Here is a 110,311-nt window from a genome sequence, read left to right on the forward strand (position 1 = left end):
ATCCCGACGCCTGAGCGTGCCGTTGACGGCGCGTTCCTGATGCCGGTTGAAGACGTGTTCTCGATCTCGGGTCGTGGCACCGTGGTGACCGGCCGTATCGAACGCGGCGTGGTCAAGGTCGGCGAAGAAATCGAAATCGTCGGTCTGGTTCCGACGGTCAAGACGACTTGCACGGGCGTTGAAATGTTCCGCAAGCTGCTCGACCAAGGTCAAGCTGGCGACAACGTGGGCATCCTGCTGCGCGGCACCAAGCGTGAAGACGTCCAGCGCGGCCAAGTTCTGGCCAAGCCGGGCTCGATCACCCCGCACACGGATTTCACGTCCGAGGTGTACATCCTGTCCAAGGAAGAAGGCGGCCGTCACACTCCGTTCTTCCAAGGCTATCGTCCCCAGTTCTACTTCCGCACGACGGACGTGACGGGCACGATCGAGCTGCCGGCCGACAAGGAAATGGTTCTGCCGGGCGACAACGTGGCCATGACGGTCAAGCTGTTGGCTCCCATCGCCATGGAAGAAGGCCTGCGTTTCGCCATCCGTGAAGGCGGTCGTACCGTCGGCGCCGGCGTCGTCGCCAAGATCCTGAAGTAATTCGGATCACTTAAGCAGCAAACAATCAGCGAGGGCGCATCGTCGCCTTCGCCTCTCGTTCTTTAGGAAACGCCATGAAAAACCAAAAGATCCGTATCCGCTTGAAAGCCTTCGATTACAAGCTGATCGATCAATCGGCCGCTGAAATCGTCGACACCGCCAAGCGTACCGGCGCCGTTGTCCGCGGCCCGGTGCCGCTGCCCACGCGTATCCGTCGCTATGACGTTCTGCGTTCGCCGCACGTCAACAAGACGTCGCGTGACCAGTTCGAAATCCGTACCCATCAGCGCTTGATGGACATCGTTGATCCCACCGACAAGACCGTTGACGCTCTGATGCGTCTGGACCTGCCGGCCGGCGTCGACGTCGAAATCGCGCTGCAGTAAGGCGTACCGAGCCTGCTACCTTCGCCGGTAGGCTCGAAAAGTGGCCGTATTCCCCTGGGAGTGCGGCCATTTTGTTTTTTCAGCGGCACCTGGCGGAGATCCGCCCCAGGCATGGCGTCCGGACTTTCGCGGCCCGGTCCGCAAGTTAGCGGGCGCTCACTGTCCCAGCAGGGACCTGTTTTCAAGGTCGCTGGCGGCGCCTTGCCATACTGTGGCAAAACTGCCGCTCCGCACACGTCCGAAACGGGCTAAGTGCTTGTGCTGACTGAAAAAATCATGCTAATATGCCAAGCTTGCCATTTTGTGGCAAGACTGACTATGGGAACGGGATGGCGGGATGGGCTAAAACCCAACTGATCCCCCCAAATTACTCCCCGACCCAGGTTGAACATAGTCGTAGGGCAAAGGCCGTTACCTTTTGCCCGATTAGCCCCGACCAATCGCAGTCGGGAATGGAGAAAACGATGTCGAATTCGACACCCACGCCCGCCGCTCATCGGCTGGGGCTGGTGGGTCGCAAGGTCGGCATGACCCGCATTTTTACCGAGGAAGGTGAATCCATCCCGGTGACCGTGCTGGACGTGTCGAACAACCGCGTGACCCAAGTTAAGTCGCAGGAAACCGACGGCTACGCCGCGATCCAAGTGACTTATGGCACTCGTCGTGCCTCGCGTGTGGTTCAGCCGCAAACGGGCCACTACGCCAAAGCCGGCGTTGAAGCCGGTAGCATCCTCAAAGAATTCCGCCTGGATCCCGCTCGCGCTGCTGAATTTGCAGCCGGTACCGTGATCGCTGTGGAATCCGTGTTCGAAGCCGGCCAACAGGTCGACGTGACGGGCACGACCATTGGTAAAGGCTTCGCCGGTACCATCAAGCGTCACCACTTCGGCTCGCAACGCGCTTCGCACGGTAACTCCCGTTCGCACCGCGTTCCCGGCTCGATTGGTCAAGCACAAGATCCGGGCCGTATTTTCCCGGGTAAGCGCATGGCTGGTCACCTGGGTGATGTCACCCGCACCGTTCAAAACCTCGACGTCGTTCGCGTTGACGTTGAGCGTGGCCTGCTGCTGGTCAAGGGCGCTGTCCCCGGCCACGCTGGCGCCGACATCGTCGTGCGCCCGGCCATCAAGGCCCCGGCCAAGAAGGGAGCGTAAGTAAATGGATCTCAAGCTCCTGAACGACCAAGGTCAGGCCGCTGCTACGTTCAGCGCGCCCGATACGATCTTCGGCCGTGACTTCAACGAAGCGCTGATTCATCAGATCGTGGTGGCTTTCCAAGCCAATGCCCGTGCCGGCAACCGCGCTCAGAAGGATCGTGCCGAAGTTAAGCACTCGACCAAGAAGCCCTGGCGCCAGAAGGGTACCGGCCGCGCACGCGCTGGTATGACTTCGTCGCCGCTGTGGCGTGGCGGTGGTCGGATTTTCCCGAACTCGCCCGAAGAGAACTTCAGCCAGAAGGTCAACAAGAAGATGTACCGCGCCGGGATCCGTTCGATCCTGTCGCAACTGGCTCGTGAAGACCGCATCGCTGTTGTCGAATCGTTTGATCTGGAATCGCCCAAGACCAAGGCTGCTGCTGCAAAGCTGAAGAGCCTGGGCCTGGACTCCGTCCTGATCATCACCGACAGCGTTGATGAGAATGTTTACCTCGCCACCCGCAACCTGCCGCACGTTGCTGTTGTCGAGCCCCGTTATGCCGATCCGTTGTCGCTGGTCCACTACAAGAAAGTGCTGATCACCAAGCCGGCCATCGCTCAACTCGAGGAGATGCTGGGATGAACGCTGAACGCTTGATGCAAGTCATTCTGGCTCCGATCGTGACCGAAAAGGCCACGTTCGTCGCTGAGAAGAATCAGCAAGTCGCTTTCCGTGTCGTGGCTGACGCTACCAAGCCGGAAATCAAGGCTGCCGTCGAACTGCTCTTCAAGGTGCAGGTCGAGTCCGTGCAGGTCCTCAACCGTAAGGGCAAAGTCAAGCGCTTTGGCCGATTCGTTGGCCGTCGCCGTAATGAGCGCAAGGCTTACGTGTCGCTCAAGGACGGCCAGGAAATCGACTTTGCGGAGGTGAAGTAAATGGCCCTCGTAAAAGTTAAGCCGACTTCGGCCGGCCGCCGTGGCATGGTGAAGGTTGTCAGTCCCAACCTGCACAAGGGTGAGCCCTACGCGCCGCTGCTGGAAAAGAAGACCCGTGGTTCTGGCCGTAACAACAACGGTCACATCACGATCCGCCATCGTGGCGGCGGTCACAAGCAACACTACCGCTTGGTCGACTTCCGTCGTGACAAGGACGGTATCCCGGCGAAGGTTGAGCGTCTGGAATATGACCCCAACCGTACGGCGCACATCGCTCTGCTGTGCTACGCCGACGGCGAACGTCGTTACATCATTGCTCCGCGTGGTCTGGAAGTGGGTGCCACTGTGCTGTCGGGTATCGAAGCCCCGATCCGCGCCGGCAACACCCTGCCGATCCGCAACATCCCGGTGGGTACGACGATTCACTGCGTCGAAATGCTGCCTGGCAAGGGTGCTCAGATGGTCCGCTCGGCTGGCGCTTCCGCCGTCCTGCTGGCTCGCGAAGGCATCTACGCTCAGGTTCGTCTGCGCTCGGGTGAAGTCCGCCGTGTGCACATCGAATGCCGCGCCACCATTGGTGAAGTCGGTAACGAAGAACACAGCCTGCGCCAAATCGGCAAGGCCGGTGCAATGCGTTGGCGTGGTATCCGCCCGACGGTCCGTGGCGTTGCCATGAACCCGGTGGATCACCCGCACGGTGGCGGTGAAGGCCGTACCGGTGAAGCACGCGAACCGGTCAGCCCGTGGGGTACTCCGGCGAAGGGTTTCAAGACCCGTCGCAACAAGCGGACGAACAATATGATCGTCCAACGGCGCAAGCGCAAGTAAGAGGCGAACACTATGTCACGTTCGATCAAGAAAGGCCCGTTTGTCGATGCTCACCTGATCAAAAAGGTGGACACGGCCGTCGCGGGCAAAGACAAGAAGCCGATCAAGACCTGGTCGCGTCGTTCCACGATCCTGCCCGAGTTCATCGGTCTGACGATCGCTGTGCACAACGGCAAGCAGCATGTCCCCGTGTACATCAACGAGAACATGGTCGGTCACAAGCTGGGCGAGTTCGCGCTGACCCGTACGTTCAAGGGCCACGCTGCGGACAAGAAGGCGAAGAGGTAAGCGATGGAAACTACTGCCATTATCCGTGGGGTGCACATCTCGGCACAGAAGACCCGTCTGGTTGCGGACTTGATCCGTGGTCAGAAGGTCGGCCGTGCGCTGGAGATCCTCACCTTCTCGCCGAAGAAGGCTGCCGTCATCCTGAAGAAGGCTGTCGAGTCCGCCATCGCCAACGCCGAGCACAACGACGGCGCCGATATCGACGAACTGAAAGTCACCACGATTTTTGTGGACAAGGCTCAGTCGATGAAGCGCTTCTCCGCTCGCGCCAAGGGCCGCGGCAACCGTATCGAGAAGCAGACCTGCCACATCACGGTCAAGGTCGGAGCTTAAGGAGTCACGATGGGTCAGAAAATTCACCCCACTGGGTTCCGTCTCGCGGTCACCCGTAATTGGTCCTCGCGTTGGTTCGCCGACGACAAGGCCTTCGGCACGATGCTTGCCGAAGACATTCGCGTTCGCGAGTACCTGAAGAAGAAGCTCAAGAGCGCCTCCGTTGGTCGCGTGATCATCGAGCGTCCGGCCAAGAATGCCCGCATCACCGTCTACTCGGCTCGTCCGGGCGTGGTGATCGGCAAGCGCGGCGAAGACATCGAAAGCCTGAAGGCTGATCTGCAGCGTCTGATGGGCGTGCCCGTGCACGTCAACATCGAAGAAATCCGCAAGCCGGAAACCGATGCTCAACTGATCGCCGACTCGATCTCGCAACAGCTCGAGAAGCGCATCATGTTCCGTCGCGCAATGAAGCGCGCGATGCAGAACGCAATGCGTCTGGGTGCCCAAGGCATCAAGATCATGAGCGCCGGCCGTCTGAACGGTATCGAAATTGCCCGCACCGAGTGGTATCGCGAAGGCCGTGTGCCGCTGCACACCCTCAAGGCCAATATCGACTACGGCACCTCCGAAGCCCACACGACCTATGGCGTGATCGGCATCAAGGTCTGGGTCTATAAGGGCGACATGCTGGCCAACGGCGAATTGCCGCCGGAAACCGCTGCCCCGCGCGAAGAAGAACGTCGTCCGCGCCGCGCTCCGCGTGGTGATCGTCCGGACGGTGCTCGCACCGGTCGTCCGGGTGGCCGTGGTCGTGGTGGTCCCCGCAAGGCGGACGCTGCTCCGGCGCCTGAAGGAGAATAACCATGCTGCAACCCTCTCGCAGAAAGTATCGCAAAGAGCAGAAGGGCCGCAACACCGGTCTGGCGACCCGTGGTACCCACGTGTCGTTCGGCGAATTCGGTCTGAAGGCCACCGGCCGTGGCCGTCTGACCGCTCGCCAGATCGAAGCCGCTCGTCGTGCTATCAATCGTCACATCAAGCGTGGCGGCCGTATCTGGATTCGCATTTTCCCGGATAAGCCCATCTCGCAGAAGCCCGCCGAAGTCCGTATGGGTAACGGTAAGGGCAATCCTGAGTACTGGGTCGCTGAAATTCAGCCCGGCAAAGTGCTCTACGAAATGGAAGGTGTGAGCGAAGAGATCGCGCGTGAAGCTTTCCGCCTGGCCGCTGCCAAGCTGCCGATTTCGACCACGTTCGTCGCGCGTCATATCGGTGCTTAAGGAGTACTAACATGAAAGCTAGCGAACTCCGTTCGAAAGACGCCGCCGAGCTCGGCAAAGAGCTCGAAAGCCTGCTGAAGGCACAATTCGGTCTGCGTATGCAGAAGGCCACGCAGCAACTGGCCAACACCAGCCAGCTGCGCAACGTGCGTCGCGACATCGCGCGCGTTCGTACCTTGCTGACCGAGAAGGCAGGGAAATAAACATGAGCGAAACTCAAAACACCCAAGTGGCCAAGCGCCAGCGTACGCTGGTTGGCAAGGTCGTCAGCAACAAGATGGACAAGACTGTCGTTGTGCTCGTTGAGCGCCGCGTCAAGCACCCCATCTTCGGCAAGATCATCGTGCGCTCCGCGAAGTACAAGGCACACGACGAATCGAACCAATTCAACGAAGGCGATACGGTTGAAATCGCTGAAGGCCGTCCCATCTCGCGCTCGAAGTCGTGGCGTGTGGTGCGTCTGGTTGAAGCCGCACGTATCATCTAAGTAGTACGTCGGAACGGTTCGCCGTTCTGATATAAAACGGCAAGGGCTAAACCCCTTGCCGTTTTTTTTCGCCTTTGAGATCTATGCCGATGCGGGTAAATGACATCATGCGCAGCACCGTCAAGGCCGGCGTGCTTGGCGTTGCGCTATGCGCGGCTGGCGCCGCCGTGGCGCAGCGCGATCCGGGCGCGGACGTCACGGCGGCCTCGCCGGTGGATGACCCGCGTGCGGGCAAGAACGTCTTGAATGCGGGGCCCGAGCCGCGCGTCAAGCTTCCCGCCGGGTCACCGGACCACGCCGCCATTTTCGGCACGGACAACGAGGATGAGCAGGCGCTGGCCTCGCAAGAGCAAGCGCTGCAGGCGCAGCGCAATCAACTGATGTTGCTTGAACGGTTGCTTAACCAGAAGCCCGTGGATGCCGCGACGGCGCCGCCGGCCATGATGCCGTTGAACACGGGCTCGACGATGAAGCCCCTGGCGCCGACGCCGGCCGGCTCGCAACTGGACCGCGGCAAGATCGATGAGATGCAGCGGCGGGTGGACGGCCTGCGGCGCGAAGCCGACACGCTGCGGCAGAGCGGGAAGTAGGGCGGGAAGTAGGGCGGGAGTAGGACGGCCTATTGCGCCCTGGTGCCGCGCGCGGCCCCGCCGACGGAATCAATGTCGCCGCGCCAGTTCGCGCAACCGTCCCGCGATGCCCGTCGGGAAGTAGTACACCGACACCACGAACAGGATGCCCAGCCATAGCAGCCAGCGGTCCGGCTCGAACAGCAGGGCCAGCGGCGCCACGCCGGAGACGGCATCGTGGATCACGTGCAGGCCGTCCTGCAGATAGCTTTGCGCGAACACGAACAGGCTCGCGCCCACCACGGCGCCATACATGGTGCCCATACCGCCGATCACCAGCATCAGCAGGATGTTCAGCATGATCTCGAACGACAGCGAGGTGTCCGGCCCGTTGTAGCGCAGCCAAAGCGCGTACATGGCACCGGCCAGCGTGGCGAAGGCGGCCGCCAGCAGGTTCGACAGGCTACGGTACAGCACCGTGCGATACCCGATGGCTTCGGCGCGGAAGGGGTTTTCGCGAATGGCTTGCAGCACGCGGCCGAACGGCGAATTCACGATGCGCAGCAACATCAGGAACAACACGGCGCAGACCGCGGCGATCAGGTAGTAAGTGATGATGCGGCCGTCGATCGTCACGCCGAACAGGGGTTCCGACAGCGGCCGGAACGCCGGGCGCAGCATCTGGGGCACTTTGAAGTTCAGGCCGTCTTCGCCGCCCGTCAGGTCAGATAGCTGCGACACCAGCGTCTGGAACGCAGCCGCGACCGCCAGCGTGATCATGGCGTAGAAGATCGCGCGTACGCGCAGGCTGGCCAGCCCGATCAACAGGGCGAACGCCAGCGACACGACCAACGCGCCACCGACGCCCGCGAACACCGCGGTCCAGCCTGGCTCCATCCGGATGCTGGCGATCGCCACGCCGTAGGCGCCGATGCCGAAGAACATGGTGTGCGCGAAGCTCACGATGCCGGTGTAGCCCAGCAGCAGGTCGTAGCTGGCGACAAGAATCACGAACACCAGGATCTTGGCGGCCACGGCCAGCGATTTGGGACCGGGAAAGAGAAACGGCGCTGCGGCAAGCAGGGCGACGACGGCAATCAGCACGAGCGCCAGGAAGGTGCTGCGCGGCGGGTCGCCGGAGAGCAAGCGGAAAGACATGTCGGCGCTCCTAGCGGTTCGTGACCGGATAGACGCCTTGTGGGCGCCACAACAGGATGGCGACCATCAGCGCGATATTTGAGAACAGGGCGGCTTTGGGCAAGAGGAATCCGGTGTAGTTGGCCATCAGCCCGACCAGCAGCGCCCCGATCAGGCAACCGACCGTCGACCCCAGCCCGCCGATCATGATGACGATGAAGATCAGCACGTTCACCTGTGCACCCAACTGCGGCACCACCGACTGCTGATACATGCCCCACAGCACGCCGCCCAGCCCGGCGAGCATCGACCCGGCGACGAACACACCGACGAACAGGTGCCGGATGCGGTAACCAAGGCTTTCCACCATCTCGCGGTCTTCCACGCCGGCGCGGATCAACAGGCCCAGCTTGGTGCGGTTCAGCAGCCACAGCATGCCGCCCAGCACCAGGATGCCGACGGCCAGCGCCACGATCCGGAACTTCTCGATCGCCGCATCCCCCAGCAGGAATGCGCCGCGTAACGCCTCGGGCAGCGGCAGGGACAGGGTCTGCGGACCCCAAATCATCTTGATGATCTCTTCTCCGATGATCATGCCGCCCATGGTGATCAGGATCTGCTTCAGATGCTGGCCGTACACCGGCCGCACGATCACGCGTTCGAACGCCAGGCCCACGGCGCCCGCCACCAGCATGCCCACGATCATGGCCGGCAGCACGGCGGCCAGGTTCATCCACAGGCTGCCCGTCTGGGTCCAGTCGGCCATGCCGCCCAGCACCGTCGCGGCCATATAGGCGCCGATGGCGATGAAGAGGCCATGCCCGAAGTTCAGGACGTCCATCAAACCGAACACCAGCGTCATGCCCGAGGCCACGATGAAAATGATCATGCCCATCGCCAGGCCCGCGAGCGTCAGCGTGACCCAGGTCGAAAAGGAACCCACCAGCGGCAACGCGATGGCGGCCAGCGCGGCGACCAGCAGTACGGGGCGCAGGTCCGCGCGTGTGCGGGGCAGCGGGGTATCGATATCCAGGGTGCTCATTGATGGCTTCCCAACGACAGCCCAAGCAGGCGTGTCTGTAATGCTTCGTCTTGTGCAAGCTCGCGCATGCTGCCCGCATGGACGACGCGGCCGTTGTCCATGATCGCGACGTGGTCGCCGACCTGCTGCGCGAAGTTGAAGTTCTGCTCGACCAGCAGGATGGTGGTGGACGCTTCCTTGAGTTCGAGGAAGGCGTCGATCATGTTCTGGATGATGGCGGGCGCAAGACCCTTGCTGGGCTCGTCGATCAGCAGCAGCCGGCGCGGTTCGATGATGGCGCGCGCCACCGCCAGCATCTGCTTCTGTCCGCCCGACAGCTTGCCGGCCGGATGCAGCCAGAATTTTTTGAGTGCAGGGAAGAAACCGAAGATCCATTCCAGCCGTGCCGTGTCGAGCTGGTCTGCGCTGCGCGCCTGCCGCGCGGCGAGCAAGATGTTTTCCTTCACCGACAAGTCCGCAAAGATGCCCATGTTCTCGGGCACATAGGCCATGCCCATGCGCGCCATGTCGGGCGGCGATTTGCGTGTGCCGGGTCCGCCGATGGGGGTGCCGTCAAACGTTACCTGGCCTTGCGAGGCCCGCCACAATCCCATGATCGTGCGCAGCGTGGTGGTCTTGCCGGCGCCGTTGCGGCCCAGCAGCATGGTGACGCCCGCAGACGGCACCGCCAGGTCGACGCCGTGCAGGATGTGATACGCACCGATGTGGGTATGCACCCCTTGCAGTTCCAGCAGCATCGGGGCGCTCATGCTGGCGTCTCCGTCGGGCTCATGCCCAGATAGGCCTGCTGCACGATGGGCGAGGCGATGACGGTGGCGGGGTCGCCGTCGGCCATCAGTTGGCCATTGTGCAGCACGACGATGCGGTCGGCCAATTCGCGCACCACATCCATCTTGTGCTCCACCAGCAGAATCGTCTTGGTCGGATCGTTCTTGATCTCGCGGATCAGTTCCAGCACCACCGGCACGTCGTCCACGCTCATGCCGGCGGTCGGTTCATCGAACATGAACACCTGCGGTTCCAGCGCGATGAGCATCGCGATTTCCAGCTTGCGCTGGTCGCCATGCGGCAGGTCCGCGGCGGCGTGGTCGCGTCGTGCGGACAAGCGGGTGCGTTCGAGCAAGGCATCCGCGCGGGCCAAAAGCTGGCGATCATCGTCCCAGGTGCGCCAGAAGCGGATCTGGCGCCAGCTCATGCCCTGCTGGCGCGATTGCAGCGCCAAGCGCACGTTCTCGTGCACCGACAAACGTGGGAACAACTGCGTCAGCTGGAACGCGCGGCCCAGGCCGGCGTGCATGCGTGCCGGCGCCGACAGCGACGTCAGGTCCCGGCCATTCAGCCGCACCGACCCGGCGCTTGCGCGCAACTGGCCCGAGATCAAGTTGAAGTAGGTGGTCTTGCCCGCGCCGTTCGGGCCGACGATGGCCGTCAGCGTGCCAGGCGCATAACTGCAGCTGACGTCATTGACGGCCACGTGCCCGCCGAAACGGATCGTGAGCGATTGGGTTTCCAACATTGCTGCGACGTGCCTTCAGCGTTTGTTCTGGATCGGCACGGTCATCTGGTCGGGCGTGATTTCCTTGACCAGGTCCTGCACCGCCCACGGCACCGAGGGATCGTTCTTGATGCGGAAGTGATACATGGATTGCATCGCCTGGTGGTCTTCGGGCCGGAACGTCATCTTGCCCTTGGGCGTGTCGAAACTCATGCCTTCCATGGCCTTGATCAGCTTGTCCGTATCCGAATCGCCGGCGGTCTTGTTCAGCGCCGCCACGATGGCGATCCCGGACGACATGCCGCCCGCGGTGAAGAAGTCCGGCGGCTGGCCGTAGCGCTTCTGGTGTTCGGCAACGAGCCAATCATTGATCGGATTCTTAGGGATGCCGTAGTAGTAATACGTGGCGCCTTCCATGCCCGCCAACGACTTCAACGGCGTCATCGCGGCAAGCGTGTTGCCGCCCGTGGCGATCTCGATGCCGAAGCGTTTGGGATCCAGATCAGCGATCTTGAACGGGTTGCCCGCGCCGGCCCACAGGATGAAGATGATCTTGCGGCCCGGCTTGTCTTTCAGCGCATCGAACAGGCGCTGGGCGCCTGCCGTGAAATCGGTGGCGTTGGCAGGCAGATATTCCTCGTGCACGATCTTGGCGTTTTTCAGCGCGCCCTTGAAGGCCTTCACGCCGTCGCGGCCAAAGGCGTAGTCTTGCGCCAGCATGGCGATGGACGTGCCTGCCTGGTCGAACGCCACCGCGTTGGCGATCGCATCCTGCGACGAATTGCGACCCGTGCGGAAGATGTACTTGTTCCACTTTTCGCCCGTGATGGAGTCCGCCACGGCGGGTTCCACCAGCAAGATCTTTTCGTATTCTTCGGCGATCGGCAGCATGGCCAGCGCCACGCCGGACGAGGTGGGGCCGACGGCGATGTCGGCGTTGTCGTCCGCGTAGGCGGACGCCAGCTGCGCGCGGGCGACGTCGGGCTTGCCCTGGTTGTCCTTTTCAATCACGCGGATCTTGCGGCCCGCCACCGTCATCGTGCCTTGGGTCGCGTATTCCAGGCCCAGCATCAGGCCGTTCTGCGTCTGTTTGGCGTAGGCCTCCAGCGGGCCCGTCTTGTCGTACACGTGGGCGACGACGAAGTCTTTCGCCGCGACCGCCGAATTCATGCAAAGGGCTGCCAGCGCGGCAAGCAGAATGCGATTCATGGATGTCTCTCCTGTTATCAGCGGGCGTGGCCGGCCGCGGTGTGGTCATGCATGGGGTCCGGCGTGGCAAGGAACCGGCGGATGGCGTCGATCTGCGGCGCCACGTTCAGCGCGGGTGCATGGCCGCAATCGGGGAAGTCGATGCGCGTTGCGCGTGGTCCACGCTGCGTCATCGCATGGGCGACATCGGGCAGCAGCAGATCGGACTCGTCGCCGCGCAGCAACAGCACCGGCATGCGCAGGGAGTCGTAGCCGCTCCAGCGGTTGTAGTCGCTGGGGTGATGGCTGAATTGCCCGACGATGGCAGGGTCGTAGTGCGCCGTGACGCGGCCGTCGGGCAATCGGCGTACCGATGTTTCGGCCATGCGGCGCCATTGCTCGTCGCTTTGCCATCCATAGGGCTTGTAGGCGACGCGCAACCAGGCTTCCAGTTCGGTGACAGTGTCGAACGCGGGCGGGTTGCCCGCGTAGGCCAGGATGCGGTCGATGGCGGGTTGGGGCAGTTCGGGGCCAATGTCGTTGACGACCAGATGCGAGATTCGGCCGCGCAGCGTCGTGGCGGCCGCGTGCATGCCGGTGGCGCCACCCATCGACGTGCCGACCCAACGCACGCGCGCAAGCGACAGGCTGTCCGCGAGAGCGCGGGCGAGGCGGGCGTAGAAATCCAGTTGGTACTCGGCGACGGGGTCCGGGCTCCATTGCGACAGGCCGCGGCCGATCGTGTCGGGGCAGAGGATGCGGTAGTCGTCCGCCAGCGCATTCGCCAGTTCGTCGAAGTCGCGTCCCGTGCGGGCAAGGCCGTGCCACATGATGATGGGGGGCGCGTCCGCGTCGCCCCATTCGGTCACGTGCAGCTCGCGGCCTTCGCAGCGCAGATAGCGCGAAGCGGGCGTGTGGCGGGCGGCCGTTGCGGGCGCGTGTGCCATGAGTCTCCTCCCGGGTTGTCCAGGTTGTGTGCTTATTGGGCTGACTATAGACTTCTGCCAAACGCATTCACAATGCGCCGCCCACCCCAGAGCAGGGTGAGTCAAGAAGTTGTAGACGCAAGATCAATTTGCGCTTCCCGCCGCGTACAGGAGACCGCGCCATGTCCGATACGGAATTCGCCATTTCGGCCAGCGCTGGCGCCGACCGGCGCGAGCAATGGCGCGCGGCCCTGTCGGACGCGTTCGGTCCGTTCGAGGTCCACGGCGGCATGCCGACCCATTTCGCCGGGCATGTGCGCTACGCGCGCCGCGCCAGCCTGCAGTTCAATGACCTGCACTACCAGGGACAGAAGCTGGAGCGCACGGCGGGCAACGTCTCGCGGCTGGACCAGGAGTTCTACACCTTCGGCCTGCCGCTGGCCGGCCCGCTGGCCGTGCGGCAGCTGGGCCGCGAGTTCCAGGTGGAGCCGGGCTGCGTCTACTTGATGAACCAGAGCCTGCCTTACCAGGCGACGGCGCTGGGGGCAGCGGGCTATCGCAGCCTGAGCGTGTCGTTCCCGCGCAGTGCGCTGTCGCAAAGGGATTCCCGCATCGGCGCCTTCTACAAGCTGCGCGTCGACGATGGTTCCCCGCGCGGCGCGATGCTGGCCAGCTATATGGATCACCTGTTCAAGGGCATGGACGGCTGGTCCGACACCGAAGTGACGGAATTGGGTGAACGCCTGATCGACCTGATCGTGCTGTTCCTGGTGCAGTCGGGGCAGGGGCATGCGTCGGAATCAGATAGCAGCGTCACCGTGGCACACCGGCAGCGCGTGCTGGCCTACATGCGGCAGCATCTGGCCGACCCGGCGTTGTCGCCGCAGCGGGTGGCGCAGGGATGCGGCGTATCGGTGGCGTACCTGCACCGCATCCTGCGCGCAGGCGGCCTCTCGGCCGAGTCCTTCATCTTCGATCAGCGGTTGGACAAATGCCGCGACCTGCTGCTGAGCCCTCAGCATCGCCATCGCAGCATCGCCGAGCTGGCATATCAGGTGGGCTTTGCGCATCCTTCGCATTTCAGCCGCCTGTTCAAGCAGCGTTTCGGCATGACGCCGCGGGACCTGCGGGCAAGTTCCTAGAGCGCGACGGGATCCGGGCGGGGCATCAGCCCCCGTGGACGTGCGTCAACATCCACGCCGTGAGGTACAGGCCGGCGCCGAATACGGCATGCGCCATCAGGCTGCGCAGGCGCGCTGTGTTCGGATGCGGGGTCTTGCTGGCCGCGATACCGGCACCCAGCCCGGGCTGCAGGATGAAGAAGGGCGCGGCCACGCTCAGGACGCCGAACAGCAGGGCGGGCGCCAGCGTGGGTTGCTGCGTCCAGGCCACACCCACGACGCTCAGCAGCATCGCGGCAAAGATGATGCCGATACCGTAATGTGCGGCCCAACCCAGCAACGCTTCGCCGCGCACGGGTTCGGCGCGGCCGATGTTCGCGTGCCGAAAACGGCCGCGGGGCAGATGCCCGATCCACCGGCCCACCATCGCGAAGTTCAGGGATGGGATGCCGAAGCAGCGCTGGAGGAAAAGCGCCCACACGTCCATCACCAGCGTGGCGCCCGCGCCGATCAGCACGGCGCGTTGCAGGAATTCAATCAGGGCTGGGGTCACGAGGCAGCATCCTTGTTTAATACATTCAATTTATTGATTGAATGTTAGAGCGATGCTATCGTGATGTCAATGAACCCCCCAGACAGCCCTCAACCTTCCCAGCGCTTCGACGCGCTTGCCGAGATCGCCAAGACCCTGGGGCAGGCCCATCGACTGGCCCTGCTTGAACACATCGCGCAGGGCGAACGCGCGGTGGAAAGGTTGGCCGAACTGACCGGGCTGTCTGTCGCCAATACCTCGCAGCATTTGCAGCACCTGCGCCGTGCCGGCTTCGTGCAGACCCGGCGCGACGGCAAGCGAGTGCTGTACCGGTTGGGGGCGGGGCCGATCGCGCCGCTCTTGGCCGCATTGCGCGGCTATGCCGAGCATCAGCACGCAGAGATCCGGGAAGTCATCGCAGATAGCATCCATCAGCGTGACCGCCTGGACGGCATCTCCATTGAAGAACTGCTGGGCATGCTGGACAGCGGCGGCGTTGTGCTGCTGGACGTGCGGCCTTCTGAAGAGTTCGCCCAAGGCCATTTGCCGGGCGCCATCAATATCCCGACCGAAGACCTGGAACGCCGCCTGGCCGACCTGCCCGCGGGCGCGGATGTCGTCGCCTATTGCCGGGGACCGTATTGCGTGCTGTCCACCGACGCCGTGGCGGCGTTGCGCGCGCATGGCGTGGCGGCGCGCCGGCTGGACGCCGGCTTTCCGGAGTGGAAGGCGGCGGGCTTGCAGGTGGAAGCCGCGCCGGCGTGAAACCCCGCACCGCCCAGACAAAAAAAGCCCCGCGACGGAAATCGCGGGGCTTTTTCGTACTGTGGGTACGGGGTCAGATGTGCGTGATGAATTTCGTGACCAGGTAGCCGTCGAACGTTTCCAGGCCGCCTTCGCTGCCGATGCCGCTGTCCTTGATGCCGCCGAACGGCGTCTCGGCTAGCGCGCTGCCGAAGTGATTGATATTGACCATGCCGGCCTCCAGGCCGTTCGAGACCTTGGTCGCCGTCTTCAGTGAGTTCGTGAACACGTAGGACGACAGGCCGAAGGGCAGGCTGTTGGCGCGGCGCAGGACTTCATCGGTGTCCTTGAAGCGCACGACCGGTGCGACGGGGCCGAAGGGCTCTTCGGTCATCAGCATGGAATCGTCGGGCAGATCCGTCACGACCGTGGGCGCGAAGAAGAAGCCCTTGCGGTCCAGCGGGCCGCCGCCGACCACGACTTTGCCACCGTGCTTCTTGGCGTCGTCAATGAAGGCGCTCATGGCGGGCACGCGGCGCTCATGCGCCAGCGGGCCCATGTCGGTGCCGGCTTCCAGGCCGTCGCCGACCTTGATGTTCTTCAGCACGTCGGAAAAGCGCGCCAGGAATTGCTCGTAGGCGCCTTCCTGCACGTAGAAGCGAGTGGGCGACACGCAGACCTGACCGGCGTTGCGGACCTTGAACTTGGCCAGCATTTCAGCGGCGCGCTCGACGTCGGCGTCATCGAACACCAGCACGGGCGAATGGCCGCCCAGTTCCATCGTGACGCGCTTCATGTGCGCGCCGGCCAGCGCGGCCAGCTGCTTGCCCACCGGCACGGAACCGGTGAACGATACCTTGCGCACGATCGGCGAACGGATCAGGTAGTCGGAAATCTTGGCGGGTTCGCCCCAGACGATGTTCAGGCAGCCCTTGGGCAAGCCGGCGTCGTGGAACATGCGGGCAATGGCCATGACGGCGCTGGGCGAATCTTCGGGGCCTTTCAGCACCACCGTGCAACCGGCGCCGAGCGCGGCGGCGATCTTGCGGATGGCCTGGTTGTACGGGAAGTTCCAGGGCGTGAACGCGGCGCAGACGCCGATGGGTTCGCGCACGACGAACTGGCGCACATCTGGGTTGCGCGGTGGCACGACGCGGCCATAGATGCGGCGGCATTCCTCGGCGTGCCAGTCGGCGTGCTCGGCGCAGGAGGTGACTTCACCCACGGCTTCGGCCAGCGGCTTGCCCTGGTCCAGCGTCATGTTGCGGCCGATCTCCTTGGCGCGCTCGCGCGACAGCGTGGCGACCTTGCGCAGGATGGCGGAACGGTCCATGGGGGAAGACTTCTTCCAGGACTCGAACGCGCGTTGGGCGGCGGCTAGCGCGCGGTCCAGATCCGCTTCGGTAGCGTGGGGCAGCTGGCCAAGCACTTCCAGCGTGGCCGGGTTGATGACGTCCTGGGTGCGCCTACCCTCGCCGGAGATGAATTCGCCGTCGATATACAGCGCCAACTGTTCATACATGCCTGTCGTTCCTTGCGAAATAGGAGTGGAGTGCGACCGCAGTCGCCCGCGCCAGTCTAAACCAGCTCGTGGGCGCCAGGGAGGGCCACTCGCGCGCGCAAACCTGGAGCCAATCGGGGGCGGCCAGGGCTATGCCCCACGCCTTGCAAGGCGGCGCCGGCATGGACACAATGGGGCATCTTTGGCAGCTATCACCGAACCCATCGTGCAACCCGTCGACGCGCGCCCCGCCGGCAAGTCCAGTATCTACTCCCGCGTGTTGTTCCGCTTCATCGATTGGCTGCGACACCGCATCGCGAAAGCGTCGCTGGTGGGGGACCGGCCAATTTTCCAGAACAGCCAGTTCCCGTGGATCGCCGCCCTGGAAGCCCAGACGCCCGCCATCCGCGCCGAGCTGACGGCGCTGCTGGCGCAACGCCAGCAACTGCCGGCCTTCCATGAGATATCACCGGATGTGGGCATGATCACGTCGGATGACCAATGGAAGACGTTCCTCTTCATGGGCTACGGCCTGCGCTCCGAACGCAACCTGGCCAGCTGTCCGGCCACGGCCCGGGCGCTGGAAGGGATCCCGGGCATCCGCAGCGCCTTCTTCTCGATCCTCGAGGCCGGCAAGCGGATCCCGCTGCACACCGGCCCGTACAACGGCGTCCTGCGCCTGCACCTGGGGCTGGTCGTGCCCGAGCCGGCGGACCGGTGCTGGATCGAGGTCGGGGGCGAGCGCTACAGCTGGCGGGAGGGCCGGGCCGTGGTGTTCGACGACCTCTATCCCCACCAGGTGCACAACGATACGGACGGTCTGCGCGCCGTGTTGTTCGTGGACTTTGAACGTCCCTGCCGGGTTCCGGTAAAATGGTTGAATCGCCTGGTGCTCAGGGCGGCCCCCTTGACGGACGAAATCCGGCGGGGCAAGGCCAACCATGACGCCTGGGAGAAGGGCTTTTACCGTCACAAATAAGGGGCGGATAGCTCGAAAACCGTCCCCTCGTTGAGGGGGCGTGGTGTTTTGTGCGTCATTCCAACAAAGTGCTTGCGCTCAAAATTTAACCACGCTAGAATGATCAGCTTTCCCAGATTGTCGATCCAGTTAACCGAAAGTTGTTTCGAAGACTAGTCGGCGTGTTGGGGGAATACCCGCAGGATTTCAACCCAGGGTCGTTGCGTTGCCAACCAGTTGTAGAGATAGGGCGAAAGCTCTAGGGCTACAACACATAAAGCAGGGCGGCAGACCTGACGGGACCAAAACTGGCAGGAATTGCAGTGTTCCCTTATTGGGAAAACCGTATTTCCAGTTAAGTTGGAACAGGAAAAATCATGATCCAAATGCAGACCACGCTGGACGTGGCCGATAACACTGGTGCGCGTCATGTCATGTGCATTAAGGTGCTCGGTGGCTCCAAGCGCCGTTATGCCGGTATCGGCGACATCATCAAGGTGAGCGTCAAAGATGCGGCTCCGCGCGGACGCGTCAAGAAAGGCGAAATTTACAATGCCGTGGTGGTTCGTACCGCCAAGGGCGTGCGCCGTAAAGACGGTTCGCTGATTCGTTTCGGTGGCAATGCCGCCGTGTTGCTCAACGCCAAGCTGGAGCCCATCGGCACCCGCATCTTCGGACCCGTTACGCGTGAACTGCGTACCGAGAAGTTCATGAAGATCGTGTCGTTGGCCCCGGAAGTGCTGTAAGGAGCCCTACGATGAACAACATTCGTAAAGGCGACGAAGTCATCGTCCTGACCGGCCGCGACAAGAAGCGTCGCGGTACCGTGCTGGCTCGTGTTGATGCCGACCACGTTCTGGTCGAAGGCGTCAACATCGTCAAGAAGCACGTGAAAGCCAACCCGATGGCTAACAACCCGGGCGGGATTGTCGAAAAGACCATGCCGATCCACATCTCGAATGTGGCGCTCTTCAACCCCGCAACCGGTCGTGGCGACCGCGTGGGCGTTCAAGAAGTCGAAGGTCGCAAGGTCCGCGTGTTCCGTTCCAATGGTGCCGTTGTCGGCGCCAAGGCGTAAGGGGCGATAGACATGTCTCGTTTGCAAGATTTCTACAAGAGCAAGGTCGCTGGCGACCTGCAGGCCAAGTTTGGCTACAAGAGCGTCATGGAAGTGCCGCGCATCACCAAGATCACCCTGAACATGGGTGTCTCGGAAGCCGTGTCCGATAAGAAGGTTATCGAACACGCGGTGTCGGACCTGACCAAGATCGCTGGCCAAAAGCCTGTCGTGACGAAGACCAAGAAGGCTATCGCCGGTTTCAAGATCCGCGAAAACTACCCGATTGGTTGCATGGTCACGCTGCGTGGTCAACGCATGTACGAATTCCTGGATCGCCTCGTTGCGGTCGCGCTGCCTCGCGTGCGTGACTTCCGTGGTATCTCGGGTCGTGCATTTGACGGCCGCGGCAACTACAACATCGGGGTGAAAGAGCAGATCATTTTCCCCGAAATCGAGTACGACAAGATCGACGCGCTGCGTGGGCTGAACATCAGCATCACCACCTCCGCGAAGACCGACGAAGAAGCCAAGGCGCTGTTGACGGCCTTCAGCTTCCCGTTCCGTAACTAAGGGGCTGATGACGTGGCTAAACTTTCCCTCATCAATCGCGACATCAAGCGCGCCAAGCTGGCTGACAAGTTCGCTGCCAAGCGCGCTGAGTTGAAGTCGATCATCGACGACCAGTCGAAGACCGACGAAGAACGTTACCAAGCTCGGCTCAAGCTGCAACAGCTGCCGCGCAATGCCAATCCGACGCGCCAACGTAACCGTTGCGTGGTCACCGGTCGTCCGCGCGGTGTGTTCCGCAAGTTCGGCCTGACGCGTCACAAACTGCGTGAAATGGCGATGAAGGGCGAAATCCCCGGCATCACCAAGGCCAGCTGGTAGGAGATACATTATGAGCATGAGCGATCCCATCGCCGATATGCTGACCCGCATTCGCAATGCGCAGCAAGTGGACAAAGTTACGGTGAGCATGCCCTCCTCGAAGCTGAAGGCGGCAATTGCCGCTGTGCTGAAAGACGAAGGCTACATCGACAGCTTTGAAATCAAGGGCACCCAGGCCAAGCCTGAGCTCGAGATCACCCTGAAGTACTACGCTGGCCGTCCGGTTATCGAGCGCATTGAACGCGTGTCGCGCCCCGGTCTGCGTATCTACAAGGGCCGTACCAGCATTCCTCAGGTCATGAACGGCCTGGGCGTGGCTATCGTTTCGACCTCGCGCGGCGTCATGACCGACCGTAAGGCTCGCGCCAACGGCGTCGGCGGCGAAGTGCTGTGCTACGTGGCCTAAGGAGAAATTCTAATGTCACGTATCGCTAAGTATCCGGTCGAACTGCCCAAGGGTGTCGAAGCTGACATCAAGCAGGATCAGATCACTGTCAAGGGCCCGCTGGGCACCCTGACCCAAGCCCTGACTGGCGACGTCACCGTTGCGTTGGACGAAGGCAAGCTCACGTTTGCCGCCGCTAACGAAACGCGTCACGCCAATGCCATGTCGGGTACCGTGCGCGCTCTGGTGGCCAATATGGTTACCGGCGTGAGCAAGGGCTTCGAGCGCAAGCTGACCCTGGTTGGCGTGGGTTACCGCGCCTCGATCCAAGGCGATGCCGTTAAGCTGCAGCTCGGTTTCTCGCACGACGTTTTGCATCAGTTGCCGGCCGGTATCAAGGCCGAATGCCCCACCCAGACGGAAATCGTCATCAAGGGCGCCAACAAGCAAGTCGTCGGTCAGATGGCCGCTGAAATCCGCGCGTACCGCGAACCCGAACCCTACAAGGGCAAGGGTGTGCGTTACTCGGACGAACGCGTCGTCATCAAAGAAACCAAGAAGAAATAACGGCGCACGCAAGGACGAATCATGGACAAAAAAGTTTCCCGTTTGCGTCGTGCGGTTCCGACCCGCCGGAAGATCAACGAGCTGCGCGTTCACCGCCTCTCGGTCTTCCGCTCGAACCAGCACATCTACGCCAACATCATTTCGCCGGAAGGCGATCGCGTTCTGGTCAGCGCCTCGACGGTGGAAGCCGAAGTGCGTGCGCAACTGGCCGGCCAAACCGGTCAGGGTGGCAACACTGCCGCTGCTACGCTGGTCGGCAAGCGCGTGGCCGAAAAGGCCAAGGCTGCCGGTATCGAACTGGTCGCTTTCGATCGCTCGGGCTTTCGTTACCATGGCCGCGTGAAAGCGCTGGCCGATGCCGCGCGTGAAGCCGGCCTGAAGTTCTAAGCGAGGATCTGTCAAATGGCTAAAGTACAAGGCAAGAACGCCGCGGAAAAAGAGAACGATGACGGCCTCCGCGAAAAGATGATCGCGGTCAACCGCGTGAGCAAAGTGGTCAAGGGTGGTCGCACCATGAGCTTTGCCGCGCTGACCGTGGTTGGCGATGGCGATGGTCGCGTCGGCATGGGTAAGGGCAAGGCGCGTGAAGTGCCGGTGTCCGTTCAGAAGGCAATGGAACAGGCCCGTCGCGGCATGTTCAAGGTTGCCCTGAAGAACGGCACGCTGCACCACACCGTGGTTGGCAAGCATGGCGCCGCTACCGTGCTGATCTCGCCGGCTGCTGAAGGTACTGGCGTTATCGCCGGCGGCCCGATGCGCGCTATTTTTGAAGTGATGGGTGTGCGTAACGTGGTTGCCAAGAGCCTGGGCTCGAGCAACCCCTACAACATGGTTCGCGCCACGTTGAACGGTCTGCGCGCTTCCCTGACCCCGGCCGATGTTGCTGCCAAGCGCGGCAAGTCGGTCGAAGAAATCCTGGGGTAAATCATGGCTCAGAAGCAGATCAAAGTGACCCTCGTGCGCTCGGTGATCGGTACCAAGCAATCGCACCGTGATACGGTTCGCGGTTTGGGCTTGGGTCGCATCAACAGCAGCCGCGTGCTGGTCGATACGCCCGAGGTGCGTGGGATGATCCGTAAGGTGGATTATCTCGTTTCCGTCTCGGAAGCCTAAGGAATCACCATGTCGGATATGCAACTTAATTCGCTGAAGCCCGCTGAGGGCAGCAAGCACGCCAAGCGCCGCGTCGGCCGTGGCATCGGTTCGGGTCTGGGTAAAACCGCCGGCCGTGGTCACAAGGGTCAGAAGTCGCGCTCGGGCGGTTTCCATAAGGTTGGCTTCGAAGGCGGTCAAATGCCGCTGCAGCGTCGTCTGCCCAAGCGTGGTTTCACCCCGCTCGGTCAACACCTGTATGCCGAAGTTCGTCTGTCGGACCTGCAAGCCCTGCCCATCGACGAAATCGATGTGCAAGTGCTGAAGGCGGCTGGCGTGATTGGCCAGGCGGTTCGTTACGCCAAGGTCATCAAGTCGGGTGAACTCTCGCGCAAGGTCGTGCTCAAGGGCATTACCGCGACGGCTGGTGCTCGCACCGCCATCGAAGCCGCGGGCGGCTCGCTTGCTTGATCACGAGGTGACGAGTGGCTAACGCGCAGGCATTGGGCAAAACCGGAGCACGGTACGGTGATTTGAAGCGCCGTCTTGTGTTCCTGGTGCTCGCCCTGGTGGTTTACCGTTTGGGTACACACATCCCCGTACCGGGTATTAATCCGGATGCGCTGGCGGACTTGTTCCGTCAGAACCAGGGCGGGATCCTGGGCCTGTTCAACATGTTCTCGGGTGGGGCGCTCTCGCGTTTCTCGATTTTTGCCCTGGGGATCATGCCGTACATTTCGGCATCCATCATCATGCAGTTGATGTCGGTGGTGGTGCCGTCGCTGGAAGCGCTCAAGAAAGAGGGCGAAGCCGGTCGTCGGAAGATTACCCAGTACACCCGCTACGGCACAGTCGTGCTGGCGCTGGTGCAAGCAGTGGGCATTTCGGTAGCGTTGGAGTCCCAGCAGGGACTGGTGATCGATCCGGGTATGCTGTTTCGCTTCACGACCGTTGTGACTCTGGTCACTGGCACCATGTTCGTCATGTGGCTGGGTGAGCAGATTACGGAACGCGGTCTGGGCAACGGGATTTCCATCCTGATCTTCGCAGGTATCGTTGCGGGTCTGCCCGCGGCGCTGGCTGCACTGTTGGACCTGGTCCGCACCAACGCGATGTCCGTGCTTTCGGCACTGTTCATCGTGGCTCTGGTGGTGCTGGTTACCGCTTTTGTGGTGTTCGTGGAACGCGGACAGCGCAAGATCACGGTGAACTACGCCAAGCGTCAGGTCGGCAATAAGGTCTACGGTGGTCAAAGCTCGCATTTGCCGCTGAAGCTGAACATGGCAGGGGTGATTCCGCCGATCTTCGCATCGTCGATCATTCTGTTCCCGGCCACGATCACGAGCTGGTTCTCCAGCAGTGAGAACATGCGCTGGCTTAGCGACCTGGCTGCGGCCCTGTCGCCTCGTCAACCGCTCTACATCACGCTGTACTCCGTCGCGATTATTTTCTTCTGCTTTTTCTACACGGCTCTGGTGTTCAACAGCCGCGAAACGGCGGACAACCTGAAGAAGAGTGGTGCGTTTGTTCCGGGCATTCGTCCGGGTGAACAAACAGCGCGCTACATCGACAAGATCCTGATGCGTCTGACGCTCGCAGGTGCCTTGTACATCACTTTGGTGTGCCTGTTGCCTGAATTCTTGGTGATGCGCTGGAACGTTCCTTTCTACTTCGGTGGTACGTCTCTGTTGATTATTGTGGTGGTGACGATGGATTTCATGGCACAGGTTCAGGCCTACATGATGTCTCACCAGTACGACTCGTTGCTCAAGAAGGCCAACTTCAAGGGCGCGGGTTTGCCGATGCGGTAAGCAAAAGAATGTCCAAGGACGACGTCATTCAGATGCAAGGCGAGGTTCTTGAGAACCTCCCGAACGCGACATTTCGCGTCAAGCTCGAAAACGGCCACGTGGTGTTGGGCCATATTTCCGGCAAGATGCGTATGCATTACATCCGGATCCTGCCGGGTGACAAGGTCACAGTGGAGCTCACGCCCTATGATCTGACGCGAGCCAGGATAGTTTTCCGCTCCAAATGAGCGGAACCGGATTACGGAAAATTAGGAGTCAACCATGAAAGTAATGGCATCGGTTAAGCGGATCTGCCGCAACTGCAAAGTTATCAAACGTCACGGCGTGGTGCGTGTTATCTGCACCGACCCGCGTCACAAGCAGCGTCAAGGCTAACTCGGGTTAGCGACTACGCAACAGATTTATTCAAGGAATAGTCATGGCCCGTATTGCTGGCATTAACATCCCGCCGCAACAGCACGCCGAGATCGGACTGACCGCCATTTTTGGCATTGGTCGTACGCGCGCTCGCAAAATCTGCGAAGCGGCAAACGTACCCTTTGACAAAAAGGTCAAGGATCTGAACGACGCTGAATTGGAACGCGTCCGCGAACATGTTGGTTTGTTCACGGTTGAAGGCGACCTGCGTCGTGAAGTACAGCTCTCGATCAAGCGTTTGATCGACCTGGGAACCTACCGCGGTATGCGTCACAAGCGCGGTTTGCCCGTGCGCGGCCAGCGCACTCGCACCAACGCACGGACCCGTAAGGGCCCGCGTCGTGCAGCTGCGTCCCTGAAGAAATAATCGAGGAACAGGATTATGGCGAAAGCTTCCACCAGCGGCGCTTCGCGCGTGCGCAAAAAGGTTAAGAAGAACGTCTCGGACGGCATCGCGCACGTTCACGCTTCGTTCAACAACACCATCATCACCATCACCGATCGTCAGGGCAACGCACTGTCGTGGGCCACGTCGGGCGGTGCTGGTTTCAAGGGTTCGCGTAAGTCGACCCCGTTCGCCGCGCAGGTCGCTGCTGAAACGGCTGGCCGCGTCGCGCTGGAGTACGGCATCAAGACTCTGGAAGTGCGTATCAAGGGCCCCGGCCCCGGTCGCGAATCGTCTGTCCGTGCGCTGAACGCGCTGGGCATCAAGATTTCGTCCATCGCCGACATCACGCCCGTTCCGCACAACGGCTGCCGTCCGCCGAAGCGTCGTCGTATCTAAAGGGAATCCACATGGCACGTTATATTGGACCCAAATGCAAGCTCTCGCGCCGCGAGGGTACTGACCTGTTCCTGAAGAGCGCCCGTCGCTCGCTGGATTCCAAGTGCAAGCTGGATTCCAAGCCTGGCCAACACGGCCGCACTTCGGGTGCCCGCACTTCCGACTACGGCCTGCAGCTGCGCGAAAAGCAAAAGCTCAAACGCATGTACGGCGTGCTGGAAAAGCAATTCCGCAAGTACTTCGCTGAAGCAGAGCGTCGCCGTGGCAACACCGGCGAAACCCTGATCCAGTTGCTGGAATCGCGCCTGGACAACGTCGTCTACCGCATGGGCTTCGGCTCGACGCGCGCCGAAGCTCGCCAGCTGGTGAGCCACCGCGCCATCGAACTGAACGGCCACACGGCTGACATCGCTTCGATGCTGGTCAAGGCTGGCGACGTCGTTTCGATCCGTGAAAAGGCCAAGAAGCAAGGCCGTATCAAGGAATCGCTCGACCTGGCCACCAGCATCGGCATCCCCCAATGGGTGGAAGTCGATTCGACCAAGCTGACCGGTACGTTCAAGTCGGTCCCCGATCGCGCTGACGTCGCTCGCGACATCAACGAATCGATGGTCGTCGAACTGTACTCGCGTTAATCAGGTCTCTGCCGGCGCCTCCTTCGCAGGTGTGCCGGCACGAAGCTGGTCTCGCGACCCGTTTGCACGTCCCGCAGCAGCCCGCTTTCCGCCTTTTGGTGGGGCGGGCTTTGCGGTAAGTATCGGCCGGCGTTTTCGCGCCGCCCGAGTTTCATGTTTCACCCTGTCCATCAGCCTTATCGGTGTAACGAGCCGAGGGTATTGAAAAGGAACACAGTAAATGTCCACTCAAGGTTTCCTGAAGCCGCGCTCCATTGAAGTCGAACCGGTCGGCACGCACCATGCCAAGATCGTGATGGAGCCGTTCGAGCGTGGCTACGGTCATACGCTGGGCAACGCCCTGCGCCGCATCCTGCTGTCTTCGATGACCGGCTACGCGCCGACCGAAGTCCAGATGACGGGCGTGGTGCACGAATACTCGACCATCCCGGGCGTTCGCGAAGATGTCGTCGACATCCTGCTGAACCTGAAGGGCGTGGTCTTCAAGCTGCACAATCGCGACGAAGTGACCCTGGTTCTGCGCAAGACCGGCGCGGGCACCGTGCTGGCCAGCGACATCGAGCTGCCGCATGACGTCGAGATCATCAACCCCGGCCATGCCATCTGCAACCTGACGGACGCAGGCAAGCTGGAAATGCAGATCAAGGTTGAAAAGGGCCGCGGCTACGTGCCGGGCAACGTGCGCGCGCTGTCGGAAGACCGCACCCACACCATCGGCCGCATCGTTCTGGACGCTTCGTTCAGCCCGGTCCGCCGCGTGAGCTACGCGGTTGAAAGCGCCCGCGTGGAACAGCGCACCGACCTGGACAAGCTGGTTCTGGACATCGAAACCAACGGCGTCATCTCGCCCGAGGAAGCGGTGCGCCAGTCGGCTCGCATCTTGATGGACCAGATCTCGGTCTTCGCTGCTCTGGAAGGCGCTGGCGATTCGTACGAAGCCCCGGTCCGCGGCACGCCGCAGATCGACCCGGTGCTGCTGCGCCCGGTCGACGACCTGGAACTGACCGTACGTTCGGCCAACTGCCTGAAGGCCGAAAACATCTACTACATCGGCGACCTGATTCAGCGTACCGAAAACGAGCTGCTCAAGACCCCGAACCTGGGTCGCAAGTCGCTCAACGAGATCAAGGAAGTCCTGGCTGCACGTGGTCTGACTCTGGGCATGAAGCTCGAGAACTGGCCGCCCCTGGGCCTGGAGCGTCCGTAAGTCTTAAGAGGGTGACGCCCCGGAAACGGGGCGTTTCCCGCAGCGCCCGGTTTTACCGCCGGGCCGTTTGCGAAATCGTCGTAAAATGCACCGTTTTCTACCGGACCGCGGCCTGATTGCAGGTTGATAGAAGAGCCGGCAACCCGATGGCGAACGCCATCTTTAGATTCAAAGGAAACTTATCATGCGTCACGGTAATGGCTTGCGTAAGCTCAACCGCACCAGCAGTCACCGTCTTGCCATGTTCCGCAACATGGCCGTTTCGTTGATCACCCACGAAGCCATCAAGACCACGCTGCCGAAGGCGAAAGAATTGCGCCGCGTCATCGAACCCCTGATCACGCTGGGCAAAGAGCCCACGCTGGCGAACAAGCGTCTGGCATTTGCCCGTCTGCGCGATCGCGATGCGGTGGTGAAGCTGTTTGCCGAAATCGGCCCGCGCTACGCGGCCCGTAACGGTGGCTACACCCGCGTGCTGAAGATGGGCTTCCGTCAAGGCGACAACGCTCCCATGGCTTTCATGGAACTGGTTGACCGTCCGGAAGTTGATGAAGCCGCTGCGGACAGCGCCGAGTAATTCTCGGTAGCTCGATAAGCGACAAGGGCGGGTCTTCGGACCCGCCCTTGTTTTATTTGCGCGCCCGCCACGGCGTTTGGATCACGAGGCGTGCAATTCCCCCCGCAACTGCGCCGCGGTGGCCGCCAGCGCCTCCTGAGGCGGTTGGGGCGGCATCCGGAACGTCAGGTCCTGCTGTTCGATGTACTGCGTGGACGTCACGTCTTGCGTGTGATGCATCGGGATGATGTGGGCGTGGGCGTGCGCCACGTGGATGCCGGTGAAGGCGAAGCCCACCCGTTCGACCCCGTACAGCCGCTTCATGTGACGCCCGAGCTTTTGCCCCAGGTTCAGGATGTGGCCGGCGAGATCGGCGGGCATGTCCTCGTAATAGGGGTAATGCTGCTTCGGGATGATGAGGGTGTGGCCCGGGCGCACCGGCTGGATGTCCAGGAAGGCCAGCAGGCGCTCGTCTTCGTGGATGATGTGCGCGGGGATCTCGTGCCGCGCGATGCGGCAGAACAGACAGTTGTCGGACATGCGTGCCTCGGTGAAAACGGATGGCTGGGTGGCATGGCCGGCGCCGAGGATCCGGGCGGCCGCCGCAATACCGATAAAATACCCCGAGTTACATCTCACACGGGTATCCCGAGGAGGCTCCATGTTGCGCGATGACGACGTCGTGCTGGTCATCAGCAATGCGCCGGACGTGCTGCTTGCGAAGCGCATCGCGCACGTGCTGGTGGAAGACGGGTTGGCGGCCTGCGTGAACCTTGGCGCGCCGGGCCTGTCCATCTACCAGTGGAACGGAGAGGTCGAAGGGGCGGAAGAAGTCCCCATCCACATCAAGACCACCTACGCGCGCCACCAGGCAGTGGTTCAGGCCCTGGCGCAGATGCATCCCTATGATGTGCCCGAAATCATCGTGCTGCCGGTCATCGGCGGCGCGGCGCCTTATCTGGATTGGGTGCGCGAGCAGACGGCCGTCACGCAGAACAAGAGAGACTGATGTTGCAACTTGCCGGTATTGTCGGTGCGCCGCGGCGCCCGATTCACGCCACCCGCGCTGCCCGCGCGGCCCATGCCCTGTTCAGGCAATGCCTGATGTTCCTGGCGATGGCGCTGCTGCTGATGGGATGGCAGGCGGCGGCGCATGCCGAGGCCGAGTTCCTGGAGCCCGAAAAGGCTTTCGTGTTCAGCGCGCAGATGGCCGCGCCCGATACGCTGGAGCTGCGCTACAAGGTCGCGCCCGGCTACTACATGTACCGCGAGCGTTTCGGCATCACGATCAGCCCCATGGGGGCGACGACGCTGGGCGAAGCCATCTACCCCAAGGGCGAGGTCAAGTACGACCCAACCTTCGAGAAAGACATGGAGGTCTTCCACAAGGACGTGGTGATCCGGGTGCCGGTCGGCACCGGGGACCAGCCCTTCACCCTGACCTTGACCGGCCAGGGCTGTGCGGACGCCGGCCTGTGCTATCCGCCGATGGACAGCAGCGTGAAACTGACGCCGGTGGCGGGTGGTTACGCGCTGGCAGGTGGCGCATCCGCGCTGGCGCAGGCGTCGCAGGCCGCACCGTCGGGCGGGCTGAGCGCGCTGTTTACCGCAGGCGACACCGGCCTGGCTGACGCGCTGGGCGGTCTGGGCTGGGCCAAGACCGCGGGTGTGTTCCTGGTGCTGGGCCTGTTGCTGGCTTTCACGCCCTGCGTGTTGCCGATGATTCCCATCTTGTCTTCAATCGTGCTGGGCGGCGTGGCGCAGCCCCGGCCGACGCGCGGCCGCGGACTGGCGCTGGCGGCGACCTATGTGCTGGGCATGTCGGTGGTCTACACCGCGCTGGGCGTGGCCGCAGGACTGAGCGGCGCGGGCTTGGCCGCGTGGCTGCAGACGCCGTGGATCCTGACGCTGTTCGCCATCCTGCTGGCCGTGCTGGCACTGGCGATGTTTGACGCGTTCACGTTCCAGATGCCGTCGGGCATCCAGGCGAAGCTGGCAGAGCGTTCGTCGCGCATTCCGGGCGGGCGTTATACCGGTGCGCTCGTGATGGGCGCCTTGTCTGCGCTGATCGTCGGACCTTGCGTAGCCGCGCCGTTGGCGGGCGCGCTGCTGTATATCTCGCAAACGGGCGACGTGGTCCTGGGTGGGTCGGCGTTGTTCGCCATGGCCTGGGGCATGGGCGTGCCGCTGTTGATCGTGGGGGCGTCGTCCGGCGCGCTGCTGCCCAAGGCGGGCCCCTGGATGGACGGCGTGAAGCGCCTGTTCGGCATGTTGCTGCTGGCGACTGCCTGGTGGATGCTCATCCCCGTGGTGCCGACCTGGGTGCAGATGACGGGTTGGGCGTTCCTGGCGGTGGTGTCGGCCGTGATGCTGCGGGCGTTCGACGCCTTGCCGGCGGGCGCGGGTGCGGCGCGCATGTTCGGCAAGGGGCTGGGCTTGCTGCTGGCGCTGGCAGCGGCTGCATGGCTGGTTGGCGCGGCCAGCGGCGGACGCGATGTGCTGCAACCGTTGTCGCATCTGGCCTCGCGCGCCGGTGCGCCTTCGGATGCCGCGGCCGCAAGCGGGGAAGTCCATTTCACCCGCGTGCGCAACAATGCCGAGCTGGATGCGCTGCTGGCGCAAAGCCGCCAGCCGGTGATGCTGGATTTCTATGCCGACTGGTGCGTGTCGTGCCGCGAGATGGAACGCTTCACCTTCACCGATCCTGGTGTGGCGCAACGCATGTCGGGCATGCTGCTGGTGCAGGCGGACGTGACGGCGAACAATGCCGACGACCGCGCGCTGCTCAAGCGCTTCCGCCTGTTCGGCCCGCCGGGGATCATGTTCTTCGAGCCGGGTGGCAAGGAATTGCCGGAAGCCCGCGTGGTGGGTTTCCAGGACGCCAAGCGCTTCACGGAATCGCTGGACAAGGTGCTGGTGCGCTGACGCCTGGGCGTATACCATGGCTGCTGCGCCGCGTGGGCGGCGCACACCACTCCCTTCAGGCCGGCGCCCGTGACGTCCCCAACAGTTGATGCAAGCCAGGACCGGCAAGGTCTTATCTATGTTCAATTGATGTTCGTCATGGCCACATGGGGCCTGAACATCGTCTCCATCAAGTACCTGACGCAGCACATGGACATCCAGGCGCTGGCCGCCGTGCGGATCGTCGTTGCGTTCATCACCGTCACCCTCATTATCAAGGCCCGCCGCGGCCGCATCCCCAAGCTGGGCCGCGTCGAGCTGGGCTGGGTAGCGCTGGCAGGCTTCCTGGTGGTGTACGCGCACCAGGTGGCACTAGTGTCGGGGCTGCGGTTTTCCTCGGCGGCCAATGGCACGCTGATCATGGCCACGAGCCCCTTGCTGTCGGCGCTGCTGGCCGCCATCTTCTATCGCGAAAAACTGACGCTGGTGCGCATCTCGGGCGCCATGCTGGGCCTGTTGGGCGTGGGCATGGTGGTCGCAGGCAGCGGCGCGCAGATCGGCCTGACGGGCTGGGGCGACGCGGTCGTGTTCGTGGCCGTGCTGGTGTTCGTGTTCGGCGGCCTGGTCATCCAGCGCATGTCGCGCACGATGGATCCGCTGGGCATGCTTTGGTACATGTACCTGGCAGGCGGGCTGATGCTGGTGGTGCATGCGGCGATGACGCCGGCGTCGTATCAGACCGATACCTGGCAGATGACGTGGTGGCCGTGGCTGGTGCTGATGTTTTCCGCGGTAGTGGCATCAGGCGTCAGCAACATCATCTGGAACGCTGGCATCGCGCGCCTGGGTATCAGCCGCGCCGCGCTGTTCGTGAACTGGCTGCCGATCTTCGGGCTGCTGTTCGCCTCGCTGTTCCTGGACGAACACGTCACTCTGACGCACGTCGTGGGACTGGCTTGCGTGCTGGGCGGAACGTGGTTGGGATTGCGCCGCGCGGCGCCTGCCGTGCCGCGCAACGGGCGGGCATAAGGTAAAGAAGACGCCTTGCGGGCTGGCCGGAAACGCCCGGCCCGCAAGGCGTTGCGCGATCAGCGCTGGGCTTTGAGCAGCTTGGCCGCCTCGATCGCGAAGTACGTCAGGATGCCGTCGGCGCCGGCTCGCTTGAACGCCAGCAGCGCTTCCATCATGACCTTGTCGTGGTCCAGCCAGCCATTGGCGGCGGCCGCCTTGATCATCGCGTATTCGCCGCTGACCTGGTAGGCGAAGGTGGGCACGCGGAACGTGTCCTTCACGCGGCGCAGCACGTCCAGGTACGGCATACCCGGCTTGACCATGACCATGTCGGCGCCTTCCTGCAAGTCGGCAGCCACTTCGCGCAGCGCTTCATCGAGGTTGCCCGGATCCATCTGGTAAGCCATTTTGTTCGACTTGCCCAGGTTGGTGGCCGACCCCACGGCGTCGCGGAACGGGCCGTAGAACGCGCTGGCGTATTTGGCGGAGTACGCCATGATCTGCGTGTGGATATGGCCGTTGGCTTCCAGCGCGCGGCGTACGGCGCCGATGCGGCCGTCCATCATGTCGCTGGGGGCGACCATGTCGACACCGGCGGCCGCCTGGGTCAGTGCCTGCTTGACCAGGATCTCGACGGTCAGTTCGTTGATGACGTAGCCGTCTTCGTCGATGACGCCGTCCTGGCCGTGGCTGGTGTAGGGATCCAGCGCCACGTCGCACAGGATGCCGAGTTCCGGAAAGCGCTTCTTCAGTTCGCCGACCACGCGCGGAATCAGGCCGCGGGGATTGGTCGCTTCGATGCCGTCGGGGGTCTTCAGCGACGCGTCGATGACGGGGAACAGCGCCAGCACCGGGATGCCCAGTTTCACGCATTCTTCGGCCACGGGCAGCAGCGTGTCCAGCGAATAGCGGACGACGCCGGGCAACGACGGCACGGCTTGCTGCAAGCCCGTGCCTTCGGCCACGAAGACGGGATAAATCAGGTCATTGACCGTCAGCGCGTTCTCGCGCACCAGGCGGCGGGTGAAGTCGTCGCGACGCAGGCGGCGCGGGCGGGAAACCGGAAACTCGGGGGTGATGATCTGCGGGTTCATGGTACGACCTTGGGAGAAATCCAATTTTCAATGTGGGCGCCGGCTTCTTCCAGACCGATGCGCTCGGGCGCCGAGAAAGGAATGGTGTGCAGCGCGCCGATGTCCGCCAGGTCCTTGCGCACGGAGAAGACGGTGCGCATGCGCTGGCCGTAAGGCAGCTTGTCGGCCTTGGTCAGCAGCGCCAGCACGGGGCGTCCGGTGGGGGCGATGAAGTTGGCCAGGCGGCGGTCCAGTTCGGTGACGCCGCGGCGGATGTCGATCAGCAGCACGATGCCGGCCAGCGACTCGCGGTCACGCAGGTAGCCGCCGAGGATGTCGGCCCATTTTTCTTTCTCGTTGCGGGCGACCGAGGCATAGCCATAGCCGGGCAAGTCGACGAGAAAACCGATGTGGCCTTCCGGATCCAGCGGGTCGGGCAAGCCGAACATGTTGATCAAGCGCGTGCGGCCCGGCGTCTTGCTCGAGAAGGCAAGACGGCGCTGGTTGCACAGCACGTTGATGGCCGTGGATTTGCCGGCGTTCGAGCGGCCGACAAAGCAGACCTCGGGAGCGCCGGCGGCCGGCAACTGGTCGAGGCGAGCTGCGGAGGTAAGGAAGGAGGCGCGATGTAGGAGGGACACGGATGGGCTTTGGATACGGTTGGTTTCGAGCCCTATTGTATAATCCGGCGTTTGCAACAGTGGTCCCCGTGCGCGGAGCCGTCTTTTTTGCTTACTCTTTGGGTTGCCGACGGCAGCCTGGAAGGCAGAATGGGCAAATCAGGTTCGAGACGGTTTTCCAAGGTGAGCGGGGCAGGCGTGGGCGCCTTTTTGCGCCTTGATCGATGTGATCGTCGAGGTCTTCATGAAGCGTGTGCTGTCCCGGATGTTGGTTGCGAGCGGGCTGTTGCTCGGCGCCTCCGCCTTATCGACCCCCAGTTTCGCCGCTGACGGCGCTGCGGGCCCGGCCAAGCCAGATGCCGCCAAGGGCGGTCAGCTGTTTGACCAAGGCGACGCCTCAAGAGGCATCATTGCCTGTGCGTCCTGTCATGGCGCGGCGGGCAACAGCACCATCCCGGTGAACCCCAACCTGGCCGCGCAACCCCACGAATACCTGGCCAAGCAATTGGCTGATTTCCAGGTCAAGCAGGGCGCGAAGCTGCCTGTGCGCAATGGCGCCGGCGGCAACCCGACCCCGATGACGGCCATGGCGCAGAACCTGACGCCGGCCGACATGCAGAACATCGCGCTGTATCTAGCGCAGCAACCGCTGAAAGAGCCGGCCACGGCCGGCCAGGAGAAGCTGGTTGATCTGGGTCAAAAGATCTGGCGCGGCGGTTTGCCGGAACGCAATGTCCCTGCGTGCGCGGCATGCCACTCTGCCAATGGTGCGGGCTTGCCCGGCCAATACCCCCGCTTGTCGGGGCAGTTCCCCATGTACATCGAAGAGCAGCTCAAGCTGTTCCGCAGCGGTGACCGCAAGAATGACATCATGTTCGCCATTGCGGACCGCATGTCGGACGCCGACATCAAGGCGGTGTCGGACTACGCGGCTGGCCTGCGGTAGGCTTCTTGCCTGCAACACGCGCGGCTGGTCCGCGTTCATGCAACTTGGGCATGACGGAACCTGTTTCCGTCGTGCGCTGTCTATGAGGGGGGTAGCCGATAGCGCGGCCCCCCTTTTTTCATGAATTCAACACGAACCCATACCCGTCCCTCCCTGCGCAGCCTGCCTCGCGATTTCTTCGAACTGCTCGGTTCGATGCGTTTCGCCGTCAGCCTGCTGATGTTCATCTGCGTGGCGAGTCTGGTCGGGACCGTGTTGCAGCAGAACCGCTCGTCGAACAACTACATCGACCAGTTCGGGCCGTTCTGGTTCGAGGTGTTCGACAAGTTCTCGATCTGGCACGTCTACAACAGCTGGTGGTTCCTGGTGATCATGGGATTCCTGGTCGTATCGACCTCGGTCTGCCTGATCCGCAACGCGCCCAAGATGCTGCGGGATGCACGTTCGTTTCGCGAACACGTGCGGGCCAGCAGCCTTCGGGGTTTTCCGCACCGCGTGGAAACCGAAGCCCCCACCGACGTACCGCAGACCGCGGCCGGCCTGAAGTCCCTCTTGGAACGCATGGGCTACGCGGTGCGGCAACGCACGGACAACGACGGCGTGATGCTGGCGGCCAAGAAAGGCAGTGCCAACCGGCTGGGCTATGTGTTCGCGCATGCGGCGATGGTCATCATCTGCATCGGCGGCCTGCTGGACAGCGAACTGCCTGTGCGCCTGCAAGTGATGTTGGGCGGCAAGAAGCCCATCGTCGAGAACATGCTGATCTCGGAAGTGCCGGAAAGCGGCCGCCTGTCGGTCGACAACCCGAGCTTTCGCGCCAGCGTGCTGGTGCCCGAAGGCGGCCAGGCCAGCACGGCGGTCGTGATGGTGGGCGACGGCGCCCTGGTGCAGCCGATGCCCTTCACGTTGAAGCTCAAGAAGTTCGTCGTCGATTACTACTCCACGGGCATGCCCAGCCGCTTTCTGAGCGAAGTCGAAGTCACCGACCCCGAAACCGGCAAGACGTTTGATTCCACCATCGAGGTCAACGAACCGCTGCGCTTCAAGGGCATGACCGTCTACCAGTCCAGCTTCGACGACGGCGGCAGCACGGTGGTGCTGAAAGGCTACCCGCTGGTAGGTTCTGGCGATGCGACGTTCGCCGTTGACGGCACGGTGGGCAAGACCGCCGAAGTAACCGCTCACACAGCAAACGGGCCGCGCAGCATGGGCGTCGAAATCACGGCGATGCGCCCAATCAACGTGGAAGACCTGACGCGCGGCGAGCCCAAGGGCCCGGACCGCAGCTTCGCCGAGCACGTGGCGTCGGTGTCGGGCAGCGCGGCGGGCAAGAAGAACGAGAACCTGCGCAACGTGGGACCCAGCGTCGAATACAAGCTGATCGACGAGGCGGGCCAGGCCCACGAATTCCAGAACTACATGCTGCCCATGGAACTCGACGGCGCCAGCGTGTTCCTGGCGGGCGTGCGCAACAACGCCTCGGAGCCGTTCCGCTACCTGCGCATCCCCGCCGACGACGACAGTTCGATTGCCGAATTCATGCGCTTGCGCGCGACGCTGGCCGACCCGGCGGCGCGGCAGGAGGCGGCCCGCCGCTTCGCCGAGCGCAACAGCCCGTCGGGCGCCGACCGACAGCCCTTGCAGACGGCCGCCGAGCGCGCGCTGGAGACCTTCGCAACTGGGGGCCTGCAAGCCGTGGCTGCCTTCCTGCAGGCCAATACGCCCGCCGCCGACCTGGAGCGCGCGGCCGACGTCGTGATCCGGCTGATCGGCGCCAGCATGAACGAATTGCGCGCCATTGAACGCGAGCGCGCGGGCCTGCCCGCCGTGGCGGTCGAAGGCCCCGAGGGCGAGCGCGCGGCGGTATGGTCGCGCCTGGCGGTGGCCGCGCTGTCGGACCTGACGGTGTATCCGGCGCCGGTGTTCCTGTCGCTGGCGGATTTCAATCACGTGCAGGCCAGCGTGTTCCAGGTCAGCCGCACGCCGGGCAAGAACACCGTCTACCTGGGCAGCCTGTTGCTGGTCCTGGGGGTGTTCTCGATGTTCTATATTCGAGACCGCCGCGTCTGGATCTGGGTCAAGCCGCATGAGGGCGGAAGCAGCGTCATGGCGGCCATGACGTCTCAGAAGCGTACACTCGACTTCAATCAAGAGTTCGAACGCTTCAAGCAGGCGCTGCTGCGCCAGAAGAGGTCTTAAGGTTTATTTATGTCGACTACGACCACTACGCATCCCTCGTCGCCGAAGGCGCTGAACGCGTCGCCGGACACGCTCTGGCAGGACAGCCTGTCGGAAACCGGCGACAGCCGCGCCCGGCGCGGCAAGCCCGATTGGACCGATATTGTCTTTTTCCTGCTGCTGTCGGTGGGCGCCGCCTTCGCGCTGACCCGCCACGGCAACGCGATGGACTATTACGAGAAGATCATCCTGTGCGGCACCGTGCCCGCGCTGGCGTGGCTGGGTTGGCTGTGGCGTCCGCTGCGCCACCTGATGATCGCCTGTGCGATCGCGGCCGGGCTGGCCCTGATGCTTTACGGCAATGACCTGGCCCGCGCCGAGCAGGTGTTCTTCCTGAAGTACCTGTTCTCGTCTCAGTCCGCCATCCTGTGGATGTGCGCGCTGTTCGCATTGGCGATGGTCTGCTACTGGATCGGCGTGTTCAGCCCGACGGCCGCATGGCTGGGCACGGCGCTGACCTGGGGCGCGGTGTTCGCCGGCGTCACGGGGCTGCTGGTGCGCTGGCGCGAAGGCCATCTGATGGGGCCGGACCTGGGCCACATCCCGGTCAGCAACCTGTACGAAGTGTTCGTGCTGTTCTCGCTGATCACCGCGCTGTTCTACCTGTACTACGAACGCAAATACGCCACGCGCGCACTCGGCGGCTTCGTGCTGCTGGTGGTGACGTCCGCCGTGGTGTTCCTGCTGTGGTATTCGTTCACGCGCGACGCGGGGCAGATCCAGCCGCTGGTGCCGGCCTTGAAGAGCTGGTGGATGAAGCTGCACGTGCCGGCCAACTTCATCGGCTACGGCACCTTCTCGCTGGCGGCGATGGTGGGCTTTGCCTATCTGATCAAGCAGCATGGGCAGACGACGTCGTGGGCAAAGCTCACGCCGCTGTTCATCCTGGGCGTGCTGCTGTGCGCCGAACCGATGGTGTTCCGCACCGACGGCCTGTCGGCGACGTGGATGCTGTACTTCGGCATCGGCGCCGTGATCGTGGGCGCCATCCTGCTGGGCCGCCGCCGCATCGCCGCCGCGCTGCCGTCGCTGGAAGTGCTGGACGACATCATGTATCGCGCCATCGCGATCGGCTTCGCGTTCTTCACGGTGGCGACTATCTTGGGCGCACTGTGGGCGGCCGATGCCTGGGGCGCGTACTGGCAATGGGACCCCAAGGAGACCTGGGCGCTGATCGTCTGGCTGAACTACGCGGCCTGGCTGCACATGCGCTTGATCAAGGGCCTGCGCGGCACCATGGCGGCCTACTGGGCGCTGATGGGTCTGCTGATCACGGGCTTTGCGTTCCTGGGCGTGAACATGTTCCTGTCCGGCCTGCATTCCTACGGGGAACTGTGAGGGCGCGGGTATAGAGAAAAAGGCCCCTCGGGGCCTTTTTTTTTGCGCTGGATAAATCGTGATGCATCGTAGGATGGGTGAAGCGCGAGAGGTCGAAGGCAAGGACCCACACGTTCAACGCGCGTAACCCATCAAGCAACGATGATTTCTTGGCAACTTCAGCCACAACGCAATCGTTGCTCGATGGGTTGCGCGCGCTCGGCAGCAATGTTCTTGCCTTCGACCTCTCGCGCTTCACCCATCCTACGGCAGCGTGGATTCGCCGCGCAGCAGGTCGTCCAAGGTTTCCCGCTGGCGCACGACGTAGTAGTTGTCGCCGTCGACCATGACTTCGGCCGCGCGGGCGCGCGTGTTGTAGTTGCTGGCCATCGCCATGCTGTAGGCGCCGGCGGATTCGACGGCCAGCACGTCGCCTTGCTGGATCGCCAGGGGGCGCTGCCGGGCCAGCCAGTCGGCGCTTTCGCATACCGGGCCGACGATGTCGTAAGGGGTCGGGTCGCCCGCGCGCGGGCGCAGGGCCCGCACGCCGTGGAACGCGTCGTACAGCGCAGGGCGCAGCAGGTCGTTCATGGCGGCGTCGACGATCGCGAAGTTGCGCGCTTCGGCATGCTTCAGGTACTGGACCGTGGTCAGCAGCACGCCGGCGTTGCCGACCAGCGAGCGGCCGGGTTCGAGCACCAGATGCAGATGGCCGTGGCCGCGCGCGTTCAGGCGTTCGAAGACGCGGTCCAGCAAGGCTTTGGGCGAGGGGGGCGTTTCGTCCGTATAGCGGATGCCCAGGCCGCCGCCAAGGTCCAGATGCGCGATCCGGATGCCTTCCTGGTCGAGCGTGTCGATCAGGTCCAGCAGCTTTTCCAGCGCATCGAAATAGGGACTGATGTCGGTCAGCTGCGAACCGATATGGCAATCGACGCCGACGATATCCAGGCCCGGGAGCGATTGCGCGGTGCGGTAGGCGTCCAGCGCGGCATCGATGGCGATGCCGAACTTGTTTTCTTTCAGGCCGGTGGAGATATAGGGGTGGGTCTGCGCGTCGACGTCGGGATTGACGCGCAGCGACACGGGGGCGAGCACGCCCATGTTTTCGGCCACTTCCGACAGCCGGTGCAGTTCGGCCACGGATTCGACGTTGAAGCACTTCACCTGGGCCGCTAGCGCGTCGCGCATTTCCCAGGCTTGCTTGCCCACGCCCGAAAACACGATTTTCGATGGGTCGGCGCCCGCTGCCAGCGCGCGCTTGAGTTCGCCGCCCGACACGATGTCGAAGCCCGCGCCCAGGCGTACGAATTCCTTCAGGACCGCCAGGTTGGAGTTGGCCTTCATGCCGTAGCAGACCAGCACCGGACGTTGCCCGACGGCGCTGCGGTAGGTTTCCCAGGCGGCTTTCAGCGCGGCGCGCGAATAGACGTACAGCGGTGTGCCTAGCCCATGCGCCAGATGGTCCAGGGGCACATCCTCGGCGTACAGTACGTTATTGCGGTACTGGAAGTAGGGATGGCCGGCCAGGTCTGGCTGCACGGGGTAGGCGGGCGTCATGGGATGGTCGGCGCCGGTGGAATCTGCTGCGTGGGCTGCGACGGGGTGCGCGCCGGCGGCTTGCCGTCAGGCGTCGGCATATACAAAGGCCCCTTGTACCCGCAGGCCGCAACCATGCCGGAGGCCAAGAGCGTGGCTACAATGCGAAGAGCCATGCGGCTGAATGCCAATTGGAACACTGGGAACTCCGTAATTCTTGCAGGCTCGATTATGACCGAAACCGAATTTCTTGCGTTGATCGACCAGGTGCTGGATAGCATCGAAAGCCAGGCCGATGACTGGGCGGCTTCGCTCGACGTCGACGTCGAAACCAGCCGCAGCGGTAATGTGCTGACGATGGTGTTCGAGGACAATAGCCACGTCGTGGTGAACAGCCAGGCCGCCATGCAGGAGCTGTGGGTGGCCGCGCGCAGCGGCGGCTTCCACTACCGCTACGACGGCCAACACTGGAACGATACCCGAGGCGGCCCGCAATTGCCTGACGCCTTGTCTCAGATCTGCTCCGCGGCGGCGGGCGTCCCCGTGACGTTGAAGCTCTGAATCCGACCGCCCAAACAAAAAGGCCGGCCTTGATGGGCCGGCCTTTTTTCTATTAGAACGGGATCTTCTGCGACCAGGGGGCGGCGTTCTGCGAACCCACGCCTGGAGCAACCTTGATCTTCGTCTCTTCGTTGCCGCTGCCCAGGCCGTGCAGGAATTCACCCAGCGTGTCGGCTTCGGCGAGGCCCAGGCGGGCGACCGCTTGTCCGGGCGGGAATTCCGAGAAATAGAACTCGCCGTTCTCGACGATGATGCCGTCGGGGCGGGCACGCGGTTTTTCTTCCGGCACGCCCTTGAGCACGTCCTGCATGTAGTCGACCCAGATCGGCATGGCGACGCCGCCGCCGGTTTCGCGCGAGCCCAGCGACTTGGGCTGATCAAAGCCCAGCCACGAGGTCGCCACCAGGTTCGGCGTGTAGCCCGAGAACCAGGCGTCGACGGATTCGTTGGTGGTGCCCGTCTTGCCGGCGATATCGTTGCGCTTGAGCAGGGCCCGGGCGCGCGCCGCGGTGCCGTAGGTGGCCACGCCGCGCAGGATGTCGTCCATGATCCAGGCGGTGCGCGGATCGATGGCGCGCGCTGCCGCGTCGCCGGCCACGACCGGCTTGGATTGCATGATGACCTTGCCGTTGCTGTCGGTGACGCGGTCGATCAGGTAGGGCGTGACGCGGTAGCCGCCGTTGGCGAACACCGAGAATGCGCCGGCCAGCTGCAAGGGAGTGACCGAGCCTGCGCCCAGCGCCAGCGGCAGCACGGCCGGCTGGCGGGCCTTGTCGAAGCCGAAGCGGGTCAGGTAGTCCTGGGCGTACTGCGGGCCGATGGCCTGCAGGATGCGGATCGACACCATGTTCTTCGACTTGTACAGGCCCTGGCGCAAGGTCAGCATGGGCTCGTACTGGTTGCCATAGTTCTTGGGATTCCAGGCCTTGGACCCGGTTTGCGCCGCGGTCAGTTCGAACGGCTGGTCGGAAATCTGCGTGGCCGGCGTCAGGCCGCGTTCCAGCGAGGCGGCGTAGATGAAGGGCTTGATGTTCGAGCCCGGTTGGCGCCAGGCCTGCGTCACGCGGTTGAAGTTGCCGCGGTAGAAGTCGAAGCCGCCAATCATGGCGCGGATGGCGCCGTCTTGCGGGGCGAGCGCCACGAAGGCCGCCTGCACCGAAGGCAGGTTGATGATTTCCCAGTTGTCGCCGAACTTGCGGATGTAGACGACGGAGCCGCGCTTGATGCGCTGTTCGGGCTTGGCCTTGTCGTTGAGCGCACGCGCCACCACGCCCAGCACCTTCTTGTCGGTGACGGTGATGATTTCGCGCGAGCTGCGCGCCAGCTTCACTTCGGTGGGGCTGGCCGACAGCACCAGCGCGGTCAGCAGATCGCCGCTGTCGCTGAACTTGTCGAACACGCCGTCCAGGAATTCATCCAGGGCGGCCGGGTTGTTCTCGGTGCCCGCGGGCAGGTCCAGCTGCTCTTCGGGGCCGGGGTAGGGCGCGCGGCGCGTGTATTCCAGCACGCCTTCGCGCACGGCGCGGTAGGCCGCTTCCTGGTCCTTGGACTGCACGGTGGTGTAGATGTTGATGCCGCGCGAATAGACGTTGTCCTGGTACACGTTGTACAGGAGCTGGCGGGCCAGTTCGGCCACGTACTCGCCATGGATGGAGTAGCCGCCGGCCGGCGTGCCTTCCGCCGACTTCATGACGATCTGCTGCGCCATCGCCTGCTTGTATTCGGGCTCGGTCAGGTAGCCCAGCGATTGCATGCGGCCCAGCACGTAGCGCTGGCGCAGTTCGGCGCGGGGGCGGTTCGAAATCGGGTTGAAGCGCGACGGGGCCTTGGGGATGCCGGCCAGCATGGCGGCTTCGGCCGGGGTCACTTCCGACAGCGGCTTGCCGAAGTAGGTGCGCGAGGCGGCGGCGAAACCGTAGGCGCGGTGGCCCAGGTAGATCTGGTTCATGTAGAGCTCAAGGATCTGGTCCTTGGTGAGCTCGGATTCGATCTTGAAGGTCAGCAGCAGTTCGTAGAACTTGCGCGAATAGGTCTTTTCCGACGACAGGTAGAAGTTGCGCGCAACCTGCATGGTGATCGTGCTGGCGCCCTGCGTCTTCGACATGTTGATCAGGTTGGTCAGGCCGGCCCGCGCCACGCCCATCCAGTCGATCCCGCCGTGCTGGTAGAAACGGTCGTCTTCGGCCGCCAGCACCGCGGACTTCATGACGTCCGGGATTTCATTGAAACGCAGCACGTTGCGGCGTTCTTCGCCGAATTCGCCAATCAGGACGCGGTCCGCCGTATAGACGCGCAGCGGCACCCGCGGGCGATAGTCCGTCATGGCGTTCAGGTCCGGCAGGTTCGGCCAGGCCAGCGCCAACGCCATCCCGGCCAGCAGTACGCCGCACAGGAACAGGCCGGCACAGAAGATGCCGGCTTTCACGAAGAATCGCAGTATCGGGGAGCCGCTCTTGGCGGGCTTGTCTTTCTTGGAGGAATTCTGGGGCTTGCTCATCGCGGCGATTTTACGGGACTCTCCGGGCCCGGCTTAGCGCAGGGGATCGGTTTCTGTAACAAGATAGTTCAATGTGGTGCGCGGGCAACTGGCGGCAGATGTGATAATGCCGTCATGAACTTTTCCGCCAACTCATGTCCGGAGGCTGATCCGGACCCAGCGCCCTCGGACGAGGGGACTGAAAACCTGCCTTGCGCCTTGGAGTGCACAGGCAAGACCGTGTCGTTGCCGCACGACCTGCCCGTCTTCCTGGTCGGGATGATGGGAGCGGGCAAAACGACCATCGGCCGGAGCCTGGCGCGTGCGTTGGGACGCGAGTTTATGGATCTGGATCATGAGCTCGAGGCGCGTTGCGGAGTGCGGGTGCCGGTAATCTTCGAAATCGAGGGCGAAACCGGTTTTCGTCGCCGAGAGTCCGCCGCCTTGGAAGAGTGTACCCAACGGCGCAACATTATTCTTGCCACCGGCGGGGGCGCGATCCTTGCGCCCGAAAACCGCCGACGGCTGCACGAACGCGGGATCGTCGTCTATTTGAGGGCCAGCGTGGACGAATTGTTCCGCCGCACCTGCCGCGACCGCAACCGCCCCTTGCTGGCCACCGCCGACCCCCGCGGCACCCTGCGGGACCTGATGACCCTGCGGGAGCCCCTCTACAAGGAAGTCGCCGATCTGGTGGTGGAAACGGGCTCCACGCCCATCCACACCCTGGTCAAGGCGCTGCTGCCGCAATTACAAGCCTTCGAGAAGCGCATATGAACGTTGTTGACGTCGACACCCCGGGCGGAAGTTATCCGATCCATATCGGCCCCGGCCGCATCGATGCCCTGGACCAATGCATCCCCGCCGACGCCACCGCGATTGCGGTCGTCACCAACCCCACGGTGGCGGCGCTGTACGGCGAGCGCGCCGAGGCGGCGTTAGCCCGCACCGGCAAGCGCGTGCTGCGCATCGAACTGCCCGACGGCGAGGCCTACAAGGACTGGCAATCGCTGAACCTGATCTTCGACGCCCTGCTGACCCATCGCCTGGACCGCCGTTGCGTGCTGGTGGCGCTGGGCGGCGGCGTGATCGGCGACATGACCGGGTTCGCGGCTGCCGTGTACATGCGCGGCGTGCGCTTCCTGCAGGTGCCCACGACCCTGCTGGCCCAGGTGGATTCGTCGGTGGGCGGCAAGACGGCCGTCAACCATCCGCTGGGCAAGAACATGATCGGCGCGTTCTACCAGCCCGTGGCGGTGGAAATCGACACGGACGTGCTCAATACCTTGCCGGCGCGCGAAGTGTCCGCGGGCCTGGCCGAAGTGATCAAGTACGGCCTGATCCTGGATCCGGCCTTCTGGACCTGGTGCGAAGACAACGTGCAGCAGCTGCGCGATCTGGACCCGGAGGCGATTGCCTACGCCATCCGCCGTTCGTGCGAACTGAAGGCGCAGGTGGTGGGCAAGGACGAACGCGAGTCCGGCCTGCGCGCCATCCTGAATCTGGGCCACACCTTTGGCCACGCAATCGAATCCGGCCTGGGCTATGGCGCCTGGCTGCACGGCGAGGCCGTGGGTTGCGGCATGGTGCAGGCGGCTGAATTGTCGGCGGACGTGGCGGGCTTTAACCGCGCGGACGTCGAGCGCGTGCGCGCGCTGGTGGCGGCCATCGGTTGCCCGGTGGTAGCGCCCGATCTGGGCGCGGACCGCTGGCTCGACCTGATGCAGGTGGACAAGAAAACGGAGGGCGGTTCGATCCGCTACGTACTCATGCCCCGCATTGGCGAAGCCTTCATGCAGGCCGCCCCGGACGACGCGGTGCGCGCCGTCCTGGCCCGCACCACTCAATAACCGCGACCGGAGACGGTGTTGCAGATGAAAGAACTGGCTTCCTACGCATCCGACCCGTCTCAATCGCGCGGCCGGACCTATGCCGAGCCGCCGCCGGAAAATCGGACGGAGTTTCAGCGGGACCGCGACCGCATCGTGCATTCGGGCGCCTTCCGGCGCCTGGAGTACAAGACGCAGGTCTTCGTGAACCACGAAGGCGATCTGTTCCGCACCCGCCTGACCCACAGCCTGGAAGTCGCGCAGATCGGGCGCACACTAGCCCGCAGCCTGGGGCTGTCCGAAGACCTGACCGAAGCCATCTCGCTGGCGCATGACCTGGGCCACACGCCGTTCGGCCACGCCGGCCAGGACGAACTGAACGCCTGCATGCGCGAGCTGGCGCCCGAGGCCGGGGGCTTTGAGCACAATCTGCAAAGCCTGCGCGTGGTCGACGAGCTTGAGGAACGCTATGCGGACTTCAACGGCTTGAACCTGTGCTTCGAAACGCGCGAAGGCATCCTGAAGCATTGCTCGGCCGCGCATGCGCGCCAGCTGGGCGACGTGGGCGAACGCTTCCTGAACCGCACGCAGCCGTCGCTGGAAGCGCAGTTGGCCAACCTGGCCGACGAGGTGGCCTACAACAACCACGACATCGACGACGGCTTGCGCTCGGGCCTGATCACGCTGGAACAGCTGCAAGAGGTCTCGATCTTCGAGCGCCACCACGCCTACGTGCTGGAACGCTATCCGGGACTGGCCTCACGCCGTGCCGTGGCGGAAACCATCCGCCGCATGATCAACACGCTGATCGTGGACCTGACGCAGACCTCGCTTGCGCGCATCCGCGATGCGGCACCGGCCAGCGCCGACGATGTGCGTCGCTCGCCGCCGCTGGCGAGCTTTTCGGACGAGATCCGCCGCGAGGCCGATGCGCTGAAGAAATTCCTGTTCGACAACCTGTACCGGCACTATCAGGTGTTGCGCATGACCACCAAGGCGCGCCGCATCGTGCGCGAACTGTTCGCGGCCTTCCTGGAAGATCCGCGCCTCTTGCCGCCGGACTACCGCCGCCCGGCCTTCAATGACCAGGCCCGCGCAATCGCCGACTACATCGCCGGCATGACCGACCGCTACGCCATCCGCGAACACAAGCGCCTGTTCGAGATGGGGTAGGGCCGTTGCAGCTGCCTCAGCGCGTCAGGTAGCGTTGGGTCAGCAGCACCCAGTACGCCGCGCCCACGGGCAGGCTGTGGTCGTTGAAGTCATAGCCCGGGTTGTGGACCATGCAGGCGCCATGCCCGCTGTTGAAACCATCCGCCGACCCGTCGCCATTACCCACAAGCAGGTAGGAGCCGGGCACGTCTTCCAGCATGAAGGCGAAGTCTTCGCTGCCGGTCAGTGGCCGGGTCTGCGGGTCGACCTTGTCGGCCCCGACCAGTTCCACGGCCACCTGCCGCGCGAAATCCGTTTCCGCCTGCGTGTTCACCAGCACGGGATAGCCGCGACCGTAGTCGATCGTCGCCTGGACCTGGTAGCTGGCCGCCTGGTTGTGGACAAGCTCCGTGATGCGCGCCTGCAGCGTGTCACGCACGCCGCGGTCAAGCGCGCGGACGCTGAGCTTGAGCGTCGCGGTCTGGGGAATGACATTGTTGGCGCGGCCGGCATTGAACGCGCCGACGGTGATCACCGCCATGTGCAGCGGATCGATATTGCGGGCGACGATGCTCTGCAGCCCCATCACGATGGCGGCACCCGCCACGACGGGGTCGGCGGCGCGGTGCGGCACGGCGCCGTGTCCGCCCACGCCTTCCAGCACGATGGTCACGTTGTCCGAGGACGCCATGGTGGGGCCGTCGCGCAGCAGCAGATGGCCTTGCGGGTGGCCCGGCATGTTGTGCATGGCGAAGATGGCGTCGCAGGGATATTTCGTGAACAGCCCGTCTTCCATCATGCGCTTGGCGCCGCCCAGGCCTTCTTCGGCGGGCTGGAAGATCAGGTTGAGCGTGCCGTCGAATTCCCCGTGCCGGGCCAGGTGGTGCGCCGCCGCCAACAGCATGGCCGTGTGGCCATCGTGGCCGCAGGCATGCATGACGCCTTCGTTGCGGCTGGCGTGGTCCAGGCCCGTGGCCTCCTGGATAGGCAAGGCGTCCATGTCGGCGCGCAGCCCCAGGCGCTTGCCGCCGTTGCCGCGGCGCAACTGCCCGACCACGCCAGTACCGCCCAGACCGCGTTCCACTTCATAGCCCCATTGCGTCAGGCATTGCGCCACCAGGTCGCTGGTGCGGAATTCCTGGAAGCCCAGTTCGGGATGGCGGTGGATGTCCCGCCGGATCGAGACGAATTCGTCGGCCTGGGCGGTCAAGGTCTGCAGGATCGGATGCATGTCGGCGTGTTCCTTGTGGGGGGAGGCGGTAGTCATGGCTTTGCGGCTCCGTCCACCCGGGTGGCGATCTCGCGGAAGCGGCTGGTTTCGGCGCGGTACATCGCTTCTGCCGCGTCCGCACCCATCGGCTCGGAGACCAGGATGTTCTGGAATTCCAGCCCGCGTTTGACGGCGGGGTCCTGCATGGCGTCGTTGAGCGCGGCGTGCAGCCGCAGCACCACGTCTTCCGGGGTGTCGCGTTTGACGAAATAGCCGGTCCAGGTGGTGAAGTTGAAGCCTTTCAACTGTTGGCCCTCGTTGACCGAGGGCACGGCGGCCAGGGACGGCAGCTGGCTGCGCTGCGCATCGAGCGTGGCCACCAGCTTGATGCGGCCCTGCTCGGCCATGGCCATCTGCTGCTGCGATAGCGGCAGGATGGCCAGATCGACCTGGCCGCCGCCGATGTCCTGCATCAGCGGCGCGCCGCCCTTGTAGGGCACGTGGACCATGCTGGCGCCGATGGTGTGGGCCAAATGTTCGCCCAGCACATGGTAGAGAGAGCCGACGCCCACGCTGCCGAAGGTGAGCGGCTGTGACGCCGAGCGCGAACGCGCCAACGCGACCAGTTCGTCGGCGCTGTTGGCAGGCAGGTCGCTGCGCGCCACGATCACCAGCGGCGCCATGCCGATCATCTGCACCAGCCGGAAGTCCTCGCTTTTGAGTTTGACCGCGGGGTTGGCGATGGGCGATAGGATCAGTTCGTTGGGCGAGCCCTGGAACAGGTAGTAGCCGTCGGACTTGGCGCCCAGCACCTTCTGCGCGCCCAGCGCGCCGCTGACGCCACCCAGGTTTTCGACCAGCACCGGCTGGCCCAGCGTCTTGGACACCGGAGGCGCCACCAGGCGGGCAATGGCGTCGGAAGTGCCGCCGGCCGGGTAGGGCACCATCATCATGACGGGCCGGCTGGGATAGTCGGCGGCGCGGGCGCCCGGCGCCCACAGCATCGCCGCGCCCAGCGCCAGCGCACAGGCCGCAAGGTGCAGGCGATTGGAAAGCATGCTCACGAGATTCCCCTTGTGATGTGGTTGTGATCCGCATGCTAGGGACAGCCCTCGCTAGTTGTCTAACGAATTGTTATTCTGGAAGCTAGAAAAAAAACTCATACCTGGGCATGAACCTGAAGCAGCTGGAGCATCTGTTGGCGGTGGCCGAAGTGGGTTCGTTCAGCCGCGCGGCCGAGCGCCTGCACCTGACGCAATCGGCGCTGAGCCGCAGCGTCCGGCTGCTGGAAGAAGATCTGGGCGCGCTGTTGCTGGACCGCATGGGCAAGCGCACTGAGTTGACGCCCTTAGGCCTGACCGTGGCCGACCGCGCCCGGCGCATCCTATTCGAATCGGCCGAATTGCGCCGCAGCGCCGAACTGCTGACCCACGGGGACCGGGGGGCGATCAACATCGGCCTGGGCTCGGGGCCGGGCGCGATGCTGATGACGCCATTGCTGACGCATGTGGCGCAGTGTTACCCGCAATTGCACCTGGAGCTGATGCGCGGGCCGCTGGAGGCGCATCTGGCGCTGCTGCGCGAACGGCGCCTGGACGCGTTGGTGGTCGATACCCGCGGCATCGCGCCATCGGCCGATTTGCGTATTGAACCCGTGTCGCAGATGCGCGCAGGCTTCATCTGCCGCCGTGGCCACCCCTTGGCCAGCCAAACGCAGCCGCCGCGGTTCGCGGACATTGCGGCTTATCCCTTGGCCTCCACCTTTCTGGCGGTCGATACCGAACGGATCCTGATCGAGCATTTCGGCATCGAGCCCGACCCCCGCACGGCGGTGCGCCTGCGTTGCGATGAGATCGGCAGCCTGCTTGACGCGGTGCGCGTGTCGGACGCGGTGTTCCTGGGCATTGTGGGCGCGGCCCGGGCCGGCATCGCGGCCGGCGAACTGATGGAATTGCCGAGCGAGCCGCCGCTGCGCAGTCACGCGCTATTCGCGCTGGTGACCCTGACGGGACGGACCGAAGCGCCCGCAATGGCGCTGCTGCGCGAATTCATGGCGCAGCGGCTGCACGATTGAAAGGATTGGCCAGCGCTTTTCAGCGATGCTTGCGGTAGGGCTCGTCTTCGGGAACGAAGGTGGCTTCGGCGCGGGCGTCGCGCATCCATTCCTGCATGGCGGGCAGCGCCAGCACCGCGTCCATGTAGTCGCGCACCGGGCCGGCGGCCGCAATGCCGTAGGTGGTAAAGCGCGACACCACGGGCGCGAAGAAGGCATCCGCAATCGAAAAGGCCCCGAACAGGAACGGCCCGCCCTGACCGAATTCGGCGCGCGTGTCGCGCCAGATGGCGTGCAGGCGCGAGATGTCCTGCCGGGCCGCTTCGGGCAGGTCGATGCCGGGCAGATGCGCTTCGATGTTCATCGGCATGGCCTGGCGCATGGCGGAAAAGCCGCTGTGCATCTGCGCAGCCAGCGAACGCGCGCGGGCGCGCGCCTTCGCGTCTTGCGGCCAGAGGTTGGCCTCGGGGCGTTGTTCAGCCACATACTCGCAGATGGCCAGGGAATCCCAGACCGCGAAATCCCCGTCAAGCAGCACGGGCACGAGTCCCGCGGGCGACACCGCGCCCACCTGGCGCGTGAACGCTTCCGTGAAAAACCCGAGCTTTTGCTCGGTAAAGGCCACGCCCGCGGCGCGCAGGGCGATCCACGGACGCAAGGACCACGATGAGTAGTTCTTGTTGGCGATGATCAGGGTGTACATGCCGCTTTTCCTTACGCAGGGGTTGCCAGGTTGTCCGCTACAACGTGCTGGTTCATCGTCCGGCATTGCGGCGCAGCAGCTTGCCCAGGTACTGCCCGGTATGGCTGGCCTGTGTGGCCGCGACATCTTCCGGCGTGCCTTGCGCCACCACATAACCGCCGCCGTCGCCGCCTTCCGGACCCATGTCGATCAGCCAATCGGCCGTCTTGATGACGTCCAGGTTGTGTTCGATGATGAGGACGGTGTTGCCGCTGTCGACCAGCTGGTTCAGCACCTGCAACAGTAGCTCGATATCCCGGAAATGCAAGCCGGTCGTGGGCTCGTCCAGGATGTACAGCGTGCGGCCGGTGCTGCGGCGCGACAGTTCCTGAGACAGCTTCACGCGTTGCGCTTCGCCGCCCGACAGCGTGGTCGCGCTTTGGCCCAGACGAATATAGGACAGACCGACATCGATCAACGTGTGCAACTTGCGGGAAATGGCCGGCACGGACTCGAAATACTCCAGCGCCTGCTCAACCGTCAGGTCCAGCACTTCGCTGATGTTGCGGCCGCGGTAGCGGATTTCCAGCGTTTCGCGGTTGTAGCGCTTGCCGTGGCAGACGTCGCACGGCACGTACATGTCGGGCAGGAAGTGCATTTCGACCTTGACCACGCCATCGCCCTGGCAGGCCTCGCAGCGGCCGCCCTTGACGTTGAAGCTGAACCGGCCGGGGTCGTAGCCGCGCGTGCGCGCTTCCGGCACGCCGGCGAAGAGTTCACGGATGGGCGTGAACAGGCCGGTATAGGTGGCGGGGTTGCTGCGCGGCGTGCGGCCGATGGGGCTTTGGTCGACGCTGATGATCTTGTCAAAGTTCTCCAGCCCCTGCATGGACACGTAGGGGGCGGGTTCGCTTTGCGCATGGTGCAGCTGGCGCGATACCGCGACTGCCAGCGTGTCGTTGATGAGCGTGGACTTGCCGGATCCCGACACGCCCGTCACGCACACCAGCCTGCCCGCCGGAAGGCGCAGTTCCACATCCTTCAGGTTGTTGCCGCTGGCGCCGGTCAAGGTCAGCCAGGGAAGTTCGTCGTTGACCGGACGGCGGGGAGGGATCGCGATTTCGCGCGCGCCGCTCAGGTACTGGCCCGTCAACGAATTCGGATCGCGCTGCACGGTTTCGGGATCGCCCTGCGAGACGACTTCGCCGCCGTGTTCGCCCGCGCCCGGGCCCATGTCGACCACCCAGTCGGCCATGCGGATCATGTCTTCGTCGTGCTCGACGACGATGACGCTGTTGCCGAGGTCGCGCAGGTGCTGCAAGGTGCCGATCAGGCGGTCGTTGTCGCGTTGATGCAGGCCGATGGAGGGTTCGTCCAGCACATACATCACGCCGGTCAGGCCCGAGCCGATCTGGCTGGCCAGCCGGATGCGCTGGGCTTCGCCGCCCGAGATCGTGTCGGCGCTGCGGTCCAGCGACAGGTAGTTCAGGCCGACGTTGTTCAGAAAGCTGAGCCGCGCTTCGATTTCACGCACGATGCGTTGCGCGATCTCTTGCTTGGCGCCCGTCAGGTTCAGGTCGCGGAACCAGGCCAGGCAACTGGACAGCGGCATCGCCTCGACTTCGTAGATGGCCTGGCCGTGGCGTTCGCCGCCGCGCGGGTCATGGCCGATCAGCACATTGCGCGCTTCGGGGCGCAGGCGCGAGCCCGCGCAGTCCGGGCAGGTCTTGATGTTGCGGTATTTGCCCAGTTCTTCGCGCACCGTGGCCGAATCCGTTTCGCGCCAGCGGCGCTCCAGATTTGGGATGACGCCTTCGAACGTGTGGCGCTTGACGGTGCTGCGACCCTTCTCGTTCAGGTACAGGAACGAGATCTCTTCTTCGCCCGAGCCGTACAGCACCTTGTCGCGCAGCGCTTCGGGCAGGTCTTCGAAGGGGGCTTCGATGTCGAATTCGTAGTGCGCCGCCAAACTCGTCAAGAGCGAATGCGTGAACGCGTTGCGGCGGTCCCAGCCGCGGATCGCACCGGCGGCCAGGCTGAGTTCAGGGAAGGCGACGACGCGCTTGGGGTCGAAGAAGCCCACCTGGCCGATGCCGTCGCAGCTGGGGCAGGCGCCCATCGGATTGTTGAAGCTGAACAGCCGCGGTTCCAGTTCGGGCAGGCTGTGGCTGCATACCGGGCAGGCGTAGCGGCTGGAGAAGACCTGCTCGTGTTCGCTGTCCATGTCCAGCGCCAGCGCGCGGCCGTCGGCCAGCTGTAGGGCGGTTTCGAAACTCTCCGCCAGGCGTTGCTTGCTTTCCGGCTTGATACGCAGCCGGTCGATGACGACGTCGATATCGTGTTTCTCGGTCTTCTTCAACGGCGCCATGCCGTCGATTTCCACCAGTTGCCCGTCGACGCGCAGGCGCACGTAGCCCTGCGCTTGCAGGCTGGCGCATTCGTCCTCGAAGCTGCCTTTCTTGCCGCGCGCGATGGGCGCCAGCACGGCCAGGCGCGTCTCGGGCGTCCAGCCCAGCACCGCGTCGACCATCTGGCTGACGCTCTGGGCTTGCAGCGGCAGGCCGTGGTCCGGGCAATAGGGCGTGCCCACGCGTGCGTACAGCAGGCGCAGGTAGTCGTGAATCTCGGTGATGGTGCCGACGGTGGAGCGCGGGTTGTGCCCGGCGGCCTTCTGCTCGATCGAAATGGCCGGCGAAAGGCCTTCGATCAAGTCCACGTCCGGCTTGTCCATCAGCTGGAGGAATTGGCGGGCATACGCGGAAAGGCTTTCCACGTAACGTCGTTGGCCCTCCGCGTACAGCGTATCGAACGCCAGCGAAGACTTGCCCGAACCGGACAAGCCGGTAACGACCACCAGTTTGTGGCGCGGCAGGTCCAGCGAGACGTTCTTGAGGTTGTGGGTGCGTGCACCCCGAATGCGTATCGCGTCCATCGGGCTCTTTTAAGCGGTTTCAAAGGCCAACTTGGTACTATAGCGCGCCGAATCCCCCCGCGTTCAGGGTAGTCCGCCAAGTTGGACTGAACCGGAGCCGGCGCGGCACCGCTAGATCAGACCGTGAGCGTGTGACATCCACGCGCGCCCGCCCTTGTCATTGTTGAAATTTCCGCATGCCGGCAGATACCAGACTGAAATTGACCCCTTCCGAGCGCCGCGCCAGCATCGCGCTGGCCGGCCTGTTCGCCGCGCGGATGCTGGGGCTGTTCCTGTTGCTGCCGGTTTTCGCCGTGGCGGCCGCCGGCCTGCCGGGCGGCAATGACCCGGCCCGCGTCGGCCTGGCGCTGGGCATGTACGGGCTGACCCAGGCCTTCATGCAGATCCCCTTCGGGCTGGCCTCCGACCGCTGGGGCCGTCGCCCCGTCGTGCTGTTCGGCCTGCTGCTGTTTGTGGCGGGCAGCGTCGTCTGTGCCCAGGCGACGGACGTGTACTGGATCACCATCGGGCGCGCCATCCAGGGGGCCGGCGCCATTTCCGCCGCTGTCACCGCCTGGCTGGCCGACGCAACCCGCGACGAGGTCCGCACGCGCGCCATGGCCATGGTGGGCGGGTCGATCGGCCTGTCGTTCGCGGTGTCGCTCGTCCTGTCGCCCGTGCTGGTGGGCTGGTGGGGGCTGTCCGGCCTGTTCTGGACCATCGCCTGTCTGGGCGTCATCTGCCTGGGCGTGGCGCGCTTTGTGGTGCCGGTGGTGCCGCGCACGCAAGCTCGCACCATGCAGGCCGCCCGTCCGCGCGAAGTCTTGACCCACCGCGACCTGTTGCGCCTGAATTTCGGCGTGTTCGTGCTGCACCTGATCCAGGTGTCGCTGTTTGTCGTGGTGCCCGCCTTGCTGGCCAAGGTGGGCGGCCTGGATGCCCGCGAGCTCTGGAAAGTCTATTTGCCGGTCATCCTGGTGTCGTTCGTGCTGATGGTGCCGGTCGTGTTCATCGCCGAGAAGCGCCGCGCCCATCGGGGCGCCTTGCGCGCCGCCGTGGCAGGGCTGGTGGTGGTGTGCGCCTTGCTGCCTGCGGCCAGCCACGGGTTCTACACACTGGCTATCGCGCTGACGGGCTTCTTCGTGGCCTTCAACGTGCTGGAAGCCTTGCAGCCGTCGCTGGTGTCGCGCGTGGCCCCGCAGGCCTACAAGGGCCTGGCGCTGGGCTTCTACAACACGGCCCAGGCGGCCGGGCTGTTTGCGGGCGGCGCCTTGGGCGGGTGGCTGGCGTCGCATTCGGGCGCCGGCGCGGTCTTCATCGGCGCAGCCATCTTGTCGGCGATCTGGCTGGCCGTGACCTGGGCGCTTCGGCCCCTGGCCTGACCCCGCGCAGGGGATGCGTCCCCGACTGAGCGGAAAAGTGGCTGATTGTGTCGCGTACGGCGGCCAACTGCCCCGAATTCGTTTTCCGGGCTGGACGGATTTGTCACGAATCGCGTTTGGCGTGGCAAGCCCTTTTCGTCGATAATACGTACCAACACGGGCTTCACCGGTATCGCCGGTCATCATTGCGGTGACCGGCGTGTTTCATGAAGCCGGTCTTCAACATCGCTTTTTATGTTGTTGCCGGCGCGCTCGCGGCAACGCACAGGCGCAGGCTGTCAACAACAGAGGGACATCGGCATGGCATCGGTTAACAAAGTCATTCTCGTGGGCAATCTGGGGCGCGACCCGGAAGTCCGCTACAGCCCGGACGGGGCGGCAATCTGCAACATGTCGATTGCCACCACCTCGTCCTGGAAAGACAAGGCCAGCGGCGAAAAGCGCGAAGAAACCGAATGGCACCGCGTCGTCATGTACAACCGCCTGGCTGAAATCGCCGGCGAATACCTGAAGAAGGGCCGCTCGGTCTACATCGAAGGCCGCCTGAAGACGCGCAAGTGGCAAGACAAGGACACCGGCGCTGACCGCTACAGCACCGAAGTCGTCGCCGACCAGATGCAAATGCTGGGCGGCCGCGAAGACGGCGGTGGCGGTGGCGCCAGCTACGGTGGTGGCGGCGGCTACGACGACGCCCCGTCGCGTCCGCAGCAGCAACGCGCACCGGCGCAACGCCCGGCGCCCCAACAGCGCCCGGCCCCCGCAGCGGCTCCGGCCAGCAGCGGCGCCAACCTGGCGGACATGGACGACGATATTCCGTTCTAATCCCGACCTGACGCGCTCTTGCAGTCAAAAAGCCCCGGCTCTTCACGAACCGGGGCTTTTTTTACGGCCTGTAGTTTCTACGGCCTATGGTTCACGCCGCTGCCCGCAATGCCCCGGACAGCAGCCGCACCTCGTCGACTGCCGCGTCGATTCCGTCTGTTGCCAACACCTCCACCAGCCGCGTGCCGACGGCGACCAGATCGGCATGGCGGCCGACGGCGCGTGCCTGCTCGGCGGAGCGCACGCCGAACCCGGCGGCGATGGGGAGTTGCGTCCGGGCCCTGACCCGTAGCAAGGCGTCGGCGATGGCCTCATCGGAAGGGAGCGCGCCGCCGGTCGTGCCCGCCAGCATGACGTGATAGACAAAGCCGCTGGCGCCGCGCAGCACGGCGTCCAGCCTGGCCGCGGGCGTCGTCGGCGCCGTCATGCGGATGATGTCGATGCCTTGCACGCGCGCCTGCCGGCCGATCTCGCCAGCGTGATCCGGCGACAAGTCCACGATGATCAGTCCGTCCACGCCCGCCCGGGCCGCGTCGGCCATGAAGGCCGCGACGTCGTATCGCAATAGCGGGTTCAGGTATCCCATCAGCACGATCGGGGTCTGCGGATCCTGTTCACGAAACGTTTGCACAAGGTCCAAGGTCCGCCGCATCGTCTGGCCGGCGCGTAGCGCCCGATCATTGGCCAATTGCAGCACCGGGCCGTCGGCCACCGGGTCGCTGAACGGCATGCCCAGTTCAATCACGTCGGCGCCGGCTGCGGGCAGGCGTTTCAGAAGGCTCAGGCAGTCGTCATAGCACGGGTCGCCGGCCGTGAAATACGCGGCCAGCCCCGCGCGGCCCGCCGTGCGCAGCGTGGCGAGGGTGTTTTCCAGTCGGCTCATTTCGTGGCTCCGGCAAATTGGAGGACCGTGTTCAGGTCCTTGTCCCCGCGGCCGCTCAGGCAGACCACGATGGTCTTGTCCGCCTCCAGGCGCGCGGCAAGCTTTCGGGTGTAGGCCAGGGCATGCGCGCTTTCCAAGGCGGGGATGATGCCTTGCTTTTCCGTCAGCCAGCGATAGGCGTCGACCGCCTCGGCGTCGGTGACTGAGGCATAGCTCACGCGCCCCGTGTCATGAAGCAGGGCGTGTTCCGGCCCCACGCCGGGGTAGTCCAGCCCGGCTGAAATCGAATGCGCGTTCGTGATCTGGCCGTCCTGATCCTGAAGGAAGTAGCTGCAACACCCATGCAGCACGCCCAGCCGGCCTGCGCCAATGCTGGCGGCGTGCTGCGCGGTGTGGACTCCATGGCCCCCGGCTTCCACGCCGTGCAGCTGGACTTGGGGCTCACCCAGAAAGGGGTGGAAGAAGCCGATGGCGTTGGAGCCGCCGCCGATGCAGGCGACCATCACGTCGGGCAGCCGGCCCGTCTTCTCCAGGATTTGCGCTCGGGTCTCTTCGCCGATCACCTTCTGGAACTCCCGGACCATCCACGGGTAAGGGTGCGGTCCGGCGCCGGTACCCAGCAGGTAGTAGGTGTCGTCGGGGCGCGCGATCCAATCGCGGATGGCTGCATTCATCGCATCCTTGAGCGTTGCGCTGCCGTTGGGAACCGCACGCACTTCGGCGCCCAGCATCTTCATGCGGGTGACGTTGGTGGCTTGGCGCGCGACGTCGACCGCGCCCATGTAGATCACGCACTGCAGGCCGTACAGCGCGCAGGCGGTGGCGGTGGCCACTCCGTGCTGGCCGGCGCCGGTTTCTGCAATGACGCGCGTCTTTCCCATCCGTCTGGCCAGCAGGATCTGGCCCAGGCAGTTGTTGATCTTGTGCGCGCCGGTGTGGTTGAGGTCTTCCCGTTTCAGGAAGATGCGGGCCCCCAGTGCTTCGCTGATTGCGCGGGCATGGAACAGCGGGCTGGGGCGGCCCACGTAATCGGCCAGCATCGACCTGAATTCGTTCCAGAACGCGGGATCCTCCCGCGCCTCGCGATAGGTCCGCTCCAGATCATCGAGTGCCGGGATCAAGGTCTCGGGCATGTAGCGGCCGCCGTAGGGACCGAATTGCCCGAGCGCGTCGGGGGAATCAGGGTGGGAAACAAGCGACATGACCTTAGCCCATTGAATACGTTAGAGCTATGGTAGCGACGGATTTTCCTCTGATAAATCATAGATTTCTTGCCTGTGATTATTAGATTTTCTAATATCGTGAGCATGCGTACGCTTCCTCCGATGAATTCGCTGCGTGTCTTTGACAGCGCCGCCCGGCACTTGAACCTTTCCCTTGCCGCCGATGAATTGCGCGTGTCGCATAGCGCGGTCAGCCAGCAGATCCGGCAGCTGGAAACCTGGGTGGGCAGCAAGCTCTTTGAACGGCACTCGGGCGGCGTGCGGTTGACCGTTGCCGGGCAGGATTTGCTGCGCGCCTGCCAGCCGGCCTTCGACATGCTCGAACAACGCTGCGTCGAGCTACGGGGCAGGACCACGTCGGCCGACGTGGTGGTGGGCGCCCCGGCCAGCCTGCTGTCCAACTGGATCATCCCAAGGCTGGAACAGTTCGAGCGCAGGCACCCTGGGGTCCAGGTCAGGCTTCAGACCGCGACCGACATCGGGCTATTGGAGCGGCGGGTTATTGACGTGTTGATCGTTGCCGAGGACCACGCGTCTGCGGCCATCGGCGCCGTGCCGTTGTTCCCCGAGGCGATCGGGCCCGTCTGCACCCGCGCGCTGGCACAGCGCATCAGCACGCCGGCCGACCTCCTGGACATGCCGCTGCTGCACACCTCTTCCCGGCCCGCGGCCTGGGAGCAGTGGGCCTCGGCTGGCGGCGTGGCGCTGGCGCGGGCCGAGGCCCGGCCCAAGCGCGAGTTCGATCAACTGGGCCACATGCTCGACGCCGCGGCCGTGGGCTTGGGCGTCGGCATTGCGCCCGAGATGCTGGTGCAGGCCGATCTCCGCGCAGGAAAGCTCGTGGCGCCCCTCGGGTTCACGGCAACGGGAGGCTGGTTCAGCCTGTACTTCCGTGCAAACGCCAGTGCTGCGGTGAAATCCCTGAAGCACTGGCTGACGGCCGAGGCCGCTTCGCACGCCGTCCGGCCAGGTGGTGGCTAGCCGAAGCCCTACCAGCGATAGCGCAATGTCGCCATCACCGTGCGTTCCGCGCCCCAGTAGCAGCTGACGGCCGTACCCAGGCAATTGGCGACGTAGCGCTTGTCGAACAGGTTCGAGACGTTCAACGCCACTTGCGCGCCGGCCAGCGTGGGGCTGGCGCGGCCCAGGTCATAGCGGATCGCCGCGTCAACCAGCGTGACGGCGGGAATGGCGTACCGGTTGTTCAGGTCGCCGTAGAAGCCGCCGCGGTACGTGACGCCCGCGCCCAGGCCCACGCCTTGCAGCGGGCCGTCGCGCAGCGTGTAGTCGGCCCACAGCGCAGCTTGATGGCGGGGCACGAAGATGAGCTGGTTGCCGCGTTGCGCGGCCGTGTTGGTCTTGGTGATCTCGCTGTCGCTAAGCGCATAGGACATTGTCAGGTCCAGCCCATTGTCGAAACTGGCTTTGCCTTCGAGCTCGATCCCCTGCACCTGGACTTCACCGGTCTGCACCACGAAGCTCGTGTTGACCGGATCCGGCGTGCTGACGTTCTTTTGCGTGATCTGGAAGGCCGACAGCGTGACGAAGCTGGCGTATCCGTCTGGCTGGAATTTCACGCCGGCTTCGTATTGTTCGCCGGTCGTGGGCCTGAGCGGCGAGCCGTCGCGCGTGACGCCCGTCATCGGCTGGAACGACGTGGAATAGCTCAGGTAGGGCGCCAGGCCGTTGTCGAAACGGTAGGTCACGCCGGCCCGGCCGGTGAAGCGGTCGGCGTCGGCGTTGCGCGACGTCCAGGCCCACTGGCCGCCGCTGCCCGCCACGCCGTTGTCGGTGGTGCCTTCGGTCCAGTCATAGCGGCCGGCGAACGTGAAGCGCAGGCGGTCCAGTTCGATCTGATCCTGCGCGTACAGGCCCAGCTGGCTGCGCGTCATGTTGATCTTGGTGGCCGTGGCAGGGCGCGTGACCGGGGTGCCATAGTCGGGATCGAACACGTTGAACAGCGGGGACGCCGGCGGCAGCATCAGACCCAGGCTGCTCTCGTTGTAGCGGGATTTTTCGCGCAGGTAATCCAGGCCGAAGGTGACGTCGTGACGGGTCGGGCCGGCGCTGAACTTGGCGTTCAACTGGTTGTCGATCTGGAAGGTGTGCGACGTTTCGGGGAAGGCCCAGGCGTAGCGGACGGCCTGCGTGTCCGACACCATCGCGCCGATCTGCACGCGGCGCGTGTTGGTGTCGACATTGGTGTAGCGGGCGCTCTGGCGCACGCTCCAGATGTCGTTCACGCGGTGGTCCAACGTGTAGCCGACCATGGCCTGTTCGTTGGTGAAGATGTCGTAGCCCGGCTCGCCCACGAAGCGGTCGCGAGGGATATAGCCGGCGGTGACGCTTTTTTCCAGCGTGCCGATCACGGGCAACACGGGGGCGCCGCCGCCGCCGTGGCTGGTGATCTTCTGATATTGCGCGCTCAGGTTCAGGCTGGTGTCCGAAGACGGGCGCCACGTGAAGCTGGGGGCGATGAATTGGCGTTCGTCGTCGACGTGCTGGTACTGGGTGTCGCTGTCCCGCAGCGTGCCGGTCAGGCGATAGAGGAATTTGCCTTCTTCGTCGGCCGGGCCCGAGAAGTCGAATGAACCCTGATACCGGTTGAAGCTGCCGGCCTGCAAGACCACTTCATTGAACGGTTCAGCGGTGGGGCGCTTACTGGTCATGTTGACCAGGCCGCCCGGCGCGCTTTGCCCGTACAGCCCGGACGACGGTCCTTTCAGGATTTCCACGCGCTCCAGTCCGTAGGTGTCGATCCGCGGCTGCGAATAGCCGCGCGAGCCGAAGGGCAGCAACAGGCCGTCCAGGTAGCGCGAGGGCGTGAAGCCGCGCACGGTCAGCCAGTCATAACGCACATCGTTGTCGCCATACTGGGCGAACACGCCCGGGGTGTAACGGACGGCCTGGGCGACGGAGGTGACGCCGCGTTCGTCCATTTCATTGCGGGTGATGACGTTGATGGTTTGCGGCGTATCGATGAGCGCAGCATCCGACTTGGTGCCGGAGCGGCTGCGCGTCGTCACGTAGTCGGCGCCGGACACCGGCGACGAATCGCCCGCGCCCCGCACCACGACGGGGGCCAGCGTGGTCACGCCAGTGCCGGCGGGTTGGACGGTTTGCGCGGCGGCGGGGGCCGACGCGGCAAGGGCGGCCAGCAGCGCCAACGGCAGCGGCTTGACGGAAAAGGACACGGTATTACCCCTGGGTCGATTTATAATTAACAAGAATCATTCCTGCGCGTCGGCATGATTCCAGAACTCTCGGCACCTGTCTGACGATTCTTCGGCGGGGATTGACGGTTTTGCTGCCGCCCCGTTTTTTGCGCTTCGCCCATGTCCGTCCGCGCCGCCGCGCCCTTGTTCATTCCGCCTTTGCCCGACCCGTCCACCGCGCCGCCCAAGCCGCACGAATGGTGGCGCGGCACCCTGCCGACCGTGCCGGCCACGCAGGACTGGGAAGACGTCATCGAATGCGTGCTGAGGGTGGACGAGGGCGTGAGCCTGGTCGTCCTGGACGGCAGCCCGCGGCGCGCGTTGACGATTCCCGCGCCGGGGGCGCCCGTGTTCGGCATGCAGGTATGGCAGGAAGGGCACGCGACGCTGGCCTTGGAAGGCGGCGAACCCCTGCGGGTGGCTGCCGGGGCGGCGCTCCTGTTCAATCACGAACGGCCTTTGCGCTGGGCGACGCACCTGCCCGCGAACCAGCGCGTGCGGATGGTGGATGTCCGCTACACGCCCGAGGCGCTGGCCCGCGCGGGCGACACTGGGCTGGTTGCCATGTTGCGGCGGCGGTTTCGCCGTGACGTCAGCGTGCCGGCGCACGGTTCTTTGGTGGCGGCGCTGGACGCCCCGACCGGCCTGTTGGCGCTGGCCGGCAGCCTGGCGCGGAATCCGCCGACTGCCGCCGAGGCGCGCCGCCTGTGGTATCGCGCCAAATCGCTGGAAATGCTGTCGGCTTTCGTGCAGCTGCTGTCGCAACCGGAGGCGTTGAATGGCCCGGCGGCGCAGGAACGCCAGCGGCTGCACGAGGCCTGCGACCTGCTGCGGGCACGCCACGCCGAGCATTGGCCGCCGGGCCTGTTGGCGCGGACGGTGGGTTTGTCGGAAAAGCGGCTGCAGCAGCTGATGCGCGAAAGCACGGGCCAGTCCGTGCACGCGTATCTGAGCGACGTGCGGCTTGCCCGCGCGTGCGACTTGCTCCAGGCCGGCATGAGTGTGACGCAGGTCGCGGGCGAAGTGGGGATTTCCAGCCTGAGCCATTTCAGCAAGGTCTTCAAGGCGCGCTATGGCGTGTCGCCCCGGTCCTGGTAAGGTCAGCCCTGCGCGGCGTTTCCGGCGCCGCACCCTGCCAGGAACACGCCATGACCCAGAACATCTACGACACGCCTGAATTCTTCGAGGGCTACAGCCAGATGGCGCGTTCGGTGCACGGCCTGGACGGCGCGCCTGAATGGCCTGCGTTGCGCGCATTGTTGCCTGACTTGCGGGACCGCCGGGTCGTAGACCTGGGTTGCGGCTTTGGCTGGTTTTGCCGGTGGGCCGACCAGCAAGGGGCGGCCGAGGTGCTGGGGCTGGATGTTTCCCACAACATGCTGGAGCGGGCGCGCGCCACCACGCAGTCCAGCCGGATCCGCTATCAGCGTGCCGATCTGGAACAACTGCAATTGCCAGCGGCCAGCTATGACCTGGCCTATAGCTCGTTGACCCTGCACTACATCGAACATCTGGCCGACTTGTTCGCGACGGTCCACCGAGCGCTCGCGCCGGGTGGACGTTTCGTGTTTTCTGCCGAGCATCCGATCTATACCGCGCCGGCTCGGCCGGGCTTCGTGGAGGATGCGGCGGGCGATCGGATCTGGCCGCTGAACCAGTACGCGCGGCAAGGGCCGCGCATCACGGATTGGCTGGCCAAGGGCGTGGTGAAGCAGCACAGGATGCTGGGCACCACGCTGAACCTGTTGATCCAGACGGGGTTCACGATCACGCACGTGGAGGAATGGGCGCCGACGGCCGAGCAACTGGCGGCGCAGCCTGCGCTGGCCGAGGAGCAGGACCGACCGATGATGGTACTGGTCGCCGTCAGTCGGTGAACGGCTGTTGCCCGCAGGCATCATGAAATATTTGGTTTCACAATACCCGCTTGCGCTATCTATCTAGTAGTAGGTAAGATTCATCCATCGACGCAGCAAACCCAACCAAGCCGCTGCCGCCGAACCAGAAATACAGTAGGACCGCTTTTTTATTTCCCAAGTTGTCTACCTATAAGTAGATAGTTTAAACCGAAACCCGCATCGAATCGTTATCTGGAGATCAACCATGAAGACCCTCGTATCCGCCCTGATCCTGTCCGCCTCCTTTATCGGCGCCGCCCAAGCCGGCGAACTGGACTATCCGCCCGCCCTGAACACCGAAAGCACGGTCACCCGCGCCCAAGTGCAGCAAGAGCTGGCCGCTGCCCGCGCCAATGGTGAACTCGTCTCTGGCGAAGAAGGCTACGCCGCCACCGCGTTCGCTGCCGTTGGCAACGACAAGACCCGTGCCCAAGTGACGCAGGAACTGGCCGCTGCCCGCGCCCAAGGCCTGACCGAAAGCGGCGAACTGGATTACCCGCCCGTTCAAGGCTGAGTTTTTTTGAAGTCTTATTTTTGAGGGCATATCTATCTAGCGATAGATAGCTTTACCCAAACACCCTGATGCAGCACTGATCCTTACTGGAGATCAATCATGAAGACCCTCGTATCCGCCCTGATTCTGTCCGCTTCCTTCATCGGCGCCGCCCAAGCCGGCGAACTGGACTACCCGCCCGCCTTGAACACCGAAAGCACGGTCACCCGCGCCCAAGTGCAGCAAGAGCTGGCCGCCGCCCGCGCCAATGGTGAACTCGTCTCCGGCGAAGAAGGCTACGCCGCCACCGCGTTTGCCGCCGTCGGCCACGACAAGACCCGCGCCCAGGTGACGCAGGAACTGGCCGCTGCCCGTGCCCAAGGCCTGACCGAAAGCGGCGAACTGGACTACCCGCCCGTGCAAGGCTAAGCAGGATGCCGGCACATGCGGACCCCGGGGGGCGGGATGTTTCCCGGCCGGGGTCCGCACGGGCGTTTTGGACCGCACTTAGGGCGGCCCCCGATGACGAACCGACCTATTAGTAGGTAATATTCAGCCATGGACACTCCGACCCCCAACACCACTCGAGACCTGCTGCTGGCGCACGCCGAGAAGCTGATCCGCACGCGCGGCTGCAATGGTTTCAGCTACCGCGACCTGGCGGAGCATGTGGGCGTGAAGACGTCCAGCATCCACTATTACTTTCCCGGCAAAGACGACCTGCTCTATGAAGCGGTCGAGGCCTACAGCGCACGCGCGCTGGGCACGGTGCGCGCCATCGACACTGCGCAGCCCGCGCAGGCGCAGCTGGAGCAATACCTGTCGATGATGGAATCGCGCGCCTGCGGCGCCGGTGAGCTCTGTCTGGGCGGCATGCTGGCCGCCGACATCATGAGCTTGTCCGACCGCGTGCGTGGCGCCCTGCAGGGCTTTTTCCGTGCGCACGAAGCGTGGCTGGCCCGCGTGCTGGCCGAAGGCGCGGCGCAAGGCACGTTGAAGTTTTCCGGCACGGCCGAAGCCGCGGGCCGGGCCGTATTCGCCACGGTGCAAGGTTGCTTGCTGGTGGCGCGCCTGTTCCAGCAGCCGCCCGCGTTGTGCGAGGCGATCAGCGCCTTGTATGTGGAATGCGATCATGTGAAGGGCAGCCAGGCGGCGTAACCTGCTGTGGATGCCTAGCGCAGACGCGCTCCGATTGCAGCGATGAACCGTACGGCCGCCTGGCTCCCGCAGGCGGCCGTTGCTTTTGGCGCGGTCAGGCTTGCAGCGCCCGGGCCATGTCCACGCTGGTGCGCTCCTGCATCCCCAGATCGCGCATGCGTTGCAGGAAGGTCGCTTGCGCATCGGCGAAGCCGGCAACGGGGCTCATGCAATCGGTCAGCAGCACGATGCGTGACAGATTGCCGCCGGGCAGGTGTTCGGCCAGATGTTCTACGGTGGCACGCACGCAGTGGCTGCCGGCTTCTCCGCCAATGATGATCAGGTCCGAGCGGTCCAGCGATCCCAGCAGGCTGCGGTTGAGCTGGCTGCGGGGATCATCGGGATCCGGCACTTCGGCCATCAGCGCGCTGTAGTGTTCCGTCCAGGGGTTCGTGCCTTTGGGCACCTTGCGCACGATGAACTGGTCCGCGTCTTCCCAGCGGCTGTACGCCGCGCGCACGTCCGCATGCACGTTGTGCCCCCAGGTGCCGATTTCGCAGTGCACGGGCCACACCATCAGTGTGTAGCGGCCGCGCGCCTCCAGTTCGTCCAGATAGGTCAGGGTGCGAGGCAGGTCGTCGATGTGGCGCGGGTGGAAGGCGCCAGCGCGCACTTCTGCGGCGGTGATCGGCGTGAAGGGTGCGACGGGCTGGCCGTCGCCCGTGCGCCAGAACGTGGGGTGCGCGACGTCCAGCCGATGGTGCGAATCCAGCGTCACCGTGATGGAAGTCAGCGCATGCGCGGTGGCGTCGATGAAGTGCGCCAGCCGTTGCATGTCGGCGTGCGCGCCCGCTACCGGCAGCGCCGGCAGGCTGGGGTTTCCGGTCAACGGATCCGTAGGCAGATACGCCTCGGGCAGGTCGCAGAAATCGTTCTGCGGATCGACGATCAATAAATGGACGGAACGCGGCATGGCTGGATTCGATTGGACTATCCCGGAATATAGACCGGGATGCTGCTTGTTCACTAGAACAGCACAAGGTGTTCGGCGCAGGCGGGCAATTGGCGCAGCAGCGCGCGCCATTGCCGCCACAGGTGGGCCAGTGCGCCGACGGCGATGGCTGCGATCAGAATCCACATGGCAAGCTCCAAATATAAATTCGCACGGGCGTGCGAAATTAGGGTCAAGAAACGCCGGCATGCGCCGGCGCGATTCAGTTATTCAACGTAGGTGAAGCTGCGGTAGGTCGAGATCAGCCGCTCATACGCCGCCCGCACGCGTGCGGGCGCCTTGGGGTCTCGCAGGAAGCGGGCGTCGTGCATCAAACCGATCATCAGGCTATAGACCTCGAACACCAGTTGCTCGGGGTCGGTGTCCGGCCGCACGTGGCCCGCTTCCAGCGCCTGGTTGACGGTGCGCACCATGGCCGCGCGCCAGCGCCGCAGATTGCCTTCCAGCACGGCGCGCAGTGGCGATTCGACGTCGTCGTATTCGAACGCGCCGGCCACATAGATGCAGCCGGTCAGCAGTTCGACGTTGCTGGCGCGGTCCACCCATAGCGAGACCAGCGCATTCAGCCGGGGCAGCCCACGGGGATGCGCCATGGCCGGCGTGAAGACGGCGGCCACGAAGCGGCGGTCGTATTCGTCCAGCACCGCTTGCTGCAAGGCCTCAAGCGAGCCGACGCGCGAGAACACGCCGCTTTTGCTGATGCCCAGCTGCTTGGCCACCTGGCCCAGCGACAGGCTTTCCATGCCCTGCGCGGCGGCCAGGTCCACGGCCGCGTCCACAATGGCCGCGAAAGTCAGTTCGCTTTTCTCGGTTTTGGCTGTCATGAACGTGAATTTAGCACGGTCGTGCGAAATACCGGGATTTATTAATCGGGGCAGGGTCGGCAGCCCAAAAAAAACGGACCGCCGAGGCGGTCCGTTTTGGTGGCGCAGGGTGTGCGGTGCCGTCAGGCGGCCGCGGCCTTGAACTGCAGGCGGTACTTATGCAGCAGCGGTTCGGTGTAGCCGTTGGGTTGGGTCAGCCCTTCAAAGACCAGCGCGCACGCCGCCTTGAACGCCAGCGAGGTGTCGAAATGGCTGGCCATGGGCTGGTAGGCCGCATCGCCGGCGTTCTGGCCGTCCACGACCTTGGCCATGCGCTTGAACGTTTCCATGACCTGGTCTTGGTTGGTCACGCCGTGGCGAATCCAGTTGGCGATGTGCTGGCTGGAGATGCGCAGCGTGGCGCGGTCTTCCATGAGGCCCACGTTGTGGATGTCCGGCACCTTCGAGCAGCCTACGCCCTGGTCGATCCAGCGCACCACATAGCCCAGGATGCCCTGGACGTTGTTGTCCAGTTCCTGCTGGATGTCGGCCGCGGACCACTTGGAGCGGTCGCCGACCGGCACAGTCAGCAGGCCGCCCAGCAACTCGTCGCGGACGTCGGCCAGTTTGGTGCGCTCCAGTTCTTTCTGGACCGCTTGCACGTCCACCTGGTGGTAGTGCAGTGCGTGCAGCGTGGCGGCGGTGGGCGAGGGCACCCAGGCGGTATTGGCGCCGGCCTTGGGATGCGCGATCTTCTGTTCCAGCATGGCGGCCATCAGGTCCGGCATGGCCCACATGCCCTTGCCGATCTGGGCGCGGCCGCGCAGGCCGCTGTCCAGGCCGACCAGCACGTTGTTGCGTTCGTACGCAGTGATCCAGGCGGTGGACTTCATGTCGCCCTTGCGCAGCATCGGGCCGGCTTCCATGCTGGAGTGCATTTCGTCGCCGGTGCGGTCCAAAAAGCCCGTGTTGATGAAGGCCACGCGCGAGGCGGCCGCGCCAATGCACGCTTTCAGGTTGATGCTGGTGCGGCGCTCTTCGTCCATGATGCCCATCTTCAAGGTGTTGCGCGGCACCTTGATCAGGTCTTCGACGCGGTCGAAGAGTTCGCTGGCGAATGCGGCCTCAACGGGGCCGTGCATCTTGGGCTTCACGATGTAGACGGAACCGGTGCGCGAGTTCAGCTTGTTCTTGCGGTCTTGCAGCGCGGCCAGGCTCGTGACCACGGCGTCCAGGATGCCTTCGGGGATTTCCAGGCCGTCGCGGTCCAGGATGGCCGGGTTGGTCATCAGGTGGCCGACGTTGCGCACGAACATCAGCGAACGGCCGTGCAGGGTCAGCGAGGAGCCGTCCGGGCGCGTGTAGACGCGGTCGGCATTGAGCTTGCGCGTGAAGGTCTTGCCGCCCTTGGTGACGGCTTCGGTCAGGTCGCCCTTCATCAGGCCGAGCCAGTTGCGGTAGATGTGGACCTTGTCGTCCGCATCCACGGCGGCGACCGAGTCTTCGCAATCCATGATGGTGGTCAGCGCTGCCTCGACCAGCACATCCTTGACGCCGGCGGCGTCCGTGCTGCCGATGGCGTTGGCGCGGTCGATCTGGATTTCGAAGTGCAGCCCGTTGTTCTTGAGCAGGATGGCGGTGGGCGCGGCGGCCTCGCCCTGGTAGCCGGCGAATTGCGACGCGGACTTCAGGCCGGTCGCGCCGTCGGCCAGTGCCACGCGCAACTGGCCCCCTTCGACCGTGTAGCCGCGGGCGTCGGCGTGCGAACCTTGGGCCAGCGGCGCGGCCGTATCCAGGAAAGCGCGGGCGCGCGCGATGACGGCGGCGCCGCGGTCGGGGTTGTAGCCCTTGCCGGTGTCGCCCGGCGTGGCGGGAATGGCGTCGGTGCCGTAGAGCGCGTCGTACAGGCTGCCCCAGCGCGCGTTGGCGGCGTTCAGCGCGTAGCGCGAGTTCGACATCGGCACGACCAACTGCGGGCCGGCCTGCTGCGAGATTTCGGTGTCGACGTTGTCGGTCGTGGCTTGCACGCTGGCCGGCTGTGGCAACAGGTAGCCGATGCCTTCCAGGAACTTGCGGTAGGCGGCGGGGTCGGCGATGGGGCCCGGGTTGGCGCGGTGCCAGGAATCCAGTTCGGCTTGCAGGCGGTCGCGTTCAGCCAGCAGCGCGCGGTTCTTGGGGCCCAGATCGTGTACCAGGGCGGCAAAGCCTTGCCAGAAGCCGTCGGCATCCAGGCCGGTGGCGGGCAGGGCTTCCTGTTCGATGAATTGGTTGAGATTGGCCGCCACTTGCAGGCCGTGGTGCTGGATGCGTTCAGTCATGCGGATCTCTAGCGTAAGAAGGGCTGGCCGGCGCCGGGCGCCGGGCGAATCTGTCCTGACATCATCGTTCGCACCTGCAGCAATGTCCATATCAAAACCAGCTGGTCATACCAGTTTATTTTTACGCACTCCGGCAAAGCCGTTCTTTTTATGGTTTTATATCAGCTACTTACAGAGACTGGGTCAAGCGGCGCGAACCGGAAGAACGCTTGGTCATACCACTGGTCCGGAGAGTGCATGTACGCGGAAACCGAAGAGAAACCCCGCCAGGTGGCGGACGAGGTCGCTGAACGGATCGAACGCCTGATCCTGGACGGCGTGCTCAAGGCGGGGCAGGCCCTGCCGTCCGAACGACGCCTGACCGAAAAACTGGGCGTGTCGCGCACGGCGTTGCGCGAAGGGCTCAAGCTGTTGCGGGCGCGCGAGATCATCCATACCGCGCAAGGCAAGGGATCGTTCGTCGCCCATATTTCGAAGGTGGATGCCGGGCCGCTGATGCACCTGTTCAACTCGCAGCCGCGCACGCTCTACGACCTGCTGGAAGTGCGTTCGCTGCTGGAAGCGGAGTCCGCCCGGCTGGCGGCCATACGCGGCACCGAGGCGGACTTCATCATGATCCGCCGCCGCTATGACGAGATGGTCAGCGCGCAGGGCACGGCTACCGATACGGCCACGCACGCGCATCTGGACCACGCGTTCCATCTGGCTATCTGCGAGGCCTCTCACAATCCGGTGCTGGTGCACACCCTGCAGTCGCTGACGGACCTGCTGCTGGGCTCGGTGTTCGCGTGCGTGAACAACCTCTATCACCGCGAACCGGAAAAGCGCCAGATCGACCGCCAGCACACGCGTCTGTTCAACGCCGTGACCGGGCGCCAGCCCGAATTGGCGCGCAAGGCCGCAGCCGATCATGTGGACAGCGTGCGCCAGAGCCTGGCCGAGATCGAACAGGAAGAACAGCGCCTGGTGCGCGCGACGCTACGCCTGGAAGGCTGGACGTAGCGCCCGCGCGGCGGGGTATGGATCCCGGCGCTTAACGGTCGGCGGTGGCGCAGCCGGTCAGCGCCAGCGGCTTGCCCGCGTAGATGCGGCCGAAACGGTTGTTCAGCAGCGCGTCCAGGTCGATGGCTTCCTGGCCCACGAAACCCTGTTGCGGCAACGCGCCTTGCGCCACCAGATCCAGCGCGGCGCAGATGCCTGCGGCCGTCGACAACTGGATGGCGCTCAAGCGATGGCCGTCCACGTCCGTGCCGAACACGCGGATCGGGTACGACTCTTCTTCCAGGCGGCCGTGGCGGTGGCCTGATGCCGAGGCCTGGATCACGATCACGTCCTGCTCGGTGGTGGGGATGGCCGATTCGAAAATGTCCTTGAGCAGATCGCGGCGGTCGCGCAGGCGCAGGTCATTGAGCAGCAACTTCATGATGTTGCAGTGGCCCGGATAGCGCACCGACTTGTAGTCCACATTGCGCGCGCGGCCCAACAGGGTGGAGGGCAGGGTACCCAGGCCGCCCGAGGTGTTGAAGGCTTCGTATTCCACGCCGTCCAGCGCGAACGTCTCATAGCCTTCCAACGCGGGCACGCTGGTCAGTTGGCCGTCCACGATGGCCTCGCACGGGTTGCAGTATTCGTTGATCAGCCCTTCGGTGCTCCACGTCAGGTTGTAGCGCAGGCTGTTGGAGGGATAGCGCGGCAGGGCGCCGACGCGCATGCGCAAATCCAGCAAGGTGTCGAAGCGTCGCGCCAGCGCGTTGCCGACAATGCCGATGAAGCCGGGCGCCAGGCCGCATTGCGGCATCAGCACGCTGCGCGCGTTCTCCGCCAGCGCCTGGATGGCATGGGTGCTGGCGACGTCTTCGGTCAGGTCGAAGTAATGCACGCCGGCCTTCGCGCACAGTCCGGCCACCGCGGTGGCGCGATGGAACGGAAGGGCGTTGACCACGGCATAGGCGCCTTCGATCGCGCTCGCCACCGAGGCGTCGTCGCTGATCTGGCGCGTCTCGCAACCCAGTTCGGCCAGGACAGCAAGGCGGGCGGGGTCCTGGTCGGCAACCAGCACGGAATAATCGCCGCTGCGTTCCAGCATCAGGGCGATGGCGAAACCGATTTTTCCGGCGCCCAGCAGAACGATGGGACGGTTGAGGGTGGACATGGTGCGACTCCTGCGATGAGGGGGGATGGGTTGGCCTCATCCTATGCGGGAGTGCTGTCGATTTGTAGATCTGAAAGTGTCGTAACGGCTTAAGTTAACGTCGATATGACTTAATGCGGTGTCGAAACGTCAAAAACAAAGCCCTCCGGCTTGGGGCCGAAGGGCTTTCGAGGGGTGATCGCAGGGCCTTTGCCGGCCCGGGGATCAGCTGCCCATGGGGGGGTAGTCCATGTTGCCGAAGGTGACCAGGCCTTCTGCCTTGGCTTGAGCCAGTTGCGATTCCACTTGGGCGCGGGTCAGCGACGTGGCGGATTCAGCGGTGGCGACGGGCGGGTAGTCCAGGTTGCCGAAGGTGACTTCGCCAGCGGTCTTGGCTTGCGCCAGTTCAGCTTGCACTTGTTGCGAGGTCAGGCTGGACTTCTGGGCGATGGCGGCGGGGTAGCCTTCTTCGCCAAACGTGTACTGGCCCGATACCTTGGCTTGTTGCAGTTCGGCTTGAACCTGGGCGCGCGACGGGCCTTGGTCGGCTTCAGCGGCTTGGGCGCCAGCAGCCAGAACGGACATGGACAGCATCAATGCGGTAGCAAGGGTTTTCATAGCAGACCTCCGGTGTCTTGTGAGCTTGGGATCCGAACCTCTGGCCTCATTGCTGGGGGTTCGCTTGCTGTGTCCCGATGAGATGCATTCTGTGCTCAAACAACCCTGGGATAAACCCTTATTACCTGAAAACATCTTTCCAAAATCTGTACTAATCGATTTGGATTCTTCCAAATGACACCATAGGTGGCGATATTTCCATTTCATGACGCAATAGGTGGTGGTCCAGGCAGGCGGGCGGGAGGGCTTTTGGGGCGCAAAAAAGACGCAGCCCCGGGACGAGCCCGGGGCTGGCAGGGGAAATGGACTTGCGATGCCGGTGTCAGCGGTTCAGTTCAACCAGCGCGGCGTTGTATTCGGACTGGGCTTCTTCCAGCTTGCGCTGCGCCTTGTCGATCTTGTCCTGCTTGCCCTTGGCGCGCGCTTCCTTCAATTCCTGCTCGCGTTCGGACACCTTGGATTGCTTGTCCCGCACGTCGGCCTCGCGTTGCGATTGCAGGCGGCTGTCGGTGCAATGAGCTTTGGCTTCCGCCAGGGCCTTGCGCAGGCCGGCTTCGCGGCGGGTGTTGTTCTGCGCCTGGGCGGCGGCGATGTCGTTTTCGATCTCGCAGAACTTGGCCGCGCAACCGCGCTGCGCTGAGCAGTCGGTGGCGGCTTGCGCGGGCAACACGCCGAACAGGGCGCATGCGGCGGCGGCAGCTGTCAGGGATTTGATCAAAGAGGGCATGCGGTGTCTCCGTAAGCGTGGCGGGGACACCATGATCGCGCGATCGGGCGTTACCGGCAATGTGCAGCGTCAATGGCGCTGCACATTGCCGGCAACGGCTCACCGGATCAGCGTGCCGGCCAGCGCGGCCGCCACCAGCAGCGCGCCCAGCCAGAGGTTGGCGCGGAACAGCATGAAATTGCGGTCGGGGCGCTGGATGTCGAACACCTTCAATTGCCACGCCAGATGCACCGCAACGGCGGCCATGCCGACCTGATACGCCCACGACAAGCCCATGGCGTAGCCGCCCCAGGCCCACAGCAGGACGGTGGCGACGTAGAAGCCGCCGATCCACAGCTTGCCCTGGTCGCCAAAGCGCATGGCGGTGGAATGCAGCCCCAGGCTGCGGTCGTCGCGCACGTCGACATAGGCGTAGATGCTGTCGTAGCCCACCTGCCAGAGCACCGCGCCGAACCACATGGCCACGGCGGCCAGCGGTACGTGGTTCTGCGTGTCGGACCAGGCCATCAGCATGCCCCAGTTAAAGCAGATGCCCAGCACCACCTGCGGCCAATAGGTGACGCGTTTGCACAGCGGGTAGATGAAGACGAAGGGCAGTACGGCCACAGCCAGCCAGCGGCTCATTTCGTTCAGGAAGAACAGCAGCGAACCGCAGACCACCAATTGGCCCAGCAGGAACCACACGGCGTTCTTCATCGTCAGCTGGCCGCTGGTCAACGGGCGAAAGCGCGTGCGTTCGACGTGCTTGTCGAAGTTGCGGTCGCACATGTCATTGACCGTGCAGCCGATGCCGCGCATCAGCAGGGCGCCCAGCGAGAAGACGATCAGCCGCTGCAAGTCCGGCAGGCCGCCGGCGCTCTGGACGAGCGCGGCGATGGCAGGCAGCAGTGTCAGCCACGTGCCGATGGGGCGGTCCAGGCGGCACAGGCGGGCGTAGGGCCGCCACGATTTGGGCAGCCAGCGCTCGACCCAGTCGGTGAAGACGATGTCGCTCAAGTCGACGGGAGGTTGTTGCGGGGTGCTCACTGTCACGGTCGGAAAATGGTCGGGAAAGCCGACAGCATAAAACAACGGCCGGGCATTACGCCCGGCCGCCCCAATATTCCGCCGTGCCGAGTGCCCCTACGAGGCACTTCCCCCATAAGCCGCCATTGCAACGCAAGCGGGGCCGCACGGATCCGGCTTAGCCGGTCCGTAGCGGCGCCCCCTGGGGGGAGGCGCCGCAGGCGCTTCGGGGGGGGCCTACTGCTCTTTCAGCAGCTTGCCCAGGATGGCGATGCCGGTGCGGATCTTGTCTTCCGGCACGGTGGCGAAGCTAAGGCGCAGCGTGTTGGCGCGGCCGGCGCCGCTGTAGAACGGGGCACCTGGTACGAAGGCCACGTTCTGCGCAATGGCCTTCTCCAGCAGCTTGGTGCTGTCGATGTGCTCCGGCAGCGTCAGCCAGATGAACATGCCGCCTTCCGGCTTGGTCCAGGTGACGGTGGACGGGAATTCGCGCTTGATGGCGTCCAGCATGCAGCTGCCCTGGGCGCGGTAGATTTCGCGCACGTTGGGCAGATGCTCTTCCAGGAAGCCATCCTTGACGATTTCGTACACGGCCATCTGCGTCAGCGTGGGCGTGTGCAGATCGGTGGCTTGCTTGGCCTGCACCAGCTTGTTGATCAGCGGACGCGCGGCGGCGATGTAGCCCAGGCGCAGGCCCGGGGCCAGCACCTTCGAGAACGTGCCCAGGCGCACGACGTTGGCGCCGTGTTCGGCGGCCAGCGCGATCAGGCCCGGCTGGGGTTCACCGGCGTAGCGCAGTTCGCCGTACGGATCATCTTCGACGATGGTCAGGTTCAGTTCGGCGGCGCGCTTGACCAGCGCGATGCGGCGTTCCAGGTTCAGCGTGCGGCCCGTGGGATTCTGGAAGTTGGGCAGCGCATACAGGAAGCGCGCACCGTCGGCCAGTTCAGGGGTGATGGCTTCCGGGATCAGGCCGCCTTCGTCGGTGGGCACCGGCACGAACGTGGGCTGATACAGGCTGAACGACTGCAGCGCGCCCAGGTAGCTGGGGTCTTCGACGAGGACCTTGCTGTCCTTGTCGATCAGCACTTTGCCCAGCAGGTCCAGTGCCTGTTGCGAACCCGAGACGATCAGGATCTGGTCGGCGGCGACATTGGCGCCGGCGCGGTTCAGGTCTTCAGCAACCCATTGGCGCAGCGGCGCGTAGCCTTCGGTCGGGCCGTATTGCAGGGCCGCGCGGCCGTTGGTGGCCAATACCTTGTCGAATGCAGCACGTACCACTTCTACCGGGAAGCCGCCGGGCGCCGGCAGGCCGCCAGCGAACGAAATGACTTCGGGGCGCTCGGTGACCTTGAGGATTTCGCGGATGGCGGAGCTGGTAAGTTGCTGAGCGCGTTCCGAGAAGGAAAACGCAGGTTCGAAAGGCTTGTCCATGGATTGCTTCTTGATCAAGAAGGGTAAAGGGAGAGGCGTGTGAGGGGGACTGCGGTAAAAAACTATTGTCCCATACGGTAGCAGCCCGGCCCCTTTAACGCGCGGAACCCCTAAAATCACCTGCATCGATAACCGCCTGTACAGTTACATTTGACGCCATGTTTGAAGCCGCCCCGATCGTCGCCGACTCCAAAGCCGCCCTGTACGCCGAACTAGTCGTCCAGGCCCGTGCCCTGCTGGAAGGCGAACCCGACCGCATCGCCAACGCCGCCAACCTGGGCGCGCTGGCTTATCAGGCCCTGCCCGATTTGAACTGGGCAGGTTTCTATTTCTTTGACGGCACGGAGCTCGTGCTGGGCCCCTTCCAGGGCAAACCGGCCTGCGTGCGCATCCCGCTTGACCGCGGCGTGTGCGGCGCGGCCGCCAGCCAGCGCCAGACGCAGCTGGTGCCGGACGTGCACGCGTTTCCGGGCCATATCGCCTGCGATGCCGCCTCGCGTTCCGAAATCGTCGTGCCGCTGGTGCATCAGGGCGAACTGATCGGGGTGTGGGACGTGGACAGCCCCATCCCCGACCGCTTCGACGAAGACGACCGCCAGGGCATGCAGGCGCTCTGCGCCGTGTTCCTGGCCAGCCTGGGCTGAACCGGGCAGGGCGTTTGCCGCCGTTGACACGGCGGCGGGCGCCCGGTAGATTTCTGCATCCGTCGCTTATCGCGCGTTCCATTCATTCATGATTCATCAGGCCTTCCAATCCGCTTCCTGCATCCGCGCCCTGGGCGTGATGCTGGCTGCTGCCGGCCTGAAATCCAAAAAACAGCCGCTCATCTGACCGGAGCATGCTGTTCCGTCAGATGGGCGACGGAACAGCGGCCTCCTGGCGGCGCATTGGCGCCTCCGCGCGCACCCCCTGATATCCCGAGCACTTCTGTACGGCAACCACCACGGTCCGCTTACATCGAAGGAGTGTTCCCATGTCATCGCAATCTTCACTTTTCCAGGGCGTCTGGGTGCCGCTGGTGACGCCGTTTTCCGGCGGCGCCGTGGACGGGGGCGCCTTGCGCCGCCTGGTGCGCCACTATGCCGCAGCCGGCGTGGACGGGCTGGTCGTGTGCGGCAGCACGGGCGAAGCCGCGTCGCTGGATGATGCCGAGCAATTGGCCGTTCTGGACGCGGTGCTGAACGAGGCCGGCCGCCTGCCCGTGATCATGGGTCTGGCCGGCAACCACCAGGGCCACGTGATGCAGCGCCTGTCCGCATTCGGCACCCGGCCGCTGGCCGGCATCCTGGCGCCCGCGCCGTACTACGTGCGCGCCGGGCAGGAAGGCGCCGCCGCCTACTTCCGCTGTCTGGCCGACGCCTCGCGCTTTCCCCTGGTGCTCTACGACATTCCCTACCGCACCGGCACGACGCTGGATACGGCAACCTTGCTGTCGCTGGCCGCGCATCCGAACATTGCCGCCATCAAGGATTGCGGCGGGTCGCTTGAGAAGACGCTCGCGCTTATCGCCGACGGCCAAATGAACGTGCTGGCGGGGGAAGACCTGCAATCGCTGTCGACGCTGTGCCTGGGCGGCACCGGCATGATTGCCGCCGCGGCGCATATCCGGCCCGATCTGTTCGTGGCCATGCACCAGGCCGTGCGCGCGCAGCAACTGGACCTTGCCCGCAGGCTGTTCCAAGCGCTCGTTCCCGTGATCCAGCTGGCGTTCGCCGAGCCGAATCCGGGCCCGTTGAAGGCGCAACTGGGCCGCCAGGGCCTCTTGAGCGAAGAGCTGCGACTGCCGATGCCTGCCGCAAGCGCGGCGCTGGCGGCGCGCATGGATGCGGCCGTTGCGGGCTTGAACCGACTCTATCCCTGCCAGTAGCCGGAAGTTAGGCCGTTGCCGGGGCGCCATCAGCCAGCTTTGTGGTGCCCGGATTCATTTTGTAATAAATGGCCTACCGGGATGCTGACGGATTGCTTATGATGCGGCCATTCTCAGGGTGATACCAAACGTTTATGGCCCAAGCTTTTGAAGCCTTGTCCGCCTGGCAGGTAATGCTGGCGGGGCTGCTGTTTTTTAGCGGCATCTATCTGGTCTTCGGCGCGGCGACCTGGCTGCTGACGCAGCACGTGTTGCCGGCGCTGGGCATGGGGCGTCCGCTGGACCCGCGGCCGCTGGCGCCAGGCCAGCTGCGGCGCGAGTTCGCCCAGTCGGGGTTGTCGATCCTGTTGTTCGGTACCGGCATGATCTTCCCGTGGGGCCTGCTGCAACTGGGGTGGGCGCATCTGGACCCGGATCCCAGCTGGCAGAAGGTGGTGGTCGAAATCCTGGTGCTGGTGGCCTGGAACGACGTGCATTTCTGGATCAACCACCGGCTGCTCCACACCAAGCCGCTGCGGCGCTTTCATCTGCCGCATCACCGTTCGGTCGTCACGACGCCTTTCTCCACCTACAGCTTCCATCCCATCGAGGCCCTGATGCTGGGCAACGTGATCCTGCTGCCCATGCTGCTGCATGATTTCAGCTTCTGGGCGCTGGCGTCAGTGCCGCTGTTCAGCCTGTTCTTCAATTGCATCGGGCACGCCAATTACGACTTCTTCCCCAAGGTGTCGTATGCGCACTGGTTCGCCGCCAGCCGCCGGCATCATCTGCACCATGCCTGCTACAACGGCAACTACGGTTTCCAGTTCACCTTCATGGACCGCCTGTTCCGCACCCGGCTCAAAGCCGAGGCGGCGGCCCCGCAGCTGGACGCGTTCCAGCGTCGAGAATCGCTTGGCGGACGGGCGTAGTCCAAAGCGCCGGCTGCCGTCGCTGCGCAACGGACGCGACTGGCAAAGCCTGGCTTATCTGGCCGCGCTGCCCGCGCTGGCGGCCTGGCAATGGGTCTACGGATTCTGGTGGCCGCTGTATGCGTTGATGCTGTTCTTGACGCTGGGCATCGGCGTCATCCACCACAACCACACGCACATCCGGATGTGGCGCGGGCGCTGGACCAACCGCGCGACCGATTTCTGGATCACGCTGCTGCAGGGGCATCCAACCTTCGTGTTCTACCCCGCGCATGTGGCCAATCACCACCGCTTCAAGCACGGCGCGCGCGATGTGGCGCGCACCTACCGCTTCGGCGGCGATACGAACCACCTGTGGGGCTATCTGATCCATCCGCTTCAGGCCGGCTGGGTGCTGTACCCGCTGTTCTTCGCGTGGCTGGGCCGCTTGCGCCGCCATTGGCCCGGCGCATGGCGCTACTGCATGGCGCAGTACGGCGTGTGGCTGGGCTTGTGGGGCGGCCTGATGGCCGTGAACCCAGTGAAGGCGCTGGTGTTCGTGATCGTGCCGCAGCTGCATGGGCTGCACTGGCTATTGGCCACGAACTACCTGCAACACGCGCATGCCGACGGGGGGCCGCGGGCGGTCGCCGGGCTGAACTACGCACGCAATTTCGAAGGGCTGGTCAACCCGCTGTTGTTCAACATCGGCCTGCATACCGCGCATCACGAGCATCCGCGCGCGCATTGGTCCGACCTGACCCGGCTGCACCGCGAGCACTATCGCCAACACGTCGATCCGGCGCTGAACGAAAAGGGGCTAACGCCCTACATGTTCCGCGTCTTCGTGCTGGGCACCTTCGTGCCGCGGTTCCGCAGCCGTTCCTGCATGGCGCCCGAGCACATCCGCTAGCGCCGCATCCACACTCCCACTAGAGACCCGCCACATGCCTATCGCGTTCAATCGTGTCTACCTGGAGAGCGCCGGCTATTTCATGCCGGGCGAGCCCGTGTCCAACGACGCCATGGACAGCTACATCGCGCCATTGAACCGGATGTCCAGCCGCATCAAGAGCCGCATCCTGGCCGAGAACGGCATCAAGCACCGCTATTACGCCATCGATCCCGAAGGCGCCACCGTGTTCACCAACGCCCAGTTGGCCGCCAACGCGATCCGCGATTGCCTGCGGCGCAACGACAGCGATCTGTCGGCCGTGTCGCTGTTGACCAGCGGCTCGTCGGGCGGCGACGCGTTGATGCCGGGCTTTTCGAACATGATCCAGGGCGAACTGGCCGCGCAGCCGATGGAGACGTTGTCGGTGCACGGCATCTGTGCCGCCGGCGTGTCGGCCATCCAGGTGGCCGCGCAAGGCGTGGAAATGGGCGGGCACGCCAGCGCCCTGGCCGTGGCCAGCGAACTGCCGTCGCGGCTGTTCAAGCGTTCGCGCTTTGCGGCGCGCGGCTACGACGCGGATTTCGATGCGCACTTCCTGCGCTGGATGCTGTCGGACGGCGCGGGCGCGCTGCTGCTGGGCAATACCGGCCGCGCGCTGCCCGGCGCCTCCAGCGGCGTGCGGCTCAAGCTGAAGTGGGTGCACCAGCGTTCGTTCTCGGGCGACTATCCGGTGTGCATGCAGCTGGGGCTGTCGGCCGACCGGCAGAAGGGCCACCTGGACTACCCGTCCTGGAATGAGGCCGAGGCCGACGGCGCGCTGTCCTTGCGTCAGGACATCCGGCTCTTGCCGCACCTGTTCGACATCGGCATCCACGAATACGCGAAACTGGTGCGCGACGGTTGGCTGGACCCGGACCAGGTGGATCACTTTCTGTGCCACTACTCGTCTGAAAAATTCATTCCGGTGGTCGAGGACCTGATGGAGAAGGCGGGCCTGGTGATCCCGCGCGAACGCTGGTTCAGCAACCTGGCGTGGCGCGGCAACACGGGCGCGGCATCCATCCTCATCATGCTGGCCGAATTCCTGGAGACGCGCGAGGTCAAGCCGGGCGAGCAGATCTTCTGCTACATCCCCGAGTCCGGCCGCTTCATGGCCGCCTACATGTTGCTGGAGGCCGAAGCCGTGCATGCGCCGCTGGTCGTCGCGGGCGCCAAGGCAGCGGGGTTGCCTGCGGCTGCACGCGAGGACGCGCAAAGCGGCGACGCCGATGCGATCGCGCCGCCGCATGACCCCGACATGGCGCCGCAAGGGCTGGGCCAGTTGCTGACCGAGCTGGCCGCCATCTGGCACGACTACCGTTCGCGCGTCTGGCGCACGCCGGTGGTGCGCCGGTTGCGCAACCGCCAGTTCCAGACGGCGGACTACCTGAACTGGATGGAAAACTGGGTTCCGCAGGTGCGCGAAGGCAGCAAGTGGATGCGCGAAGGCGCGGCTTCGCTCTCCGAACAGTACGCGCCGCTGGCCGCGCTGATCGACATGCATGCAGGCGAAGAGCAGAACGATTTTCAGATCCTGTTCCAGGATTACCGCAACGCGGGCGGTACGGTGGACAACATCGATGCACTGCGCCGCAACCCGGGCGGCGAGGCGCTGAACGCGTATCTGCACAGCCTGGCCGCCACGCGCGATCCGATCGGCCTGTTGGGCGCGATCTACATCATCGAAGGCACGGGCCAGCGCATCGTGCCCGCGCTGTTGCCGCTGCTGAAGGCCAGCCTGACGCTGCCGCCCGACGCCTTCCGCTTCCTGGAATACCACGGTCACAACGACGAGCACCATCTGGCGCGCTGGCTGTCGGCGGTGGAGCTGGCGCTGGACTGCGACGAGGACGGCCGTGCCGAGCAACGCATCGTGGATACCGCGCGCCGCACGGCCGCGCTGTACCTGATGCAGTTCCATCACGTGATGGAGGGCGACACGGCATGAGCAAGGAACCCGAATTCCTGACCCGCGCGCACGATCCGGCTGACCCCAGCCCGTGGCTGGCCTTGTACCTGGACCGCAGCACGCCCTTGCCGGACAAGGTGAAGAAGGCCTGGCTGACGGATTCCAGCTGCGCGTCGCGCCAGTACCTGCTGCCGTTCCTGCGGCCGCTGGCACGCGCCTTCATCATCCTGATCCAGGTGATCAAGACGTTCCTGCCGCGCCGCTGGTCGCATTCGAAGCTGCTGCACCGCATCCTGGCGTGGGGCCTCAAGCGCTTCGTGTCGCCCGAGGCCAACTGGCTGATCCTGCGGCACTTCCATCTGGGCGCGCAGGCGCTGGCGTTCATCGCCGCGAATTCGCCCGTGCCGATCACGACGCATCCACTGGAACCGCTAGAGATCGACGACTTGAAGGACGAGCTGTTCGTCAAACACGACCTGAACCTCTTCAACTTCGTCATCCGGTTGAACCAGGCGCTGCGCGAGGCGGGCGTGGAAATGCACGCGCCCGAATCCGTCGATTTCTCGATGATCCAGGACCCGCCGCTCAAGCTGGAAGACATGCCGCAGGGCAAGCTGAACTTCCTGGACCTGCAGAGCGCCATCGAGCTGTTCACGCCGCTGTATCAGTTGATGCTGACCGACAACGATTTCTGGCGCGCGTGCAATTCGCTGCAGCTGGACGAGACCATCGGCATCTACGCGGCCAAGCTGCTGGGCGCGCCGCAGCATCTGATCCTGGTCAACAACAGCCATCCGCTGGTGCCCATGTCGACGCTGCGCGCGGGCTACCGCCTGGTGCTGCACGGCTTGTCGACCGAGATGCTGCATAGCCTGTTGATGGAGATGAAGGCCGCGCAGCAGGGGGCGGAGCCGCCGGCGCCGATCGCGTAGCGACTTGGTGTTGACCCTGCGTTACAGGGCGTAAGGTGCGCGTTATAGTCCGAGTCCCTATTACGGAAAGCGCCCGACATGCCTCAGCCCATTGAAGTTATTGCCACCGTCCTGTTCGCCGTGGCGGTCCTTCATACTTTTTCGGTGCCGGTCTTTGCGCGCCTGGCGCATCGCGGTGGCCCGCATGCGGGCTTCTGGCATCTGTTCTCGGAAGTCGAGGCCGTGTTCGGCGTGTGGGCCTTTGCGCTGATCGTGGCGATGGCGGCGCTGTCGGGTCCGGCCACCGCCATCAACTACATGGACACGCGCAACTTCACGGAGCCGCTGTTCGTCTTCGTGATCATGGTGGTGGCGGCCAGCCGGCCCATCCTGGAGCTGGTGGGGCTGCTGGTGCGCATCGTGGCGCGCGTGCTGCCGTTGCCGCGCGAGCTGGCCACGTTCTTCGTCGTGATGGCGCTGGTGCCGCTGGGCGGCTCGTTCATCACCGAGCCGGCCGCCATGACGCTGGCCGCCATCCTGCTGCGCGACGCGTACTTCCGTACCAGCGGGCGCGCCGGCTTCAAATACCTGACCCTGGGCGTGCTGTTCGTGAACGTGTCGATCGGCGGCGTGCTGACGTCCTACGCCGCGCCGCCGGTGCTGATGGTGGCGTCCACCTTCGGCTGGGATTCCACCTACATGGTGCAGCACTTCGGCTGGCGCGCCGCGCTGGCGGTCTGCGTCAACGCCGCCATGCTCACCTTCATCTGCCGCAAGGCGCTGATGGAACGCTCGGTGGGCACGGGCGGGGGCGTGGACGCGCCGGAAGGGGCGGATTCGCGTCCCCCGGTGCCGGCCATCGTCATCCTGGTGCACCTGGTGTTCCTGGTGGCCGTGGTGCTGACCGCGCACCATCCGGCGATCTTCCTGGGCCTGCTGATGATGTTCATCGGCTTCTCGGAAGCCTACAAGCGTCACCAGAACCGCCTGTTGATCAAGGAAGGCCTGATGGTGGGCTTCTTCCTGGCCGGGCTGGTGGTGCTGGGCGGTCTGCAGAAATGGTGGTTGCAGGACCTGCTGGGTGGACTGGAGCCGTTCGTGCTGTTCTGGGGCGCGACCGCGCTGACGGCCATCACCGACAACGCGGCGCTGACCTACCTGGGATCGCTGGTGGAAGGCACCAACGAGGCGTGGCGCTACATGCTGGTGGCCGGCGCGGTGACGGGGGGCGGGCTGACTGTGATCGCCAATGCGCCCAACCCGGCGGGTTTCGCCATCCTGAAGAACCACTTCCCGGACGGCAGCATTTCGTCCGGCCGGCTGTTCCTGTCCGCCCTGGGGCCGACCCTGGTGGCGGCCGTGATGTTCCTGCTTCCCGTCTAGGGGAACGGCGCCGCCGCGCCCGGGGACAGCCCCCGGGACGGCGCTTGCCGCCCGCCCGGCGGGCCGGACACCGACGGTTCATGAAAAACCGCTAAAATTCAAGACTTTCCCCGTATTTTTTCCGGCCTTGCCCACCCGCCGCCCCGGACGCCTTCGTCCGGCGACTGACGGCTTTTGATTTGCCGGGCCCGCGCCTGGGAGCCCTTGATGCCCATCTACGCTTATAAGTGCAGCGCCTGCGGCCATGCCAAAGACGTTCTGCAGAAGATTTCCGATGCGCCGCTTTCGGTTTGCCCCGAATGCGGCCAAAGCACGTTTTCCAAGCAGGTGACCGCGGCTGGATTCCAGCTCAAGGGCTCCGGCTGGTACGTCACCGATTTCCGCGGCAACGGCAATGGCGGCGGCAGCGCCGCCAGCACGTCCGCGTCCGCCTCCGGTGACGGCGCGGCACCCGCCGCCGCACCGGCTGCTACGCCGGCCCCGGCTGCCGCAGCGCCGGCCGCCGGATCGCCGGCCGCCGGGTCGCCGGCCGCCGGATCGTCTACGGCGTAGATCGCACGCCATGCGGATGCGCCTCATCAAAAAGTACTTCATCACCGGCCTGCTGATCTGGGTTCCCCTGGTCATCACGGTGTGGGTGCTGGGTCTGCTGGTCGCCACCCTGGAAGGGTTCGTGCCTGGCTTCCTGTCGTCCGAATCGCTATTCGGCATCGACATCCCCGGCTTCCGCTTCGTCCTGGTCATTGTGGTGGTGCTGATGACGGGCGTGTTTGCGGCAAACCTGATCGGCCGTACCATGGTGGACCAGTGGGAAAACCTGCTGGGCCGCATTCCGTTGGTGCGCTCGATCTACAACTCGGTCAAGCAGGTCAGCGATACGGTGCTTGCCCCGAACGGCCAGGCGTTCCGCCGCGCGGTGCTCGTGCAATACCCGCGCGCGGGCTCCTGGACCATTGCTTTTGTCACCGGCACGCCCAGCGGTGAAGTGGCCAGCCTGTTGCCCGGCGACCACATCAGCGTGTATGTGCCGACGACGCCGAACCCCACGTCCGGCTTCTTCCTGATGGTGCCTCGCGCTGACGCGATCGACCTTCAGATGAGCGTGGACGCGGCATTGAAGTACATCGTTTCCATGGGCGTTGTCGCCCCGGCCCAGGCGCCCGCGCCCGTGGACCGGCCGGCCCCGCTCTCTCCGGCGCCTGGCGTGCAAGACGCGCCTCGCGCCGATTCGTAACCCTTACGCTCAAACTAAGCACACAACGGAGTCATCCCGCATGCGTACCTGCTACACCGGCCAGGTTTGCCGTGACCATCTCGGCCAGACCGTCACCCTGTACGGCTGGGTGAACCGCCGCCGCGACCACGGCGGGGTCATCTTCATCGACTTGCGCGACCGCGCGGGCCTGGCCCAGATCGTGTTCGATCCGGACAACGCCGCCTTCGCCACCGCCGAACGCCTGCGCAACGAATTCTGCGTCCGCGTCACCGGCCTGGTGCGCGAGCGTCCGGCCGGTACCGCCAACAGCGAACTGGCTTCGGGTGAAATCGAAGTGCTGTGCAAGGAAGTCGAGATCCTGAACGCGTCGGTCACGCCGCCATTCCAGCTGGACGACGACAACCTGTCGGAAACGACCCGCCTGACGCACCGCGTGCTGGACCTGCGCCGCCCGCAGATGCAGCGCAACCTGATGCTGCGCTACCGCGTGTCGATCGAAACGCGCAAGTTCCTGGACCAGTTGGGCTTCATCGACATCGAAACCCCGATGCTGGCCAAGAGCACGCCGGAAGGCGCGCGCGACTACTTGGTGCCCTCGCGCGTGAACGCCGGCCACTTCTTCGCGCTGCCGCAGTCGCCGCAGCTGTTCAAGCAGATGCTGATGGTGTCGGGCTTTGACCGCTACTACCAGATCACCAAGTGCTTCCGCGACGAAGACCTGCGCGCTGACCGCCAGCCCGAATTCACCCAGATCGACTGCGAAACCTCGTTCCTGAACGAGTTCGAGATCCGTGAAATCTTCGAAAACCTGATCCGCCACGTGTTCAAGGTGGTGCAGGGCGTCGAGCTGGCGTCGCCGTTCCCCATCATGCCGTGGACGGAAGCGATGCGCCGCTACGGTTCGGACAAGCCGGACCTGCGTGTGAAGCTCGAATTCACCGACATCACCGACGTGATGCGCGATGTGGACTTCAAGGTATTCGCCGCCGCCGCCACGGCGCCCGGCAGCCGCGTGGTCGCCCTGCGCGTGCCCGGTGGTGCGGAAATGTCGCGTAGCGAAATCGACGCCTATACGCAATTTGTCGGCATCTACGGCGCCAAGGGCCTGGCCTACATCAAAGTCAACGAAGTGGCCAAGGGCCGTGACGGCCTGCAATCGCCCATCGTCAAGAACCTGCACGACGCTGCGCTGGCTGAACTGGTCAAGCGCACCGGCGCGCAAGACGGCGACATCATTTTCTTCGGCGCGGATCGCGAGAAGGTCGTCAACGACGCCATCGGCGCGCTGCGCGTGAAGATCGGCCACAGCGAATTCGGCAAGAAGACCGGCCTGTTCGAAGCCGGTTGGCAGCCGCTGTGGGTGGTCGACTTCCCGATGTTCGAATACGACGAAGAAGACGGCCGCTACACCGCCGCCCACCACCCGTTCACCAGCCCGAAGGATGGCCACGAAGACTTCCTGGAAACCGATCCCAGCAAGGCGTTCGCCAAGGCCTACGACATGGTGCTGAACGGTTGGGAAATCGGCGGCGGCTCGGTCCGTATCCACCGCGAAGAAGTCCAGAGCAAGGTGTTCCGCGCACTGAAGATCGGCGCCGAGGAAGCCCGCGAGAAGTTCGGCTACCTGCTGGATGCGCTGCAGTACGGCGCGCCTCCGCACGGCGGCATCGCCTTCGGCCTGGACCGCATCGTCACGATGATGACCGGCGCCGAATCGATCCGCGACGTGATCGCCTTCCCGAAGACGCAGCGCGCGCAGGATCTGCTGACGCAAGCGCCGTCGGAAGTCGATGAAAAGCAACTGCGCGAATTGCACATTCGGTTGCGTAACGTCGACAATAAGTAATCCCCCCCGAGGCGCCGGGGCGCCTCCCCCCCAGGGGGGCGCCTCGCGGGACCGGCGGAGCCGGATCCTCGGCGGCCCGGATTGTGCGGCGGCACTTGCTTGCGGTGTGTTGCGTTGCTTTTGTGGCGTCGCTGCTCGTTGGTGTTCTGTTGCGGCAAGGGTTCGCTGAATTGGAGTAATCTGGCAAACGCCGCTTTCCGGCGGTGCTTGCCAGAGTCGCTCTTGGGCCTGGCTAGTGGTTCCTCTGCTTTCAAAGGCGCCATCGCTTTTATGTCGCTCATCCGTGTCGTCAGCTACAACATCCACAAGGGCCGTTCGGCATTGGGCCGGCGCGATTCCCTGAATGAACTGCGCTTAGGGCTCTACGGCCTGCGCCCCGATCTGGTCTTCCTGCAGGAAGTCCAAGGTCGCAACGAGCAGAAATCCCTGCTCGATGCCCAACACGAATCCCTTGCCGCCGCCTTGCGGCTGGATGTGGCCTACGGCCGCAACGCCATCCGCCACGCGACGGACCATGGCAACGCGCTGCTGTCGCGCTTTCCCATTCTTGACCACGAAAACCTGGACATCTCCGACCATCGGTTGGAGCAACGCGGCCTGCTGCATGCGCGCGTCGAGCTCGATGGCCGAGCGGTGCATTGCTTCGTGGTGCACTTGGGCCTGTTCGCCGGTAGCCGCACCCGCCAGGTCCTGGCGTTGACCGAGCGTATCCGGCGCATGGTGCCGGACGGCGAGCCCATCCTGATCGCGGGTGATTTCAACGACTGGAATGACCGGCTTGCGCCGCTGTTTGTGCAGCAGCTTGGCCTGTACGAAGTGTTCTCGCATGCACCGCGTAGCCATGGCGGTGAATTGCCGCGCCTGCGTGATTCCGTCAAACGGCTGAGCAATGCGCTGCGAGGTCTGCCCAATAGCGGCCTGTCCGTCATGGAACGCAACAATCAGCTGGGCATGGAGGGCAGTTCGCGCCTGCTGCTGCCGCCGCCCCGAACCTTCCCGGCCGTGTTCCCGTGGTTCCGTCTGGACCGCATCTACCAGCGCGGCTTCGCTGTGCGCAGCGCCCGTGTGCTGCGCGGCCGCGAATGGGCGCGGCTATCCGATCACTCTCCGTTGCTGGCCGAACTGGAACTCCCGTGAAGGCCGAGCAGGTCAAGCTGGAATGGACCGACGGCAACAGCATCCGCCTGTTGCAGAACGGCGCCGACTTCTTTCCCGCGCTGTGCGCGGCCATCGATGCCGCCCAGTTCAGCGTGCATCTGGAAACCTACATCTTTATGCTGGACCGCACCGGGTTGCGGGTGCTGGAATGCTTGGCCGCGGCGGCCCGGCGCGGCGTGAAGGTGCGGGTGGTGCTGGATGGTTTCGGCAGCGCGATGAACGTCGACGCCGTACGCGCAAGGCTGCTTGAAGCCGGCGCGCAATGCCGCATTTTCCGACCCGAACCGCGGTGGTTCGCGCGCCTTATTCCGTCGCGCAGCCGCTTGCGACGGCTGCATCGGAAGGTCACCATCGTGGATGGAAGCATCGCCTTCATCGGCGGCATCAACGTCATCGACGACTACGACGATCTGGACCCCACGGACGGCATTTCGGCGCCGCGCTTCGACTTCGCCGTGCAGGTGGAAGGGCCGCTGGTCACCGATGCGGCCTACGCGCAAGACCTGCTGTGGGTGCGCCTGAACTGGGCGCGCCTGCGGCGCCATCCGCGCGACTGGAACCGTATGCGGCTGACCAAGCCGCACCATGCCCCTGTCGCCCCATGCGGCACGTTGCGGGCGGCGCTGGTGTTGCGCGACAACCTGCGCTACCGGCAGACGTTCGAACGCGCCTACCTGTACGGCATCACGCAGGCGCGCCGCGACATCCTGATCGCCAACGCGTACTTCTTTCCGGGCCGCCAGTTTCGCCGTGCGCTGGCAAAAGCCGCCGCCCGCGGCGTGCGGGTACGGCTGCTGCTGCAAGGCAAGGTCGAATACCGCATGCAGTACCACGCCACCCGGTCGCTGTATGACCAGCTGCTGCGCGACGGGATCGAGATCTATGAATACATGCCGAGCTACCTGCACGCCAAGGTCGCAGTGATCGACAACGTGGCTACTGTGGGCTCGTCCAACCTGGACCCTTTCAGCCTGCTGCTGGCGCGCGAGGCCAACGTCGTCGTGGACGACCAGCCCTTCGCCTGGGACTTGCAGGAACGCCTGGAAACGGCCATCCGAGACGGCGGCCACTTCATCCGTCCGTTGGAATACCAGCGCCGCGGCTGGGTGCGGCGCTGGGTGGATGCGGCGTCCTACACGCTGCTGCGCATCGGTGTGGCGCTGACGGGCACGTCGGATAAGTACTAAGCGCGCGGCTCAAGCGCGAGGTTCACACGCGTCGCTTGATCAGCCCCAGCGCCAGGGCGGTGCCCACCAGGATGATGGCCGCGCCCACCGCGATGGACGGCGTGATGCGTTCGTCCAGGAACCACGCGCCCCACACCACGCCGAAGATCGGCACCAGGAAGGTCACGCTGACGGCGCCGGTCGGGCCGACGTTGGCGATCAGGCGGAAAAAGATGATGTAGGCCGCGCCGGTGCACACGACTGCTAGCAGGATGGTGGAGATCCACGCCGCCATCGAGGCGGGCGTTTCAGGCCACGCGGAGATGGCCAGGGGCAGCAGCACGAGCGACGCCGCGATCATGCTGCCGGTGGCGCTGGCCAAGGCGTCCACGCCGGTCAGAAAGCGCTTGGTCCAGTTCGCGGCGATGCCGTAGAAGATGGGCGCCGATACGGCGGCCAGCACCGCCGGCCCCGTGCCGCCCGCCTGGAAGTTCAGCTTGTCCCACACCAGCACGATGATGCCCAGGAACCCGATCATCAGGCCCAGGGAACGCATCCACGGCAGCCTGTCCTTCAGCCAAAGCCATCCGACGACCGCGCCCCATACCGGGGTCACCGCGTTGGCCACCGACAGGAAGCCGGCGCCCAGGGATTGGGCCGCGTAGGCGTACAGCAGGAAGGGTATGGCGGCGTTCAGGGTGCCAACCACCAGCAGCGCCTTCCAGTGCCGGGCGATCACCGGCAGCTTGCCGCGCCACATGGCCGCGGGCAGCAGGAACAGCGCGGCCAGGCCGACACGAAGCTCGATCAGCGCGATCGGACCGAAATCGCCGACGGCGACGCGCATGAACAGGAAGGAGCCGCCCCAGACCGCCGCAAGCAGCAGCAGGTCCAGCAGATTGCGTTGACGCATGGTTTGTCTCGGGTTTGCCTTTAGGGGGCGTGTCTGGGCTTGCGCCTATTTCCGGCTAGTGACCAGATTCTTCATCTTGACCCGATACGCCAATAGCGCACAGGCCAATGAAAGGACGATACATAGGACGAGCCCGGCCCGCACTCCGTTTAGTACCGTGCTGTGGGAAATGATGATGCCCACTACGGCCGTGCCCAGCGCGCTGCCGATGGCGCGGGTGGTCTGCACCAGCGCCGAGGCCACGCCCACGTCGCGGCGCTCGCTCAGCATCTGCATGAAGAGCGTCAGGTTGGGCAACAGGAAGCCCAGTGCACAGCCATTGACGAAGAAGGCGGCCAGGATCCACCAGGCGGAGGTGCCCGGAGAAATCAGCAGCACCATCAGCGTGCCGGCGGCCAGCAACAGGCCGCCGAACACCATCAGTCGCTGCGGCTCGGTCTGCTTGGGGAACAGGCGCCCGTTGACGATGCTGCCGACCGAGATCGCCGCGACCAGCGGAGTCAGCAGCAGGCCGGCCTCGCTGGGCGTGTAGCCCAGCACCTGCTGCAGCAGCAGGGGGCTGTAGAAGATCAGCACGAACATCACCGCGCCGACCATCATCGCGGCCAGGTTCAGCAGCCGGGAATCGCCGCCAGCCAGGACGCGCAGCGGAAAGATGGGCGATTTCACGCGGCGTTCGGTGGGGATCAGGATGGCGATGGCGGCCACGCCGATCAGGGCGAGGATGCCCCCCAGTAGCGGGTGCGCGTGTTCGCCGCGCGCGAACGCCAGCTCCAGGGCTGCCAGCGGCGCGCCGACGGCCAGCACCAGCAGGATGGCGCCCAACCAGTCGATCCGGCGGCTGCCGTCATGAATGGGGCGGATGCGGGGGAAGTAGCGCGCCAGCAGGAAGAAGGCGCCGGCCGCCGCGATCGGGGAAATGAAGAACGCTGCGCGCCAACCCAGCGCCTGCGTGGCCGCACCGCCCAGCACGGGGCCAATGCCGCTGGCCATGGCGAAGGCGGCGGACACCAGCGCCATCCAGCGCACGCGCTGCTTGGCGTCGGGAAACAGGTCGGCGGGCGCCGCAAACGCGGTGGCGATCATCATGCCGCCACCAATCCCTTGCAAGGTCCGGAACACGATCAGCTGGGTCATGGACTGCGCCAGTCCACAGGCGATGGACCCCAGCGCAATGATCAGCACGGAGACCAGCATCAGCGGCTTGCGGCCGAACATGTCGCCCAGGCGGCCGAAGATCAGGATGGAGGCTGCAGTAGCCAGCAGGTAGCCGGTGCCGACCCAGGCGTAGAGGGCCATGCCGTTCAGCGCTTCGGCCACGCGCGGCAGCGTGGTGCTGATGATGGTGGAATCCAGCGCGGCAAGCACCACGGTCGCCGACACCCCCGCCATGGCCATCAAGAGGTCCCTGCGGGAGTGGGCGGGGTCAGTGGCTGGCGGGGTCGGTGATGGCGGCGGCGTCATGCCGCCTAGGATATCACCGGCCCACTAGGGTTTTCACTTGTAGAACGAGTGGTAACCCCAGAATACCGCGACGACCAGCAGCACCAGCACCCACGACCAGCGCGAATTGGACAGTCCGCGGGGTTCGGGCTCGGGGGGAGGGGGCGGCGGCGCCACGCGGGGTTGTTTGGCCATGTGGTCGATAAAGGCCGCGAAGAACTTCTGGATGATCTTGTCGCCGGCTTTCAGCAGCAGGCCTTCGCCGCATTCGGCCAATTTGCCGCCCGCCATGCCGGCCACGGTGTAGGCCACGCGGGTGCCCTGGTCTTTGGTGCTGAGGTTGACCTGGGCGGTGCCGATGGCCAGGCAGGCGGCGCGGCCTTTGCCTTCGAACACCAGGGTACAACTGTCGGGGGCATTGACGTCAGAGAGCAGGATCTCGCCCTCGTAGTCGGTATCGATCCCCGCGATATTGGCTCGAAGGGTGACGGCATACTCGGTCGGGCTGCGCATCGCGACTTCCACGCAGCCCGGTATGCATTTCTGCAACACTCTCGGGTCGGTCAACGCATCCCATGTCTGGTGCTGCGTCGAAGGAATCCATTGGGCATCGGCAATGCGCATGGCTGTCTCCTTATGCCTGTCGTTGTGAACCTATTCTCGCTCCAATTTCGGGCAGATGCCAGTATTGGCTGCCGCGGCCGGGTATCGGCCACGGGCAAGGGGACACTAGGGCAGGGGCTGGAAGACGGGGGCGAGGGCCTCGCGGAAGCGGCGAGTGCCCGCATCGGTCAGATGGTGCTTGTCGCGGTACAGCGTGCGGCCATGGTCGGCGACCAGGCAGCCGGGAGCGGAACAAAGCAGTGCGGCGGGATCCAGGACGGTGAAGCCATATTTGGCTCTCAGCGCCTCGATATCTGCGTTCACAGCCTGTTGCCGCAACTGGTGCTGGGCCAAGGTGGGACCGTAAACCGCTTCGCCGCCGTGCCGCAGGCTTTCGATCACCTTGCCGTATGGGGTGCGGTCCGATGGCAGCTCCGGTACGTCCAGAACCAGATCGATTGTCTTTCCAGCCTTCGACAGCCGCGCCAGGGTACGGTCCAGGCCCGTGTAGAAGAGCGAACGGCCGGGTTCGGCCTGGCCGTCGCGCAGTTCAGTCACCGTTTCCGCGGCGTCGGTCCAGTAGCCGGCGATGACAACACGTTTGATCGGCGAACGCACCAGATAGTCCAGCGCGGCATCGGTGATATCCACGCATTCCCGGCGGGTCGGCGGCACGACCCCAGCCAAGGGGACGCAGCTGGAATAGGTCAGGCCGATGCCGGGTTGCTGCTGTTCGTAGGCAAGGACGTCCAGGGCCGATGTCCACATCCGGGCGTGTGAATCTCCAAGGATCGCGAAGGCGGGCGCGCCTGCGTCCGCGTCGCCCAACGCGCAGCCGCCTTTGCCGTCGCGGATTGTCTGCAGCGAGGGATTGCCTTCGCATCGGGCGCCCGGCGTAGCCAGCGTGTCGGCGCCCAGCGTGATGATGGCTTGCGGCAGCGGCTGCGCGAACGGCTGGCCGGCTTCGCCGACGCGCTGCGCCCCATATCCCAATGCCCAGCACGCAACCAGGGCGAATGCCGCCCAAGCCAGCGTGCGGCGTTCGGCGAGGGCGTCACCGCCAGCGGCGCGGAACGGCCGTTCAATCCAGCGCCAGGACGCCCAGGACGCTACGAGGATGACCCCTAGCAGCCACCAGACCGGTACCGGTGGTAGCCCCCAGGCATACCACCCTGTGGACCGCATGAGCACAAGCAGAGGCCAATGCCACAGGTACAGGGAATAGGAAATCAGTCCAATGAAGACAATGGGGCGAAAGCTCAGCATGCGGCTTACCCAGCTGCCGCCCGGGCGGGCGCCGGAATAGATGATCAGCAAGGCCCCCAGGCACGGTGCCAGCGCGTTCAGCCCCGGAAAGACGGTTTTTCCCGTATAGGCAAAGACGCTCCAGAGGATGAGGCAAAGGCCAAGCGTGCCCGCGATCTGCGCCATGGCGGCGCTGCGCGGTACCCCTTTGCCCCGCTGAGTGCTTGACGCCAGCAAGCTGCCCAGCAGCAATTCCCAGGCGCGCGTCGGCAACAGATAGAAGGCGCCGGCGGGGTCGCGCGCCAGCATCCATTGGCTGAGGCCGAGCGACGCCAGCAGCAGGGTCCACAGCAGCGCTTCCCGGCCATGCCCTTGCCTGTCGCTGTGACGGCCCAGCCAGAAACACAGCGCCAGCAGGCCGGGCACGACTACGTAGAACTGTTCCTCGACTGCCAGCGACCAAGTGTGGAGCAAGGGCTGGTTCGACAGCGCATTCTGCTGCCAGTAATCGTTCTGCGTGTGCCAGAACAAGTGGTTCGAGAAAAAGTAGGCGACGCGTTGCGTGGCACGGCCGACTTCCGTCAATTCGCCCGGCAGCAACAGGAAGACGCTGGCCAGCAAGGTGAACGCCACGGTCGCCAGGAGCGCAGGGAAAATGCGCCGCACCCGCCGCACGTAGAAATGGCGCAGCGAAAACCGCTGTGCGGCGAAATCCTGCAACAGCAGCAGCGTGATCAGGTAGCCAGAGATGACAAAGAAAACGTCCACCCCGACAAAGCCGCCGTGGAACGGATTGATGTCGGCATGGAACAGCACGACAGGCAGCACGGCCAGCGCGCGCAGGCCGTCGATATCTGGGCGGTACTTGATCACGGGAGTGTCATTGAGCGTGCGTAAATCAGCATTCGATTCATAGGTCGGATCCTGCGCCGATGCTGAGTTGACGCGGCGCCAGACCCTCTACTGCTGATGGAAGTAAGCGTCTTTGTGCTGTTCGAAGAATGCTTTCAGCTGGGCGGGGTCCTTCAAGATGTTCAATTGCTTGATCGAGACGTTGAAGGCCTTGTCGGTCGCTTTCGTGTAGATCCGCAGATACAAAGAGCCTAGGTTGTCCGTGAGCTTGTCGCCGCGATTGAATCCGAGGCGGTTGAGCATAACGATGTTGTCCTTACCCGCCTTGATATCGTTGTACTCGCGGGTAGCAGAGTGCCCTTCCTTGTCATAAAGCAACATTCCCAATTGGTGGTCTGCCGCGCTGTTGATGATCAGGGCAATCGTGTCGCCGCTAGTGACGGGACGATTCAACTTGAGCTCGATGCGTCCTTCCGTATGCCCTCCCGCCGGGTTTATACGAAGGTCTCCCGCCGCCTCGGTTGCCTTGGAAGCGTTATAGGAGGCTTCCATATCCAGGGGCAGGTTCTCCGGTTGCAGGACCTTTTCGACGGAGAACGCCGACTGCGTGTAGGCAAGCGTGCGACCGCTGGGCAGGGGATGCACATAGACCGAGCATTGTTGAGGAGTCTTGTCTAGTCGCAGCGAGACGAAGAACCTGTCGTCAAACGGGAGGCTCTGGTTGTAGTGCCCTCGGCTCTTTGCGGACACCTCGCGGCCATCGACGCTGCAGCTTACCGTGACCGGATACGTGTCCGTCCAATATGGATGTGGCGCGCCCACCATCGAGAACATGACCGTGTATGAATTATCGGCATTCTGCGACAGTTGCAAGGGATACTGCTGTTGGAAGTCCTGGGAGCGGACGTCGGCATCCTTGCGCCATGCCGGATCGCCGGTCACCAATTCCAGCGCGCGGAATTGCGCCGTTTCAAAAAGCAGATAGTGCGTCGGATTGATCGTGGGGGGCGTGGTTTGATACAGCGTCCAGGAATGGTCAGCATTCATGAACTCGCCGCGTCGGGCAATCGTGCCGTCGCGCGCGCAACTATAGGCTTCGGTCAGTGCGGGATCCTGGGTCTGCGCCGCAAGCATGGCCAGCGCCTGCAAACCGTACAAGTGCCCATTCAGCACATGGAACTCCTGCTCCTGAGTCATGGAAGCCCACGCATACTCAGACAGCCAGCATCCTTTAGGTGAGCGCCACAACACGCCGCCCTCGGTAGGAGGAACAAGACTGCGCTTGGCGCTCTTGATGGCTTCATCGCGATAGCGTTCGATGCCGAACTGTTGCCAGCCAGCATAGAGTACCAAGGGGCCGAACAGCGCATCCATGCTCGACCACCAGTTGGCGGGAAGATTCTCGTAAGGGAAGCCGTAGAACCAGCGGTAGCCCTTGGGTGAGCGCTCGGCGGGCTCATACTCATCCAGCATGAAGTCGAGTGCACGCTTCGCCGCGGCACCTACCTTTTCGTCATGGGTGCGGTCGTAGATGTGAAGCAGACGAAATGCCAGGAAGAACGGACGCAGGGGGTCTTTTTTTGCAGCGGTAGCTTGAAGCCCTTCTTCCGTCAGGGTGACCTCATCCATCCACGTCCAGAGATACGGTGCAAGCGCTTCATCGGACCACCGGACAATAGAATGATCAGGGGCCTTCAGGGCGGGCATGGGTGCCTCGGCCGTTTGCTCAAGCACGGGCGCCCCCGATTTGCCGACAGCAAGGTAGCCAATGCCCAATGCAAGTATGGCAACGATTGATGCGATGGCTACGGGGTGTCTGAACTGCATGGCTTTCTTAGAAAATTTAGCAAGACGTAGGATCGGGTGTGTCGGCATCTGCAAAGATGCTGGCTTTTGGCCCGCTGCGCTTTGAGCGGGTTGCGCGTTCGGGTGTTGCCTCTCGGTCTAGTTATTGTTACGGCCCGCGCCCAATGCCGCTGCCACTATCACGAACGGCAAGCCGGCCAACAGGAAGAGCGTCTCGGGCGCCAAGGCTTGATTGTGATGATAGCCCCACCACAATACGGCGCCGAACCACAGCACGGCGACCAGGAAATAGCCGAGGCTGACCGGACCGTGCGCCCGGCACTTGCGTGCGAGGATCTGGTAGGCATGCGAACGATGTGCGACGTTCGGGCGCTGCTTGTGGATCAGGCGCACCAAAAGCGTTACGGTGGCGTCCAACACAAACGGGGCGGCGGGCAGCAGCCAGAGGAACAAACTCTGCTGCACGGCCTGCTGCATTTGCAAGGCGGCGACGGCGATAAAGAAGCCGCAAAATGCGCTGCCTACGTCCCCCATGAACACTTTGGCCGGCGGCCGGTTGTAGACCAGGAAGCCTGCCGCGGCCAGGGCGAGCGTCAGGCCGGCAACGGCGGGCGCCGGACCGGCCACGACGGCCCAGCACAGGCCGATCGCAATGGCCTGGGCCGCGGCGATGCCGTCAATGCCGTCCATGAAGTTGTACAGGTTGGTCATCCAGACGATGCCGATCAGGTAGAAGGCGAGCGTCAGGCCGATGGGCAGCGTGAATCCGAAGACGGTCAGGGCGGGCAGCGGCGAGAGGAACCACAGGGCGCCCGCGGCGCTTGCGACTTGCACAAGCAGCCGGCTGCGCGCGGACAGCGAGCGGCGGTCGTCGATATAGCCGATAACCGCGATTGGCAGCCCGCAGGCGAGGGCGCCGGCCGCCGAGTGCGACAGGAGCCCCATTGCCGTTGCGCCGGCGATGCCGACAATGCAGGCGGTCACTACCCCGATGCCGCCACCGCGCGGTGTCGGGCGCGAATGCGAGCTTCTGTGGTTCGGTTCGTCGAGAATGTTGCGATGATGGGCCCAGGCGATGCTGGCCCGTGTCGCCACCACTGCGACCACGAAAACGGCAATAAGCAGGAAATAGAACGTGGACATGTCGTTAAACGGCGGGCGAAACGGAATTGAGCGAGTCGGCCAGGGCGCGAGCCGGTGCAGTCGGCGGCGTCCAGCCTGCGGCGCGCGCCTTGGACCAATCCACGGGCATCGGCCGCGTCAGGCTGTCGACTTCGCGTTGACGGCCGATTGCCCCTGCGGCCACGCGCAGTAGCGCGGGGGGGAACGGCAGCAACCGTGCCGGGGCGCCGATGCCGGCGGCGATGGCGCGTATCAGGTCAGGCAATTCGAAGTCCGACCCGTCGCCGGCGATGTACACGCCCGGCGCCGCTGGCCCAGCGGCGCAGAAAGTCAGGAACGACGCCAGGTTGTCGACGTGGATGAACGAGCGGATGCCTCGCACGCTGCCGAAAGGCAGCGGGATGCCGCTCTTGACGAGCTTGATCAGGCGCGGGAAATTTCCTGGGCAGGCCGCGCCATAGACCATGGGCGGCCGTACGATGGTCAGGCGGGTGCCGCCCTCGGACAACAGGGCGGCAAGTTCGCGTTCGGCCGCGATCTTTGACCGCGCGTAGGGCGTATCGCCGCTGAGCGACGAGGTTTCGGTGATCGGATCGGCCGACCAGCTGCCGTGCACGCCCAGCGTGCTGACCTGCACGAACCGCGGCACACCGGCGGCTTTCGCGGCGGACGCTGTAGCGCAGGCCAGTTGGTGGTTGGCCTGGTCGAACAGGTCGACGCCGTCCTGCAATGCCAGCCGGGTATGGGCGCGTCCAGCCAGGTGGACCACGGCGTCGCAGCCCAGCAGGTCGGTCGCTTCAGGCTGGCCGTCGGCCTTGATGCGCCATTGGGCTCGCGTGGTGCCTGCAGGCGTCGCGTGGCGGGTGAAGGCAATGATGTCGTGCCCCTGGCCGTCAAGATAGCGCAACAGGGCCAGGCCGATGTATCCGGACGCGCCGGTCACTGCAATCCGCATGGTCATTGCTCCCGCGGCTGGTCCAGCTGCAGATAGGCCTGGGCAAGCGCCTCGTAGCTGTGATGTGTCAGAACGTAGGCATGACCGCGCTCGCCCATGGCGGCGCGTTCCGGCTCGCTGAGCGCAGCGAGTGTGCGCAGTCCCTCGGCGATTGCGCCAACCTCGCCGGGGTCGACCGAGATGCCGCACCGTGCTTCCTGCACGGGGTCGTTGCCAGCATGCAGGGCGAACAGCACCGGCAGGCGTGCCAGCATGTAGTCCCACAGCTTGTTGGGGCTGACGCCGAAACGGAACAGGGGCTCGGGACGCAGCGAGATATAGCCAATGCTGGCATGTGCCAGCAACGCCAGGACGGCCTGCTTGGGCATCTGTTCGAATAGGGCGACGCGGTCCCCCAGATTGCGTTCGGCGATCTGGGTGCGTAGCGCATCCTGGAGTTCGCCGCGGCCGACGATGATGGCCGACACCTTGTCGTCACCTTGGTCGCGCAGATGCGCGATGGCCTGCACCAGTGAATCCACATGGTTGGGCCGGCCTAGCGCGCCCGCGTAGACGACCACGCTGCGGCCTGCCTCGCGCCACTGCCGCGCCAGTTTGACGCTGGGCTGTTCCTCGGCGCTGGCGGAGGGGGCGCCTTCATCAGTGTGCACGCCATTGGGGATGTAGCGCCAGCGTTCCGGCGCCAGGCCGGTAGCCGTCATATGCTCAAGCGTGCAGGGCAGCAGGGACACGACCGTGTCGGCGTGGCGGTGTGCATAGCGCTCGACCCAGCCGGTAAAGCGCACAAGTGGATGCGTCGGCGAGACGCCCGCCAATTCTGTAAGGCTCAACGGCCACAGGTCACGTACTTCGAAGACCGAACGCGCGCCGAATTTGCGCGCCAGTGCGTGGGTGGCCAGGAACACATACGGATGCGGGCTGGAAGCCACGATGATGTCCGGACGTCCGTGCAGGCGGGCGAATTTTTCCGCATGCAATCGCATTTTCAACGTAAACGCCGCCATGTGCAGCAATCGGCCGGCGCCATTACCCTGGTAGGTGCGGGCAGGCACGAATTCGTAGGGCACGCCGGCGATGTCACGGGTGCCAGCGGTCTGCGCCGCGTCCAGCAGATGATGGAACGACGGGGTAAATACCGTCGCCCGGGCGCCCGCCTCCAACCATTGCCGGGCAAGATAATAGGGCCGGCTGTATCGGCCCACGCCCGGACCGCCCGCGTAGGGGTGTACGTACCAGATGTTGGGCTTGCCGCCCGCGGAGTGCTCAGCCAAGGTTGAGGCTCCTGTAGCGTTGCACCAGATTCGCCGCCTCGATCTCCCAGTTGAATGCCGCGGCGGCCTGGGCCACGCCCGCTTGCCGTTGCGCCAGCTGTTCACGCGTGGCGCCGCGCAGCATTGCAGCCAACGCCGCATCGTCTTCCGGGGCGACCCAGCCGCACTGATACTGCTCGATGATGCGCTGCTGTTCCTGCAACGGGTTCACGATGATTGGCAGCCCCGCATGCAGGTACTCGAATACCTTGTTGGGCAGGGAATAGTAGTGGGACAGGCAGGAGTTGTCGGTCAAGCAGATCCCGACATCCGCCGCCTTGGTATAGCCCAGCACTTCCTGCGGGGCGACTGGCGGCAGCAGATGGATATTCGGATTGGCCTGAGCGGCCGCGGCGATCTGATCGCGCAGCGGGCCGCTGCCCATGCACATCAGGTGCGTGCTGGCGGGCATCTGCGCAAACACGCTGAGCAGCCGTTCGATGCCCCGGCCGGCGATGAAGCCACCCTGGTAGATGAATAACAGATCGTCCGGCTTCACCCCCATTTTTTCACGCAGGCCATGCTGATCGGCGGCGGCAGAGGCCTGGACGGTGAATTGCGGGATGTTGCGCGTAACGTGGGGGCGTGCAATGCCGTAGCGGTTTGCATACCAGTCAGCGATAGCGTCGCTGACCACGAATACATCGTCACAGCGGCCGATCAGCCGCTTTTCGATGAAGCGGCCCAGCTTCTGTCGCACACCCTTGTAACCCGTAGTCTCGGTTTCAAGTTCGTGCGTGTCGTAGATCAGCCGGGCCCCGGTCATGCGGCTGGCCAGGTAGCACAGGGGCAGCACGGCCAGGCTGTGCGCGTTGACGCAGGTGACTTTACGGCCGCGCAGGCTGGCGAGGATACGTGCCGACCATTCCAGGTTCTTGGCGACCTTGGCGACGAACCCGTCGCGGGTGCCGAAGAGCTTGCGCGGGTAACGCAGGAAGGTGCGCTTTGCGTCCACGGGTTGTCGGTCCGGCAGGCCGGGTGCGCTGACACCGTAGATTTCGATCTGATCGAACACCTCGGCCCGTGCCAGCGCATCGGTGATGCGCAGGATCCGGCTCTCGTGGGTCAACGGCGAAGGGTAGATGTGGATATTCAGGGAAGCCATGGCGGATCAGATCGACTTGGCCCGCCGGCGGATATACGTGCGCAAGCCGGACAACCCTTCGATGAACTGGCTCTGATTCGGGTAATCGGTGTGCTTGTGGTTGGGGGCGGCAATGATGGCGTCGAGTTCCGCACGCGTTATGCCGAATTTCTTCAACACGAATTCCGTGTCGCTGGCCAAGTCGTTGCTCGCGTAGGGATCCTGCTCCATCTCTTCCAGGCCCTGCTGGCGGGTGATCTGGCCGGCACACACCAGGGCCGACAAGTGCGCGCGGCGCTTGTCGAAACCGAACTTGGTGGGCAGGTAATAGCCTTGGTACCAGCGCGTGTAGATGGATTCGTAGTGCTTGCCGCCGTAGTATTGCCAGCCAAGCTCGTCTTGCATCACGCGCATGGCCGCGGCCTTGTCGTAATCCAGGTAGTTCAGCAAGTTCACCATGCGGTACTTGCCGGTCAGGATACGCAGGGTGAACGCAGGCAGCCCGATCTGCGGGAACGTCTTCAGGCGGGTCTTGCCAAAGCGTGAATGGATCGCCCGGATGTGCTTGAGATCGTGGCTGTAATACACCCATGAAATCGGCAGGATGCCTTCGGTAACGACGTTGCTGCCATTGATGACGTAAGGCGTGCCTACCCGTTTGGCCGTATTGAGCAGCGTTGCCGTGATGGCGTGATCCGTGGGGATCTCGCAATTCGGCACAGACGCGCGCAGGAAGGACATCTGCAGGTCCTTGAACTCTTCCCAGTCGACCACATAGGTGTGCAGGTCGATGCCCAGCTTGTCCAGCGCGTTCTTGATGTTGTTGACGGCCAGCTCGGAATTCCAGCCATTGTCGAAGTGCACGGCCAGCGGGCGTAGGCCCAGTTCCTTCAGCTTGTAGATGACGTAGGTACTGTCCACGCCGCCGCTGACGCCCGTGACGCAGTCATAGTCCTTGCCCTTGCCTTCTGCGCGGATGCGCTCGACCACCTGGGCCAGCATGGATTCGCCCTGCGCGCCGCGGTGCACTTCATTGGCCACGCGCGAGAAATAGCGCGTGCAGTGGTTACAGCCTTCATCGTTGAAGACGATATCCGGGTCGGACGTGTCCATCAGGCATCGGGTGCATTGCTGATAGGGCCGCTGGAGGAATTGACTGGAAGTCATGCGTTATTTTGTGCGGAAGAAGTATAGGAACAGCGCAGTCATGGCCAGCCAGCCTGCACCTGAATTCAAGGCGGTGATGATACTGGTCTCCATCGAGACCATGACCAGCGGGATATTCAGCGGCAGTGCGAGCGGATGGTCTCGATAGACGATCGTGATCACGCAGAAAAGCAGGGCGGTCAGGATCGTGGAAACGACCACGCCGATGGGGCCGAAGTTGGCGTAATCGCTCATGAACGACACGGCGTTCAGGCTGCCCTGCATGCCCCGCTGTGTGTTTTCCTGGTAGAAGGCCTGATACAGCTTGCTGGGAACGGGTACGTATTCGCAGCCCATGAAGCGAGCCAGGGTCCGGTATCCGCATCCGTGTTCCCGCACTTCCGGGCGGCTGTAGAAATAAAACCACTGGTCGATCACCTGCCCGGGCACGAACAGGGCGCGTTCAAAGATGGCATATAGGGCCGATCCGGTCCGCCAGTCTTTTTCGGGCGCCTTTGCGGCGTTGTAGCCAGAGGCCACTTCCTTGTCGGATTGGCTGATCAGGGGTTTGCTTTCTTCCGGTACGAAGCTGGTGCGGATCCCGGGCGCGGACGCCGAGGTGGCTACCGTGATGAGCAAAGCCAGCAGCGCTGCGGTCAGCACCAGGTGCAGCCAGCGGCGCTGGAACAGCAGCAACAGCAGCAGAGGGGTGAGGAAAATGGCGGGTAGGATGCGCACGAACACTGCCAGGGAATACAGCGAGCCCACCAGCAGAACGAACCAGAAGAGCGGCTTGCGGTACAGGTAGGTGATGACTAGGAGTGCCGGCCCAAGCGCCTTGAAGCTGTAGTCGCTCATGTAGCGTAGCCACAGCGGCAAGCCGAAATAGCCTTCCTGCCGGATGACGCTGATGCCGTAGTCGTCCGAGGAAGACAGTGCCGCGAGGATCGGGACGTTGCCCAGGGTCACCATGTGGGCAATGAACACGGCCGCAAACAGCAGGGCCAGCGCCAAAAGCACCATGGACTTGGTGCGCGATAACGGCGGGGGGACGAGGTGCGTTTCGCTGGGCCAGTTGGTCAGGCGCGGGGCTGCCAACGACAGGGCTTTCCAGATCAGCACATACGATATGACGGCGCCGCCGATAATGGCGGCCACGACCGGTGCATGGCCCAGCCCCTTATTGGTCAATTCCGCGAACCACAGGCTTGCGGCCAGCAGCCATAACAGTGACGCGCAATACGCGACAAAAACGCGGTGACGTGACAGCAGACCCAGCATACGGCGCCCTTATAGTTTGGTTATCGCTCGTTTCACACGCAGCCCAATATCGAACAACTTGGCATACGACGCGTAGTCGGTATAGTCCTTATTGGGCCGGGCAAATATCTCTTCCAACTCAGCAACGGTCACGCCCAGCTTCTTGGCGACGAATTTCTTATCGTCTTCCTGCAGCGCGGGGTCATAGGTTGGCTGCTGCAATTCCTCCAGCGCCGCTTCGCGCGACAACTGCCCCGATTTAATCAACGAAGACAAATGCGCCAAGCGCTTGTCGTAGCCGAACTTCGTGGGGAGATAATAACCCTGGAAGAATCGTGTAAATATCGACTCATAGTGCTTGCCGCCGTAATCGCGCCAGCCCAACTCATTCATGATGGTCTGCTTGGCATCGAACTTGTTATACGGCAGATAATTAAGTGGTTTAACCGTTTTGATTCCGCGGATATACGGATACCAGATGTACTGTTTGAAGAATCCGATAGTAGGATAATCCCGAAGTCGGCCTTGGCCGAACTGTCGTTGAATATCCTTCAAATGCCTCAGGTCACCCGACTGGTAACCCCAGGACGACGGCAAGATGAATTCAGTGGCGTAATTGCTGCCCGACAGCACATATTTAATACCATGGCGCGCAGCCTGGCGTAGCAGGATGGCCGGGAAAGCGTGATCAGTCGGAATGTCGCAATTGGCCACCGACGCCTTGAAGAATGCCAGTTGCAGGTCGCGCATTTCGTCCCAGTTCACGACATGCGTGTACAAGTCGATGCCCAGGCGCTTGACGATGTTCTCGATGTTGTTGACAGCCAGTTCCGAGTTCCAGCCGCTGTCGAAGTGCACCGCCAGTGGGCGTAGCCCCAGGCGCTTGGCGGTATAGGCCACGTACGAGCTGTCGACGCCGCCGCTCAAGCCCATGATGCAGTCGTAATCCTTGCCCTTGCCCGCTTCCTTGATGCGCGCAACCATGGCGTCCAGTTCCTGCGTGCGTTCGCCGCGAGTGGCGCGGTCGACAACGTCGCGGACCAGCAGGTCGTAACGTTGGCAGTGGTTGCAAACGCCCTGCTCGTTGAACGTGATGTCCGGGTCGGTGGTGTCCATGACACAGCTCGTACATCTCTGGTAGGTACGGGTATTCATAAGGTCCTGTTGCACATTGGCTGTGCGGGCATAGCAATTTGTAGAAGCCGGGAGCCGAGTTCCGGATGCTCGCTTGGGATCGAGGCGGTGGGGGCGGTCGCGCCTGGCGCCACCGGGGTCCTTTGCCGCCTGTATCGATCCGCCGGGCGGTGGCGGTCATCCGGTTACGTCTGCGTCCGTCGTTGACCGTCAACGATTGGACCAATCCAGCGCGTAAGTGGGTGCTGCGATTTGAAACTTGGAAAAAAAGGGGCCGTTATGAAAACAGCTGGTCCAACTCTTTCTGGCTAGGGTAGTTGATCAGCACCGCTCGGTGCTTGCCGTGGAAGACGAACATGCTGCCGGCTGCGAACGCCGGTACATGGGCCTTGTCCACGGCTTCGCGCATATGCTGGAGGTTGCCTGCCCCGCCGCAGGCGATGATCGGCGTGTCCACAGCGGCGGACATTTTTTCCAGGAATGCCACGTCGTAGCCTGACATCGTGCCATCGCGGTCGACACTGTTGACCAGGATCTCGCCTACGCCGGCCTTGGACAAGTCTTCGGCATAGCGGATCGGGTCTTCCTTGGTGTTGGTCTTGCCGCCGTTGATCCACACTTCGTACTTGCCCAGGAACGTCTTTTTGACATCGATCGAGGCGATCACGCTGGAACTGCCGAAGGCGGCGCAGCTTTCCTGCACCAGCCGGCGGTTGGTGAACGCCGCGGCGTTCAGCGAGATCTTTTCGACGCCGAGCCGGTACAGCCGGCGCATGTGCTCCATGGAGGCGACGCCGCCGCCATAGCTCAGGGGCATGAAGCATTCGCTCGCGATATCTTCGATCAGCTCGAAATTCGGTTCGCGCTTTTCCTGTGTCGCGGTGATGTCGAGCAGGATCAGTTCGTCCACTTCCTTTTCGTTGAAGATCTTCACGGCGTTGACAGGATCCCCGACGTAGGTGGGGTCCTTGAACTTGACGGTCTTATAGAGACCGCGGCCGCGCAGCAACAGGCAGGGGATGATGCGGGTCTTTAGCACGATTGAAATTGCTCGACGAAGTTGCGATAGATCTGGAGGCCGTATTTGTGGCTTTTTTCCGGATGGTATTGCATGGCAAGGATATTGTCCCGACCCAATACGCTGACGAATTCCTGACCGTAAGGGGTGGTACCGAGGGCAATGTCGGGCGAGTCGGCGACCATGTGGTACGAATGGACGAAGTAAAAGCGCATGGGGTCGGCCACGCCTTTGAAGATGCCGATGTCGGGCCGAGTAGGCTTGACGATGTTCCAACCCATGTGGGGGATTCGCAGGGACGCCCCTTCAGGAACGCGGAAGCGCTGGATGTGCGCGTCCAGCCAGCCAAACCCGGGTTGAGCGCCTTCTTCGCTGGAACGGGTCATCAGCTGGGCGCCGAGACAGACGCCCAGGATCGGCTTGCGCTCGGTCAGGACCAGTTCATTGAGAAGGTCCCAGAGTTCGAAGCGGCGCAGGTGGGCGATGGCCTCGTCAAAGGCGCCTACGCCAGGCAGCACCAGCTTGTCGGCCGCGCGCAAGGCTGCGGGGTCCCTGGTGATCTCGGCCTTCGCGCCGACCTTGCGGAGCATGTTCAGGACGGACCCGACGTTGCCGACGTCGTAATCAACGATGGCGATCATGTTGCTGTTTCCTTCACGTGCATGATTAGAGCGACATTTCGCCACAGCTTGCGGCCCGTCAGGGCCGCCGCAGCGGAAGCGATGACTGCTGCGCCAACCGCGATAGCCAGGCTAGGCCCCGGGAGCAGGCGCAAGGCACCCAGCACCAGGCACGATAACCCGAAAGCCATCCATCCCAGGCCCAGAAGCCGGCCCAGCCGATTGGACGCGAATCCGCTCACGCGGTAGATCGCGATGAGGTAAATGCTGTGGTAGAGCAGATTGGCCGCAGTGAACGCGGCAATCGAGACAATGACGTCCATACCCATCGCCAGCGGAGTGATGACTGCGGCGGCCGTGATTATATCCGCGGCGATCTGGACCTTAAATGAGACATCCTGGCGCATCGAAACCTCGAACAGGCGTTCCGGCCAGCCTGTCTGCAATGACATCCAGGCAGCCGGCGCCATGATCATGGCGAAATGACCGGCCTGCGACCAGTTGGCTCCGAACAGGTTCTCGAACAGCACGTCGCCCCAGACGGTGCAGAATGCGAACAATGGTGCACCCGCCAGAAGGCCCAGCTTGAGTAGACCTTCGGTCAATTCCGCCAAGCGAGGGGTGCCTTTCAGCGCTACTGCCTCGCGGAAGAAAACCTGGCTTAGCGCGCCGGACACCAGCAAGGTGGGCGCCAGCAGCACCGTGCGCGTCAGGCCGTAAAAGCCGGCGGCAGCCGTGGCGGACATGGCGGCGAACACGAAAATGGGCATGTCGCGGGCGATTGTGCCGATCAGGCTGTACGGGGTGTTGTAGTACAGGAACTGGCGGTAGCTGCGCGCTACAGTGCGCATTCGCGTCCAATCCCAGTTCTGAAGGACGCGCCGCAGCGCGTATCCGACACCGCCCAGGATGACCGCAAGACCTAGCAACTGGCCGCCCATCTTGGCCCAGACCAGACCCTCGGCGTGCGCGCCCAGCAAGCCGATACCGACGGCGATGGCTGCATAGCCCGCTTGATTCAGCACAGCGGCCTTGGCGATGCGGGTGAAACTGCGCTCGCGGGACGCATAGGCAGTACCCAGCAAGGTGAGCGTGGTACCGAAGACCATGGGCACCAGCAACCACAGCCAAGCAGTGTGGCCGGCATATCCGGACAGGTTTGCCAGGTCACCGCCGGCAAGCGCTACGGCTACAGCCAGTGCCAGCAGCACGAAGGTGGCGATGGCCAGGACAACGGCGGCGATGCTGTCGGCCTCGTCATCCGAATCAGGCAGCACCACCGCTAGGTCGTAACGGCACGTCGCTGCGACGCCGAGCGCGGCCGTCCATCCCATGAAAAGCGTTTGCAGCCCGATAGCTTCGGGGCTGTACAGGCGCGTCAATACCGGGGACATGGCCAGCGGAATCGCTTGGGCCGCGGCCGTACCTGACAACATCGCAATGACGTTCTTGCGAAAGCTCAAGCGGAACTCCTGACCGTGCTGTGGGTGCAAGCCCGGGTCATGTTGCCGCCGTCGGTTGGTATTCCGGCACCAATTGCTGCAGCATGGTGACGATGGCGAGGCGGTCGTTGGTTACCAGGGACTGGCCGAGCGCTTCCAGGGCCACCATCAATTCGGCATAGGGGATGTCCCGCTCGCGTGCTTTCAGGATGCGAGGATGCTCGGTTTCCGTCACGTCGCCGCCAATCAGCAATTCTTCATAGAGTTTCTCGCCCGGGCGCAAGCCGGTCACGAGGAGCTCGATATCGCCGTCGGGGTGGTCTTCGTCGCGTACCGTCAGGCCGTACAGACGGACCATGCGGTAGGCCAGGTCGACGATGCGCACCGGTTCGCCCATATCCAGTACGAAGACTGACCCGGACTCGCCCATTGACCCGGCCTGCAGCACCAGCTGCGCGGCTTCGGGGATGGTCATGAAGTACCGTGTGATTTCCAGATGGGTGAGGGTGATCGGGCCCCCTGCGAGGATCTGTTTCTGAAACAGGGGCACGACGCTGCCCGAGCTGCCCAGCACGTTGCCGAAGCGGACCATCGAAAAGCGGGTGCCGGTCTGTGTCTGCGACAAGGCCTGCAGGATCAGTTCGGCCAGGCGCTTGGAAGTGCCCATGATTTTGGTGGGCCGCACCGCCTTGTCGGTCGAGATCAGCACGAAGTCCTGCACGCCGCATTCCACTGCCGCCGTCGACAGCGTGAGCGTGCCAAATGCGTTGGTCAGAATGCCCTCTGCCGGATTGTGCTCGACGATCGGCACATGCTTGTAAGCGGCCGCATGGTAGATGGTCTCGACGCCGTGTTCGCGGAATACCGATTTGCATAGCTTGGCGTCGCGCACCGACCCCAGCACCGAAACGACCTCCAGCAGCCGGGCGTCGGGCAGTGAACGGATCGCCTGATCGACGAGGTAGAGCGCGGCCTCGGAAACTTCCAGGATCACGAGCTTGCGGGGGCGCAGGCTGACGATCTGGCGGCATAGTTCGGATCCGATCGAGCCACCGCCGCCACTGACCATGACCACCCGGCCGGTCACGCAGCGACCCAGCAGTTCCTGCTGCGGCGCCACAGGGTCGCGGCCAAGCAAGTCTTCGATCTGCAGGTCGCGCAGGCGCGGCCCGTCGGTCGGGACGATCAGTTCACGGATGCTGGGTACCAGGCGAATCCGTAACGGGTAATCGGCGACACTTTCGACGATTTCGCGGACGCGCCCGCGCGAAGCAGAGGGCATCGCTATCAGCAGTTGGTGCGGGGTGTAGCGTTCGATCAGTTCCGGTAGCTTCGAGGGGGCATGGATGCGGATGCCCGCCATCATCAGCCCCTGCTTGCGCGGGTCATCGTCCAGCGCCGCGACCGTGCGGTAATGCGGGCCGGCGTCCAGTGCGGTCGCAAGCTGGGATCCGGCGCCTCCCGCGCCGTAGATGATCACCGGCACATAGCGCTCGGCCGACATCATGCCGGCTCGCGGGAACAGCACACGGCGCGCGAGCAGGCGCGAGCCCAGCAGCAGCACCAACGCCAGCAGGCAGTAGATGGTCAGCACGCCGCGCGACAGGCCGCGGCCGATTTCCAGGAAACGGTCGACGCTGACCACGGCCATCAGGGATACGATGATACCGCCCATGACCGACAACACCACGCGCTCGTTCATGTAGCGCAGGATGTATCGGTACAGGCCCAGCGCGGCAAGCGCAAGCACGCCGGTGCCGCTGGCGACAATCGAGAACAGGATGTAGTGATCGTCGAAAAAGAACAGTTCGAAGCGCAGCCAAAGCGCGAGCTGAAACGCCAAGAGCAGCAGGCACGCGTCAAGCCCAATAGCCAGTATTTGCTTGATGCGACGCGGCAGGTTGACGAATGCGTGCCTTATGGAGTTTTGTAATTGACGCATAGTGCCATCATGGATAGCGAAGATTCGGGGTCGCAGGAAGGAAAACAGGGCCCGAAGGCCCTTGCGTTATTCAGCCAGACTCTCGGCTATTTTGTCTGCTGCGCTACCGTCGCCATATGGGCTGGTAGGCGTAGGCTGATGAGTTAGTGCCATCCCGATGGCCGAGAGGATGCCCTCCACCGATGTCGGGGGCGCCAAGCGGTTCCAGCCGGCGTCGACCAGTTCCGTCCATTCGGTTTCGTCGCGCACAGTGACGCAGGGTCGCTCATGGAAGAATGCTTCCTTCTGGACGCCGCCGGAGTCGGTCAGGACCAGCTTGCAGTACTTCTCCAGTTGCACCATGTCGAGGTAGCCGACGGGCTCGACCAGCTTGATGCGGCTTGCGAGTTTGTCCCGCAGGCCGAGCTTTTCCAGGATGTTGCGCGTGCGCGGATGCAGCGGCCACACCACTTCATGGTCGGCGCCAACTTGCATCAATGCATTGACGATAATGCCGAGCCGTTGGGGATCGTCGGTATTTTCGGCGCGGTGGATCGTCACCAGGATGTACTGCCCCGGCGTTAATCCGAAGCGCGCCAGTGCGCCGCCTTCGGCGTTGACTCGGGTGCCCTGGAAACGGGCCACGTCCAGCATGACATCGCCCACCTGGATGATGCGCGAAGGATCCATGCCCTCGCGGATCAGGTGCGCAGTGGCGGTATCCGTCGGTGTATAGAGCCAGCGCGATACGCGATCCGTCAGAACGCGGTTGACCTCTTCCGGCATGCGCATGTTGAACGAACGCAGTCCCGCTTCGACGTGGGCCACCGGGATATGCAGCTTGGCGGCCACCAGGGCGCCGGCCAACGTCGAGTTGGTGTCGCCGTAGACCAGGACCGCGTCCGGACGTTCGTCCTGCACGACGCGTTCCAGTTCGATCAGCATGCGGCCGGTCATCTCGCCGTGGCCGCCTCCGTGTATGTCCAGCTGATGCTCGGGTTGCTTCATGCCGAGTTCGTCGAAGAACACATCAGACATGTTGGCGTCGAAATGCTGGCCCGTATGGACCAGCACTTCGGATAGCTGCGGGTGCCGGGCGATGGCCGCCGACACCACGCTGGCTTTGATGAACTGCGGGCGGGCCCCCAGGACGGTCAGGATCTTCTTGGTCATATTCAACGGGCGAGTGCGGCGCGGACGGTAGCGACGATCTGATCTTGCGTGGCCTCGTCAAGATCGGGATGCATTGGCAGGCTCATGACGCGTTCCGCCAACATGTCCGAAACCGGGGTCGCGCCTTCGCCGTCAGCGAACGCTGCATACGCCGGTTGCGCGTGAATAGGGCGCGGGTAGTGGATCGCCGTCGGGATGCCGGCTTCCTTCAGGTGCGCGATCACGGCCTCGCGGTTCGGCACGATGACGGTGAACTGGGCCCAGACGCTGTCGCGGTCCGGGCGCACCGTCACGGTACGCGCCCCGTCCGGCAAATCTGCCAGCAATTGCTGGTAGCGGGCGCCGATCTTCAGGCGTTGTTCGACTTCCCATTCGAAGCGTTCCAGCTTGCCGAGCACCACTGCGCATTGCAGGGTGTCCATGCGGCCGCCGACGCCGACGCGGGTGTGGTAGTAGCGGGCAGACTGGCCGTGCACGCGGATTTCGCGCATGGCCTGGGCCAACTCGTCATCGTTCGTGAACAGTGCGCCGCCATCGCCATAACAGCCCAGCGGCTTGCTCGGGAAGAAGCTGGTGCAGCCGATGGTCGACAGATTGCAGCTTTTCTTGCCCTTATACGAGGCGCCAAAGCTCTGCGCCGCGTCTTCGATAACCGCGATGCCGTGTTTGGCGCCGATCGCGTTGACCTCGTCCATGTCGCCGCACTGCCCGTACAGGGAGACGGGGATGATGGCCTTGGTGCGAGGCGTGATTTTGGCTTCGATTTCCGACACTTTGATGTTGCAGGTGTCGGGCTCGACGTCGACGAACACCGGCACGGCGCCCAGCAACACGATGACCTCGGCCGTGGCGACGAACGTGAACGACGTGGTGATGACTTCGTCGCCCGCCTTCACGCCCAGTGCCATCAACGCAATCAGCAAAGCCTCGGTGCCCGAGGCTACCGTGATGCAATGCTTGGCGCCGGTGTACGCGGCCAGGGCGGTTTCCAGTTCCTTGACCTCGGGACCCATGATGTACTGCCCATGATCCAGGACTTTCTGGATACGGGAGTTGATCGGATCGCGCAGGACTTGGTACTGTTTTTTCAGGTCAATGAATTGCATGGTGTTTACGCCTGTTGGCAGACGCCATCCTTCAAAATATAGGTTTCGCCCGTATGTGCGCACGTGGCCTGGCCGTTGCCGGTCAGGGGCAGGTCGAGCTGTTCGCCATAGCGGCTCATCCAGCCGATCTGCTTGGCAGGCACGCCCACAACGAGGGCATAGTCAGGCACGTCTTTATTGACGACGGCGCCCGCGCCGACGAAGGCGTAGCGTCCTACGGTGGCGCCGCACACGATCGTGCTGTTGGCACCCAGCGTGGCGCCCTGGCGCACCAGCGTGTTGCGGTATTCGTTCTTGCGTTCGATGGCCGCCCGCGGGTTGTAGACATTGGTGAACACCATGCTCGGGCCGCAGAACACGTCGTCTTCGAGCGTCACATTGTCGTAGACGGATACGTTGTTCTGGATCTTGACGCGATCACCGATCTTGACCTTGTTGCCGACGAACACGTTCTGGCCCAGCGAGCAGCCTTCGCCGATAACGGCGCCGCCACAGACGTGGACCCAATGCCATACCCGGCTGGTCGTGCCGATTTGGGCGCCGTCATCAACGATAGCAGTGGAATGGATGCTCATGGGATCAGTCCAGCGGCAGCGGAACGCGCACGCCATCGCGGGCGGAGCGGTACATGGCGGTCAGCAGCGCCAGGGACTGCAGGCCTTCGCGGCCGTCGGTCTCCGGTTCGCATTCGCCGCGCAGCGTGCGGATGACGTTGTCGTAATACAGCGGGTGGCCAAAGCCGTAGACCGAAGTCGTTTCGTAGTTGGCTTCGCGGATCTTGGTGTCGTCGGGGTGCTCGTCAGCGAATTTCCATTCGTCGATTCGGTTGACGGCCACGCCGCCCACGCGGACAGTGCCCTTCTCGCCCAGGATGGTGATCGAGCCTTCCAGGTTCTGCGGGTAGGTCAGCATGGTGACGTTGATCGAGCCCATGGCGCCATGGCGCCAGCGCACTGCTGCTACACCGGTGTCTTCCGCTTCGATGCGGCGCGCAAGGGTAGCCGTGAAGGCATAGACGCTTTCGACCGGGCCGACCAGCCAGTCGAGCAGGTCGACATAGTGGCTGGCCTGGTTCATGAATGCGCCACCATCCCACTCCCACTTTCCGCGCCAACGGGCCGCGTCGTAGTAATCTTGCGGTCGCGTCCAGAAGACGTTGACGGTGACCATGTAGATCCGGCCGAAGCGGCCTTGGTCGATGGCCTTCTTCAGCAGCTGCAGGGTGGCATTGCGGCGGTTCTGCTTGACGACGAAGAGGCGGACCCCGGCTTCGTCACAGGCCTTGACCATGCGCTTGCCGTCTTCCCAGCGCGTGGCCATGGGTTTTTCGCTGATGACGTGGCGACCGGACTGGGCGATCTCGATGGCTTGCCACGGGTGCAGGCCAGAGGGCGTGGCCAGGATTACGGCGTCAGCAGTGCTGTTGGCCAGCAGTTCGGTCAACGAGGAATAGGGGGTAGCGCCCGTCGCTTCGGCGGCAGCCTTCAATGCGTCAGGGTTGGTGTCGCAAACTTCTACCAGTTCGGCCCTGTCCCCGTGCTGGGTGATCGCGCCGATGTGATTCTTGGAGATGCGTCCACAGCCCACAATGGCAAAACGCAGCTTCCGGTCAGTAACGGGATTGATGGTCATCAGATTGTTTTGATGTAAATTGCCGGGGTTATTTGGACCCACCCGGGGTTAGACAGTAATAATACTTGAATCCCCTGGGTGTCCACGAATGTAAACATCCAATTTCTTATTGATGCCTACTCGCATTCTCATCGTTCGAACATCGTCACTTGGCGATCTAGTGCATATGTTGCCTGCTATTACCGATATTGCCCGCCATGTGCCGGACGCGGAGATAGATTGGGTGGCGGAAGAGGCTTTTGCCGAGATCCCGTCGTGGCACCCTGCGGTGAGTTCCGTGATCAAAGTGGCACACCGCCGGTGGCGAAAAGCCTGGTGGTCGCAGCAGGTGCGGGCAGAACGTAAAGCGTTGCGCGAACGCCTGCGCGAAAAGCAATATGACGTCGTGCTGGATATGCAGGCCTTACTGAAGTCCGCCTGGCTGGTGCGTCAAACACGCGGCGTTCGCCACGGTCTGGATTGGCGATCCGCACGCGAACCGTTGGCATCGTTGTTTTACAACGTGCGACATCGTGTGGAGTTTTGGCAGCCCGCAGTCATTCGGCAACGTAAATTGGCGGCACTGACTTTCGGTTACCAGCATGCCGGTTTGCCTGATTTCGGATTGCAAGAATTCGCGCGACTGGCGGCACAATCGCGCGATGTTTCCGATATTGTCGACCAAAATAATGTGGCGGATCTGCCACGTTTACATCATTTGGATACCGATCGCGGCTACGCCGTGATCATGCCGTCGGCCAGCCGCGACGATAAATTGTGGCCCGAAGAGGACTGGCGGGCGGTTTTTCGCCGGTTGCGCGAAGCCG

General features: G+C 63.9%; 116 protein-coding genes (1 of these 116 cut by a window edge). 67 read left to right on the plus strand and 49 right to left on the minus strand.

Annotation, left to right across the window (positions count from 1 at the left end; translation table 11 throughout):
- From CEY09_RS10130 to CEY09_RS10190, 13 genes are all read left to right on the plus strand, one after another.
- Positions 1 to 588 (plus strand): EF-Tu C-terminal domain-related protein (locus CEY09_RS10130; RefSeq protein ID WP_272938454.1); only part of this gene is annotated, 588 nt, incomplete at its 5' end.
- Positions 589 to 662: 74 nt separating this feature from the next.
- Positions 663 to 974, plus strand: coding sequence for a 30S ribosomal protein S10 (gene rpsJ, locus CEY09_RS10135; RefSeq protein WP_003806903.1), 312 nt, complete (start codon positions 663 to 665; stop codon positions 972 to 974).
- 464 nt (positions 975 to 1,438) lie between these two features.
- Positions 1,439 to 2,128, plus strand: a complete 690-nt coding sequence (gene rplC, locus CEY09_RS10140; RefSeq protein WP_006227019.1) for a 50S ribosomal protein L3 — start codon at positions 1,439 to 1,441, stop codon at positions 2,126 to 2,128.
- 4 nt (positions 2,129 to 2,132) lie between these two features.
- Positions 2,133 to 2,753: a 50S ribosomal protein L4 gene (rplD, locus tag CEY09_RS10145; RefSeq protein ID WP_006216558.1), complete on the plus strand. Its 621-nt coding sequence runs from the start codon at positions 2,133 to 2,135 to the stop codon at positions 2,751 to 2,753.
- Positions 2,750 to 3,046 carry a 50S ribosomal protein L23 gene (gene rplW, locus CEY09_RS10150; protein WP_006216557.1) on the plus strand — a complete coding sequence of 99 codons (297 nt, stop codon included), beginning with the start codon at positions 2,750 to 2,752 and terminating at the stop codon, positions 3,044 to 3,046. The genes rplD and rplW overlap by 4 nt, the downstream gene beginning before the upstream one ends.
- Complete coding sequence (rplB, locus tag CEY09_RS10155) at positions 3,047 to 3,874, plus strand: 50S ribosomal protein L2 (RefSeq protein ID WP_006227020.1); 828 nt, start codon at positions 3,047 to 3,049, stop codon at positions 3,872 to 3,874.
- A gap of 12 nt (positions 3,875 to 3,886) precedes the next feature.
- Positions 3,887 to 4,162: a 30S ribosomal protein S19 gene (rpsS, locus tag CEY09_RS10160; protein WP_006216555.1), complete on the plus strand. Its 276-nt coding sequence runs from the start codon at positions 3,887 to 3,889 to the stop codon at positions 4,160 to 4,162.
- A gap of 3 nt (positions 4,163 to 4,165) precedes the next feature.
- Positions 4,166 to 4,495, plus strand: a complete 330-nt coding sequence (rplV, locus tag CEY09_RS10165) for a 50S ribosomal protein L22 (RefSeq protein WP_006227021.1) — start codon at positions 4,166 to 4,168, stop codon at positions 4,493 to 4,495.
- 9 nt (positions 4,496 to 4,504) lie between these two features.
- A complete protein-coding gene (gene rpsC, locus CEY09_RS10170; protein ID WP_006227022.1) occupies positions 4,505 to 5,299 on the plus strand; it encodes a 30S ribosomal protein S3 in 795 nt (264 codons plus the stop codon).
- A 2-nt stretch (positions 5,300 to 5,301) separates the two neighbouring features.
- Positions 5,302 to 5,718: a 50S ribosomal protein L16 gene (gene rplP / locus CEY09_RS10175; protein WP_006216552.1), complete on the plus strand. Its 417-nt coding sequence runs from the start codon at positions 5,302 to 5,304 to the stop codon at positions 5,716 to 5,718.
- Positions 5,719 to 5,729: 11 nt separating this feature from the next.
- Positions 5,730 to 5,921, plus strand: coding sequence for a 50S ribosomal protein L29 (gene rpmC / locus CEY09_RS10180; RefSeq protein ID WP_003806912.1), 192 nt, complete (start codon positions 5,730 to 5,732; stop codon positions 5,919 to 5,921).
- 2 nt (positions 5,922 to 5,923) lie between these two features.
- The gene (gene rpsQ, locus CEY09_RS10185; RefSeq protein ID WP_006227023.1) at positions 5,924 to 6,205 is read left to right on the plus strand and encodes a 30S ribosomal protein S17; all 282 of its coding nucleotides are present in this window, start codon (positions 5,924 to 5,926) and stop codon (positions 6,203 to 6,205) included.
- Positions 6,206 to 6,312: 107 nt separating this feature from the next.
- Positions 6,313 to 6,795, plus strand: a complete 483-nt coding sequence (locus tag CEY09_RS10190) for a hypothetical protein (RefSeq protein ID WP_234818265.1) — start codon at positions 6,313 to 6,315, stop codon at positions 6,793 to 6,795.
- A 69-nt stretch (positions 6,796 to 6,864) separates the two neighbouring features.
- Here CEY09_RS10190 and CEY09_RS10195 read toward each other — a convergent pair whose 3' ends face one another.
- From CEY09_RS10195 to CEY09_RS10220, 6 genes are read right to left on the minus strand one after another with little or no spacing between them, the layout of a single operon-like run.
- Positions 6,865 to 7,932 (minus strand): branched-chain amino acid ABC transporter permease, encoded by a 1,068-nt coding sequence (locus tag CEY09_RS10195; protein ID WP_088588560.1) that lies wholly within the window; start codon positions 7,930 to 7,932, stop codon positions 6,865 to 6,867.
- A 10-nt stretch (positions 7,933 to 7,942) separates the two neighbouring features.
- The gene (locus tag CEY09_RS10200) at positions 7,943 to 8,953 is read right to left on the minus strand and encodes a branched-chain amino acid ABC transporter permease (protein WP_088588561.1); all 1,011 of its coding nucleotides are present in this window, start codon (positions 8,951 to 8,953) and stop codon (positions 7,943 to 7,945) included.
- A complete protein-coding gene (locus tag CEY09_RS10205) occupies positions 8,950 to 9,702 on the minus strand; it encodes an ABC transporter ATP-binding protein (protein ID WP_088588562.1) in 753 nt (250 codons plus the stop codon). Before CEY09_RS10205 ends, CEY09_RS10200 begins: the two co-directional genes overlap by 4 nt.
- The gene (locus CEY09_RS10210; RefSeq protein WP_088588563.1) at positions 9,699 to 10,469 is read right to left on the minus strand and encodes an ABC transporter ATP-binding protein; all 771 of its coding nucleotides are present in this window, start codon (positions 10,467 to 10,469) and stop codon (positions 9,699 to 9,701) included. Before CEY09_RS10210 ends, CEY09_RS10205 begins: the two co-directional genes overlap by 4 nt.
- Before the next feature lie 15 nt (positions 10,470 to 10,484).
- Positions 10,485 to 11,657: a substrate-binding domain-containing protein gene (locus CEY09_RS10215; RefSeq protein WP_006227029.1), complete on the minus strand. Its 1,173-nt coding sequence runs from the start codon at positions 11,655 to 11,657 to the stop codon at positions 10,485 to 10,487.
- A gap of 17 nt (positions 11,658 to 11,674) precedes the next feature.
- Positions 11,675 to 12,583, minus strand: a complete 909-nt coding sequence (locus CEY09_RS10220; protein ID WP_088588564.1) for an alpha/beta fold hydrolase — start codon at positions 12,581 to 12,583, stop codon at positions 11,675 to 11,677.
- A gap of 161 nt (positions 12,584 to 12,744) precedes the next feature.
- On the opposite strand from CEY09_RS10220, the gene CEY09_RS10225 reads away from it, so the two are divergent.
- The gene (locus CEY09_RS10225) at positions 12,745 to 13,704 is read left to right on the plus strand and encodes a helix-turn-helix domain-containing protein (protein WP_088588565.1); all 960 of its coding nucleotides are present in this window, start codon (positions 12,745 to 12,747) and stop codon (positions 13,702 to 13,704) included.
- A gap of 25 nt (positions 13,705 to 13,729) precedes the next feature.
- On the opposite strand, the gene CEY09_RS10230 is transcribed toward CEY09_RS10225, so the two are convergent.
- Positions 13,730 to 14,236 (minus strand): DUF2938 domain-containing protein, encoded by a 507-nt coding sequence (locus CEY09_RS10230; protein ID WP_088588566.1) that lies wholly within the window; start codon positions 14,234 to 14,236, stop codon positions 13,730 to 13,732.
- 69 nt (positions 14,237 to 14,305) lie between these two features.
- Here CEY09_RS10230 and CEY09_RS10235 point away from each other — a divergent pair, with 69 nt between their 5' ends.
- The gene (locus CEY09_RS10235) at positions 14,306 to 14,980 is read left to right on the plus strand and encodes an ArsR/SmtB family transcription factor (protein WP_088588567.1); all 675 of its coding nucleotides are present in this window, start codon (positions 14,306 to 14,308) and stop codon (positions 14,978 to 14,980) included.
- Between the two features lie 73 nt (positions 14,981 to 15,053).
- Here CEY09_RS10235 and CEY09_RS10240 read toward each other — a convergent pair whose 3' ends face one another.
- Entirely contained in the window at positions 15,054 to 16,481 is a 1,428-nt protein-coding gene (locus CEY09_RS10240; protein WP_006227034.1) for an NAD-dependent succinate-semialdehyde dehydrogenase, read from the minus strand.
- Positions 16,482 to 16,686: 205 nt separating this feature from the next.
- Between CEY09_RS10240 and CEY09_RS10245 the strand changes: the two genes are divergently transcribed.
- The 19 genes from CEY09_RS10245 to rplQ all read left to right on the plus strand — a co-directional run bounded on the left by CEY09_RS10245 (position 16,687) and on the right by rplQ (position 26,841).
- Positions 16,687 to 17,439 (plus strand): aspartyl/asparaginyl beta-hydroxylase domain-containing protein, encoded by a 753-nt coding sequence (locus CEY09_RS10245; RefSeq protein ID WP_088588886.1) that lies wholly within the window; start codon positions 16,687 to 16,689, stop codon positions 17,437 to 17,439.
- Positions 17,440 to 17,795: 356 nt separating this feature from the next.
- Entirely contained in the window at positions 17,796 to 18,164 is a 369-nt protein-coding gene (rplN, locus tag CEY09_RS10250; protein ID WP_006216531.1) for a 50S ribosomal protein L14, read from the plus strand.
- Between the two features lie 11 nt (positions 18,165 to 18,175).
- Positions 18,176 to 18,496: a 50S ribosomal protein L24 gene (gene rplX / locus CEY09_RS10255; RefSeq protein WP_006227036.1), complete on the plus strand. Its 321-nt coding sequence runs from the start codon at positions 18,176 to 18,178 to the stop codon at positions 18,494 to 18,496.
- Between the two features lie 12 nt (positions 18,497 to 18,508).
- On the plus strand, positions 18,509 to 19,048 hold the full coding sequence (gene rplE / locus CEY09_RS10260; protein WP_006216529.1) for a 50S ribosomal protein L5: 540 nt from the start codon (positions 18,509 to 18,511) through the stop codon (positions 19,046 to 19,048).
- Positions 19,049 to 19,060: 12 nt separating this feature from the next.
- On the plus strand, positions 19,061 to 19,366 hold the full coding sequence (gene rpsN / locus CEY09_RS10265; RefSeq protein WP_006227037.1) for a 30S ribosomal protein S14: 306 nt from the start codon (positions 19,061 to 19,063) through the stop codon (positions 19,364 to 19,366).
- Positions 19,367 to 19,376: 10 nt separating this feature from the next.
- Complete coding sequence (gene rpsH / locus CEY09_RS10270; protein ID WP_006216525.1) at positions 19,377 to 19,772, plus strand: 30S ribosomal protein S8; 396 nt, start codon at positions 19,377 to 19,379, stop codon at positions 19,770 to 19,772.
- A 12-nt stretch (positions 19,773 to 19,784) separates the two neighbouring features.
- Positions 19,785 to 20,318 carry a 50S ribosomal protein L6 gene (rplF, locus tag CEY09_RS10275; RefSeq protein WP_006227038.1) on the plus strand — a complete coding sequence of 178 codons (534 nt, stop codon included), beginning with the start codon at positions 19,785 to 19,787 and terminating at the stop codon, positions 20,316 to 20,318.
- 21 nt (positions 20,319 to 20,339) lie between these two features.
- The gene (gene rplR / locus CEY09_RS10280; protein WP_006227039.1) at positions 20,340 to 20,705 is read left to right on the plus strand and encodes a 50S ribosomal protein L18; all 366 of its coding nucleotides are present in this window, start codon (positions 20,340 to 20,342) and stop codon (positions 20,703 to 20,705) included.
- Between the two features lie 15 nt (positions 20,706 to 20,720).
- Positions 20,721 to 21,242 (plus strand): 30S ribosomal protein S5, encoded by a 522-nt coding sequence (rpsE, locus tag CEY09_RS10285; protein WP_006216521.1) that lies wholly within the window; start codon positions 20,721 to 20,723, stop codon positions 21,240 to 21,242.
- 3 nt (positions 21,243 to 21,245) lie between these two features.
- On the plus strand, positions 21,246 to 21,431 hold the full coding sequence (gene rpmD, locus CEY09_RS10290; RefSeq protein ID WP_006216520.1) for a 50S ribosomal protein L30: 186 nt from the start codon (positions 21,246 to 21,248) through the stop codon (positions 21,429 to 21,431).
- A 9-nt stretch (positions 21,432 to 21,440) separates the two neighbouring features.
- Positions 21,441 to 21,881, plus strand: coding sequence for a 50S ribosomal protein L15 (rplO, locus tag CEY09_RS10295; protein WP_035213993.1), 441 nt, complete (start codon positions 21,441 to 21,443; stop codon positions 21,879 to 21,881).
- A 14-nt stretch (positions 21,882 to 21,895) separates the two neighbouring features.
- Entirely contained in the window at positions 21,896 to 23,221 is a 1,326-nt protein-coding gene (gene secY, locus CEY09_RS10300; RefSeq protein ID WP_088588568.1) for a preprotein translocase subunit SecY, read from the plus strand.
- Positions 23,222 to 23,229: 8 nt separating this feature from the next.
- Positions 23,230 to 23,448 carry a translation initiation factor IF-1 gene (gene infA, locus CEY09_RS10305; protein ID WP_003806927.1) on the plus strand — a complete coding sequence of 73 codons (219 nt, stop codon included), beginning with the start codon at positions 23,230 to 23,232 and terminating at the stop codon, positions 23,446 to 23,448.
- Positions 23,449 to 23,482: 34 nt separating this feature from the next.
- Complete coding sequence (gene rpmJ, locus CEY09_RS10310; protein WP_003806928.1) at positions 23,483 to 23,596, plus strand: 50S ribosomal protein L36; 114 nt, start codon at positions 23,483 to 23,485, stop codon at positions 23,594 to 23,596.
- A 43-nt stretch (positions 23,597 to 23,639) separates the two neighbouring features.
- Positions 23,640 to 24,005, plus strand: a complete 366-nt coding sequence (rpsM, locus tag CEY09_RS10315) for a 30S ribosomal protein S13 (RefSeq protein WP_006216517.1) — start codon at positions 23,640 to 23,642, stop codon at positions 24,003 to 24,005.
- A gap of 15 nt (positions 24,006 to 24,020) precedes the next feature.
- Positions 24,021 to 24,422: a 30S ribosomal protein S11 gene (gene rpsK / locus CEY09_RS10320; RefSeq protein WP_006216516.1), complete on the plus strand. Its 402-nt coding sequence runs from the start codon at positions 24,021 to 24,023 to the stop codon at positions 24,420 to 24,422.
- An 11-nt stretch (positions 24,423 to 24,433) separates the two neighbouring features.
- Positions 24,434 to 25,057, plus strand: coding sequence for a 30S ribosomal protein S4 (rpsD, locus tag CEY09_RS10325; protein WP_006227422.1), 624 nt, complete (start codon positions 24,434 to 24,436; stop codon positions 25,055 to 25,057).
- A 220-nt stretch (positions 25,058 to 25,277) separates the two neighbouring features.
- A complete protein-coding gene (locus tag CEY09_RS10330) occupies positions 25,278 to 26,264 on the plus strand; it encodes a DNA-directed RNA polymerase subunit alpha (RefSeq protein ID WP_006216514.1) in 987 nt (328 codons plus the stop codon).
- Positions 26,265 to 26,448: 184 nt separating this feature from the next.
- The gene (gene rplQ / locus CEY09_RS10335; RefSeq protein WP_006216513.1) at positions 26,449 to 26,841 is read left to right on the plus strand and encodes a 50S ribosomal protein L17; all 393 of its coding nucleotides are present in this window, start codon (positions 26,449 to 26,451) and stop codon (positions 26,839 to 26,841) included.
- A gap of 81 nt (positions 26,842 to 26,922) precedes the next feature.
- Here the strand turns inward: rplQ and CEY09_RS10340 are convergent, their stop codons facing one another.
- Complete coding sequence (locus CEY09_RS10340) at positions 26,923 to 27,360, minus strand: HIT family protein (RefSeq protein ID WP_006227423.1); 438 nt, start codon at positions 27,358 to 27,360, stop codon at positions 26,923 to 26,925.
- 121 nt (positions 27,361 to 27,481) lie between these two features.
- Between CEY09_RS10340 and cutA the strand changes: the two genes are divergently transcribed.
- The 3 genes from cutA to CEY09_RS10355 all read left to right on the plus strand — a co-directional run bounded on the left by cutA (position 27,482) and on the right by CEY09_RS10355 (position 30,753).
- Positions 27,482 to 27,829, plus strand: coding sequence for a divalent-cation tolerance protein CutA (gene cutA / locus CEY09_RS10345; RefSeq protein WP_006227424.1), 348 nt, complete (start codon positions 27,482 to 27,484; stop codon positions 27,827 to 27,829).
- Positions 27,829 to 29,745: a protein-disulfide reductase DsbD gene (gene dsbD / locus CEY09_RS10350; RefSeq protein ID WP_088588569.1), complete on the plus strand. Its 1,917-nt coding sequence runs from the start codon at positions 27,829 to 27,831 to the stop codon at positions 29,743 to 29,745. Before cutA ends, dsbD begins: the two co-directional genes overlap by 1 nt.
- A gap of 129 nt (positions 29,746 to 29,874) precedes the next feature.
- Positions 29,875 to 30,753, plus strand: a complete 879-nt coding sequence (locus CEY09_RS10355; protein ID WP_088588887.1) for a DMT family transporter — start codon at positions 29,875 to 29,877, stop codon at positions 30,751 to 30,753.
- Positions 30,754 to 30,812: 59 nt separating this feature from the next.
- Here the strand turns inward: CEY09_RS10355 and hemB are convergent, their stop codons facing one another.
- Positions 30,813 to 31,829 (minus strand): porphobilinogen synthase, encoded by a 1,017-nt coding sequence (gene hemB, locus CEY09_RS10360; protein WP_006227426.1) that lies wholly within the window; start codon positions 31,827 to 31,829, stop codon positions 30,813 to 30,815.
- Positions 31,826 to 32,449: a ribosome biogenesis GTP-binding protein YihA/YsxC gene (yihA, locus tag CEY09_RS10365; protein ID WP_006227427.1), complete on the minus strand. Its 624-nt coding sequence runs from the start codon at positions 32,447 to 32,449 to the stop codon at positions 31,826 to 31,828. The genes hemB and yihA overlap by 4 nt, the downstream gene beginning before the upstream one ends.
- Positions 32,450 to 32,672: 223 nt before the next feature.
- On the opposite strand from yihA, the gene CEY09_RS10370 reads away from it, so the two are divergent.
- From CEY09_RS10370 to ccsB, 3 genes are all read left to right on the plus strand, one after another.
- Complete coding sequence (locus CEY09_RS10370; protein WP_035214109.1) at positions 32,673 to 33,374, plus strand: c-type cytochrome; 702 nt, start codon at positions 32,673 to 32,675, stop codon at positions 33,372 to 33,374.
- Positions 33,375 to 33,494: 120 nt separating this feature from the next.
- Positions 33,495 to 35,573 carry a cytochrome c biogenesis protein ResB gene (locus CEY09_RS10375; RefSeq protein WP_175216745.1) on the plus strand — a complete coding sequence of 693 codons (2,079 nt, stop codon included), beginning with the start codon at positions 33,495 to 33,497 and terminating at the stop codon, positions 35,571 to 35,573.
- A 9-nt stretch (positions 35,574 to 35,582) separates the two neighbouring features.
- On the plus strand, positions 35,583 to 36,950 hold the full coding sequence (ccsB, locus tag CEY09_RS10380; protein WP_006227430.1) for a c-type cytochrome biogenesis protein CcsB: 1,368 nt from the start codon (positions 35,583 to 35,585) through the stop codon (positions 36,948 to 36,950).
- 243 nt (positions 36,951 to 37,193) lie between these two features.
- Here ccsB and lysA read toward each other — a convergent pair whose 3' ends face one another.
- On the minus strand, positions 37,194 to 38,486 hold the full coding sequence (gene lysA, locus CEY09_RS10385) for a diaminopimelate decarboxylase (RefSeq protein WP_088588571.1): 1,293 nt from the start codon (positions 38,484 to 38,486) through the stop codon (positions 37,194 to 37,196).
- A complete protein-coding gene (gene lptM / locus CEY09_RS32745) occupies positions 38,483 to 38,746 on the minus strand; it encodes an LPS translocon maturation chaperone LptM (protein WP_337360715.1) in 264 nt (87 codons plus the stop codon). The genes lysA and lptM overlap by 4 nt, the downstream gene beginning before the upstream one ends.
- Here lptM and cyaY point away from each other — a divergent pair.
- Positions 38,697 to 39,026 (plus strand): iron donor protein CyaY, encoded by a 330-nt coding sequence (cyaY, locus tag CEY09_RS10395; protein WP_088588573.1) that lies wholly within the window; start codon positions 38,697 to 38,699, stop codon positions 39,024 to 39,026. The two genes, lptM and cyaY, sit on opposite strands and share 50 nt — an antisense overlap.
- Positions 39,027 to 39,078: 52 nt before the next feature.
- On the opposite strand, the gene CEY09_RS10400 is transcribed toward cyaY, so the two are convergent.
- Positions 39,079 to 41,523, minus strand: a complete 2,445-nt coding sequence (locus CEY09_RS10400) for a penicillin-binding protein 1A (RefSeq protein WP_006227434.1) — start codon at positions 41,521 to 41,523, stop codon at positions 39,079 to 39,081.
- A gap of 114 nt (positions 41,524 to 41,637) precedes the next feature.
- Here CEY09_RS10400 and CEY09_RS10405 point away from each other — a divergent pair, with 114 nt between their 5' ends.
- The 3 genes from CEY09_RS10405 to CEY09_RS10415 are packed head-to-tail and all read left to right on the plus strand — an operon-like array spanning position 41,638 to position 44,504.
- A complete protein-coding gene (locus CEY09_RS10405; RefSeq protein WP_035214108.1) occupies positions 41,638 to 42,279 on the plus strand; it encodes a shikimate kinase in 642 nt (213 codons plus the stop codon).
- Positions 42,276 to 43,352, plus strand: a complete 1,077-nt coding sequence (aroB, locus tag CEY09_RS10410) for a 3-dehydroquinate synthase (RefSeq protein ID WP_006227436.1) — start codon at positions 42,276 to 42,278, stop codon at positions 43,350 to 43,352. Before CEY09_RS10405 ends, aroB begins: the two co-directional genes overlap by 4 nt.
- Before the next feature lie 24 nt (positions 43,353 to 43,376).
- Complete coding sequence (locus CEY09_RS10415; protein WP_088588888.1) at positions 43,377 to 44,504, plus strand: deoxyguanosinetriphosphate triphosphohydrolase; 1,128 nt, start codon at positions 43,377 to 43,379, stop codon at positions 44,502 to 44,504.
- 16 nt (positions 44,505 to 44,520) lie between these two features.
- Here the strand turns inward: CEY09_RS10415 and CEY09_RS10420 are convergent, their stop codons facing one another.
- Both CEY09_RS10420 and CEY09_RS10425 read right to left on the minus strand, forming a co-directional pair.
- The gene (locus tag CEY09_RS10420; RefSeq protein ID WP_088588574.1) at positions 44,521 to 45,714 is read right to left on the minus strand and encodes a M20 aminoacylase family protein; all 1,194 of its coding nucleotides are present in this window, start codon (positions 45,712 to 45,714) and stop codon (positions 44,521 to 44,523) included.
- Positions 45,715 to 45,746: 32 nt separating this feature from the next.
- The gene (locus CEY09_RS10425) at positions 45,747 to 46,751 is read right to left on the minus strand and encodes a tripartite tricarboxylate transporter substrate binding protein (RefSeq protein ID WP_088588575.1); all 1,005 of its coding nucleotides are present in this window, start codon (positions 46,749 to 46,751) and stop codon (positions 45,747 to 45,749) included.
- Between the two features lie 113 nt (positions 46,752 to 46,864).
- On the opposite strand from CEY09_RS10425, the gene CEY09_RS10430 reads away from it, so the two are divergent.
- Positions 46,865 to 47,767, plus strand: a complete 903-nt coding sequence (locus CEY09_RS10430) for a LysR family transcriptional regulator (protein WP_088588576.1) — start codon at positions 46,865 to 46,867, stop codon at positions 47,765 to 47,767.
- Positions 47,768 to 47,786: 19 nt separating this feature from the next.
- Here CEY09_RS10430 and CEY09_RS10435 read toward each other — a convergent pair whose 3' ends face one another.
- Both CEY09_RS10435 and uvrA read right to left on the minus strand, forming a co-directional pair.
- On the minus strand, positions 47,787 to 48,449 hold the full coding sequence (locus tag CEY09_RS10435) for a glutathione S-transferase family protein (RefSeq protein WP_088588577.1): 663 nt from the start codon (positions 48,447 to 48,449) through the stop codon (positions 47,787 to 47,789).
- 52 nt (positions 48,450 to 48,501) lie between these two features.
- Entirely contained in the window at positions 48,502 to 51,360 is a 2,859-nt protein-coding gene (gene uvrA, locus CEY09_RS10440; protein ID WP_088588578.1) for an excinuclease ABC subunit UvrA, read from the minus strand.
- A 176-nt stretch (positions 51,361 to 51,536) separates the two neighbouring features.
- Between uvrA and CEY09_RS10445 the strand changes: the two genes are divergently transcribed.
- Both CEY09_RS10445 and ssb read left to right on the plus strand, forming a co-directional pair.
- On the plus strand, positions 51,537 to 52,721 hold the full coding sequence (locus CEY09_RS10445; RefSeq protein ID WP_088588579.1) for an MFS transporter: 1,185 nt from the start codon (positions 51,537 to 51,539) through the stop codon (positions 52,719 to 52,721).
- 300 nt (positions 52,722 to 53,021) lie between these two features.
- Entirely contained in the window at positions 53,022 to 53,543 is a 522-nt protein-coding gene (ssb, locus tag CEY09_RS10450; protein WP_006227444.1) for a single-stranded DNA-binding protein, read from the plus strand.
- Positions 53,544 to 53,634: 91 nt separating this feature from the next.
- On the opposite strand, the gene trpA is transcribed toward ssb, so the two are convergent.
- Both trpA and trpB read right to left on the minus strand, forming a co-directional pair.
- A complete protein-coding gene (trpA, locus tag CEY09_RS10455; protein ID WP_088588580.1) occupies positions 53,635 to 54,426 on the minus strand; it encodes a tryptophan synthase subunit alpha in 792 nt (263 codons plus the stop codon).
- On the minus strand, positions 54,423 to 55,628 hold the full coding sequence (gene trpB, locus CEY09_RS10460) for a tryptophan synthase subunit beta (protein WP_088588581.1): 1,206 nt from the start codon (positions 55,626 to 55,628) through the stop codon (positions 54,423 to 54,425). Before trpB ends, trpA begins: the two co-directional genes overlap by 4 nt.
- Before the next feature lie 105 nt (positions 55,629 to 55,733).
- Between trpB and CEY09_RS10465 the strand changes: the two genes are divergently transcribed.
- Positions 55,734 to 56,630, plus strand: a complete 897-nt coding sequence (locus CEY09_RS10465; protein WP_234818267.1) for a LysR substrate-binding domain-containing protein — start codon at positions 55,734 to 55,736, stop codon at positions 56,628 to 56,630.
- Positions 56,631 to 56,638: 8 nt separating this feature from the next.
- On the opposite strand, the gene CEY09_RS10470 is transcribed toward CEY09_RS10465, so the two are convergent.
- Complete coding sequence (locus CEY09_RS10470) at positions 56,639 to 58,843, minus strand: TonB-dependent siderophore receptor (protein WP_088588583.1); 2,205 nt, start codon at positions 58,841 to 58,843, stop codon at positions 56,639 to 56,641.
- Positions 58,844 to 58,984: 141 nt separating this feature from the next.
- Between CEY09_RS10470 and CEY09_RS10475 the strand changes: the two genes are divergently transcribed.
- The 5 genes from CEY09_RS10475 (at position 58,985) to CEY09_RS10495 (ending at position 62,413) form a co-directional block, all read left to right on the plus strand.
- Positions 58,985 to 59,962, plus strand: coding sequence for a helix-turn-helix transcriptional regulator (locus CEY09_RS10475; protein ID WP_088588584.1), 978 nt, complete (start codon positions 58,985 to 58,987; stop codon positions 59,960 to 59,962).
- A 50-nt stretch (positions 59,963 to 60,012) separates the two neighbouring features.
- Positions 60,013 to 60,741: a class I SAM-dependent methyltransferase gene (locus tag CEY09_RS10480; protein ID WP_088588585.1), complete on the plus strand. Its 729-nt coding sequence runs from the start codon at positions 60,013 to 60,015 to the stop codon at positions 60,739 to 60,741.
- Between the two features lie 226 nt (positions 60,742 to 60,967).
- On the plus strand, positions 60,968 to 61,276 hold the full coding sequence (locus CEY09_RS10485; RefSeq protein WP_088588586.1) for a DUF4148 domain-containing protein: 309 nt from the start codon (positions 60,968 to 60,970) through the stop codon (positions 61,274 to 61,276).
- Positions 61,277 to 61,375: 99 nt separating this feature from the next.
- Positions 61,376 to 61,684, plus strand: coding sequence for a DUF4148 domain-containing protein (locus CEY09_RS10490; RefSeq protein WP_088588587.1), 309 nt, complete (start codon positions 61,376 to 61,378; stop codon positions 61,682 to 61,684).
- Between the two features lie 129 nt (positions 61,685 to 61,813).
- Positions 61,814 to 62,413 (plus strand): TetR/AcrR family transcriptional regulator, encoded by a 600-nt coding sequence (locus CEY09_RS10495; protein WP_088588588.1) that lies wholly within the window; start codon positions 61,814 to 61,816, stop codon positions 62,411 to 62,413.
- A gap of 94 nt (positions 62,414 to 62,507) precedes the next feature.
- Here CEY09_RS10495 and CEY09_RS10500 read toward each other — a convergent pair whose 3' ends face one another.
- The 3 genes from CEY09_RS10500 to CEY09_RS10510 form a co-directional block, all read right to left on the minus strand.
- Positions 62,508 to 63,365 carry a cysteine hydrolase family protein gene (locus CEY09_RS10500; protein ID WP_088588589.1) on the minus strand — a complete coding sequence of 286 codons (858 nt, stop codon included), beginning with the start codon at positions 63,363 to 63,365 and terminating at the stop codon, positions 62,508 to 62,510.
- A gap of 245 nt (positions 63,366 to 63,610) precedes the next feature.
- Positions 63,611 to 64,228 (minus strand): TetR/AcrR family transcriptional regulator, encoded by a 618-nt coding sequence (locus tag CEY09_RS10505; protein ID WP_088588590.1) that lies wholly within the window; start codon positions 64,226 to 64,228, stop codon positions 63,611 to 63,613.
- A gap of 122 nt (positions 64,229 to 64,350) precedes the next feature.
- Complete coding sequence (locus CEY09_RS10510) at positions 64,351 to 66,525, minus strand: malate synthase G (protein ID WP_088588591.1); 2,175 nt, start codon at positions 66,523 to 66,525, stop codon at positions 64,351 to 64,353.
- Between the two features lie 237 nt (positions 66,526 to 66,762).
- Here CEY09_RS10510 and glcC point away from each other — a divergent pair, with 237 nt between their 5' ends.
- On the plus strand, positions 66,763 to 67,527 hold the full coding sequence (gene glcC, locus CEY09_RS10515; RefSeq protein ID WP_088588592.1) for a transcriptional regulator GlcC: 765 nt from the start codon (positions 66,763 to 66,765) through the stop codon (positions 67,525 to 67,527).
- Positions 67,528 to 67,558: 31 nt separating this feature from the next.
- On the opposite strand, the gene CEY09_RS10520 is transcribed toward glcC, so the two are convergent.
- The 5 genes from CEY09_RS10520 to CEY09_RS10540 form a co-directional block, all read right to left on the minus strand.
- Entirely contained in the window at positions 67,559 to 68,677 is a 1,119-nt protein-coding gene (locus CEY09_RS10520) for a saccharopine dehydrogenase family protein (protein WP_088588593.1), read from the minus strand.
- Positions 68,678 to 68,881: 204 nt separating this feature from the next.
- On the minus strand, positions 68,882 to 69,274 hold the full coding sequence (locus CEY09_RS10525) for a DUF4148 domain-containing protein (RefSeq protein WP_081533996.1): 393 nt from the start codon (positions 69,272 to 69,274) through the stop codon (positions 68,882 to 68,884).
- A gap of 322 nt (positions 69,275 to 69,596) precedes the next feature.
- Positions 69,597 to 70,001, minus strand: a complete 405-nt coding sequence (locus tag CEY09_RS10530) for a DUF1090 domain-containing protein (protein ID WP_088588594.1) — start codon at positions 69,999 to 70,001, stop codon at positions 69,597 to 69,599.
- A 99-nt stretch (positions 70,002 to 70,100) separates the two neighbouring features.
- Positions 70,101 to 71,027, minus strand: coding sequence for a 4-hydroxybenzoate octaprenyltransferase (gene ubiA / locus CEY09_RS10535; RefSeq protein WP_088588889.1), 927 nt, complete (start codon positions 71,025 to 71,027; stop codon positions 70,101 to 70,103).
- Positions 71,028 to 71,243: 216 nt separating this feature from the next.
- Positions 71,244 to 72,440 carry an aminotransferase-like domain-containing protein gene (locus CEY09_RS10540; RefSeq protein WP_088588890.1) on the minus strand — a complete coding sequence of 399 codons (1,197 nt, stop codon included), beginning with the start codon at positions 72,438 to 72,440 and terminating at the stop codon, positions 71,244 to 71,246.
- A 158-nt stretch (positions 72,441 to 72,598) separates the two neighbouring features.
- Between CEY09_RS10540 and CEY09_RS10545 the strand changes: the two genes are divergently transcribed.
- The 12 genes from CEY09_RS10545 (at position 72,599) to clsB (ending at position 85,741) form a co-directional block, all read left to right on the plus strand.
- Complete coding sequence (locus tag CEY09_RS10545) at positions 72,599 to 73,084, plus strand: GAF domain-containing protein (RefSeq protein WP_088588595.1); 486 nt, start codon at positions 72,599 to 72,601, stop codon at positions 73,082 to 73,084.
- A 329-nt stretch (positions 73,085 to 73,413) separates the two neighbouring features.
- On the plus strand, positions 73,414 to 74,307 hold the full coding sequence (gene dapA, locus CEY09_RS10550; RefSeq protein WP_088588596.1) for a 4-hydroxy-tetrahydrodipicolinate synthase: 894 nt from the start codon (positions 73,414 to 73,416) through the stop codon (positions 74,305 to 74,307).
- A 134-nt stretch (positions 74,308 to 74,441) separates the two neighbouring features.
- The gene (locus CEY09_RS10555; RefSeq protein WP_006222939.1) at positions 74,442 to 75,218 is read left to right on the plus strand and encodes a sterol desaturase family protein; all 777 of its coding nucleotides are present in this window, start codon (positions 74,442 to 74,444) and stop codon (positions 75,216 to 75,218) included.
- Positions 75,202 to 76,110: a fatty acid desaturase gene (locus CEY09_RS10560; RefSeq protein WP_088588597.1), complete on the plus strand. Its 909-nt coding sequence runs from the start codon at positions 75,202 to 75,204 to the stop codon at positions 76,108 to 76,110. The genes CEY09_RS10555 and CEY09_RS10560 overlap by 17 nt, the downstream gene beginning before the upstream one ends.
- Before the next feature lie 34 nt (positions 76,111 to 76,144).
- Positions 76,145 to 78,079 (plus strand): StlD/DarB family beta-ketosynthase, encoded by a 1,935-nt coding sequence (locus CEY09_RS10565; RefSeq protein ID WP_088588598.1) that lies wholly within the window; start codon positions 76,145 to 76,147, stop codon positions 78,077 to 78,079.
- Positions 78,076 to 78,972 carry a DUF6999 family protein gene (locus CEY09_RS10570; RefSeq protein ID WP_088588599.1) on the plus strand — a complete coding sequence of 299 codons (897 nt, stop codon included), beginning with the start codon at positions 78,076 to 78,078 and terminating at the stop codon, positions 78,970 to 78,972. The genes CEY09_RS10565 and CEY09_RS10570 overlap by 4 nt, the downstream gene beginning before the upstream one ends.
- A 78-nt stretch (positions 78,973 to 79,050) precedes the next feature.
- Positions 79,051 to 80,334, plus strand: a complete 1,284-nt coding sequence (locus tag CEY09_RS10575; RefSeq protein WP_088588600.1) for a putative Na+/H+ antiporter — start codon at positions 79,051 to 79,053, stop codon at positions 80,332 to 80,334.
- A gap of 207 nt (positions 80,335 to 80,541) precedes the next feature.
- Positions 80,542 to 80,886 carry an FmdB family zinc ribbon protein gene (locus CEY09_RS10580; protein WP_088588601.1) on the plus strand — a complete coding sequence of 115 codons (345 nt, stop codon included), beginning with the start codon at positions 80,542 to 80,544 and terminating at the stop codon, positions 80,884 to 80,886.
- A 10-nt stretch (positions 80,887 to 80,896) separates the two neighbouring features.
- Entirely contained in the window at positions 80,897 to 81,568 is a 672-nt protein-coding gene (locus CEY09_RS10585; RefSeq protein ID WP_088588602.1) for a DUF502 domain-containing protein, read from the plus strand.
- A 40-nt stretch (positions 81,569 to 81,608) separates the two neighbouring features.
- On the plus strand, positions 81,609 to 83,396 hold the full coding sequence (gene aspS / locus CEY09_RS10590; protein ID WP_088588603.1) for an aspartate--tRNA ligase: 1,788 nt from the start codon (positions 81,609 to 81,611) through the stop codon (positions 83,394 to 83,396).
- Positions 83,397 to 83,666: 270 nt separating this feature from the next.
- A complete protein-coding gene (locus CEY09_RS10595) occupies positions 83,667 to 84,533 on the plus strand; it encodes an endonuclease/exonuclease/phosphatase family protein (protein ID WP_006222931.1) in 867 nt (288 codons plus the stop codon).
- Positions 84,530 to 85,741, plus strand: coding sequence for a cardiolipin synthase ClsB (gene clsB / locus CEY09_RS10600; RefSeq protein WP_088588604.1), 1,212 nt, complete (start codon positions 84,530 to 84,532; stop codon positions 85,739 to 85,741). The genes CEY09_RS10595 and clsB overlap by 4 nt, the downstream gene beginning before the upstream one ends.
- 22 nt (positions 85,742 to 85,763) lie before the next feature.
- Here clsB and CEY09_RS10605 read toward each other — a convergent pair whose 3' ends face one another.
- From CEY09_RS10605 to CEY09_RS10700, 20 genes are all read right to left on the minus strand, one after another.
- Complete coding sequence (locus CEY09_RS10605; RefSeq protein ID WP_006222929.1) at positions 85,764 to 86,633, minus strand: DMT family transporter; 870 nt, start codon at positions 86,631 to 86,633, stop codon at positions 85,764 to 85,766.
- 45 nt (positions 86,634 to 86,678) lie between these two features.
- A complete protein-coding gene (locus CEY09_RS10610; protein ID WP_167390057.1) occupies positions 86,679 to 88,031 on the minus strand; it encodes an MFS transporter in 1,353 nt (450 codons plus the stop codon).
- Between the two features lie 99 nt (positions 88,032 to 88,130).
- Positions 88,131 to 88,700, minus strand: coding sequence for an SRPBCC family protein (locus tag CEY09_RS10615; RefSeq protein WP_006222927.1), 570 nt, complete (start codon positions 88,698 to 88,700; stop codon positions 88,131 to 88,133).
- Positions 88,701 to 88,805: 105 nt separating this feature from the next.
- Positions 88,806 to 90,797: an acyltransferase family protein gene (locus CEY09_RS10620; protein WP_088588606.1), complete on the minus strand. Its 1,992-nt coding sequence runs from the start codon at positions 90,795 to 90,797 to the stop codon at positions 88,806 to 88,808.
- Positions 90,798 to 90,884: 87 nt separating this feature from the next.
- Complete coding sequence (locus CEY09_RS10625; protein WP_158218659.1) at positions 90,885 to 92,603, minus strand: D-glucuronyl C5-epimerase family protein; 1,719 nt, start codon at positions 92,601 to 92,603, stop codon at positions 90,885 to 90,887.
- Between the two features lie 117 nt (positions 92,604 to 92,720).
- Positions 92,721 to 93,725: an MraY family glycosyltransferase gene (locus tag CEY09_RS10630; RefSeq protein WP_006222924.1), complete on the minus strand. Its 1,005-nt coding sequence runs from the start codon at positions 93,723 to 93,725 to the stop codon at positions 92,721 to 92,723.
- 4 nt (positions 93,726 to 93,729) lie between these two features.
- Positions 93,730 to 94,659, minus strand: a complete 930-nt coding sequence (locus tag CEY09_RS10635) for an NAD-dependent epimerase/dehydratase family protein (protein WP_158218660.1) — start codon at positions 94,657 to 94,659, stop codon at positions 93,730 to 93,732.
- A gap of 2 nt (positions 94,660 to 94,661) precedes the next feature.
- Positions 94,662 to 95,930, minus strand: a complete 1,269-nt coding sequence (locus tag CEY09_RS10640; protein WP_088588609.1) for a glycosyltransferase family 4 protein — start codon at positions 95,928 to 95,930, stop codon at positions 94,662 to 94,664.
- Positions 95,923 to 97,074 (minus strand): glycosyltransferase family 4 protein, encoded by a 1,152-nt coding sequence (locus tag CEY09_RS10645; RefSeq protein ID WP_088588610.1) that lies wholly within the window; start codon positions 97,072 to 97,074, stop codon positions 95,923 to 95,925. The genes CEY09_RS10640 and CEY09_RS10645 overlap by 8 nt, the downstream gene beginning before the upstream one ends.
- A 6-nt stretch (positions 97,075 to 97,080) precedes the next feature.
- The gene (locus CEY09_RS10650) at positions 97,081 to 98,220 is read right to left on the minus strand and encodes an N-acetyl sugar amidotransferase (protein WP_088588611.1); all 1,140 of its coding nucleotides are present in this window, start codon (positions 98,218 to 98,220) and stop codon (positions 97,081 to 97,083) included.
- Positions 98,221 to 98,223: 3 nt separating this feature from the next.
- Complete coding sequence (locus tag CEY09_RS10655) at positions 98,224 to 99,480, minus strand: hypothetical protein (protein WP_088588612.1); 1,257 nt, start codon at positions 99,478 to 99,480, stop codon at positions 98,224 to 98,226.
- 9 nt (positions 99,481 to 99,489) lie between these two features.
- Entirely contained in the window at positions 99,490 to 100,614 is a 1,125-nt protein-coding gene (locus tag CEY09_RS10660; protein WP_081533987.1) for an N-acetyl sugar amidotransferase, read from the minus strand.
- Positions 100,615 to 100,870: 256 nt separating this feature from the next.
- A complete protein-coding gene (locus tag CEY09_RS10665; protein WP_006222916.1) occupies positions 100,871 to 101,632 on the minus strand; it encodes an AglZ/HisF2 family acetamidino modification protein in 762 nt (253 codons plus the stop codon).
- Complete coding sequence (gene hisH / locus CEY09_RS10670; protein ID WP_006222915.1) at positions 101,626 to 102,252, minus strand: imidazole glycerol phosphate synthase subunit HisH; 627 nt, start codon at positions 102,250 to 102,252, stop codon at positions 101,626 to 101,628. The genes CEY09_RS10665 and hisH overlap by 7 nt, the downstream gene beginning before the upstream one ends.
- Positions 102,249 to 103,694, minus strand: coding sequence for a lipopolysaccharide biosynthesis protein (locus CEY09_RS10675; RefSeq protein ID WP_006222913.1), 1,446 nt, complete (start codon positions 103,692 to 103,694; stop codon positions 102,249 to 102,251). Before CEY09_RS10675 ends, hisH begins: the two co-directional genes overlap by 4 nt.
- A gap of 37 nt (positions 103,695 to 103,731) precedes the next feature.
- Positions 103,732 to 105,615, minus strand: a complete 1,884-nt coding sequence (locus CEY09_RS10680; RefSeq protein WP_088588613.1) for a polysaccharide biosynthesis protein — start codon at positions 105,613 to 105,615, stop codon at positions 103,732 to 103,734.
- A 66-nt stretch (positions 105,616 to 105,681) separates the two neighbouring features.
- Positions 105,682 to 106,767, minus strand: coding sequence for a non-hydrolyzing UDP-N-acetylglucosamine 2-epimerase (gene wecB, locus CEY09_RS10685; protein ID WP_088588614.1), 1,086 nt, complete (start codon positions 106,765 to 106,767; stop codon positions 105,682 to 105,684).
- Between the two features lie 2 nt (positions 106,768 to 106,769).
- Positions 106,770 to 107,873, minus strand: a complete 1,104-nt coding sequence (locus tag CEY09_RS10690) for a DegT/DnrJ/EryC1/StrS family aminotransferase (RefSeq protein WP_006224862.1) — start codon at positions 107,871 to 107,873, stop codon at positions 106,770 to 106,772.
- 5 nt (positions 107,874 to 107,878) lie between these two features.
- Entirely contained in the window at positions 107,879 to 108,448 is a 570-nt protein-coding gene (locus CEY09_RS10695; protein WP_006224861.1) for an acyltransferase, read from the minus strand.
- 4 nt (positions 108,449 to 108,452) lie between these two features.
- On the minus strand, positions 108,453 to 109,505 hold the full coding sequence (locus CEY09_RS10700; protein WP_006224860.1) for a Gfo/Idh/MocA family protein: 1,053 nt from the start codon (positions 109,503 to 109,505) through the stop codon (positions 108,453 to 108,455).
- A gap of 112 nt (positions 109,506 to 109,617) precedes the next feature.
- On the opposite strand from CEY09_RS10700, the gene waaC reads away from it, so the two are divergent.
- Positions 109,618 to 110,311, plus strand: the 5' portion of a protein-coding gene (gene waaC, locus CEY09_RS10705; protein WP_035213102.1) for a lipopolysaccharide heptosyltransferase I. 338 nt of this gene lie beyond the right edge of the window; the window shows 694 of its 1,032 coding nt (coding positions 1–694); its start codon is at positions 109,618 to 109,620; its stop codon lies off the right edge, out of view.

It is taken from the genome of Achromobacter marplatensis (genome assembly GCF_002209535.1).
GTDB classification, from domain to species: Bacteria; Pseudomonadota; Gammaproteobacteria; order Burkholderiales; family Burkholderiaceae_B; genus Achromobacter; species Achromobacter marplatensis.

What these genes read in the sequence shown, in the direction of transcription:
- rplD (WP_006216558.1), top strand. Translation starts at nt 2,133, where the DNA reads ATGGATCTCAAGCTCCTGAACGACCAAGGTCAGGCCGCTGCTACGTTC.
- CEY09_RS10690 (WP_006224862.1), bottom strand. Translation starts at nt 107,873, where the DNA reads ATGCAATTCATTGACCTGAAAAAACAGTACCAAGTCCTGCGCGATCCG.
- rplC (WP_006227019.1), top strand. Translation starts at nt 1,439, where the DNA reads ATGTCGAATTCGACACCCACGCCCGCCGCTCATCGGCTGGGGCTGGTG.
- rplO (WP_035213993.1), top strand. Translation starts at nt 21,441, where the DNA reads ATGTCGGATATGCAACTTAATTCGCTGAAGCCCGCTGAGGGCAGCAAG.
- CEY09_RS10200 (WP_088588561.1), bottom strand. Translation starts at nt 8,953, where the DNA reads ATGAGCACCCTGGATATCGATACCCCGCTGCCCCGCACACGCGCGGAC.
- rplR (WP_006227039.1), top strand. Translation starts at nt 20,340, where the DNA reads ATGGACAAAAAAGTTTCCCGTTTGCGTCGTGCGGTTCCGACCCGCCGG.
- cyaY (WP_088588573.1), top strand. Translation starts at nt 38,697, where the DNA reads ATGACCGAAACCGAATTTCTTGCGTTGATCGACCAGGTGCTGGATAGC.
- rpsQ (WP_006227023.1), top strand. Translation starts at nt 5,924, where the DNA reads ATGAGCGAAACTCAAAACACCCAAGTGGCCAAGCGCCAGCGTACGCTG.
- CEY09_RS10635 (WP_158218660.1), bottom strand. Translation starts at nt 94,659, where the DNA reads ATGCGGATTGCAGTGACCGGCGCGTCCGGATACATCGGCCTGGCCCTG.
- trpB (WP_088588581.1), bottom strand. Translation starts at nt 55,628, where the DNA reads ATGTCGCTTGTTTCCCACCCTGATTCCCCCGACGCGCTCGGGCAATTC.
- CEY09_RS10415 (WP_088588888.1), top strand. Translation starts at nt 43,377, where the DNA reads ATGAAAGAACTGGCTTCCTACGCATCCGACCCGTCTCAATCGCGCGGC.
- lptM (WP_337360715.1), bottom strand. Translation starts at nt 38,746, where the DNA reads ATGCTATCCAGCACCTGGTCGATCAACGCAAGAAATTCGGTTTCGGTC.
- dsbD (WP_088588569.1), top strand. Translation starts at nt 27,829, where the DNA reads ATGTTGCAACTTGCCGGTATTGTCGGTGCGCCGCGGCGCCCGATTCAC.
- CEY09_RS10585 (WP_088588602.1), top strand. Translation starts at nt 80,897, where the DNA reads ATGCGGATGCGCCTCATCAAAAAGTACTTCATCACCGGCCTGCTGATC.
- rpsM (WP_006216517.1), top strand. Translation starts at nt 23,640, where the DNA reads ATGGCCCGTATTGCTGGCATTAACATCCCGCCGCAACAGCACGCCGAG.
- hisH (WP_006222915.1), bottom strand. Translation starts at nt 102,252, where the DNA reads ATGATCGCCATCGTTGATTACGACGTCGGCAACGTCGGGTCCGTCCTG.
- rpsS (WP_006216555.1), top strand. Translation starts at nt 3,887, where the DNA reads ATGTCACGTTCGATCAAGAAAGGCCCGTTTGTCGATGCTCACCTGATC.
- CEY09_RS10330 (WP_006216514.1), top strand. Translation starts at nt 25,278, where the DNA reads ATGTCCACTCAAGGTTTCCTGAAGCCGCGCTCCATTGAAGTCGAACCG.
- rplV (WP_006227021.1), top strand. Translation starts at nt 4,166, where the DNA reads ATGGAAACTACTGCCATTATCCGTGGGGTGCACATCTCGGCACAGAAG.
- CEY09_RS10435 (WP_088588577.1), bottom strand. Translation starts at nt 48,449, where the DNA reads ATGTACACCCTGATCATCGCCAACAAGAACTACTCATCGTGGTCCTTG.
- trpA (WP_088588580.1), bottom strand. Translation starts at nt 54,426, where the DNA reads ATGAGCCGACTGGAAAACACCCTCGCCACGCTGCGCACGGCGGGCCGC.
- CEY09_RS10375 (WP_175216745.1), top strand. Translation starts at nt 33,495, where the DNA reads ATGAATTCAACACGAACCCATACCCGTCCCTCCCTGCGCAGCCTGCCT.
- CEY09_RS10565 (WP_088588598.1), top strand. Translation starts at nt 76,145, where the DNA reads ATGCCTATCGCGTTCAATCGTGTCTACCTGGAGAGCGCCGGCTATTTC.
- uvrA (WP_088588578.1), bottom strand. Translation starts at nt 51,360, where the DNA reads ATGGACGCGATACGCATTCGGGGTGCACGCACCCACAACCTCAAGAAC.
- CEY09_RS10400 (WP_006227434.1), bottom strand. Translation starts at nt 41,523, where the DNA reads ATGAGCAAGCCCCAGAATTCCTCCAAGAAAGACAAGCCCGCCAAGAGC.
- rplB (WP_006227020.1), top strand. Translation starts at nt 3,047, where the DNA reads ATGGCCCTCGTAAAAGTTAAGCCGACTTCGGCCGGCCGCCGTGGCATG.
- CEY09_RS10580 (WP_088588601.1), top strand. Translation starts at nt 80,542, where the DNA reads ATGCCCATCTACGCTTATAAGTGCAGCGCCTGCGGCCATGCCAAAGAC.
- CEY09_RS10445 (WP_088588579.1), top strand. Translation starts at nt 51,537, where the DNA reads ATGCCGGCAGATACCAGACTGAAATTGACCCCTTCCGAGCGCCGCGCC.
- CEY09_RS10625 (WP_158218659.1), bottom strand. Translation starts at nt 92,603, where the DNA reads ATGCAGTTCAGACACCCCGTAGCCATCGCATCAATCGTTGCCATACTT.
- wecB (WP_088588614.1), bottom strand. Translation starts at nt 106,767, where the DNA reads ATGACCAAGAAGATCCTGACCGTCCTGGGGGCCCGCCCGCAGTTCATC.
- CEY09_RS10235 (WP_088588567.1), top strand. Translation starts at nt 14,306, where the DNA reads ATGAACCCCCCAGACAGCCCTCAACCTTCCCAGCGCTTCGACGCGCTT.
- rpsH (WP_006216525.1), top strand. Translation starts at nt 19,377, where the DNA reads ATGAGCATGAGCGATCCCATCGCCGATATGCTGACCCGCATTCGCAAT.
- CEY09_RS10645 (WP_088588610.1), bottom strand. Translation starts at nt 97,074, where the DNA reads ATGGCTTCCCTGAATATCCACATCTACCCTTCGCCGTTGACCCACGAG.
- CEY09_RS10475 (WP_088588584.1), top strand. Translation starts at nt 58,985, where the DNA reads ATGTCCGTCCGCGCCGCCGCGCCCTTGTTCATTCCGCCTTTGCCCGAC.
- lysA (WP_088588571.1), bottom strand. Translation starts at nt 38,486, where the DNA reads ATGACGCCCGCCTACCCCGTGCAGCCAGACCTGGCCGGCCATCCCTAC.
- CEY09_RS10630 (WP_006222924.1), bottom strand. Translation starts at nt 93,725, where the DNA reads ATGTCCACGTTCTATTTCCTGCTTATTGCCGTTTTCGTGGTCGCAGTG.
- CEY09_RS10660 (WP_081533987.1), bottom strand. Translation starts at nt 100,614, where the DNA reads ATGAATACCCGTACCTACCAGAGATGTACGAGCTGTGTCATGGACACC.
- CEY09_RS10545 (WP_088588595.1), top strand. Translation starts at nt 72,599, where the DNA reads ATGTTTGAAGCCGCCCCGATCGTCGCCGACTCCAAAGCCGCCCTGTAC.
- rplF (WP_006227038.1), top strand. Translation starts at nt 19,785, where the DNA reads ATGTCACGTATCGCTAAGTATCCGGTCGAACTGCCCAAGGGTGTCGAA.
- CEY09_RS10680 (WP_088588613.1), bottom strand. Translation starts at nt 105,615, where the DNA reads ATGCGTCAATTACAAAACTCCATAAGGCACGCATTCGTCAACCTGCCG.
- CEY09_RS10195 (WP_088588560.1), bottom strand. Translation starts at nt 7,932, where the DNA reads ATGTCTTTCCGCTTGCTCTCCGGCGACCCGCCGCGCAGCACCTTCCTG.
- rpmD (WP_006216520.1), top strand. Translation starts at nt 21,246, where the DNA reads ATGGCTCAGAAGCAGATCAAAGTGACCCTCGTGCGCTCGGTGATCGGT.
- CEY09_RS10210 (WP_088588563.1), bottom strand. Translation starts at nt 10,469, where the DNA reads ATGTTGGAAACCCAATCGCTCACGATCCGTTTCGGCGGGCACGTGGCC.
- rplP (WP_006216552.1), top strand. Translation starts at nt 5,302, where the DNA reads ATGCTGCAACCCTCTCGCAGAAAGTATCGCAAAGAGCAGAAGGGCCGC.
- CEY09_RS10570 (WP_088588599.1), top strand. Translation starts at nt 78,076, where the DNA reads ATGAGCAAGGAACCCGAATTCCTGACCCGCGCGCACGATCCGGCTGAC.
- CEY09_RS10520 (WP_088588593.1), bottom strand. Translation starts at nt 68,677, where the DNA reads ATGTCCACCCTCAACCGTCCCATCGTTCTGCTGGGCGCCGGAAAAATC.
- CEY09_RS10605 (WP_006222929.1), bottom strand. Translation starts at nt 86,633, where the DNA reads ATGCGTCAACGCAATCTGCTGGACCTGCTGCTGCTTGCGGCGGTCTGG.
- rplE (WP_006216529.1), top strand. Translation starts at nt 18,509, where the DNA reads ATGTCTCGTTTGCAAGATTTCTACAAGAGCAAGGTCGCTGGCGACCTG.
- CEY09_RS10555 (WP_006222939.1), top strand. Translation starts at nt 74,442, where the DNA reads ATGGCCCAAGCTTTTGAAGCCTTGTCCGCCTGGCAGGTAATGCTGGCG.
- CEY09_RS10490 (WP_088588587.1), top strand. Translation starts at nt 61,376, where the DNA reads ATGAAGACCCTCGTATCCGCCCTGATTCTGTCCGCTTCCTTCATCGGC.
- CEY09_RS10530 (WP_088588594.1), bottom strand. Translation starts at nt 70,001, where the DNA reads ATGCCCTCTTTGATCAAATCCCTGACAGCTGCCGCCGCCGCATGCGCC.
- rpsE (WP_006216521.1), top strand. Translation starts at nt 20,721, where the DNA reads ATGGCTAAAGTACAAGGCAAGAACGCCGCGGAAAAAGAGAACGATGAC.
- CEY09_RS10340 (WP_006227423.1), bottom strand. Translation starts at nt 27,360, where the DNA reads ATGTCCGACAACTGTCTGTTCTGCCGCATCGCGCGGCACGAGATCCCC.
- CEY09_RS10695 (WP_006224861.1), bottom strand. Translation starts at nt 108,448, where the DNA reads ATGAGCATCCATTCCACTGCTATCGTTGATGACGGCGCCCAAATCGGC.
- rpmC (WP_003806912.1), top strand. Translation starts at nt 5,730, where the DNA reads ATGAAAGCTAGCGAACTCCGTTCGAAAGACGCCGCCGAGCTCGGCAAA.
- CEY09_RS10575 (WP_088588600.1), top strand. Translation starts at nt 79,051, where the DNA reads ATGCCTCAGCCCATTGAAGTTATTGCCACCGTCCTGTTCGCCGTGGCG.
- glcC (WP_088588592.1), top strand. Translation starts at nt 66,763, where the DNA reads ATGTACGCGGAAACCGAAGAGAAACCCCGCCAGGTGGCGGACGAGGTC.
- CEY09_RS10525 (WP_081533996.1), bottom strand. Translation starts at nt 69,274, where the DNA reads ATGAAAACCCTTGCTACCGCATTGATGCTGTCCATGTCCGTTCTGGCT.
- CEY09_RS10505 (WP_088588590.1), bottom strand. Translation starts at nt 64,228, where the DNA reads ATGACAGCCAAAACCGAGAAAAGCGAACTGACTTTCGCGGCCATTGTG.
- aspS (WP_088588603.1), top strand. Translation starts at nt 81,609, where the DNA reads ATGCGTACCTGCTACACCGGCCAGGTTTGCCGTGACCATCTCGGCCAG.
- CEY09_RS10355 (WP_088588887.1), top strand. Translation starts at nt 29,875, where the DNA reads ATGTTCGTCATGGCCACATGGGGCCTGAACATCGTCTCCATCAAGTAC.
- CEY09_RS10370 (WP_035214109.1), top strand. Translation starts at nt 32,673, where the DNA reads ATGAAGCGTGTGCTGTCCCGGATGTTGGTTGCGAGCGGGCTGTTGCTC.
- dapA (WP_088588596.1), top strand. Translation starts at nt 73,414, where the DNA reads ATGTCATCGCAATCTTCACTTTTCCAGGGCGTCTGGGTGCCGCTGGTG.
- CEY09_RS10655 (WP_088588612.1), bottom strand. Translation starts at nt 99,480, where the DNA reads ATGCTGGGTCTGCTGTCACGTCACCGCGTTTTTGTCGCGTATTGCGCG.
- rpsD (WP_006227422.1), top strand. Translation starts at nt 24,434, where the DNA reads ATGGCACGTTATATTGGACCCAAATGCAAGCTCTCGCGCCGCGAGGGT.
- CEY09_RS10650 (WP_088588611.1), bottom strand. Translation starts at nt 98,220, where the DNA reads ATGACTTCCAGTCAATTCCTCCAGCGGCCCTATCAGCAATGCACCCGA.
- CEY09_RS10615 (WP_006222927.1), bottom strand. Translation starts at nt 88,700, where the DNA reads ATGCGCATTGCCGATGCCCAATGGATTCCTTCGACGCAGCACCAGACA.
- CEY09_RS10205 (WP_088588562.1), bottom strand. Translation starts at nt 9,702, where the DNA reads ATGAGCGCCCCGATGCTGCTGGAACTGCAAGGGGTGCATACCCACATC.
- CEY09_RS10510 (WP_088588591.1), bottom strand. Translation starts at nt 66,525, where the DNA reads ATGACTGAACGCATCCAGCACCACGGCCTGCAAGTGGCGGCCAATCTC.
- rpmJ (WP_003806928.1), top strand. Translation starts at nt 23,483, where the DNA reads ATGAAAGTAATGGCATCGGTTAAGCGGATCTGCCGCAACTGCAAAGTT.
- infA (WP_003806927.1), top strand. Translation starts at nt 23,230, where the DNA reads ATGTCCAAGGACGACGTCATTCAGATGCAAGGCGAGGTTCTTGAGAAC.
- CEY09_RS10700 (WP_006224860.1), bottom strand. Translation starts at nt 109,505, where the DNA reads ATGACCATCAATCCCGTTACTGACCGGAAGCTGCGTTTTGCCATTGTG.
- CEY09_RS10595 (WP_006222931.1), top strand. Translation starts at nt 83,667, where the DNA reads ATGTCGCTCATCCGTGTCGTCAGCTACAACATCCACAAGGGCCGTTCG.
- CEY09_RS10425 (WP_088588575.1), bottom strand. Translation starts at nt 46,751, where the DNA reads ATGCTTTCCAATCGCCTGCACCTTGCGGCCTGTGCGCTGGCGCTGGGC.
- CEY09_RS10485 (WP_088588586.1), top strand. Translation starts at nt 60,968, where the DNA reads ATGAAGACCCTCGTATCCGCCCTGATCCTGTCCGCCTCCTTTATCGGC.
- ssb (WP_006227444.1), top strand. Translation starts at nt 53,022, where the DNA reads ATGGCATCGGTTAACAAAGTCATTCTCGTGGGCAATCTGGGGCGCGAC.
- CEY09_RS10500 (WP_088588589.1), bottom strand. Translation starts at nt 63,365, where the DNA reads ATGCCGCGTTCCGTCCATTTATTGATCGTCGATCCGCAGAACGATTTC.
- rpsJ (WP_003806903.1), top strand. Translation starts at nt 663, where the DNA reads ATGAAAAACCAAAAGATCCGTATCCGCTTGAAAGCCTTCGATTACAAG.
- rplN (WP_006216531.1), top strand. Translation starts at nt 17,796, where the DNA reads ATGATCCAAATGCAGACCACGCTGGACGTGGCCGATAACACTGGTGCG.
- rplW (WP_006216557.1), top strand. Translation starts at nt 2,750, where the DNA reads ATGAACGCTGAACGCTTGATGCAAGTCATTCTGGCTCCGATCGTGACC.
- cutA (WP_006227424.1), top strand. Translation starts at nt 27,482, where the DNA reads ATGTTGCGCGATGACGACGTCGTGCTGGTCATCAGCAATGCGCCGGAC.
- CEY09_RS10480 (WP_088588585.1), top strand. Translation starts at nt 60,013, where the DNA reads ATGACCCAGAACATCTACGACACGCCTGAATTCTTCGAGGGCTACAGC.
- rplX (WP_006227036.1), top strand. Translation starts at nt 18,176, where the DNA reads ATGAACAACATTCGTAAAGGCGACGAAGTCATCGTCCTGACCGGCCGC.
- CEY09_RS10215 (WP_006227029.1), bottom strand. Translation starts at nt 11,657, where the DNA reads ATGAATCGCATTCTGCTTGCCGCGCTGGCAGCCCTTTGCATGAATTCG.
- CEY09_RS10610 (WP_167390057.1), bottom strand. Translation starts at nt 88,031, where the DNA reads ATGGCCATGGCGGGGGTGTCGGCGACCGTGGTGCTTGCCGCGCTGGAT.
- CEY09_RS10405 (WP_035214108.1), top strand. Translation starts at nt 41,638, where the DNA reads ATGAACTTTTCCGCCAACTCATGTCCGGAGGCTGATCCGGACCCAGCG.
- hemB (WP_006227426.1), bottom strand. Translation starts at nt 31,829, where the DNA reads ATGAACCCGCAGATCATCACCCCCGAGTTTCCGGTTTCCCGCCCGCGC.
- CEY09_RS10220 (WP_088588564.1), bottom strand. Translation starts at nt 12,583, where the DNA reads ATGGCACACGCGCCCGCAACGGCCGCCCGCCACACGCCCGCTTCGCGC.
- aroB (WP_006227436.1), top strand. Translation starts at nt 42,276, where the DNA reads ATGAACGTTGTTGACGTCGACACCCCGGGCGGAAGTTATCCGATCCAT.
- rpsC (WP_006227022.1), top strand. Translation starts at nt 4,505, where the DNA reads ATGGGTCAGAAAATTCACCCCACTGGGTTCCGTCTCGCGGTCACCCGT.
- CEY09_RS10225 (WP_088588565.1), top strand. Translation starts at nt 12,745, where the DNA reads ATGTCCGATACGGAATTCGCCATTTCGGCCAGCGCTGGCGCCGACCGG.
- CEY09_RS10540 (WP_088588890.1), bottom strand. Translation starts at nt 72,440, where the DNA reads ATGGACAAGCCTTTCGAACCTGCGTTTTCCTTCTCGGAACGCGCTCAG.
- rpsK (WP_006216516.1), top strand. Translation starts at nt 24,021, where the DNA reads ATGGCGAAAGCTTCCACCAGCGGCGCTTCGCGCGTGCGCAAAAAGGTT.
- CEY09_RS10430 (WP_088588576.1), top strand. Translation starts at nt 46,865, where the DNA reads ATGAACCTGAAGCAGCTGGAGCATCTGTTGGCGGTGGCCGAAGTGGGT.
- CEY09_RS10420 (WP_088588574.1), bottom strand. Translation starts at nt 45,714, where the DNA reads ATGCATCCGATCCTGCAGACCTTGACCGCCCAGGCCGACGAATTCGTC.
- CEY09_RS10465 (WP_234818267.1), top strand. Translation starts at nt 55,734, where the DNA reads ATGCGTACGCTTCCTCCGATGAATTCGCTGCGTGTCTTTGACAGCGCC.
- ccsB (WP_006227430.1), top strand. Translation starts at nt 35,583, where the DNA reads ATGTCGACTACGACCACTACGCATCCCTCGTCGCCGAAGGCGCTGAAC.
- CEY09_RS10240 (WP_006227034.1), bottom strand. Translation starts at nt 16,481, where the DNA reads ATGTATGAACAGTTGGCGCTGTATATCGACGGCGAATTCATCTCCGGC.
- CEY09_RS10495 (WP_088588588.1), top strand. Translation starts at nt 61,814, where the DNA reads ATGGACACTCCGACCCCCAACACCACTCGAGACCTGCTGCTGGCGCAC.
- rplQ (WP_006216513.1), top strand. Translation starts at nt 26,449, where the DNA reads ATGCGTCACGGTAATGGCTTGCGTAAGCTCAACCGCACCAGCAGTCAC.
- CEY09_RS10190 (WP_234818265.1), top strand. Translation starts at nt 6,313, where the DNA reads ATGCGCAGCACCGTCAAGGCCGGCGTGCTTGGCGTTGCGCTATGCGCG.